This window comes from Massilia sp. YIM B02769, from assembly GCF_030411995.1.
Taxonomy (GTDB): domain Bacteria; phylum Pseudomonadota; class Gammaproteobacteria; order Burkholderiales; family Burkholderiaceae_D; genus Telluria.
On record NZ_JASNRC010000004.1, the window covers coordinates 273166 to 387026 of the forward strand.

Below are 113861 nucleotides of genomic sequence, written 5' to 3' on the forward strand. Positions count from 1 at the left end.
TGCCTATCCGGTACAGCCAGGTATAAAAAGCCGACTCGCCGCGGAAGTGGCGCAATGCGCGGAAGGCCTTGATAAAGGTTTCCTGCACCACGTCTTCGGCCTCGGCCGGGTCGTGCACGAGGCGCGACACCAGCCGCATCAGCCGGCGCTGATACTTTGCCACCAACAAATCGAACGCCTGCCGGTCACCGGCCTGGACGCGTTCGACCAGCAATTGATCACCCTCGCGTTCTGTTGTCACTGGTTGTCCCGTTTGCCCCAGCAGGCGGGGGAATCCTGGCCAGCGGACGGCGCATCCTGCTCGCCCTCGTCACGCTGACACACGACCCCTCACGCTTAAGAGTTGGCCCGCTGCAATAAGTTCAAAGTATTTCGATGCCCGCTGCAGGACGCGCCGTGTGCCCGTCGAGGGCGCCGAGCGCGACGCGCAGGCGCCGGTATTCGGTGGGAGCCAGGCTGTCGCGCAGCACCGGCACCGTGTAGGCCACAGCGTCCGCATCGCCGAGCCGCAACAGCATCAGTTGCGGCCATAACAGGCTTCCAGGCAACAAGCTGACGGCGGTGTCGGTGGCGGCTGCAGTGCCGGTTCCCAGCTTCTGTTGTACCGTCAGGCGCAGGGCGCCGGTTCCAGATACATCAATCCGGTGCGTCTTATCGAGGCGGGTGCATCCGTGCAGCAAGAAGAGCGCTGCGATGAGGAAAAACAATGCGCAGACGACAGAAAAAACAAATCGTTCCGGCAATACCGCAAGACAGACCCAGGCGGCGCCGAGATTGGCGAGCGCATACAGCCCGACGGCAAGACGCAGGCGGCGCGATGGCACAACGAGCGCACTGACGGCGATCGAGGACATGAATAGGGGGAAAAGGTAAAACGGAACGCCTGCCGCGCGCGGGGTGCGGCAGGGTCAGGCGCCCGCTCCGTTAGACAGGAGCAGGCGCGGCAGGTTCAGACTTTGGCGAAGATCAGGGTACCGTTGGTACCGCCGAAACCGAAGTTGTTCTTCACGGCGTAGTTGATCGTCATGTCGCGGGCGGTGTTCGCCACGAAATCGAGATCGCAGGCCGGATCCTGGTTGAACAGGTTGATGGTCGGCGGCGACACCTGGTTGTGGATCGCCAGCACCGTGAACACCGACTCGAGGCCGCCGGCGCCGCCCAGCAGGTGGCCGGTCATCGACTTGGTCGAGTTGACGACCAGCTTGTGGGCATGGTCGCCGAAGGTGCGCTTGATGCCCTGCACTTCGGCCAGGTCGCCCAGCGGCGTCGAGGTGCCGTGCGCATTGATGTAATCCACCTGGTCCGGGTTCAGGCCGGCATTCGCCAGCGCCGAGACCATGCAACGGCTGGCGCCGCTACCGTCTTCGACCGGGGCCGTGATGTGGTTCGCATCGGCGCTCATGCCGAAACCGAGCAGCTCGGCGTAGATCTTGGCGCCGCGCGCTTTCGCGTGCTCGTATTCTTCCAGCACCAGCACGCCCGCGCCCTCGCCCAGCACGAAGCCGTCGCGGTCGCGGTCCCATGGACGCGAAGCCGTGGCCGGATCGTCGTTGCGCGACGACAGTGCGCGTGCCGAGGCGAAACCGCCCAGGCCCAGCGGCGAGATGGTCGACTCGGCGCCGCCGGCCACCATGACGTCGGCGTCGCCGTATTCGATCAGGCGGCCCGCCGCGCCGATGCAGTGCAGGCCGGTGGTGCAGGCGGTCACGATGGCCAGGTTCGGCCCGCGCAACCCGAATTTGATCGAGAGGTCGCCCGAGATCATGTTGATGATCGAGGCCGGCACGAAGAACGGCGAAATACGACGCGGACCGCGGCTGTCGTATTCTTCCTTGGTGGCTTCGATCATCGGCAGACCGCCGATGCCCGAACCGACGATGGCGCCGATACGGTCGGCGTTTTCCTCGGTTACCTGGATTCCCGAATCCTGCAGGGCCTGGATACTGGCTGCCATGCCGTAATGGATAAAGGTATCCATGTGGCGGCCTTCCTTGCCCGGCAGGTAATCTTCGATGTTGAAGTTCTTCACCTCACCCGCGAAACGGGTCGAAAACGGCTCGGCATTGAACCTGGTGATGTTGGCAATGCCTGACTTGCCCGCCAGAGCGGCGTCCCACGCTTCGGCAACGGTGTTGCCGATAGGTGAAACGCAGCCCAGGCCGGTAATGACGACGCGGCGGTTGCGTGAACGACTCAAGCGATTCTCCCGAAAACTTAAAACAGCTTAGGCCTTGACGTGCGCGGTTGCGTAGTCGATGGCTTGCTTGACGGTGGTGATTTTCTCAGCCTGCTCGTCAGGGATTTCCATTTCGAACTCGTCTTCCAGGGCCATCACCAGTTCAACGGTGTCCAGGGAATCTGCGCCGAGGTCGTCAACGAACGAGGACTCGATTTTGATGTCGGCTTCTGCAACACCCAGTTGCTCAGCGACGATTTTTTTAACGCGTTGTTCGATATCCGACATGTTATGGCTCCATTAGGTATGTGTTGCGGAAAGTGCGCGCATTTTATCAGGTTTGCGCGCCGAAAAACTATTTTCGGCGTCTGACGCTATTTCAGCCGAAACTCCTGCTAAAAGATGAGAATTCGCCGGGTTTCAAATCGACCGAAACAATATATATCGCTTCGCCCGGCACTTTCCGCATCAATTCATGTACATGCCGCCGTTCACGTGCAGGGTCGTGCCGGTGACGTAGGCGGCCGTCGGACCGGCCAGGAAAGCCACCGCGTTCGCGATGTCTTCCGGCTGGCCGAGGCGGCCCAGCGGGATCTGCGTGAGCAGCGCTTCGTGCTGGCTGTCGCCCAGGCCCTTGGTCATGTCGGTGTCGATGAAGCCCGGCGCCACGCAATTGACGGTGATGTTACGGCTGCCGATCTCGCGCGCCAGGGCGCGGGTCATGCCGGCCACGCCGGCCTTGGCGGCGGCGTAGTTCATCTGGCCCGGGTTGCCGGCCGAACCGACGACCGAGGTGATGTTGATGATGCGGCCGGCCTTGGCCTTCATCATGCCGCGCAGTACCAGGCGCGACAGGCGGCCGACGGCGGTCAGATTCGTGGTGATGACGCTGTCCCATTCCTCGTCCTTCATGCGCATGGCCAGGTTGTCCTGGGTGATGCCGGCATTGTTCACGAGGATGGACAGGCTGCCGAAGGTCTTTTGCACTTCGTCGACGACGGCGCCGCAGCGCTCGGCATCGGTGACGTTCAGGACCACGCCCTTGCCGCCGAATTCGGCCAGGTAGGCGGTGATTGCTTCGGCGCCAGATTCGCTGGTGGCGGTGCCGACGACTTTCGCGCCCTGGCGGGCCAGCTCGAGGGCAATGGCCTTGCCGATACCGCGCGAGGCGCCGGTGACGAGAGCAACTTGGTTCTGCAAATTCATCTAGTTCTTGTCCTTATCTAAGTACGAAATGCTTCACGCGCCCTTGATCGTTGCCAGCACGCGCTCGAGCGAGGCCTGGTCGACCAGGGCTTCGCCGACCAGCACCGGGTCGATGCGCTTGGCCATGCCGATCAGGGTCTTGCTCGGAGCGCACTCGATGACCTGGGTCACACCCTCGGCGGCCATCTTCTGCATGGTCTCGACCCAGCGTACCGGGCCGGCGGCCTGGCGCACCAGCGCATCCTTGATTTGCTCCGGATCGTTCAGGATAGCGACATCGACGTTGTTGATCAAATCGATGCGTGGCGTGTTGAACGTCAGCTTGCCCATGTACTCGCGCAGGCGGTCCGAGGCAGGCTTCAGCAGCGAGGAGTGGAACGGCGCCGAGACGGACAGTTTCATGGCGCGCTTGGCGCCTTTCGCCTTGGCGATCTCGCAGGCGCGGTCGATCGCGGCGGCATGGCCGGCGATGACGATCTGGGTCGGTTCGTTGAAGTTCACGGCCTCCACGACCTCACCCTGGGCGGCCTCGGCGCAGACGGCGCGCACGTCGTCGGCTTGCAGGCCCAGCACGACGGCCATGCCGCCCTGCCCGACCGGCACCGCTTCCTGCATCGATTGCGCACGGAAGCGCACCAGCGGCACCGCGTCCTTGAAGTCGATCACACCGGCGGCGACCAGGGCCGAGTATTCGCCCAGGCTATGGCCGGCGACGACCGACGGCAGCGGGCCGCCGGCCGCGACCCAGGCGCGGTAGACGGCGACCGCGGCGGTCAGCATGACCGGCTGGGTATTGGTGGTGAGATCGAGGTCTTCCTTCGGGCCTTCGGCGATCAGGCGCTTGAGGTCCATGCCGAGCGCGTCGGAGGCTTCGGCCACGGTTTGCTCGACGACAGGGTTGCCGGCGAAGCCGTTCAGCATGCCGACCGCTTGCGCGCCCTGGCCGGTGAACACGAATGCGAATTTGCTCATCTTTTTATTTTCCCTATGTGATTACATGCGGGCCACGATGGCGCCCCAGGTGAAGCCGCCACCCACGCCTTCCATCAGAATAGTATTGCCCGGCTTGATGCGGCCATCGCGCACGGCGATGTCGAGGGCCAGCGGGATCGAGGCCGCCGAGGTATTGCCGTGCTCGTCGACGGTGACGACCATGCGCTCGAGCGGCAGGCCCAGCTTCTTGGCGGTGCTCTTCATGATGCGGATATTCGCCTGGTGCGGAATCAGCCAGTCGACGTCGGCGGCCGACATCTTGGCCGCATCCAGCACTTCGCCGGCCACTTCTTCGAGCACGGTCACGGCCAGCTTGAACACGGCCTGGCCATCCATGTGCAGGAAGCCGGCGTTCGCCGCGGCCGGGCCGCCTTCGGGGTGACCCGGGATCGACAGGATGTCGGCGTGGGTGCCGTCGGCGTGCAGCTTGGTGGCCAGGATGCCCGGCTCCTCGGATGCGGTCATGACCACGGCGCCGGCGCCGTCGCCGAACAGCACGCAGGTGGTGCGGTCCTCGAAATTCAGGATGCGCGAAAACACTTCCGCACCGATCACGAGGACGGTCTTGTGCATGCCCGCCTTGATGAAGGCGTCGGCGGTCGCGACGGCGTAGACGAAGCCGCTGCAGACGGCCTGCACGTCGAAGGCGGCGCTGTTGTTGGCCATGCCGAGTTTACGCTGGACGATGCAGGCGGTGCTCGGGAAGCTGCCCTGGAAGTCGGGCGTGGAACTGGCGACGATCACCATGTCGACGTCGAGGGCGGTCTTGCCGGCCATCTCGAGCGCGCGCCTGGCGGCTTCGACGCCGAGGTCCGACGAGTTCTGGCCGACGGCGGCGTAGTGGCGCGCGGAAATGCCGCTGCGCGAGCTGATCCACTCGTCCGAGGTTTCGATGCCCTTGGCCGCCAGTTGCGCCGTCAGGTCCGCATTCGTGACCCTGCGCTCAGGCAGGTAGCTGCCGGTGCCGATGATTTTGCTGTAGACAGTCATTGCGTCTCCACCCTTGCTTCGTGAAATCAGACCTGGCGCGTGGCGTCAGGCGTGTCTGGCATCAGTTCGGCTATCATCGCCGACAATTGCTCTTGTACATTGTATTGTGCCGCGTCGTAGGCGCGCTTGATCGCCCACTCGAAAGCGTAGGCATTCGCGCTGCCGTGGCTCTTGAACACCAGGCCCTTCAGGCCCAGCAAACCGGCGCCGTTGTAGCGTTCCGGGTTCAGTTTCTTCAGTGCGCCGCGCGCGATCAGGGCGCCCAGCATCGACAGCAGGCTACTCTTGAACACCGACTTCATGTAGCGCGACAAGCCTTCGATCGCCTTCAGGGTCACGTTGCCGACGAAACCGTCGCACACGACCACGTCGGTGGTGCCCTTGAAGATGTCGTTGCCTTCGACGTTACCGTAGAAGTTGAGGGCGCCGCGCTCGTGGTCGGCGCGCAGCAGGGCCGCGGTGTTCTTCACCACTTCGTTGCCCTTGATCTCTTCGGTGCCGACGTTCAGCAGGCCGATGGTCGGCTTTTTCACGCCTTCCATCGCCGAGAACAGGACCGAGCCCATGATGGCGAACTGGTGCAGGTGGTGCGGCTCGCAGTCGACGTTGGCGCCGAGGTCAAGCATGTAGGTCGGGCCGTTCTTCTGGTTCGGCAGGATCGAGCAGATCGCCGGGCGGTCGACGCCGGCCATGGTTTTCAGCACATAGCGCGAGACGGCCATCAGCGCGCCGGTGTTGCCGGCCGAGACGCTGGCGTTCGCCGAGCCGTCCTTGACCAGCTCGACCGCGACGCGCATCGAGGAATCCTTCTTGCGACGCAGGGCCACCTCGATCGGATCGTCCATCGCCACCACTTCGGCGGCGTGTTTCACGATCAGGCGCGGATTCGCGTCGGCATGGTGTTTTTTCAGTTCCGCGCGCAGCACGTCCTCCAGGCCAACGAGGATCAGTTCGGCTTCGGGTTGCTGTTTGAGGAAGGCAATTGCTGCAGGGATCGTCACGGAAGGACCGTGGTCTCCGCCCATACAGTCGATGGAAATTTTAATTGTCATTTTGGGAATACGAGCCGGCGCTCAGGAGCGGACGGCAGGATGCGGGCCGGCGGGGCGCCAGGCCAGGGCAATGACGGTGCGGATGGTGCAGCCGGGGACAAAGAAAAAGCGGCGCCACGCACTCAACATACGTTGCACCGCTTTCATGGTACAGAAAAACAAGACGGCGATTACTCGTCGTTCTTGGTCTTCAGGACTTTGCGACCACGGTAGAAGCCGTTCGGGCTGATGTGGTGACGCAGGTGGGTTTCACCGGTGGTCGGCTCGACTGCCAGGTTAGGGGCAACCAGGAAATCGTGCGAACGGTGCATACCGCGCTTCGATGGGGACTTCTTATTCTGCTGAACTGCCATGATGACTCCTAATACTAAAGTTCTAAAATTCTAACACATTCGATTTGCAAAAACATGCGCATCGAGTATCCCACCGGCAATCCTTCGATTGCCGACTCTGTATGAAACGCTGCCCTGACATACTCGACTGTGCACGCGTTTGACACGTTCTGACGTACTACAACTACAAAAACAAACTTATTCGGATTTCAGGTTCTTCAAGCCGGCGAACGGCGATACCTTTTCGGACTTCAGCGCATCCAACAGCTTCGTGTCGGGGCACACATCGTGCTTCGGCGACTGCGGCAAGGCCAGCAGCGCTTCGTCTTCGAGCAGCTGGCGAATATCGCATTCGCGGCTGCCGACGATCACGTCGATGCTTTCATCGTCGAGGATTTCCTCGATGCCGTCGGCTTCCTCGTCGTCGACGCCCAGTACCAGCTGGGTGGACGAATCGATGTCGTAGCCGAACGGGGCCAGGCAACGCTGGCAGGACAACTGGACCAGGCCGGCCACCGACAAGGTCATGGTCGGATAGCCCTCGGGCGTGGTACCACCCTGGATCGACCAGGTAATCTCGCCGCTGGCATCTGCGCAGTCGGCGGCGAGGCGGGTCATTTCCGCCACTGGCGTAACACCTTCGCGATAGCCATTGTTGCGGCAAAATTCAAAGGCGTCGATGACAAAAGCGCTCATTGCAGAAAACGTCCCCGGAAAACCTGCGATAATAACAGGCTTGTCCTCGTGCAGTCAAAGACTTACGCGTTTTTTTGGGATGGCGGCGGTGTACTGTGGCCTGGGTGTTGCCGGATGTGGCCGTCTGCCCTGTTTACCTGTCCGGCTTGCTTTCAAACTATCAGCAAAGCTTGCCGGGATGATCCATTCATCTGTTTTGCTTATACTTCTGCTTTGCTTTTCGACCGCGCCGACATGATACCAAGTTCTGCCTTCCCGCGCCTCATTCTCGCTTCCAGCTCCGCTTATCGCCGCGAATTACTGTCGCGCCTGCAATTGCCCTTCGAGGCGATCGCCCCGCACATCGACGAAACGCCGCTGGCCGGCGAAGCGCCGCAGGACACCGCCCTGCGCCTGGCGCGCGCCAAGGCCGAGGCGATCGCCCGGCTGCATCCCGGCGCGCTGGTGATCGGTTCCGACCAGGTGGCCACGCTCGACGGCGCCCAGATCGGCAAGCCGGGCGACCATGCGCGCGCCCTGGCCCAGCTGCAGACCATGCGCGGGCGCGAAGTCGTGTTCCATACGGCGCTGTGTTTGTGGGATGGGCGCGCTACCGATCCTGTCGACGCCGCCCAAGTCGAGAACGTGCAGGTCTTCGTGCGCTTCCGCGACCTGCCGGATGCCGAGCTCGACGCCTACCTGCGCATCGAGCAGCCCTACGATTGCGCCGGCAGCGCCAAGAACGAAGGCCTGGGCATCGCCCTGCTCGAACGCATCGAGTCAATCGATCCGACCGCCCTCACCGGCCTGCCCCTGATCGCCCTGACCGGCATGCTGCGCCGCGCCGGCATGCCGTTCTTCGGCGTTTGATTACTTACCAATAAGAATATGCCTGGTACCCTTTTCCTGATTCCAAATACCCTCGGCCCGACCGACGCCGCGCCCGGCGCCCTGAACCACGTCCTGCCCGGCCAGGTGCAGGCGATCACCGCGCAGCTCGGCTATTTCGTGGCCGAGAACGCCAAGACGGCGCGCGCCTTCTTGAAACTCGTTGCCGTCGACCATCCGCTGTCGCGTCCGTTGCAAGAGATCCGCATTGCCGAGCTGAACGTGAATACGCCGGCAGCGGCCCTGTCGGCGCTGCTGGAGCCGCTGTTGGCAGGCGAGGATGCCGGGCTGGTGTCGGAAGCCGGCGTGCCGGCGGTGGCCGATCCCGGCGCCGACCTGGTCCGCCTGGCTCACCAGCACGGAATCACGGTGCGGCCGCTGGTAGGGCCGTCCTCCCTGCTGCTGGCCGTGATGGCGAGCGGGCTGAACGGGCAGAGCTTTGCCTTCAACGGTTACCTGCCGACCGATGCGGCGGCGCGCAGCAAGCGGATTCGCGAACTGGAAGCGCGTTCGCGCAGCGAGAAGCAGACGCAGTTGCTGATCGAGACGCCGTACCGCAACGGGCAGATGCTGGAAGCATTGGTCGCGACTTGCCAGCCGGGTACGCTGGTGTGCGTGGCGACGGATCTGTCGCTGGCGAGCGAGTCGGTGCGGACGATGACGGCGGCGAAATGGAAGGCGCAGCTGGCGGCGGGCAAGATGCCGGAGTTTCACAAGAAGCCGACGGTGTTTTTGTTCCTGGGGCAGTAAGCCTCATGGATGGTGGGTTCGAGAACCCACCCTACAAGCCGCGATTCGGTAGGTTGGTTCGAGAACCCACCCTACGGGCCGCGATTCGATTCGGTAGGTGGGTTCGAGAACCCACCCTACGGGCTTGATTCGGCGGATTCGAGCCCCACAACAGGCCGCGATTCGGTAGGGTGGGTTCTCGAACCCACCGCTATCCACCCACCATACCCTGCACAAACAAAACCCTCACCGGCAAATGTCAAGCAGCCTCGCAGGCCAGCTCACGCACCCAATCGAAGGCTTCCAGCTCGATCTCGCGCACCTGCTTCGACGTCAATCCAAGCCGCTTCAGCGCCGCCGTAAAGCATTTCCCGGTATCGGCCTTCTCCAGCCGCTCCACCACATCCAGCATCGCGCCGAACGTCCCTTCGCGATGCAGCAGTGCCGCGCGCACGTCGTCCGCCAGCTCGACATTCTCGAGGATATCCGCCATCGGCATCGAGAACAGCGCATCGGCCAGCGACATGATGCCCACCGTGAACGCCCGTTCGGCGCACACCACGTCGTCCTGGTGCACCTGCAGCGACATCAGCTCGAGCAGCTTGCCGCGCGTGGTGGCCAGTTGCAGCAGCGGCGAGTTCAGTTCCACCGGGCTGCCCGGCGTGGTGTACAGCAGGATCTGCAGCCAGCGCCGCAACTGCTTGCGCCCCAGCTTGGTAATCGCCTCGCTCACCGATTCGATGCGCCGCCCGCCCCGCGCCGCACGGCTGTTCACCAGGCGCAGCAAGTTCAGGCTGGTCAGGGCATCGCGCTTGACGGCGGTTTCGATGACGACGTCGTCGGCCTCGGCCTGCAGCAATTCGAGCAGGTGCAGGATCACCATTTCCGAGGGTGTGATCTTGCGCCCGCTGAGGATCACCGGCCGCGCAAAGTAATAGCCCTGGAAGTATTCGAAGCCGAGCTCCATGCACAGCTTGAACTCCTCGACCGTCTCGACCTTTTCCGCCAGCAGTTTCTTGTTCGCGGCGCGCAGCGATGCGGCCAGCGCCGGCAGCGCGTGGCAGGCCACGCCCTTCAGGTCGATCTTGACCACATCGACCAGGTCCAGCAGCTTGTCGACTTCCTCGGTATGGTCGATCACGTCATCGAGCGCGAAAGTGAAGCCGAGTTCCTTCAACTCGGCCACGCGCGCCAGCAACGGCTCGGTCGGCTTGACGGTTTCCAGGATTTCGAGGATAACTTTACGCGGCGGCAGAAAACGGACGAAATCGCTCATCAGGACGACTTCGTCGACATTTACGAAAGCGAGCTGTTCGCCGACCACTTGTTCCAGGCCAAGTTGGGAAGCGTGGGAAATGACGGCCGCGGTGGCGGCGGCGCCGTCGGTCAGGCGTGCATCTTCGTGTTCGCCGGCGGCACGGAATAAAAGCTCGAAGGCAACCAGGTGCTGGTCGCGCCCCAAGATCGGCTGGCGCGCCAGGAAAAATTCGTCGGACGGCATGGATGAGACTGCCGTTGCTTCGGCATGCATGTAAACTCCTGGAAACGGATGAAGCGCGGCATGCGCAGCACCAGGCCCACGCGCACGCGAGCCTTCGCCGACTATACTACAGAACGTAAATATTTATATTTTTACATCGAAACGTGCGTCATTCCGTTGCCTGGCCGAGTCGACTGGCCAAGTCATCCGGATGCGTCACGTCGGGGTGGCGGGGCAGCCCGTCAGCCGCGCCCGCCGTTGCGTGGACGGCCATTTCCCGGCCGGCCACCGGTGGCGCCCTGCCCCGCAGGCCCGCCGTCGCGCCGAGCGCCACCCGCGGCGCCATTGCGCGGGCCCGAAGGACGGCGCTGGTCGGCGTAACGCGGCTGGTTGTCGCCACGCGCAGGATCGAAGCGTTCGTCAGGCCTGTCTTTGCCTCCCGCAGCATTGTCGCGCGAACGCGACACCGGACGGCCTTCGCCCGCTTCCGGCCGCGAGAAACGCTTGGCGCGGCTCGGACCGGCAGGCTTGGCGCCGCCCGCCCCTTCCGCAGCGGGCTTCTCGCTCGAGCGCTGCGGCATCGCCTGCCCCGGCAAGCGCAAACTGCCCGTGCCCGACAGCGGGCTGGCGCGGCGCGCATTCCCGACCGGTACGCGCGGACCGTTGGCATTGCCCAGGCGCGCCGCCGCCGCGCCGGTCACCTGGGTACCGGTTTCGATCACGAAGCTGGCGCCCGCATCCTTGCCCAGCACCTGCACCAGGTAAGGCATGACTTCGCGCAGCATCGGTTCCAGCGTGTACGGCGGATTCAGGATGAACATGCCGCTGCTGTGCAGGCCGAAACCGTCCGGGCCCGGCGTTGATACGGTGAGCGTGACGTTCAGCCATTCCTTGGCCGGCAGGCGCTTCAGTTTGTCGGCGAACTGGCGCGATTCCATGCGCTGCAGCACCGGATACCAGACCGCGTAGATGCCGCTCGGGAAACGGCCCAGCGCTTCGTCCAGCGCATCCTTGACCTTGCGGTAATCGTCCTTCACCTCGTAAGGCGGGTCGATCAGCACCAGGGCGCGGCGCGACGGCGGTGGCAGGAGGGCTTTCAGGCTCCCGAACCCATCGCCGCGTTCGATGATGACGCGGCGGCCGCGGGCGCGCTCGCCCTGCTCGGCGCGGTGCGCCTCGGCCTTGCGGAAATTGTCTGCCAGGATCTTGCTGTCGGCCGGATGCAGTTCGAACAGGCGCAGGCGGTCTTCCAGGCGCGTCATCTGGTCGGCTACATACGGCGAGCCCGGGTAGTAGCGCATCTTGCCGCTCGGGTTCATGCCTTTTACTAGGTTCAGGTATTCGGCCAGGGCCGGCGGCAGGTCGGTACGGCTCCAGAGCGGGCCGATGCCGGTATCGAACTCGGCATTTTTCGTGGCGAAATTGCTGTCGAGCGCATACACGCCGGCCCCCGAATGGGTGTCGATATAGGTATAGGCGGCGTCCTTCTGGTTCATGTACAGGTGCAGTTGCACCTGGACGAAATGCTTGAGGACGTCGGCGTGATTACCCGCGTGAAAGGCGTGGCGGTAGCTCAACATAATGGGAATCCTAAAATCAAAGCGCCGTTCGGACGAACGGCGGTAACAGGCGTCATTATCGCCTAGAAAGCCGGGTGCGCCAAAATCGGCGGCGCCAAAACGAAAAAAGCCGCGGGTTCTGCACCCGCGGCTGATCAACCGGCCTTCAAGCGGCTCAGGCGACTTTCTTCTCGTCGAAGAATTGTTCGTCCTCGGTCGAGCCATGCAGCGCCGTGGTCGAGCTCTGGTTCTGCTGGATGGTCTGGGTCACGGCGTCGAAGTAGCCGGTACCGACTTCGCGCTGGTGTTTCACCGCGGTGAAGCCCTTCTCGGCGGCGGCGAATTCGGCTTCCTGCAGCTCGACGAAGGCCGACATCTGGCGGCGCGCATAGCCGTGGGCCAGGTTGAACATGCCATAGTTCAGGGCGTGGAAGCCGGCCAGGGTGATGAACTGGAACTTGTAGCCCATCGCGCCCAGCTCTTTCTGGAACTTGGCGATCGTCGCATCGTCCAGGTTTTTCTTCCAGTTGAACGAAGGCGAGCAGTTATAGGCCAGCATCTTGCCCGGGAACTTGGCGTGGATGGCGTCGGCGAACTGCTTGGCGAAGGCCAGGTCCGGCTTGCCGGTCTCGCACCAGACCAGGTCGGCGAACGGGGCGTAGGCCAGGCCGCGCGAAATCGCCTGCTCGATGCCGGGACGGGTTTTATAGAAGCCTTCGACGGTGCGCTCGCCGGTGCAGAAGGCCTTGTCGTTGTCGTCTACGTCCGAGGTCAGCAAATCGGCCGCTTCGGCGTCGGTACGGGCCACGACCAGGGTCGGGGTGCCCATCACGTCGGCCGCCAGGCGGGCGGCGGTCAGTTTCTCGACGGCTTCGCGGGTCGGCACCAGCACCTTGCCGCCCATGTGGCCGCATTTCTTCACCGAGGCCAGCTGGTCTTCGAAGTGCACGCCGGCGGCGCCCGCTTCGATCATGGACTTCATCAGCTCGAAGGCGTTCAGCACGCCGCCGAAACCGGCTTCGGCATCGGCCACGATCGGCGCGAAGTAATCGATGTCGTCCTTGCCTTCCGACCACTGGATCTGGTCGGCGCGCTGGAAGGTATTGTTGATGCGGCGCACGACCATCGGCACGGAGTTGGCTGGGTACAGCGATTGATCGGGATACATTTCGCCGGCCAAATTAGCGTCACCGGCGACTTGCCAGCCCGACAGGTAGATGGCTTTCAGGCCGGCCTTCACCTGCTGCATGGCCTGGTTGCCGGTCAGGGCGCCGAGGGCATTGACGAACGGCTCTTCGTTGACCAGGTTCCACAGCTTGTCGGCGCCGCGCTTGGCCAGGGTGTGCTCGATCTGCACCGAACCACGCAGGCGCACCACGTCTTCGGCGGTGTAATTGCGCACGACACCTTTCCAGCGCGGATTGGTGTCCCAGTCGTTTTGCAATGCGGCGATTTGCTGTTCACGAGTTGCCATGGTGTTCTCCTGATTGAATGAAGTAGCTAAATGAAGTAGTGACTAAGCTGTTTGCGAAGTGAAATCCGTTAGACAAATCATAGCCCCGTTTGTGCATAGCACAATCACTCTTATATAAGACAGCAAAACATTTTTTTGTTATTTATAATCAGATACTTATCTTTGTCATTCCATGATACGGAATGATATTTCTCAAAATGAGAGGCGAGATAAGGATGAGCCGGCACGCGCTTTTCACGTGATGAATCCAGCATTTCGCAATGTGAAATACGGTCAGCAACGAGGATCACTCAACCGCCTGCCATGATGGCGCGCATGGCAATCGATGAATTGACGACCGGCAATAAAAAACGCGCGCACCGCTGGGCTACGCGCGTTGAGGGGACTGCTGCTTCTGTATCGCTTACGCCTTGTGCCCCATTGGCGCACGCCGGCTATTGCCCGCACCAACAGCCGTGGCAATCGCCAGGGTCTGGAACAGCGCCACGCCAATGAACACCGATGCCGGATGCCCGCCATCCATCAGCGCACCGAACAGCAGCGGCCCGACCGACATGCCGGTATCCAGCCCCGAGTAGACGACACCGAACACGCGTCCGGTCGCGTTCGGCGGCGCGGCGGCGCGGATCAGCAGGTCGCGCGAGGGGCCGGCGATGCCGGTGGCGAGGCCGATCGCGCCCATCACCACCACGACCAGCGCGCCCGGCACCACGCTGGCGGCCAGCAGCAGCGCCATCGCCGCCGCGAACAGGAAGGCCACCGTGATGGTGCGGTCGTGGTTGTGGGCGCGCGCAGCCAGGAAGCCGCCCGCCACCATGCCCGCCGCCGAGGACAGCATGAAGGTCGTGTAGGCGGTAGCGGCAGTGGCGAAGCTGATGCCATACAGCGCCACCAGGCTGGTCGACGAAAACGCCTGGATGCCGCCCAGCGCAATCGACGTCAGGAAAAAGAAGCCGAAGCACATCCATACCGCCGGCAAGCGCAGGAAGCCGAAGGCGCTGCCGCCTGCCTCGCCCCCTTTCGCCACGGTGGCCTTGTTCGGCAGCACGTCGCGGTTCAGGAACAGCACCAGCAGCATGATGAAGGGAATCGCGCTGGCCGAGAGCAGCGCCACGCGCCAGCTCGACAGGGTGGCCACGCCGGCCAGGAAGATGGGCGCCGCCGCCCAGCCGAGGTTACCCGAAATGCCGTGCACGGAGAAGGCATAGGCCAGGCGCTCCTTCGATACCCCGTGGTTCAGCAGCGTATAGCCGGCCGGGTGGAACACGGCATTGCCGCAGCCGGCGACGAAGGAGCCGGCCAGCAGCACGGCGTAGCTCGGCGCCGCGGCCAGCACCAGCGCGCCCACGCCGAGCAGGGCCTGGCCGGTGAACAGCACCCGGCGCGCGCCGACGCGGTCGACCACGAAGCCCGACAAGGCCTGCCCGACACCGGAGACCACGAAGAACACCGTCATCAACAGGCCCAGCTCGGAGTAGGACAGCCCGAAGGCTTCCTTCAGCCAGGGAAACAGGCCGGCCAGGATCAGGTGGTAGAAGTGCGACACCCCGTGCGAGGTGCCGACCAGGCCGATAACACGGGCGTCCTGGCGCAGGCTGGTTGTGCTCATTGAACTGACCGTCGAGAAGAAGGAAACAGCCAGTGTAGTCAAAACTGCCAGACTTTGCCGGGCAAGGCCATTTCCGCCCTGCCCGGCTAGCGTTCGGCTGAAACGCTCAGCTACGGTCTCAGTTGAAACTCATGCTCGCGCTATCGGCATTCCCGATCTTCTTGCCCTTCAGGTCGATCGTGAAGCGGTCGCTCGGCTTGCCCGACCCCAGGCCCTTGAAGATGGCGAACACCTGCTTGAACTGGTTCTGGTATGCCACCTGCACCGCGTTCTGGTCCGAGACCTTGTCGCCGATCCGTGCGACCGGCGCCGGGTTGGCCGGGAAGGCGCGCATCAGCACCTTGTACTGGTTCACGCGTTCCTGGCCCATGTCGCGCAGTGCCAGCTCGCCGGCATACACGGTCCGGTGGAAGTCGCCATAGAAGTCGTAGGCCGTGATCCTGGCGAAGTCGTCGAGTTTCAGCCCGGCGCTGGCGGCGACCAGCTCGGCGCGCACGGTGGCCTCGCGCCAGTCGGCGGTCAGCTGGGCGGCGGCGACGGCCGTGCCCGATGGCGTACCCGTGGCGGCGCACGCAGCGGTCAGCGGCACCACGCCGGGGTTGTCCTTCAGCTGGGCCAGGGTCACGCGCGTGTCCAGCTGCGACATGATCAGCATCTGCCTGCCGTTCAGCGCCATCGCCGCTTCCTTCATCTCGCACGGCCAGTACTCGTCCATGAAGCGCAGGCGCGAGAGTTCGCCGAAATAGGTATGGGTGTATTCGCCGTACGAGCGGGTATCGAGGATGCCGCGGCCCCAGCGCTTGGCCACGTCGGCCGCTGCCGTGCTGCCCTGCAGGTAGTCGTACTCGACCTGGTAGTAGGGGAAGAGCTCGTTGAAGCGCGCCACCGTGTTCAGGGCCACGGTCCGGACGTCGACGGTATCGAGGTCCTTGTACGTGATGATCTTGTAGGCCGCGCCGTACACCGCCAGCGATGGCGACTGCACGTTGACCAGGTAGTTGCCGTTCGCATCGGCGAAGTCGTTGGTGCCGTTGAAGTGCATGTGGCCGCCCACGTGCCAGCGCAGGCCGGTTGCCGCGACGCCGGCGGCGGTGGCCGCATCCGGCACGCGCGCGGTCTGGAAGGCGCCCGGCTTGAAGGCCGCCTTCATGGCCTCGGTCTGGTTGGCGTAGAAATCCATGGTCGGATAGTGGGAGTAGGCCATCAGCTGCTTGCCTTCCGCCTTGGCGCGCGCCGTCACCGACTTGATCCAGTCGACCAGGTGCATCTTGTGCGTCAGCACCTTGTTCCAGCCGGCGTTGCCGGCGCCGTCGTAGCCGTTGAATTTCTTCGGATTGGCCGGGTCGAACTTCGCGTTTGGAATGAAGACGTTGGCGTCGATCGCCAGCAGCCACAGGCCCTTCACCGGCTCCACCAGGTAGCTGCTGTCGACCATGTTCGTGCAGCGCGTATACGACTTGCCGAGCCTGGCTTCGCCCGCCGCCTTCCAGGCGCCGCCCGCACCCTCGGCGCAGATCTCGAACTCGCGCTTCGCCACTGCCGACTGGGCCACGGCTTCGTCGTAGCTGTATTTGCCGCCCGTGTACTTGCTGAACGGGGTTTCCCAGTGCAGGTCGGCCTTGTTCGGATTGAAGCCGAACTCGCCGAGCTCGGCCATCAGCTTTTCGTAGCCCTGCTCCATTAACTGGTCGGTGCAGACCACACTCGGGTCCTTGGCCACGCAGGCCGCGTTCGAGGTGGCGTAGACCTTTTGTTCCTTGCCGTCCTTGGTCAGGAAGTCGTTCTTGCCGGCTTCCAGGTCGTCATAGGGCTCGACCGGATCGTGGTTGCCCGGCGCCAGGAAGAAGCGCATGCCCTTGGCCTGGTATTCCTTCAGTACGGTGGCGATGCCGTCGACGTTCATCGGCTGGGCGTCGTCGGAGTAATCGCCCGGGAAGGCAACCACGCGGATGCCCTTGGCGTAGGCGTCGTCGAGCGCGGTGCGGAAGGCGAAGTAGTTTTCGTTGAACAGGCGCGTCGAGGTCAGCTGCGCGTACATCGTGCGGATGGTGGCGTTCTTGCCGTCCTTCGTGGGGATGCCGGAAAACTGGGTGCTCTTCAAGTCGCCGTAGACGTCGTGGAAGTGGACGTCGGACATGAAGGCGACGCTGGTGTTGGCGGCGACCGGTGGCGTGGTCGGCTGCTCGGCCACGGGCGGGGTCGTTGCGGGCGTGTCGTCATGGTCGCTGCCGCAGGCGGACAGCAGGGCCAGCGCGGTGACGCCCAGGCAGGAGACGAAGGTACGGGACATGCGTGAACTCCAGTCGATGAAAGTGCCGGCATGGTGGCACCCGTGCATGACTGGGTGATGACAAAAGGGTATGGCGGGAGACGTGGCAGAGCGAGGATGCGTAGGGTGGACGGCTAGCGCCGCAGGGCCGGCATGGCGCCGGCTTGTGCGCCGTCCACGCGTTGAATGTTGGCCGCGAGATCATCCCGGACGAAAGCAGAGCCGCAAACGACGCGTGGAGTTATCAAGTCCGGGGGACTTGATAACAAGCCGTCCACCCTACAGTACTACCTGTTACTTCGCCAGCTCGACTCCGGGCTCCTCGCCGAACACCAGCTGGCCGCCGCGCACGCGTACCGGGATGGTGTCCTTCGGCCCGAACTGGCCCGACAGGATCGCCTTCGACAGCGGATTCTCGATCTGCTGCTGGATCGCGCGCTTCAAAGGCCGTGCGCCATACACCGGATCGAACCCGGCTTCCGCGATCTTCTGCAGGGCCGCGTCGTCGATGTCGAGCGCCATGTCCATCTTGGCCAGGCGGCCTTCCAGGTTGCGCAGCTGGATGCGGGCGATGTCGCCGATGTTGCGCTCGTCCAGGGCGTGGAAGACCACGATCTCGTCGATCCGGTTGATGAACTCGGGACGGAAGTGTCCGCGCACCTCGGCCATCACGGCCAGCTTCACCACCGCCGGTTCGTCGGTATCCATCGACTGGATCTTGTGCGAACCCAGGTTCGAGGTCATCACGATGACCGTGTTCTTGAAGTCCACGGTGCGGCCCTGGCCATCGGTCATGCGGCCATCGTCGAGCGCCTGCAGCAGCACGTTGAACACGTCCGGATGCGCCTTCTCGATCTCGTCGAGCAGGATCACGCTGTAGGGCTTGCGGCGCACGGCTTCGGTGAGATAGCCGCCCTCCTCGTAGCCCACGTAGCCCGGCGGCGCGCCGATCAGGCGGGCAACCGAATGCTTCTCCATGAATTCGCTCATGTCGATGCGGATCAGGGCTTCCTCGGTGTCGAACAGGAAGGCCGCGAGAGCTTTGCACAGCTCGGTCTTGCCGACGCCGGTCGGGCCCAGGAACATGAAGGAGCCGTAAGGACGGTTCGGGTCCGACAGGCCGGCACGCGAACGGCGGATGGCGTCCGACACCGCCTCGATGGCTTCGTCCTGGCCGACCACGCGTTCATGCAGCTTTTCCTCGATGTGCAGGAGCTTGTCGCGCTCGCCCTGCATCATGCGCGAGACCGGGATGCCGGTCGCACGCGAGACCACTTCGGCGATTTCCTCGGCGCCGACTTGCGTGCGCAGCAGCTTCGGCTTTTCCGCCTCGCCTTCGTTGCGCGACGCGGCTTCCTCGGCCTGCTTCAGTTGCGCTTCGAGTTCCGGCAGGCGGCCGTACTGCAGCTCCGAGACCTGCTGCCAGTTCGACTGGCGCTTGGCTTCCTCCATCTGGTGGCGGATGCGCTCGATCTCTTCCTTGATGTGGGTCGTGCCCTGCACCGCCGCCTTTTCGGCCTTCAGGATCTCTTCGAAGTCGTTGTACTCGCGTTCCAGGCGTGCGATTTCCTCGCCGATCAAATCGAGGCGGCGCAGCGAGGCTTCGTCGGTTTCCTTGCGCACGGCTTCGCGTTCGATCTTCAGCTGGATCAGGCGGCGTTCGAGCTTGTCCATGACTTCCGGCTTGGAGTCGATTTCGATCTTGATCTTCGAGGCCGCTTCGTCGATCAGGTCGATGGCTTTATCGGGCAGAAAGCGGTCGCTGATGTAGCGGTGCGACAGCTCGGCCGCGGCGATGATGGCCGGGTCGGTGATTTCCACCTGGTGGTGCAGCTCGTATTTCTCCTGCAGGCCGCGCAGGATGGCGATGGTCGCTTCCACGCTCGGCTCGTCGACCATGATCTTCTGGAAGCGGCGCTCCAGCGCCGCGTCCTTCTCGACGTACTTGCGGTACTCGTCGAGCGTGGTCGCGCCCACGCAGTGCAGCTCGCCGCGCGCCAGGGCGGGTTTCAGCATGTTGCCGGCGTCCATGGCGCCTTCGGCCTTGCCGGCGCCGACCATGGTGTGGATCTCGTCGATGAAGACGATGGTCTGGCCCTCGTCCTGGGCCAGCTCCTTCAGCACGGATTTCAGGCGCTCCTCGAATTCGCCGCGGAATTTTGCGCCGGCCAGCAGCGCCGCCATGTCGAGCGACAGCACGCGCTTGCCCTTGAGCGAATCGGGCACTTCGCCGTTCACGATGCGCTGGGCCAGTCCTTCGACGATGGCGGTCTTGCCGACGCCCGGCTCGCCGATCAGCACCGGGTTGTTCTTGGTGCGGCGCTGCAGCACCTGGATCGCGCGGCGGATCTCGTCGTCGCGGCCGATCACGGGGTCGAGTTTGCCCAGGCGGGCACGCTCGGTCAGGTCGAGCGTGTATTTTTTCAGCGCTTCGCGCTGGCCTTCGGCGTCTTGCGAATTCACGGACTCGCCGCCGCGCACGGCGGAAATCGCCGCTTCCAGCGACTTGCGGGTGAGGCCGTGTTCGCGCGCCAGGCGGCCGGCGTCGGATTTGTCGTCGGACAGCGCCAGAAGGATCATTTCGCTCGACAGGAACTGGTCGCCGCGCTTTTGCGATTCGCGGTCGGCCAGGTTCAGCAGCGACATCAGCTCGCGCCCGACCTGGGTTTCGCCGCCGGTGCCCGAGACCTTGGGCAGGCGCTCGAAGGCGCTGCGCAATGCATTGGTGAGGCCGCCGACGTTCACGCCGGCGCGCTGCAACAGCGAGCGTGCGCTGCCATCGTCCTGGTTCAACAGGGCGGTGAGGAGGTGGACCGGTTCGATGTATTGGTTGTCGTTGCCGACCGCCAGGCTCTGGGCATCCGCCAGCGCTTCCTGGAGCTTGGTCGTCAGTTTGTCTTGCCGCATGGTAGTGCTCCCTGGAGAGGTGTTCTTGGATGGAAAAGAAAATTGGGATGGGGATGCACTTTTCAAGATCGGCAAGGCAAATGCGCAACAACCGGGTTCGATACTTCGGAAAAACCTGAGTAACGATCAAAGAAACCTCGGTTTCTTATTTGGCCGTGGGCACCTAAGCTGAAGCCATCTTAACTACCGAACGAGGAACACACCATGCGATTTTGTGCCCTGAACAGTCCCGACGCCGTCTGCCGCCTGCTGGCCCTGTCGATGATCGTCGACGGCCACCTGGCGCCATCCGAAATGAAGGCCCTGCACCACAGCGCCATCCTGGACCGCCTCGGCGTCGATGCCGACCGCTTCGACGATGCCGTCGTGGCCCTGTGCGACGACTTGCTGGCCGGCGCGCGCCGCCATGGCCGCGAGGAGATCGAAATCGACAACGCCACCCTCGACCGCCTGCTCGACGACGTGGCCGACCCGCTGCTGCGCATGCACGTGCTGAAGGCGATGCTCGACATCGTGCATGCCGACCGCCAGATCGACAGCCGCGAGCACCTGTTGCTGCAGCGGGCCCAGCGCAAATGGTCGACGCCGGCGCCGGCCGGCGCCCTGATGGAGGAGTGACGCCATGGACTTCCTGAGTGTCGTCTGGCTGGGCGCACCGGTATGGATGTGGCTGGTGTTCCTGGCTGTCGTCGTCCTGCTGCTGGCCTTCGACCTGGGGGTCCTGCACCGCGATGACCACGTCATCGGCGTCGCCGAGAGTCTGAAGCTCTCGGCCCTTTACCTGAGTGCGGGCCTGGCCTTCGGGCTCTGGGTCTGGCACGGCTTCGGCAGCGAAAAGGCGCTGCAGTTCTATACCGGCTTCCTGATCGAGAAGAGCTTGTCGCTCGACAATATCTTCGTGATCTCGCTGATCTTTTCCACGCTTGCCATTCCGCCGCTCTACCAGCACCGCGTGCTGTTCTGGGGCATCCTGGGCGTGATCCTCACGCGCGGCATCATGATCGGCGCCGGTGCGGCCCTGGTGGCCAGCTATTATTGGGTGCTGTACATCTTCGGCGCGATCCTGGTCGTGACCGGCATCAAGATGCTGTTCGTGTCCGAGAACCCGAACGGGGTGCGCGACAGCGCCCTGCTGGCCTGGCTGCGGCGTCACCTGCGCGTGAGCGAGACCACGCACGGACACGACTTCACCGTGCGCCTGCCGCATCCGAACCAGCCCGGCCGCAAGCTGCTGTACGCCACGCCGCTGCTGCTGGCGCTCCTGATGGTGGAGTTCACCGACGTCATCTTCGCCGTCGACAGCGTGCCGGCGATCTTTGCGATCACGAGCGACCCGTTCATCGTCTACACCTCGAACATCTTCGCGGTGCTGGGCCTGCGCGCGCTGTACTTCGCGCTGGCGGACGTGGTGCAGCGCTTCCGCTACCTGAAGTATTCGCTGGCGGCGGTGCTGGTGTTCATCGGCTCGAAGATCTTCCTGGGCGACTTCGTGTTCGGCGGCAAGGTGCCGGCCAGCCTGTCGCTGGTGGTGACCGTGGTGCTGATCGGGGCGGGTATCGCCTACTCGCTGTGGCGCAGTCGAGGAGAAACGGCGCACGGGTAATAAAAAAGCGGCAGTCCGCGCACGCGGCTGCCGCTGCCGTTGCCCTCCGGTGGATCAGACTTCGCCCGAGCGTGCCGCGCTGGCGTGCTCGGGTTCGAGGCTGCCCAGGTCGCGCACGTTCTTCTGCACCGCCACCACCGCAAACAGGCTCAGCACGAAGGCCATCGCATAGAAACCCTTTTCGCTCGGCGCCAGGGTCGCGTTCCAGAGGCCGATGGTCAGCAGCGTCATGACCGCGATCAGCGAGAACCAGCACAGACCGAAGTACAGGCCGGTAACGGGAATGCCTTCGCTGCGGTCGCGCACCGACTTTTGCAGCGAGATCGCGGCGAACAGGCCGTACAGCAGCAAGGTGAAGTAATAGCCTTTTTCGTTGAGCGGCATCGTCGCGTTCCACAAACCCCAGAGGAAGGCGATGGCGCCAATCAGCAAGGCAGCCCAGGAAGCGCCGACAAACGCGGCGGTCGGTCGTTGAACAGTCGTCACGGCAAGCTCCAGTTGTTTGTCTGGCGGCAAGTCTAGCACCAAGATAATCGCTTGGCTTGCGTGATTTCCGGTTACGCGCGTTGTATCGCCAGACGCTACCCGGGGGTCAGGCGCGCAAGACGCGCCAGGTCGCAAAACCGGCGATGCACAGCAAGATCGAGCCGCCCAGGTGCAAGAGCGTGTGCGCCATGGCCCAGCCGTATTCGCCGCGCTGCAAAAGCGCCACGGATTCGCCGGAAAAACTGGAGAAAGTCGTCAAACCGCCCAGGAAGCCGGTGACGATGAACAGGCGCCATTCAGGTGTCAGATGGGGATAACTGCTGAAAAAGCCGAGCGCGATGCCGATCAGGTAACCGCCGACCAGGTTCGCGGCCAGGGTGCCGGCCTGGACCTGGGCGTGGACATTGCTTAGCCACAGGCCCAGGCCCCAGCGCAGCCAGGCGCCGATGGCGGCGCCCGCCCCCACCGCCAGCCAGCTCAGCGGGTTGCCCACTTGGCTTTCGCGGAGTCGTCGGACAGGCGCGCATCGACCCAGCGCGCGCCTTCCGGCGTCTGTTCCTTTTTCCAGAACGGGGCGTCGGTCTTCAGGTAGTCGATGATGAACTCGCAGGCGGCAAAGGCTTCGCCGCGGTGGGCGGCGCTGCAGGCGACCAGCACGATCTGCGCCAACGGCGCCAGCGGGCCGACGCGGTGGATGACCAGGGCGTTGTACAGCGGCCAGCGCGCTTCGGCCTGGGCGACGATGTCTTCCAGCGCCTTTTCCGTCATGCCGGGATAGTGCTCCAACTCCATTTCCGACACCGAGGAACCGTCGTTCATGTCGCGCACGGTGCCGACGAAACTGACCACGGCGCCGACGCGCGCGTCGCCTTCGCGCAGGCGCGCCAGTTCCTGGCCGAGGTCGAAGTCGCCGGTCTGGACGCGGACCTTGCTCATTGAGGGACTCACTGAGGTGCTCACTGAGGTGCTCACTGAGCTGCTCACTGAGGTGATCACTGACGTGCTCATTGCCTCGTTCGTGTTGTCAGTCATTTGCCCTCCCGTGCCGTGCGCATCAGCAGTTGCTCGATGCGCAGCGCGGTGCGCTCGTCGACCAGGGCCGGCAAAGCGCACAGCTGGCGCAGGCCGCCGGCTTTGTCGCCTTTGTGGCCGGGCTTCTCGCCCGCTTTCAGGGTCGATTGCAAGGCTTCGACTTGCAGTTTCAGGCGCTCGCGCGCGAACTCGGCGCCGCTGTCGATGCCGGCGGCCACCTCCTGGCGCAGCAATTCCTGCAGCAAGGTCGCGCGGTTCGCTTCCAGCAGGCGCGCATAGCCTTCGCGGTCGCCGTCGACGGCATTCAGGGCCGCCTCGAAACGGGCGTCGAGCACCGGATCGTATTCGGTTCCGGCCGGCAGCAGTGCCGCCCAGCGCGCGCGCCAGTCGGCGGCCGCCACGGTCTGCCCGGGCTGGGCCAGCGAATCTTCCAGCTCCTGGCAGGCGCGGAGTTTATCGCGCAGGGCGCCGGCCAGCGCCAGCCCGGCCGCGCGGCGTGCCAGGTCGGCATGGTGCTGGACCTTGGCAACAGCCTCGTGGTAACGCTTGTCGACCCGCGCTTCGTGGGCGCGCGGCACCGGGCCGATGGCATGCCATTCGGCGGCGGCTTCGCGCAACAGCTTGCCGGCGGTGGCGGGCGTGGCCTCCGGGGCGGCGGCTTCCAGGCGCGCGGTGATCGCTTCCTTGGCGGCTTCGTGGGCGCGGCGTTCGACATCGGCCGCATGCGCGCTTTCCTTGCGCGCCGCAAACAATTCGTCGCAGGCGGCGCGGAAGCGTTGCCACAGGGCCTGCTCGGCCTTGCGTTCGAGCGGCAGCGCACGGGCGTGCTCCTGCCAGCGCGCCTGGATGTCGCGCAGGCGGTCGACGGCGTGGCGGTCGTGCGGGTCGATGTTCGCCACTTCGTCGATCAGTTCTTCGCGCCCGGCCATCTCGGCCTTGCGCTGCTCTTCCAGCGGGCCTTGCAAGGTGGTCAGGGCGGCGGCGAACTGCTGGTCGAGGCGTTTCTTGTCCTTGCGGTCGATGGCGCCCAGGTGGCTCCAGGCCAGGCGCAGGCGCTGGACAGTGCCGGCCACGTGCTTCCAGTCGGCCTCACCCGATTCCAGGCGGCCGATTTCGGCTTGCGCTTCCGCCACCAGGGCCTCGCCGCGCGCGGCGTTCGTGTGGCGCTCGTCGGCCAGGTGCTTGAAGTGGGCCGCGGCCGGGGCGTAGGCCACGGTGCAGGCATGGTCGAAGCGTTCCCACAGGCTCTTCGGGGCGGCGCCGGACAGGCTGTCGAGCGCCTTCCAGCGTTCGCGCATGCTGCCGACCTTCTTGGCCAGCTCGGCCATCGGCAGGCTTTGCGTGGACAGGGTTTCCACGGTCTTGATGAGTTCTTCGCGCGACACGTTGCCGCCCCAGCGCGCCCAGTCAGACAAGCGTTTCAGTTCGGCGCGCAGGTGGCTCAGGCGGTCGGCCTGGGCGGCGGAAAGGCGCATGCCCTTGCCCTTGGTTTCCTTCAGCGCCTTGTCGAGTTCGGCGGCGGTGCCGAGCGAACCTTGTTGCAGGGCGGCTTCCAGCGCATCCATGGTGTCGACGAAGCCCTGGTCGGCGCCCTTGTTGGCGTCATTTCGCGCCGGTTTGGCGGCCTGGGCGGCAGTATCCCTGGCGGGCGATGGCGGCAGTTCGCGCGGTTTTGCTCCCCTGCCTGCCTGTTTCGGGAGTGGCTGAGGCAGCGTACCCAGCAGTGCGTCGAAGCGTTCCTGCAAGGCGGCAGCGGCCGTGCCTTGCGGCAAGGCCGGCAGTTTTTGCCAGGCCTGGCGTACCTTGTCGGCCTGCAGTTCGGCCACCGGCTGGGCCTGCCACTCGGCAAGCGCGGCTTCGCGCGCGGCCAGGGCGGCCTGCTGCTGTTCCAGCGTCGCCAGGCTGGCGCTCAGGCGCGCATGTTCCGCCGCGAACTCGGCAGGCAGGGCGCGCGGCAGCGCGGCGTGTTCCGGCGCAGCCAGGGCGGCGTTCTGTTCCTGCAGCATCGCGTCCAGGCGGGCGGCCAGTTCGGCGGCGTTCAGGTTGGCCGTTCCCAGGGCGCGCAGGCTGGCCAGGCGGTCGATCATGGCGCGCTGCAGCGCCACCTGCGCTTCCAGGCGGGCGCCCAGCTGGGCACGCACGGACGTGAACGCGTCGGCCAGCTCGGGTGCGGCGATGACTGCCCATTTGCGGTCGAGCTCGGCAACGTGGTTCGGCGTGAGCAAGCCGTCTTGCAACATGGTGCGCGCCTGCTCCAGCGTGGCCTGGCCGCGCGCCAGTTCGGCGTCGTGGTGGCGGATCGCGTCCAGGCGCGACTGCATCAGCTTGGCCACACGGCGATCGAGGTTGCGCATGGCCGTGTGCACGCGCTCGAGCCCGGCGCGGCTGTGGATGTGCTCGGCCGCCGCCAGGCGCAGTTCGGAAAAATCGGCCTGCAGGATGAATTCCACGGCGCGGCTTTCATCGCCGTCGAGCTGGCGCAGTTGCTCGGCCTGCTGCTCGCGCGCCCCCTGCCCCGGCTTGGACGGGGCCTGCGCCGCGCCAGCGCCCTGCCCGCCCGGCGCTGCCGGTGCGGACCCGGCTGCAGGCTTTGCCGCCTTGTCGGCAAGCTTGCCACCTGCCGCAGCCGGCGCATTACCCGGTTTGTCGCCCTGACGCTTGAATAGGAATTCGAACATGATGAAATCGCACTTCCAAAACCCCCATCATAACAAAGAACGATGGCAGTTTTCGGGCGCGCTCGACAGGTGCGCGGGCTGTTGCCGGGCAGATGCAGGCGGATGCAGCGCATCCGGGCTGGGCAGCGGCGTAGTCGATGCGCCGGACTGCCGCGTGCGCCGGCGCCGTGCAGGAACCCCGGCGCACCCGGTGCGTACGAATACTCAGTGCATGTACGACACCGGCGGCGCCTGGCGATGCGCAGGCTCGCCGCGTGCCGGACGGCTGGCCGGCGGCGTGACCAGGTGCACCCGGTGCTCCTCGCGGTAAGCGTCGTGGGCCAGCATCTGGTGCGCCATCGCAAACCAGGTTTCGCCGGCGATCGCCATGCGCGCCACCGGGAACAGCTCCAGCTCCTCGCGCTCGAAACGCAGGGTCAGCGCGGCGCAAAAGCGCTCGACGGCGGTGCAGAAGGCGTCGACCCGCTCTTCGCTGTCGATGCCGCCGCGCAGCAGCTCGTTGGCGGTGGCCAGGGATTCGACCGCCTCGCGGCTGAGCCCGTCGAGTTCGGCCACCAAACTGTCGGCATTCGCGCTGGCGCGGCGCAGGGCCGGCAGCAGGAAGCGGTCGAGCTTGCGGCGCTGGCAGCTTTCGTACAGGCCGCGCAGGGTATCGCACACGTATTCGGCCTGGCCGACCGTCAGCGCCGTCTGGCGCGCATAGCTTTTTTGAACGAGTTGCTGGACTGCGTGCAGGCTGACGCGCATGTTGGTTTGTTCAACTGACAATGCCACGAGCGTGTAGGTTGCGGTAAGCATTCGGTCTCCTCTCGATTTCTCCAACGCAAGCGCATGCTCCGCGAGGAAGCACGGCAAAGTGGGAAGTCTGGTTTTGGACAGGCTGTGCTTGTTGTGTTTTTCTTCAGCCCGAAAGAACTCGTAGTGTAAGGAGCGGACCCTGGCGGGCGTTTGATCTGGCTCAAACTCGGACCGGTCGGCGCGGAAGCGACAGTCAACCATACGAAACCTGCTGCGTTGGCGGACGCAGGCGTTTTCACCAGCGTGCGCGGTAGTCTTCGGCCAGTCCTGTCAGCCCGGAAACCGTGCGTTTCGGCCCGTCCGGCCCAGCCTTGACCCAGCCATCGAAACGTCCCACATGCTGGGTCAGGCTACTGCTGGCAACCAGCAATTGCTTGTCGTCGCGGCGCGTGCCTTCGGGCGTAAAGCGCAGGTCGAGCAGGCCGTCGGCGGTGGCGATCGTCCAGCCGCCGTCGGTCTCGACCCGGCTGCCGAGCGAGCCCAGCGCAATCAGTTCGCCATCCAGCCAGAGCGCATTCTCGGCGTCGCCAAAATAGCCGGCTTGCAGATTGATGCCCAGCTCGCGCGTGTGCGCCGAGATCCAGCGCCAGGCCGTGCGCCGCCCCAGCAAGCCATTCGAGAAGTCGTAGCTGGCAACGCCGCCGTCCAGGCGGAAGCGTTTTCCGCCGGCATCGGCCGTGCCGCGCAGGGCCAGGCCGGGCGACTTTTGCGTGCTGTGCACCGCGCCGCCATCGACTACCGGGCCGACCGCCAGCAAGCGCGGTCCGGCACCGCCGTATTCGGCATCGATACGGAAATTGCCGGCGCGCAGGCGCAGGCGGTGGCCATCGGCGCCATCGGCCTCGATGACGATGCGCCGGCCCGGCATCACGAAGCGCGCCCCCTCCGCCACGTTGGCGCCAACCTCGGCCGTCAAGCCCGGCAAGCCGACCGGAGAAAATGCCTCCACGACTTTGCCCAGCGTACGGTCGAAAGCATAGGCAAAGGCGCTGTTGCTCCAGCCGATGTCGATCACGACCAGGCCGACGAACAGCTCATCGGTGACCAAGGAGACGAAATGCCAGCGTTTATGGTGCAAGCGGCGCCGGAGCGCGCCGCGCGCAAACGGTGGCGCCAGCCGGCTCCAGCCCGGCGCGCCGGCCAGCCCCCGATAACGCCCGAATAACGGCAGCCCGTCCGCGCCCACCACGTCCAGCGGGGCGGCGGGCAGGCTCATGCGGCTTGCCCCAACCTGGGCGAGGACTCCAGCGCCAGCGCCAGCCGCGCCGCCAGCGCGTCCGGCTCGGCGCGGTTGATGACCATTTGCGTGCAACCATGCCAGCGCGCGCAGCGCTGCAAGGCGCCGGCGACGTCGCGCACCAGGGCCTCGCTCGTGCGCAGGCCCGGCTCGAACAGCGCCGCCTTGACCTCGAAGATGCCGGCGCGGCGGTGCGCCTTGGCGTCGATGCGTCCGACCAGCGCGCCGCGGCGCAGGATGGGCAATGTGAAATAGCCGTAGCGGCGCTTGGCGGCCGGCGTATAGCACTCCAGGCGGTAGTCGAAACCGAAGAGTTCCAAGGCGCGGCGCCGGTCCCATACCACCGGGTCGAAGGGAGACAGGATGGTGGTGAGCGTCGGACTCAAGGCGCCATCGGCCGCCTGCTGCGCCAGCGCGGCATGGTCGGGGTGGATGTAGACCGGGTCGTTCCAGCCTTCGACACGGGCGCGCAGCAGCAAGCCCTCGCCAGCCAGCGCGGCCGGGTCGACGTGCGGGCGCCGGGTGCGGTGGTAATCGGGAATCCAGGCGGCGCGCGCCAGGCCCAGGGCTTTCACGGTACGCAGCGCGAAGCTGCGGCGCACCTCAGGCAGCGCCGGCAGCTGCGCATCGCTCCAGCCGGGCAGCACGCGCTCGGCCAGGTCGTACACGCGCTGGAAATTGTGACGCCGCGAAATCATCAGCGCGCCCGAGGTGAACAGCACTTCGAGCGAGCGCTTTTCCGGCTTCCATTCCCACCAGCCGCCGCTCTTGCCGTCCGTCCTTTCGAAATCCGAGGAGCGCACCGGACCTTGGCTGCGAATATGTGCCAGCAGCGCCGCGACCTCGCCGGCGCGCTCGCGCATCCAGGTGCTCGAATACTTCCAGCCCATGGCCGCCGGGTCGAGCATGCGGTGGCGGTACAGGCCGTAATCCTCGATCGGCAGGAAGCAGGCTTCGTGGGCCCAGTACTCGAACAGCTTCCCTTCGGCCAGCAGCTCGTCCAGCCATTCGCTGCGGTAGTCGCCCAGCCGGCTCCACAAGACAAGATAAGGGCTGCGCGCGACCACATTGATGGTGTCGATTTGCAACATTTCCATGCGGCGGATGGCGTCGAGCACGTCGGCCTTGGCCGCCTTGCGCCGGCGCGGCTGCAGCAAGCCCTGGGCCGCCAGGTGCAGGGCGCGGGCGCCGTCCATGGAAAGATGCAATTCGCTCATGACAATATTGTAATGACGTTTGGCCATTACCCGCGGCGCTAGCCGGACATTTTTTTGTGGCCGCGCGCGACCTGCGTTATAGTTCAGCCGACGCAGTAGATCCCATCCCCCCTGTTCCCGACTCCCGATTTCCGACTCCCCCATGCGGCTGTTGCACACTTCCGACTGGCATCTCGGCCAGACCCTGCACAATTACGACCGGACCTACGAACACCAGTGCTTCCTCGACTGGCTGCTCGACACCATCGTGAGCGAAGAGGCCGACGCCCTCCTGATTGCCGGCGATATCTTTGACAACGCGAATCCGTCGTCCGCCGCCCAGCGCCAGCTCTACAGTTTCCTGCAGCGCGCCAAGGCGCGCACGCCGTACCTGCAGATCGTCGTCATCGCCGGCAACCACGATTCGCCGGGCCGGCTGGAAGCGCCGGGGCCGCTGCTGGAAGCGCATGGCACGACCGTGATCGGCAACGTGGTGCGCGGCCGCGACGGCGTCATCGACCTCGAACGCCTGCTGGTGCCGCTGCGCGACCGCGACGGCACCATCAAAGCCTGGTGCCTCGGTATCCCCTTCCTGCGCCCGGGCGACGTGCCGCGCGTGGAAGTCGAGGGCGACGCTTACCTGAACGGCATCGCCGCGCTGTATCGCCAGGCCTTCGAACTGGCGAGGTCGCGCCGTGAAGCAGGCCAGGCGATCCTGGCGATGGGCCACTGCCACATGGTCGACGGCCAGTCTTCCCAAGACTCCGAGCGCCGCATCGTGATCGGCGGCACCGAGGCGCTGCCAGCCTCGATGTTCGATCCCGAAATCGCGTATGCGGCGCTCGGCCACCTGCACCTGGCCCAGCGCGTGGGCAAGAAGGAACACCTGCGCTATTGCGGCAGCCCGCTGCCGCTGTCGTTTGCCGAAGTCGGCTACCAGCACCAGGTGCTGCGCATCGACCTCGACGGCGCGGTGGCGCGCGAAGTCACGACTATCCACGTGCCGCGTGCCGTCGAGATGCTGCGCGTGCCCGCCAAGCCGGCGCCGCTGGCGGAGGTGCTGGCCGCGCTGGAGTCGCTTGAACTCGACCCCGATCTGCCGCCGGCCTGCCATCCCTACCTGGAAGTGCGCGTGCTGCTCGACGGCCCCGAGCCCGGCCTGCGCGCGCAGGTGGAAGCGGCGATCGCCGGCAAGCCGGTGCGCCTGGCGAAGATCGAGCCGACCCGCAAGACGGTTGCCGGTGAAGCGGCCGAAGCGCTGACCCTCGACCAGCTGGCCCAGCTGCAGCCCGACGACATCTTCAAGCGCCTGTGGCAGCAGCGCTATGGCGAGGATGCGCCCGACGACCAGCTCTCGGCCTTTTCCGAGCTGATGATGCCCGGCGACAGGGAGGACGCATGAAGATCCTGCGTATCGCCGGACGCAACCTGGCCTCACTGGCCGGCGACTTCTGCGTCGACTTCGAGGCCGAGCCGCTGGCTTCTTCCGGCCTGTTCGCCATCAGCGGCCCGACCGGGGCGGGCAAGAGCACCCTGCTCGACGCGCTCTGCCTGGCTTTATATGGCAACACGCCGCGCCTGCCGAAGAGCGGCGGCCGTGGCGGCAGCGCCCTGCCCGATGCCGGCGGCGACACCGTCTCCACGTTCGATCCGCGCAACCTGCTGCGGCGCGGCACCGCCGAAGGTTATGCCGAAGTCGACTTCGTCGGCAACGACGGCCTGCGCTACCGCGCGCGCTGGAGCGTGCGCCGCTCGCGCAACAAGGCCAGCGGCCTGCTGCAGCCGCCCGCCATGACCCTGCACCGCTTGCCCGAACTCGTGGCCCTGGGCGCGACCAAGACCGAGGCGGCGGCCGAGATCGCGCAGCGCGTCGGCCTGTCTTTCGAGCAGTTCACGCGCTCGGTGCTGCTGGCCCAGAACGAGTTTTCCGCCTTCTTGAAAACCGACGAGAACGAGCGCGGCGAACTGCTGGAAACCCTAACCGGCAGCGCCGTCTACAGCGAGATCTCGAAGCGCGCCTACGAGCGCTACAAGCTGGAACAGGAAAACGTGCGCCGCATCAGCGCGCGCCTGGCCGACCAGACCCCTCTCGCGGCGGAAGCGCGCGCCGAACTCGATGCCGCGAAGACGGCGGCCGAAGCGGCCTTGGGAGCGGTCGAGGTGCAGCGTGCGCTGCTGGAAACCCAACTGCGCTGGCACCAGGAACGCGACAAGCTGCGCCGCAACGAACTCGATGCCGACGCTGCCCTGGCGCAGGCGCGCGTGCAGTTCGAAGGCGCGCGCGAACGCCGCATCCGCCTGGCCACGCTCGACGCGGTGCAGGACGCGCGTCCGCTGATGGCGGACCTGGCACGCTTCGAGAAAGAACGGGTGGAAGCCGAAACCGCGCTCGCCAACGGCCAGCGCGAACTGCAGCGTGTGCAGGACGCGGCGCGCCAGGCAGTGCAGGACGTGACGCTTGCTGCCGATGCGGTGCACGAGGTCGAAGCCGCGCAACTGGCCGCCGCGCCGCAGCTGGACGCGGCCAAGGCGCTGGACGCCACCATCGCCACCCTGCGCGAGGCCCACGCCAAGGTCGCGGCGCAACGCGACGACACGGCAGCAGGGTCGGGCAAGGCGCAGGCCGCACTGGCCCAGGCCACGCAGCAACGCGACGCCACGCGCGCACTCGAAGGGCGCAGCGCCGCCTGGCTCGATGCCAACCGCCGCTTCGAAGCGCTGGCCGCCCAATGGCCGCGCTGGGACAAGCTGTTCGGCCAGCTCGATGCGGCCGCGCAGGCGAGCCGTGCGAACGCCGCTCAGTTGGTGAAGGCCGAGCGTGCGCTGGTCGACGCCACGGCCCGCGCCACCGCCAGCAAGGAAGCGGTGCAGGCGGCATCGAAGCGCATCGAACAACAGGAAGCCGCACGTGCCCAGGCCGTGCAGGCGCTGGCCGAGTTCGATCTCGACAGCCTGCTGGAAGCGCGCGCGGGCCTGGAAACGCGGCGCGACGCCCTGGCCGCCGCCGAGAAGATCTGGCAAGGCTATGCCAGCGCGCGCCAGCGCCTGCAACGCATCGACCTCGAACGCGAAAAAACCGGCGCCGCCCGTCTGGCCGCCGAGACCGCGCTGGCCGCCGCCGTCGACGCCGCGCCAGCTTTGCGCGCCGCCGCCAGCCAGGCACAGGTCGCGCTCAGCGCCGCCGAACTGGCCTGCGCCGCCAAGGTCGAAGACCTGCGCGAGCGGCTGGTCAAGCATGCACCCTGCCCTGTCTGCGGCAGCGAAGACCACCCGTATGCCGCGCCCGACGTGCGCCTGCACGCCGTGCTCGACACCCTGCGCGCGCAGGTCGACGAGGTGCGCACCCGGGTCCAGGCAAACCTGTCGGCCCAGGCCACGCACCGCGCCGAACTGGCGGCCAGCCAGGAACGCCGGGAGCTGCTGGACGAAGAACGCGCCGGCCTGCAGGACGACGTGCAGATGCTCGAAGCGGCCTGGGACAGGCATCCGCTTGCAGCGGAAGCCGCGCCGGAATCCGCGTCGGGTACCGCGCGTGCCGACTGGTTCGCCGCCCAGCTGCAGACCGTGCGCGAAGCCCTGCGCGCAAATGATGTGCAGCAGGGAGCGGCGCGGCGCGCCTTCCAGGCGCGCGATGCCGCCCAGGCTGCGTTCGATGCGGCCAGCGCAGAATGCAAGCGCGTACAGGATGCGGCCCAAGTCGCGGCCGCCGCCCAGCTGGAAGCCCGGCACGCGCAAGAGACCCTGGCCGCACAGGCCGAACGCGACACGGCAACGCTGGATGCGCTGCTGGCCGAACTCGACCCGGTGATGTGCGCCTCCTGCGGCGACGGCTGGCAAACCGGCTGGCGCGCCGATCCCGGCGCCTGGCACCGCGACCGTGCGGGCGAGGCGCAAGCCTGGACCGCGCAGTCGGCGCAGTTGGCCGAGCAGCGCGGCGCGCTCGGCACGGTTGAGGCCAACGCACGCGAAGCCGCCGTGCATGCCGAGCATGCCGCGCAGGCCGCCGTTGGCGCCCAGGAAGCCTTCGCGCGCAGCGAGGCCGCCCTGCGCGAACGCCGCGCCGAACGCGCCGCGCTGTTCGACGGCCGTGCGGTGCAGGACGTCGAGGCCGGCCTGCGCCAGCAATTGACGGCCGCACGCGATGCCCTGGCCGCGCGCCAGCTGACCGCCAACGAAGCGGCCCAGCTGGAAACCCGCATCCGCAGCAGCATCGCGCAGTCCGGCGAGCGCATCGCCAGCCTGCTCGACGACGCGCGCGACGCGGCGGCCCGCCTGGCGGACTGGATCGAGGACTACGCCGCCCGCCACGCCGACCTGGAGCCGGTGGAAAACGGGGCGGCGCTGGCTTCGCTGCTGGCGGTTGGCGCGCAGTGGCTGTCGAACGAACGCGCGGCCCTGGGCGAGATCGACGGCGCCGTCGCCAGGGCCGCCGCCGTGCTGGCCGAACGCAAGAACCAGCGCGCGCTGCACGAGGCGAGCGCCGATCCGGCGTCGCACGCCCAGGATGCCGAGGCGGTGCAGGCCGCGCTGCAGAAGGTGCTGGACGAGCGCCAGTCCCTGCACGACGGCGCCTCGACGCTGCGCCTGCAAGCCGCGCAGGACGACGAGCGCCGCGTCAAGGCGCAGGCGATGCTGGCCGAGATCGAGCGCCAGCAGGCGATCGAGGCGCGCTGGGGCCGGCTCTCCGATCTGATCGGTTCCGCCGACGGCAAGAAGTTCCGCAACTACGCCCAGCAGTTCACGCTGGAGGTGCTGCTCGGTTACGCCAACGCCCACCTGACGCACCTGGCCAAGCGTTATCGCCTGGAGCGCGTGGACAATGCCGGCGCGCCGTCGCTGGCGCTGATGGTGCGCGACCACGACATGGGCGGCGAAATCCGCTCGGTCAACTCCCTGTCCGGCGGCGAATCCTTCCTGGTGTCGCTGGCGCTGGCGCTGGGCCTGGCCTCGCTGTCGTCGAACCGGGTGCGGGTCGAGTCGCTGTTCATCGACGAAGGCTTCGGCTCGCTCGACAGCGACACCCTGACGGTGGCGATGGATGCGCTCGACGCGCTGCAGTCGATGGGGCGCAAGGTCGGGGTGATCTCGCACGTGCACGAGATGACGGAGCGGATCGCGGCCAAGATCCAGGTGCGCCGGGCGGGTGGAGGAAGCAGCGCGGTGACGGTGCTTTAGCGATTTGCGTCAAACGTGGCGCCGGGCGCCACGTCGATACTGGCATGCCATCCGAGGAGAGTGCCCATGGTCCGTTCGAGCGTCTTGCCCATCCTGCTCTTGCTGTTGTCCGCTACTGGCGTAGCGCGCGCCGAAAGGCTGGACCTGGTCGCTGCCGCCCGCGAGCAGATCGGCGTCACGCTGCATTACGATCCTGCCTACGTCAAGCTGGCCTACCCACAAGGCGACGTCCCGATCGAGCGCGGCGTCTGTACCGACGTCGTGGTACGTGCATTCCGGCGCGTCGGCTACGACCTGCAGGAACTGGTGCATCGCGACATGAAGGGGGCATGGTCCGCCTATCCGCACCCCGCCAAGTGGAACTTGAAACGGCCGGATCCGAACATCGATCATCGCCGGGTGCCGAACCTGGCGGCCTACTTCAGCCGCCACGGCGTCGCGCTGGGCGCCAGCAAGCATGCGAAGGATTACCTCCCGGGCGACATCGTCACCTGGCAGGTGCCGCCAGGCTTGCCGCACATCGGCCTGGTTGCCGATGTGCGCACCGCAGCGGGCGTGCCGCTCGTGATTCATAACATCGGGATGGGTACGCGCATGGAAGACCGGCTGTTTGCCTATCCGATTACCGGGCATTACCGGTTTCCGCAACCGCAGGCGCGCGTCAACCGCTAACGCTTGCCGGCGCCGGCTTCACAGGCAGCGCCGTCTTGCGTGCCTCATGGACGGCGCGCAAATACCTGCCGTAGGTATCGCCCGCAGCATGCCATTGCGGCTGCTCCCCTTCCCGCCCGGATGTGCGCTCGAACGTGAACTCCGCCTGGAGGATGCCGAACGACGCCCGGGCACCGTTGCGTGGCAGGTTGCCGAGTTGAAGCATCACATTGCAAGCGTAGCGCTGTCCTCCTCCGACCGCGCGGCAGGCGCCCAGCGGTTCGACTTGCGAGATGGACGAGCCGGTCGTGAACAGGTTTGGCGCATCGAGGGCCGCGCGCAGGGCGCGCTGGACGTTGTCGCGCCCGATCGGCTCTGCCTTGTTGCCGAAATCGCCGTCGCGGTCGAGATTCCCGAACCGTGCGGCGACGAGCAGATGGTGCGCCTCCGTGACCTCGAACTTCACTTTCCTGCCATCGCGCGGCGAGACAATGTAGGCATAGGACTGCAATTCCTCTCCTGCACGCACGGTCGCTACACAGCCACGTTCGCGGCGCGCGCTGGCATGGCCGATCTGCTCCGTCTTCAACATCTTGGGCAGTGCAGGCACGACGTTTTCGTCCATCGCACGAAGCGCATGCCAGGCTGAAAATTCGATCGACTCACGGACCGGCCCGGAAGCGCAAGAGGGAATCGCGTTATACCAATCGAACAGGAAATAGGCGCCACCCAGCACGGCCGTATAGACGGCGATTTTCTTCAGGCGGGCAAAATAGCGCGGCGCGGCGGGGGTGCTGATCGATTTATTCATGATTGTGCATTTCCATATTACCCCGCTAGAAGATTCTCGGAGTAAATGTACCGCCCGGCCACATTCGCTGCACCACATTGCGCAAGTTTCAGACGCGGCCGAAACGGGACGGGAGGCCAGGCATCCTTGTACAATGCGCCCTTTGCACCAACAACCTCTACAACCATGAAACCCGCACGCACCCTTACCTTCAAATGCGCCAAGTGCGCGAAACCCGTCACCGTCTACCTGCAAAAGGTCTCGGCCTGCTCGCACATCCAGCCTTACCAGGGCATCTGCGGTTGCGGCGAAGTCAAGCTGCACGCCACCGGCAGCGCCGATGCCGTGAAGTCCTTCCTCGACTCGAACGGCACCAACTGGCATCACCACCATTAATATGACGCGTATCGAATGGGTGGAAGGCGGCCAGCAACGCTCGGCGCTGTGGCGTTCCGAAAGCGGCTGGCCGGCGCCGAAAAAAGTCGCGATCGCCGACGACACGATGTCCGCCGACACGGCTTGGCGCCTGGCGCTGGACGGCACCGCCCTGCTCTGGCGCGGCGACTTCCAGAACGCGCGCCAGCTGGTGCAGGCGCTGGCGCGCCGCATCGACCACAAGGGGTCGCACTCCAGGCGGGCCAAGGCCGGCAAGGCCGCGCCGACGCCGACCGAAGGATTCCACCGCCACCGCCTGTCCCAGCTGCAACGCGCCCGCACCCTGGCGATGCTGCTGATCCCGTTCGACGCCGATTACACGATCCCGCTGCGCCGTGCGCCCGAGGTGCAGGAAGCCTGCCGCGAAGCCTGGGGACCGGCGAGCGAGACCAGCGTCGCCTCGCTGCGCGAACTGCTGGGCCTGATCGGCGCCCACGAGTGGCGCCGCAAGGGCGTGCACATCCCGGCGCTGGATGGCCGCATCCATCCCTGGTACGGCGTGTTCTCGCCGGTACGCGGCGAGTACGTCGACCTGGTGGCGCAGGCGCCGCTGCCGCCGCATGCCAGGCTCGCCTTCGACATCGGCGCCGGCACCGGCGTGCTCTCGGGCGTGCTGGCGCGGCGCGGCGTGCAGCGCGTGGTGGCCACCGATATGGACGAGCGCGCCCTCGGCTGCGCCCGCGAGAACGTCGAACGCCTGGGTTTGTCGAAGCAGGTCGAGATCGTCAAGGCCGATCTCTTCCCCGAAGGCCAGGCCGACCTGGTGGTCTGCAATCCGCCCTGGCTGCCGGGTAAGCCAAGCTCGGCCATCGAATACGCGATCTACGATCCGGACAGCCGCATGCTGCGCGGCTTCCTCGGCGGTTTGAAAGCGCACCTGGCCGCAGAAGGCGAAGGCTGGCTGATCATCTCCGACCTGGCCGAGCACCTGGGCCTGCGCACGCGCGAGCAATTACTGAACTGGATGGGCGAAGCCGGGCTGCAGGTGGCCGGCCGCCACGACGTGCAGCCGACCCACGGCAAAGCGCAGGATGCCGACGATCCCTTGCACGCGGCGCGCTCGCGCGAAGTGACTTCCCTGTGGCGCCTGCGCGTCGGTTGAACGCAGGCGGAAGGCCGCCTGAAACGCATATTTGCGTCAGGCCGCCAGACGCGGTACAATGCTTGCCTCAGACGCGGGGTGGAGCAGTCTGGCAGCTCGTCGGGCTCATAACCCGAAGGTCACAGGTTCAAATCCTGTCCCCGCAACCAAACACTTAGCACGAAACGAGCCCGACTCTTGTAGCCGGGCTTTTGTTTTCTGGGGCACCACACACCAGATAAGCCAGATGAGAGACAAGAAAGACAACGCGACGTTCGACCTGCCGGGTTTTGAGGCGGCCGCACCGCTCGAACCCAGCGTTGTCGAGCCGAAGCGCGCTTCCCGTCCTCGTCGTGCCTCCATGAAACAAGAGCAGCTGACCCTGCTCGAAGAAACCGACACCACCGGCCTGCCAGTCTGGCGCCGCGACGACAACCTCGATTTGACCGGCTTACCGGTCTGGGCGCCGGCGACTCCGGCCTGAGCGCGTGAAAAATCGCCAGGGCTGCGTTGCGTCGTCTCGCCGTACGTTTGTACTGTCTTCGCCGACGCGCCGGCAGGCCGTACCCCTTGCCCTGACGCTTTTTCACACGCTCCAATCGCTGGATATCCGATGACCCATCCCTTCTCCGCGCTGCCGCTGGCGCCGCAATTCCTGTCCAATCTCGACACCCTCGGCTACCGCGAGATGACGCCGATCCAGGCCGAAAGCCTGCCCGCCGTGCTGGAAGGCCGCGACCTCATCGCCCAGGCCGCCACCGGCAGCGGCAAGACGGCCGCCTTCGGCATCGGCATCCTGCAGAAACTGAACCCGGCGTGGTTCGCGGTCCAGGGCCTGGTGATGTGTCCGACGCGCGAGCTGGCCGACCAGGTGGCCGGCGAACTGCGGCGCCTGGCGCGCGGCGTCGGCAACGTCAAGATCCTGACCCTCACCGGCGGCGTGGCCATGCGCCCGCAGATCGCCTCGCTCGAGCACGGCGCCCACATCGTGGTCGGCACTCCGGGCCGCATCCGCGACCACCTCGGCCGCAACACCCTCGACTTGTCGCGCGTGCAGACCCTGGTGCTGGACGAAGCCGACCGCATGACCGACATGGGTTTCTACGACGAGATCGCGAACATCGTGCGCGCCTGCCCGGAACGCCGCCAGACCCTGCTGTTCTCGGCCACCTACCCGGACGATATCCGCCACGCCACCTCGCACTTCCTGCGCGATCCGCTGGAAGTGGTGGTCGAAAGCCAGCACGACGAATCGACCATCGAGCAGCGCTTCTATGAAGTCGGCTTCGATAACCGCGATGACGCCGTGGCGCGCCTGCTGAGCCATTACCGCCCGGTCTCGGCCCTGGCCTTCTGCAACACCAAGGCCCACTGCCGCGAACTGGCCGACTCGCTGCGCGCGCAGGGCTTCTCGGCCCTCGCCCTGTACGGCGAACTCGAACAGCGCGAGCGCGACGAGATCCTGATCCTGTTCGCGAACCGCTCCTGCTCGGTGCTGGTGGCCACCGACGTCGCCGCGCGCGGCCTCGACATCTCGAACCTGGAAGCGGTGATCAACGTCGACGTGTCGAAGGATGCCGAAGTCCACGTGCACCGCATCGGCCGCACCGGACGTGGCGGCGAGTCGGGCCTGGCGCTGTCGCTGTGCGCGCCGAACGAAAAGAAATGGGTGCGCCTGATCGAGGAATACCAGAATGCGCCGGTCGCCTGGCACAAGCTGGAAGAACTCGGCGACAACGAACTGGCGGCCGATCCGGCGCCGATGGTTACGCTGGTCATTTCCGGCGGCAAGAAGGACAAGCTGCGTCCGGGCGACGTGCTCGGCGCGCTGACCGGCGACGCCGGCTTGCTGAAGGAACAGGTCGGCAAGATCAACGTCAGCGAATTCCAGACCTATGTGGCGCTCGACCGCCGCGTGGCCCACGACGCCTTCGACCGCCTGAATGCCGGCAACCGCCTGGGTCCGGATTTTGGCACCATCAAGGGCCGCAACTTCAAGATGCGTTTCCTCGACGTCTGACACGCTCCAGGGCTGGGTCGGCCGCGCACGGTTGACTCAGCAGCGACACGCTCGCCCCAAATCTGGCATAGTTTTGCTAAAAATAAACGGTTAGCAAAATGACCAGCCAAAACACAGTCCTCTACACCCCGTTCGCGGACGGCCGCACGGTCCGCGATATCGTCGAGCACAGCCCTGCGCTCGTGAGCGAAGCGTGGTGCCGCCGGATCCTGCAGCACATCCTGCAATCGCTGGAACAGCAATACACCAGCAATTCGCCGCACCGCATCATTTCGCCGGACAGCGTGGTCGTGCTGGAGAACGGCGAAGCGCTGCTGCTCCCCTCGCCCGACGGGCTCGCCTCGGACGAGGCCGACAGCGCCGGCGACCTCCACGCGCTGGCCCTGGTCATCCATTACGCCATCAGCGCCGAAGATCCACCCGACGGCCCGCTCGGCCCGCGCCTGTACGATGACTACAGCGACCGGCTCACGCAAGCGATCGACCGTTGCCTGGGTCCGAACCTGCGCCTGCGGCCGAAGAGCATTGCGGAATTCCGTGCGATGCTCGGCCTGGAAGCCGGCGCAGCGGTCGACGAAGGCCCCGTCCATGAAGCAGCGGTCGCGCAGGCCGGGGAAGCGCCGGCGATCGTGCCCGTGCCGGCGGCGCCGGAAGCTTCGCTCGAACTGAGCAAGGCGGAGGAACCGGAGCCGCCGGAGCCAATGCAGCCAATGCAGCCAATGCAGCCGTTGCCGCCGCTCCAGCCCCTTGCGCAGACGCCGCCCCTCGCACCACCGCCATCACGCCCGGAGCCGAAGCCAGCCAGCCCGATCGCGGCAACGCCGCTCAAGCCCTCCGCCCATTCCGCATCCGCGGCGGCAGCATCCGCAGCATCCGCGCCGGCGCCGATCCGCCCGAAAGCGGATGCGCAGGCGCTTTCCGCCCGCAAGACAAAGAACGGAATCGAACGCTGGGCCATGATCGCCGGCGCCGCCATCGTGTTGCTGGCGGCCGGCAGCGCCCTGTATGCCCACCTGAACCAGGACAGCTCGGACGACGTGCTTGCCGCCTCCCTGCCGCAGGAACCGGCCGCGCAAGGACTGGATGCGCGCGAAGCCATGGTCGCGCCCGCCAGCGATGCCGCCGCAACCGTGGGCGCGGACACAGCCGCGGCGCCGACCGGCGACTTCACGCCCGACGCCACCGATGCCGCAACCGCAGCGGTGACGCCGCCCGAACCCGCCAGCGGCAACGGCGCCGCCAACACGGGCGCAGCGCCAGGCAGCCGCCACGCCGATGCCGTCGTCAACGGCACCACCTACAAACTGCTGATCAAGCCCTGGGGCACGGTCTACGTGAACGGCGTTGACCGCGGCGTCAGCCCGCCGGTCAAGCGCCTGACCCTGGGCCAGGGCCAGCACACGATCCGTATCGTCAATCCGAACTTCGCGGAGCACATGATGACGGTCAATGCCGGTGGCGTGGAAAGCGCGACCATCGAACACGATTTCACGGCGCCAGCCGAGGGAGGCAGATAAACGATGAACCGATTCCTGCAGCATCGCTTGCTGTTGACCATTCTGGCAGGCAGCGCCCTGGCCGGCTGCGCCCAGATCGCGCCGCTGTTCGAGCGCGATCCGTCGAGCGACCACCTGAAAGCCGAAGCGCGCACCGAGCCGCGCAGCGAAAGCCGTCCGCGCGCCGAAGCGCGTGCCGACGCACCAGGCGGGCGCGAGCAGGTAGCCCTGCGCGAAGGCATCCGCCTCTACAACGAAGGCGACTTCAACGGCGCCATCAAGCGCCTGAACGCGAACGACATCCGCAGCGGCGCCCCCTTGCGCATCCGCACCACGGCGCTGAAGTACACCGCCTTCAGCTACTGCGTCACTTCGCGCCCCAAGCAATGCCAGCAGGCATTCGAAAAGGCGCTGAAGATCGACCCGCAATTCTCGCTCGAACCGGGCGAGGAAGGCCACCCGCTGTGGGGACCGGCCTTCGAGCGCGCCAAGCGCGGCTGAGGGTTATGCCTTCACGTTGACCGTGGCCGGAAAGGTCGGCGCGCGGCGCCGGCGCGACGCCTGTTCATAGGCGTAGGCCATGCCGATCAGCGCCGCCTCGGTATAGGCCGTGCCGACGAAGGACAGCCCGACCGGCAAGCCGCGCGTGTAGCCGGCCGGGACCGTGATGTGCGGATAACCCGCCACCGCCGCCGGCGACGAAAAACTCATGCCGTAGTGGTCGCCGTTGATGTAGTCGGTCAGCCAGGCCACGCCGCCGGTCGGCGCCACCAGCGCATCGAGGCGATGCGCGCGCAGCACCTTGTCGATGCCTTCCTCGCGCGTGTAGCGCAGGTTGTTGGCCAGTGCTTCGCGGTACGCTTTCGCGTCCAGCCCACGCTTGCTCCCTGCTGCAATCAAGTGCTCCTGGCCAAAGTACGGCATTTCGCGCGCAGCCTGTTTTTCATTAAAGGCGATCACATCGGCCATGTTCTTCACCGGCGCGTGCGGCGCGTAGGCGGCCAGCCAGGCTTCCAGGTCGGGCGCGAACTCGTGCAGCAGGACCGCCATTTCCGACTCGCCATATTTGTCGGTGTTCGGCAGCTCGACATCGACCAGCAATGCGCCTTGCGCCCTCAATAGCGCCAGTTCTTCCTCGACAACCTTGTCCACCGCCGTGCTGCCGCCAAAGAAATTGCGTGCCACGCCGATGCGCTTGCCGCGCAGCCCATCGAGGCGCAGCGCCGCCACGTAATCGCCGATCTTGCCTTGACTCTCTTTCGTCACCGCATCGTCGCTGTCGACGCCGGTCATGGCGGCCAGCATCAGGGCGGCATCGGCCACGCTGCGCGTCATCGGGCCGGCGGTGTCCTGCGAGTGGGCAATCGGGATGATGCCGCTGCGGCTGACCAGGCCCAGGGTCGGTTTCAGGCCGACGATGCCGCAGCTCGACGCCGGCGAGACGATCGAACCATCGGTCTCGGTGCCCACGGCCAGCGTTGCCAGGCTGGCGGCAATCGCCGCGCCCGAGCCGGAGCTGGAACCGCTCGGGTTGCGGTCGAGGGCATAGGGATTTTTTGTTTGCCCGCCGCGCGCGCTCCAGCCGCTCACCGAATGGGTGGAACGCATGTTCGCCCATTCCGACAGGTTCGTCTTGCCGATGATGACGGCGCCGGCCGCGCGCAGGCGTGCGGCCACGAACGCGTCGCGGCTGGCGCGCACGCCGTCCAGCGCCAGCGAACCGGCCGTCGTGCACATGCGGTCGCCGGTGGCGATGTTGTCTTTCAAGAGCACCGGGATGCCGTGCAGCGGCCCGCGCAGCTTGCCGCCGGCACGCTCGCGGTCCAGCTCCTGGGCAATCTTCAGGGCCTCGGGATTCGTTTCGATGACGGCGTTCAGGCGCGGGCCGGCCTTGTCGATGGCGGCGATGCGCGCCAGGTAGCGCCCCACCAGGGTGTGCGAGCTGATGGTGCCGGCCGCCATGGCCGCGCCCTGCTCGCGCACGCCGGCGTCGAGGATGTCGGATTCGGCGCGTGGCCTGGGCTTGGGCACCACCGCTGCCGTTGGGCCGGTGACACCCGCAAAGGCGCCGGCCGCCATGCCGAATCGAACAAAGTCCCTGCGATCCATTTCCGCTCCTTATATATTGTTAGAGCAATAGGATAGCAGCGCCGCGGGCCCGATACCGCCGCGTTCGAATTGTAGGGACGAAAAAAACGCTGCCGAGAGGGGCAGCGTTTTTTCGACAGAAGGAACGATCAGTTACGAACGACCTTCTTGTATTCGTTGGTGCGGGTGTCGATTTCGATGACGTCGTCCTGGCTCACGAACAGCGGCACCATCACGGTGTGCTGGTGGGCTTCGATGGCGTTCTCGATCTTCGCTTCCTTCAGGACGTTGCCCGAAGTGTTGCCCTTGACTGCAGGCTCCGAGTACACGATCTGGCGTGCGATGATGGTCGGCAGTTCGACCGAGATGGCCTTGCCGTCGTAGAACACGGCTTCGCATTCCATACCGTCTTTCAGGTAGTTCAGCGCTTCGCCCAGGTTCTCTTCTTCGATTTCGAACTGGTTGTACTCTTCGTCCATGAAGACATACAGCGGGTCGGCGAAGTACGAGTAGGTCACCGGCTTCTTGTCCAGCACGACGACGTCGAACTTGTCATCGCCACGGAACACGTTTTCCAGCGGAGCGTTCGTCAGAAGATTCTTCATCTTCCACTTGTAGGTGAAGCCCGTGCGGCTCGAGCCGTTGACGTCGGAACGCAGAACGATAAAAGGCTTCTCATCAACCATGATGATGTTGCCAACACGGATTTCTTTTGCGGGTTTCATATGAAGTATGATCGATAAAAGGGGTTGCAGTAACAGAGCATCATAGCATGGAATGTGCCGCGCGCCTAACGAAGTGAGGCAGCAAAGGCGAGCAGGTTCGTCGCCAGGTCGCCGTTCTCCAACATCCGCGTTTCCCACGCCCCTGCCCGCTCGGCCATTTCCGGCATGTCGGCCAGCAAGTCCGCCCACAGCGCCTGCCAGTCCTGGTCTTGCGGGTCGCCCGGCCCGGCGCCGTTCCAGTGCAGCGAAAAGGTCTTCAGGCTGTCGAGCCCGACGGCGTAGCGGTCGAGGAAGGCGCGCAGCTTCTTGTGGTGCAAATTCTCGTCCTGCAAATAGATGTGCCAGACGAAGGGCCGGTTCGCCCACTGGGCGCGCACCCAGGAATCCTCGCCGCGCACGAAGTTCAGGTCGCAGGCCCAGAGCAGGCGGTCGTAATCGGGCTGGGCCACGAAAGGCAGGATGCGCACGGTGAGCGCGCCGCGCGTGGCGCTGTCGCCGGCCCGGGCGGTCTTGCCGAAGAACGCCTGCACGGCATCGGCGGCCACGCCCTCCGGCACCAGGCAGGCGATGGGGGCGGCGCCGCGCTCCCAGGCCCGGAACAGCGAAGCCACCGGCGCGAACGGATAACAGAACAGCGACACTTTAAAAGCGTCGATCTCGCCCTGCGCCAGGCCGAGCCCGGCCAGGAAGGCCTGCGCCTGGCCCGGGTCCGACTGGAAGGCCGCCCGTTCGGCGCCGATCGCGCGTTCGCGCAGCAGGCCGCCGGTCTTGTCCGTGAAACCCGGGAAGAAGAAATGCTTGGTCAGCTTCAGGCGCGGATGCATCGACGGCAGGCGGTGGCAGCCCTCGACCCACTCCTCGGCGCTGAGCCCTTCGTAGTTCAGCCACACCGGACGCGGTTCGCGCCGCGCCATGGCCTCGACATAGCCGGGCGGCAGCTCGCAGCCGAAGAACTCGATGACGATGTCGTCGACCTCGCCGGGCGCATGGCTTCCGTCCTGGCCGCGCCAGTGGCGCACCTGTACGCCCTGCACCAGCTGGCGTTCGGCGTCCAGGTCGACGCCGGGGCAGATGCGGCGGAAGCTCTTCAGGTCGTCCACCCACAAGGTGACGGCCACGCCGTGCTCGTGCCGCAGCTGGCGCGCCAGGCGCCAGCAGATGCCGATATCGCCGTAGTTGTCGACGACCTTGCAGAAGATGGTCAGGGTCGTGGGGTGCTGTGGATGCAGGGACATGTCTTGAAGAGGATAAGCGCGGGAAGCGCGCCATTCTATCCGATCCGGCAGTCGAACCCAGTGGCGTGGATGCGGTCGCGAGGCGCGAATGGCGGGCGTTTTCCGGGCTTGATTGCCACTTGTCTGCGCCAACGCAAGCCACTTTTCGGGAAACAGGCATACCCCCGAAACGCCTCAAACTTCGCGCGGCACACCCGGTCCAACGCCTACCTGCAGGAAGGCGGACACCGGTCCGTCGCCCTGCCCTCCGTCCGCGCACCGGCCTTACCCGGCGCACGGATGCCACGTACGCGGCCGCTTGCAGCACGTGTGTAAGGGAATCGACATCAGCCGGGCACGCCATCGCGTGCCGAGCGCCGGTACTGTTGCCGGCAGCCGCATTGCAAACAAGGAGTCGAGCATGAACGAATTCCAGCAGTACGGAGTTGGACAGCCCGAAATCGCACCGCAAGCCTTCCTGGGCGGCGCCTTTGGCGCACCCGCCGGGGGCTTCATTGGCCGGAATATCGGGGATATCTTCGGCAACCCCAATCTCGGCAGCCGCATCGGCGAAATTGCCGGTGGCCTGCTCGGCAGCTTCTCACCCTTCAGCGCCGACCCGACGGGCGCCCAGCAGCAGCCGCAGCAGCTGCAACAACTCCAGCAGTTGCAGCAACTGCAACAGCTACAACAACTCCAGCAACTGCAGCAACTGCAGCAACAACAGCAGCAGCAAGCCCAGATGGAGCAGTTCTCTCCGCAAGGCTGGGGCAGCTGGGTCAAGAAACTGGCCAAGCCGGCCGGCCAGCTGTTTGGCCAGATCACGCAAAACCCGACCCTGGGCGGTATCATCGGCGGCGGCCTGCAGCAAGTGGGCGGCTTCCTGCCCCAGTCCGTGGATGCCCAGGCCGGCGCCGTGCAGCAGCAACACCCGCTGGTGCAGCAACTGCAGCATATCCAGGCCCAGCAACAGCAGCTGCACCATGCACTACAACAGTTGCAGCAACAGGCCGTCGTGCTGCAACGCCAGCTGGCTGCCCAGGCCCAGGCCAGCCAGGCACAGGTGGGCGGCCAGGGCCAGATTGCACCGCAGAGCTGGCTGACCGACCTTGCCGGCCTGGCCGGCCAGTATGCGCAGCCGATCGGCAGCTTCATCGGCAGCCAGTTCGGCAACCAGCAGTTGGGCAGCCAGATCGGCGGCTTCGCCGGCCAGCTGACCCGCATGCTGCCGCAATCGGCCGACCCGTACGCGGCCTATGCACAGCAGGCGCAGCAGGCACAACTGGCGCAGATGGGTGGCCAGCAAACCATGCATTGACCATGCCTTGACCATGCCTTGATGCCCGTTATCCGCGGCCCCGGCTGTCCTGGAGTGCAGCCGGGCCGCACCCCTTCCCGCCTGCGGGCGGGAGGCTAGCACTGGAGAAACTGCCCATGCCGAGTACCCCAGCATCGACCCGCTACATCGTCCGCGCCGCCGCCGACGACAACGCCGTGCTCGCCCGCTTCCTCGACAGCATTCGCGACACCCCCGCCGTGCGCCTGGTCGACACCATCGGCCCGAGCGCCGGGCCGCCGCATACCGTTGTCGTCGAAACCGACCCCGCGACCGCCGAACAACTCAAGCAACGTACCCACAACCAATTGATGATCGAACCGGACAGCCCGCTGTCGCTGTTCTGAGGCGCGTGCCGCGCCCGGCACGGCAAGCAGGCCGGTCGATCGAAAGGAAAAGACATGCCCAAGACTCCCCAAGGCGGCCCCGCCGATGGTGCGGAACACGGCGCCGACCACGGCGGCCAGCCGGATGGTCCCGACAGCACTGGCGGCCTCGACGGCGCCGCGCCGGAAACGCGCGGCCGCGCGGTCGGCGAACGCAAGAAAAAATACCTCGTCGCGCCGCGCCAGCCGCAGGGCGGGTTCGGCACCCTGAGCCTGGGCTCCGTCGGCCTCGCGCCCTTGTCGCTCTCGACCGTCGAGCAGGCACTGCGCGCCAGCCCCGACATCGATGTCGTCGACACGGTCGGCGCCCGGAGCGCGGTTGGCACGTCCAGTATCGACGGTGGCGGCGAAGGCGTGCTGGTGGCGCGCATGACCGACCGCCAGGCGGCCGAACTGCACGGGCGCGGCGGCGGGCGCCTGCTCGTCGAGCGCGACCAGCACCTGCAGCTGCTCGATCCGATGCTGCGCCGGCCCGACCTGGTGTCGTCGCTGACGCCCTACAGCGGTCCGGCCGTGGACGTGAGCATTTCCGTCATCGGCAAGGACGGCACGCCGCTGCCCGAGGCCGAAGTATCGCTGTTCGGCGGCATGCTGCCGGCCTCGAGCGTCACCGACGCCAACGGCATGGCGCAGCTGCGCCTGTACGGCGACGACCCGCGCACCATCAGCGGCCTGTACGTGAAGCCGCGCGCCGATTACTGGAGCTATTACCAGCGCGATCCCGACCTCAGCATGGACGAACCGAATATCGTCACCCTGCATGCGCTGTCGGAGTCGCCCTCGTTGCCCGGCTTTCCGCGCCAGGGCGCGGTCGGCTGGGGGGCGCGCGCGATGCGCCTCGACCAGCTGCCGCCCCACTTCCGCGGCCAGGGCGTGAAGATCGCCGTCATCGACTCGGGCGCTGCCACCAGCCACGGCAACCTGAACCGGATACACGCCGGCTTCGACATCATCAACAAGCGTACCGATCCCAGTACCTGGAGTCAGGACGCGCTGGGCCATGGCTCGCACTGCGCCGGCGTGATTGCGGCCAGCGATCCGGCCTGGGGCATCCGCGGCTTTGCGCCCGACGCCGAAATCCACGTCTGCAAGCTTTTCCCCGGCGGCCAGATCAGCCAGCTGATCGAGGCGCTCGAATACTGCATCGAGCAGGGCATCGACGTCGTTAACATGAGCCTGGGCGGCGGCACACCGTCGGAAGCGCTGGAACGCCAGATCGTGCGTGCGCGCCAGGCCGGCGTGGCCTGCATCGCGGCGGCCGGCAATTCGGGCGGACCGGTGCAATATCCGGCATCGTCGCCCAACGTGCTCGCAGTTGCCGCGCTTGGCAAGCTCGGCGAGTTCCCGCCCGACAGTTATCACACCGAAACCGTCAGCCCCGATGCCGATGGCCAGGGCTATTTCAGCGCCAAGTTCAGCTGCTTCGGACCCCAGGTCGACGTCTGCGCGCCGGGGGTGGCGATCGTCTCGTCGGTACCGCCGAATAATTTTGCTGCCTGGGACGGCACCTCGATGGCGGCGCCGCACATCACCGGGCTGGCGGCCCTGATCCTGGCGCACCGGCCGGAATTCCAGGGATTGGGCGGCACGCGCTCGCCGGAACGGATCGACCGCTTGTTCCAGGTGCTTCGCCTCAGCGCGCGCCGGGTCAGCCTGGCCGACCAGTCGCGCATCGGCCACGGCATGCCGGATGCGCTGGCCGCGCTCGGGCTGCCGCTGGTTCCCGGCCAGCAAGCGGGTGCCTGGCCGGCCATGTATGGCGACCTCGGCGGGGTTGGGCTGGGAGGGGGAATGGGTGGAGCCGGACTGGGCGGCAATGGCAACGGCGGAATGATGCAGGTCTACCCGCCGGTACCGCAATTCCTCGGCCAGTCGCCACTGGCGGTACAGGCGCTGCAATATGGCTTTACGCTGGGAGGATTGCCGCCGCGCGGCTGGTGAGCATCCGCCACACATGCAGGCAAACCGGGGGGCGTGACCGCGAACGCGCCGGGTGCAAGCGCATTGACTGCCAACGAGTGACTGTCAACGCATGACTGTCAACGCATGACTGCGAACGTATCGACTGCGGACGAATCGACTGCAAACGAATCGACTGCAAACGAGTGACTGCACGGCAAACAGACGCGGAAAAGCAAAAAGCCGCTGAAAAGCGGCTTTTTGCCATGACTGGCGTCCCCACGGGGATTCGAACCCCGGTACTCACCGTGAAAGGGTGATGTCCTAGGCCTCTAGACGATGGGGACCTAAAACTGTTCCGATTACTACTTTACTGCACTTGCCGAATTCTTGGCGTCCCCACGGGGATTCGAACCCCGGTACTCACCGTGAAAGGGTGATGTCCTAGGCCTCTAGACGATGGGGACCTAAAACTGTTCCGATTACTACTTTACTGCACTTGCCGAATTCTTGGCGTCCCCACGGGGATTCGAACCCCGGTACTCACCGTGAAAGGGTGATGTCCTAGGCCTCTAGACGATGGGGACCCTGGACTGCTACAGATGTGTTTTCCGACGTGGTGGAGGTAAGCGGGATCGAACCGCTGACCTCTTGCATGCCATGCAAGCGCTCTCCCAGCTGAGCTATACCCCCTACGGGAAAACAACACTATAACATACTGCATTTACTTCTACTACTGCTGCCGCTGGCGCAGCTTACTACCAAGCTTTGGCAATCGCTTGGCGTCCCCACGGGGATTCGAACCCCGGTACTCACCGTGAAAGGGTGATGTCCTAGGCCTCTAGACGATGGGGACCCTGGACTTCTACAGATGTGTTTTCCGAGGTGGTGGAGGTAAGCGGGATCGAACCGCTGACCTCTTGCATGCCATGCAAGCGCTCTCCCAGCTGAGCTATACCCCCTAAGGTAAAACAAAACTATCAACAACTGAATTAAGTTCAACTACTGCTGCCGCTGGCGCAGCTTACTACCAAGCTTTGGCAATCGCTTGGCGTCCCCACGGGGATTCGAACCCCGGTACTCACCGTGAAAGGGTGATGTCCTAGGCCTCTAGACGATGGGGACCCTGGAACTACCGTACTGCACACTTCAGAGTGGTGGAGGTAAGCGGGATCGAACCGCTGACCTCTTGCATGCCATGCAAGCGCTCTCCCAGCTGAGCTATACCCCCGTTTTTCACTGTATCACTTGCTGCCGTGTTACCGTGTGCTGCTGAAGTGCGAGCATTATAGCGGGGGTTCTTGCATTTCGCAAATGCGGATTTGCGTGAAGACAAACCGCATGTGCAAACCCGGTTTACAGGCCTTTGTTCACGCGCGCCACGACGGTCTCGCGGCCGAACAGTTCCAGCACCGCGTCGATGGCCGGCGTCTGCAGCTGGCCGGTCACGAGCAGGCGCAGCGGCATGGCGATCTGCGGCATCTTCAGGCCGTGCGCAGCCAGCACCTCCTTCAGCATCGCGGCCAAGGCCGCCTTGTTCCACTCCACCGTCTGGCAACGCTCGGCGAATGCCGCCAGCGCCGGGCGCACCGCATCGGTCAGGTGCTGGGTCAGCAGGGCCGCGTCCGGCTGCGGCTGGCGGTAGAACAGCATGGCCGCATCGGCCAGCTCGTTGACCGTGTTCGCGCGCTCCTTCATCAGGGCCAGCACGGCCGGCAGCGCCGGTGCACCCTCAAAACGCGCGCCCTGCGCTTCCATCTGCGGACGCGCCAGGCCGGCCAGGCGTTCGTTGTCGGCCAGCTTGATGTAGTGGTTGTTCAGCCAGGCCAGCTTTTCCGGGTTGAACTGGGCCGCCGAGGCGGTCAGGTGTTCCAGGTTGAACCACTCGGTAAATTGCTCCATCGAGAAGATCTCGTCGTCGCCGTGGCTCCAGCCCAGGCGCGCCAGGTAGTTCAGCATCGCTTCCGGCAGGAAGCCCTGCTCCGGGTATTGCATCACGCTCACGGCGCCGTGGCGCTTCGACAGCTTCTGGCCGTCCGGGCCCAGGATCATCGGTAGGTGGCCGTACTCCGGCAGCTCGGCGCCGAGTGCGCGCAGGATGTTGATCTGGCGCGGGGTGTTGTTCACGTGGTCGTCGCCGCGCAGCACGTGGGTAATCTTCATATCCCAGTCGTCGACCGAGACGCAGAAGTTGTAGGTCGGGGTGCCGTCCGGACGCGCGATGATCAAGTCGTCGAGTTCCTTGTTGCCGATGGTGATCGGGCCCTTGACCACGTCGTTCCAGGTGACTTCGCCATCGAGTGGATTCTTGAAGCGCACCACCGGCTTCACGCCTTCCGGCACGGCAGGGAGGGTCTTGCCCGGTTCCGGACGCCAGGTGCCGTCGTAGCGCGGCTTTTCGCCAGCGGCGCGCATGCGCTCGCGCATCGCTTCGACTTCGTCCGGCGAGCAATAGCATAAGTAGGCGGTGCCGGCCTCCAGCATGCCCTTCACCACCTCGCGGTAGCGGTCCATGCGCTGCATCTGGTAGAACGGGCCCTCGTCGTGCGACAGGCCCAGCCATTGCATGCCGTCCAGGATGGCCTGCACCGCCTCCGGCGTCGAACGTTCGAGGTCGGTGTCCTCGATGCGCAGGATGAAGGTGCCGCCGAAGTGGCGGGCGTAGGCCCAGGAATACAGCGCGGTGCGCGCGCCGCCGAGGTGGAGATAGCCGGTCGGGCTGGGGGCGAAGCGTGTACGGACAGGGGTGCGGACGGTCATGGCGGAAAGCGTAATGGTAAAGCGCTTATTTTACCCCGCCAGGCAGGCCCCGCGACACCGGCCGTCGCGGGCGCGCCACCCTGCCCTGGCCGCGCCCGGCCTCGTCCGCCATGCCGTGCGCACCACTGTGCCCGCTGCTGTGCGGGGCATCGCGCTAAGTATCGCACTAAGTATCGCGCTGGGCATCGCGCCGGGCATCGCGCTGGGTATCGCGCTGGGTATCGATATAAGCGGCCAGTTCACGCACCGTCGGGTAATCGTAGAGCAGCTCGGCGCCGATGTTCACCCCGCTGGCCGCCTCGATTTCCAGCGCCAGCGGCACCGAGGCCAGCGAGTCGATGCCGAGGTCGCCGAACGAGGTGTCGAGCCCGACCGCGAGGGGCGGCTGGCGCCGCAGCGTACCGGTCGACAGGTGCAGGCCGCCGATGTCGAGCGGCTCGGCGGCGCTTTCGCGCAGCCATTTCAAGATGCAGCCGCGCACCAACTCGACCGAGGACGAAGACGCCGGCACGGGCAGGGGCAAGGCAACCATAGGCGCCGGCGGCCCGTCCGGCGCGCCCTGCGGCGCATCCCGGCGCAGCAAGGGATCGAGCCGCCCCGCCGCCCCGGGCAGGGTCTGCTCGATGTCGCCGATCGCCAGCGCATGGCCATGCGCGCGCGCCAGCAGCACCGTGGCCGGTGGGCAGGCCAGCGCCGCCGGCCGTTCGGTGCCGATCGACTCGCGCAGCGCATCGAGCTTGCGCGCCGCCCAGGCCGCCGACTCGCCGCGCGCGCCGGCGGCCAGCAGGGTCCAGGCCGCGAATTCGCCGTTGCGCCAGTCCTGCCATTGTCCGGGGCCTTCCGCAGGCAGGCGTTCCAGGCTGGCGGCCAGGGCCGGCGCGTCGAACAGGTCGGCGATACAGCGCGCCAGCGGATTGCCGGGCACGCGCACCACGGCGCCCAGGTGGGCATACAGTGCTTCGCTCGGCCCTTCGAGGATGCGCAGCACGCGCGCGTCGCGCAGCAGGCGCGGGGCGATGTTGTTTTCCAGGTAGCCGCGCCCGCCCAGCATCTGCATCAGGTCGTCGGCCGCCTTCCACAGCAGTTCGGACAGCACGCACTTGCAGGCGCTGCAAGCCTCCTGGGGCAGCGGCGCGCCCGCATCGAGCGCACGCGCCAGCGCTCCCACCAGGGTTTCGGCGGCGCCGATGGCGCAATCGAGATCGTGCAGGCGCCAGGCGCTGACGGGATGATCCAGCAGGCGTCCGCCGGCGACGTCGCGCCGCGCCGCGTAGCGCGCCATCAGCTGGGCGCAGCGCTTCATGGCGCCCACGCACAAGGCCCCGATGCCGAGGCGGGCAAAGCCCATCGCTTCCTGCGCCACTTCCATGCCGGCGCCGGGCACGCCCAGCACCTGGGCATCGGGCACGAACACGTCCTCGAAGCGGATCGCGTTCTGGACCATGGCGCGCATGCCCATGGTCAGCGCTTCGGCGCCCTGGCGCAGGCCCGGCGCGTCTTCCGGCACCAGCAGCGCCACCGTGCCGAGCGCCCTGCCCGCCGGGTCGAAGGCGCGCGCGAACACGCTCAGGACGCCGGACCACGAGGCCAGCCCGATCAAATGCTTTTCGCCGTGCAGGCGCCAGCCGCCATCCACGCGCAGGGCGCGCGTGCCGATCGCACGCGGATTCGAGCCGGCCCGCGGTTCGCTCAGCGCAAAGGCGGCCAGCTGGCGCCCGCCGGCCAGCAGCGGCAGCCATTCCTGGCGCTGCGCCGCCGTGCCGAAGCGCTGCAGCGGACGCAGGCCCAGGCCATTGTGCACACCGACCACGGTTGCCAGCGTCAGGTCGATGGCGGCCAGCTGGGCCATCACGCGCACCAGGTCGACGTTTGCCAGGTCTTGCCCGCCCAGCGCCAGCGGCGCCTGCAGGCCGAACAGGCCGCGGTTGCCGAGGTCGAGCACCAGGTGCGGCGCGATCGTGCGGCGTTCGTCGTCGAGCGCGGAATGGATGCGCCGCGCCGCATACTGGCGCAGCCAGGCAACCAGCACGTCGGCGCGCAGCGCGCTGCCGATCTTGCCGGGCTGGGCGCGCGGCCGCACCAGCGGCAGGGCGCCGGCCGCCAGCAATGCCTTGCAGCGCGCACGCTGGATCTTGCCGCTGGTCGTACGCGGGAACGCGCCCGGCATCGCGAACGCCAGCGTGTGCAGCGGGATGCCGAGTTCCGACGCCACCGCGCTCCGGATGCGGCGCCCGGATTCCTCGACCTCGCCGCTGCGCGCCAGCGCGCGGCTGGCCTCCACCACCAGCGCCAGGCGCTCGCCCTCCTCCGCCTCGATGCCGAAGGCGGCGCAGCAGTTCGGCGCCAGCGTCCCCACGGCGCGCTCCACCAGTTCCTCGACATCCTGCGCATACACATTGCGGCCGTTGACGATGATGACATCCTTGCGCCGGCCCGTGACGAACAGTTCGCCGTCGTGCAGGAAACCGAGGTCGCCGCTACGCACCCGCTCCTGGCCGGACAGCGCGCTAGCGCCGGCCTGCCCATGGTAGCCGCGCGAGACGCCTGGCCCGCCGATGCAGATCTCGCCCACCGCGTCGCTCGCGGCCGGCGCGCCGCTGTCCGGATCGACGATCGCCACCGTCACGCCCTGCGCCGGCGGGCCGCAGCTGACGACCGCGCGCGCCGCCGCGCCGCCCGGCGCCGCCATGCATACCCGTCCGCTTTCGAGCGCGGCGGCATCGAGCATCAGGACGCGCGGGCCGCGTCCGTACGGGCCGCCCGCCACCAGCAGGGTCGCCTCGGCCATGCCGTAGCAGGGAAAGAGCGCGCCGCGGCGCAGGCCGCGCGGCCCGAAGGCGGCGAGGAAGCGTTCCAGCGTTGCCGCGCGCACCGGCTCGGCGCCGTTGTACAGCACCGCGAGGCTGGACAAGTCGAAGCCGGCGGCGGCGTCGGGCCCGATGCGCCGCAGGCACAGGTCCCAGGCGAAGTTGGGCGCGCCGCTGCAGGTGGCGCGGTAGCGCGTGACCGTCTCCAGCCACAGCGCGGGCCGGCGCAGGAAGGCGCCGGGCGACATCAGCACCGAGCGAAAACCCAGCGCCAGCGGCGCGGCGATGCTGCCGATCAGGCCCATGTCGTGGAAGGGCGGCAGCCAGCTGACCATCACCGTTTCCGGTCCGAAGCCGAAGGCCAGCCCGATGGCGGCGAGGTTCGCGGCGATGTTGGCATGGGTGATCTCCACGCCCTTCGGCTGCGCCGTCGAGCCGGAGGTATATTGGAGAAAGGCGAGCGCAGCGGCGTCCGGTAACGGCAGCGGCAGCGCCTCCTGCGCCGCATCGACGCCCGCGCACAGCAGCGGCACGGCGCAGCCGGCACGCGCCAGCGCCGCCCGCGTCGCCTCCTCGCCTTCGGGCGTACCCAGCACGATCGCCGGCCGGGCATTGGCCAACAGGGCGGCCAGCCGCTCGCCGTCGCGGCGCCGGTGCGCGGGCGCGGCCGGCACCGCCACCAGGCCCGCCGCCAGGCAGGCGAGAAAGACGCCGACGAACGCTAAACCAGGTGGATACAGCAGCAGCGCGCGCTCGCCCGGCGCGGCATGGCGCGCCAGCTGCGCGGCCTGGGCAGCCACGCGTGCGGCCAGCTGGCGGTACGAGATGTCGACGGCCTCGCCGTTCTCGTGCAGGAAGGTGTAGGCGACGCGCTCGGGCGTGTGCGCCGCGTGATGCTGGAGACGATGCAGCAGGGTGGCGCCGCCGGGGTCGGCCGCTTCAGCCACGGCTGCGCTCCCCGCGCCACGGCCCATGCGCGGGTTCCACCCCGAGCGCGGCGGCGGCGCCATTCACGGCGGCGCCGATCTGGCGCGCGCCGTGGCGCAGTTGCTCGACGCGGTGCTCGGCCATCACCTGCAGGCGCAGGCGCGCCGCGCCCAGCGGCACGCCGGGGAACTCGACCGCGTTCACGTGGACGTTGGCGCGCGCCAGCGTGCGTCCGGCCAGGCGCGCCACCTGCTCGCTGCCGATCCACACCGGCACGATCGCCGACGGCAGGCCCAGGCAGCGCATGCCGATTTCGGCCAGGGCGGCGCGCAGGGCCACGGCGTTGCGCAGCAGGCCGGCGCGCAAGGCCTCGCCTTCGCCGCTGCCCACGATGCGCAGCGCTTCCAGCACCGTGGCCGCCTGCACCGGCGACAGCGCGTTCGAGAACAGGTGCGGCCCGGCGAACAGCTGCAGCTGGCGTTTCACGGCGCGCGAGGCGCAGGCAACGAAACCGCCGTTCGAGGCAAAGGTCTTCGAAAACGCACCCATCACGATGTCGACCTTGCCCAGCATGCCCTGCTCGCCGATGCTGCCGCTCCCGCCCGGCCCGAGCGCGCCCAGGTCGTGGGCGACGTCGACCAGCAGCGTGGCGCCGTATTCGCGGCACAGGTGCTGCATCAGCGGCAGGTCGGGCACGTCGCTGTCCATGCTGAACAGGCCTTCGGTGACGACCAGGATGCCGTTGTCCGGGTCGCGCGAGCGGATCGCGGCCAGCAGCTCGCGCACGTGGCCGGTGTCGAGGTGGCGGTGCAGCGCGACGTTGCGCGTGGCGGCGCTGGCGCCCTGGCGCAGCGAGGCATGCGCCAGCTGGTCGACCACCACGTAGTCGCGCGGCGTGACCAGGGCCGTGATCAGGCCGAAGGCGGCGCCCCAGCCGGTCGGGAACAGGGTCACGTGCTCGCAGCGCACCAGGGCGCCGAGCGCCGCCTCCAGCGCCAGCGAGGCGCTGCTGTTGCCCTGCAGGACGGCGGAACCGGCGCTGTGCGGCCCGGCCTCGAGCAGGGCCAGGCGCGCCGCTTCGCGCACCGCCGGATGCAAGGCCAGCGACAGGTAGTCCTGCGAAGCGAAGTTAACGCCGGCCGTGGCGCCCGCGGCATCGGACGCGGCGCCCTCCTCGCGCACGCGCGCCTCGGGGCCGGGTGCACCATCGACGGCGCGCGCGTACTGCCAGACCCCATGCGCGGCGCGCAGCGCGCACCAGGCATCCAGCGGCTCGGTGCGCTTGACCAGGTCGGGGCCGCGCGGCTGCGCGAACTGGGCGACGTTGCCGCGCAAGGCGCCGCAGGCGACCAGTTGCGCGACATCGTCGGCCCGCTCGAAATGAAGCGTTTCTTCATGCACGATGTACTCCTCGATGGGATAGGAAACAAAGGGTCAGGCCGGCACCGGCGCCGCGTGCTGGCTGTCATGCAGGCCCTGCCCCGCCAGCAGCGCCGCCACCTGTTCGGGCGGCAGCGGGCGGGCGAACAGGTAGCCCTGGGCCTCGTCGCAGCCGATCGCCACCAGGTCGGCCAGCTGTTCGTTCGTCTCGACCGCTTCGGCGATCACCTTCAGGTCGAGGCTGTGGGCCATGGCGACGATCGCCTCGGCGATCGCATACGGGCGCGCGCGCGGATCGACCCCGAGGCGGCGTACGAACAGGCCGTCCATCTTGAGGATGTCGACGGGCAGTTCGGACAGGTAGTTCAGGCTCGAGTAGCCGGTGCCGAAATCGTCGATCGACACCAGCACCCCGGCCGCACGCAAGGCGCTCATCACCCGCTGGTTGCCTTCGAGGTCGTCGATCAGCACGCCCTCGGTGATTTCGAGGTCGAGGCAGCCGGACGGCAGGCCGCTGGAGGCCACGATGTCGAGCACGCGCGCGGCGATATCCGGGTGGCGCAACTGGCGCGCCGACAGATTCACCGCCGTCTTCACGCCGGGCAGGCCGGCGTCGCGCCAGGCGCGGTTCTGGGCGCAGGCGGTGCGCAGCACCCAGTCGCCGATGGGCACGATCATGCCGGTTTCCTCGGCCAGCGGGATGAAGCGGCCCGGATCGATGCGGCCATATACCGGATGCTGCCAGCGCAGCAGCGCCTCGACGCCGACGATGCGGCGCGTGGCCAGGTCGAACTGCGGCTGGTATTCGAGGAAGAGCTGGCCGCGCGTGAGGGCGTCGCGCAGGCCGTTCTTCAGGGCCAGGCGCTCGCTCTGGGGCGCGGTGGCGGCGCTGGAATACAGCTGCACGCTGTTCTCGCCCCAGGCGCGGGCGCTGCGCATGGCGACGTCGGCGCGTTTCAGCAGCGCGTCGAGGTCGCAGTCCTCGGCCGGATACAGGGCCACGCCCACCGACAGCGTGATGAAGCATTCGCGCCCGGCGGCGGCCAGCGGCAGGCCGAAGCGGTCGAGGATTTTCTCGGCCACCTGGCGCGCGTCCATTTCGGAACCCAGGTCTTCCAGCAGGGCCACGAATTCGTCGCCGCTCCAGCGCGCCACGGTGTCGCAGTCGCGCAGGCAGCCGCGCACGATGCCGCCAGCCTGCACCAGCAGCGCGTCGCCGGCCTCGTAGCCGAGGGCGTCGTTGACTTCCTTAAACTTGTTGATGTTCAGGAGCAGCAGCGCCACCAGGCGCCGGTTGCGGTTGGCCCGGTCCATCGCATGGCGCAGGCGGTCGCGCAGCAGGCGCCGGTTCAACAGGCCCGTGAGCTGGTCGCAGTGCACGCCGTCGAGCATGCGGCCGACGCTGGCGCCGAGGTCGCGCCCGACGCCCTCGCCCTGGCCCATGCGGGCCCGGGCGCCGCTCGCCGGTTCCAGGTCCTCGTCCTGGCCGTGGCAGACCACCCGGTTGCGGCCGCTCGACTTGGCCAGGTACAGCGCCTCGTCGGCGCGTCCGATGGCCTGGGTGATGGTTTCGCCCATGCGGTACTCGGCCACGCCGATCGAGACCGTCAACGCGATGTCGCTGGGGCCGTCCTTGCAGCGCAGCCGGTCGATCGCCACGCGCACGCGCTCGGCCAGCACCTGGGCGTCGCAGGCGGGAGTCTCGGGCAGCATCAGCAGGAATTCCTCGCCGCCGTAGCGCCCGAAGCAGTCGCTGCCGCGCACCAGGGCCTGCACGGTCTGGGCAAAGGCGCGCAGCACGGTGTCGCCGGCGCTGTGGCCATAGGTGTCGTTGATGCGCTTGAAGAAATCGATGTCGAGCAGGCAGAGGCAGAAGGCGCGGCCATTGCGGTCGCTTCTTTCCTTTTCGCGCTCGATCAGGTTCATCAGGTAGCGGCGGTTGTGCACGCCGGTCAGTTCGTCACGGATCGCCAGCTCGTTGATGGTGCGCAGCGCCTGCTCCAGCTTGACGAAGCCCTGGGTCTTGGTCAGCTCGAACAGCAGGGCAAAGGCCAGCACCACCACGAACAGGCCCAGGTGGCAGACCAGGTAGAGGGTGGCCATGTCGCTCACCGGGTGCACCGGCAGCGCGTGGCCGCCGGCCGCCAGCAGGTAGATCAGGGCGGCCGCCGTACAGCTCATCGCCAGCCAGAAAAGCGCACTCCAGATGCCCCCGAGGAAGGCCGCCACCAGCGGCCCCGTGATCAGCCAGCTGGCGGTGGGCGCGCTGATGCCGCCCAGGTGGTAGCTGAGCCAGGTGAAATTGAAGAACAGCGCGCACAGGAAGAGTTCGCGCGCGGCGACGATGCTGCCGCTCACGCGCAACAGCAACGGCGAGGTCAGCATGAAGGCGCAGCACAGCAGGGTCTCGGTGACGGCGCTGTCGAAGCCCAGCAAATAATAGGCCAGCGCATAGAACGGCCCGGCGGTGGCGGCCAGCAGCGCCGCGCTGACCACGTTTTCGGCGCGCGTCAGGGTGGCCGCCTCTTGCTGCAGGGCGGCGGGGATGAACCAGTGGGTAGCGGCCAGGTAACGGCCACTCCAACGCGCGCTGTCAGGGTTCATGGAGGCTGGGCGCGGCACACGGCCGTCTTGGGGAGTGAGTCCAAGAGGCAGTGTAGGGAGGAAATTTCCTACTGGACTTATTCTGGCGCAGACAGATGTGAGATTGCGCAAGCCCGGCGGTCCCGGCGTGGCTCAGCCGGGACTGTCTGTCACGGCAGCTGCCTCGCGGCGCGCAGGCGTGCGATCGCCCGCTCGATCGTCGCTTCGGTTTCCACCGCCTCGGTGAACCCGGCACGGCGGATCTTGCCCATGTCCGACACCATGTCGAACGCGGTATTGAAGACGAAGTCGCCGAACCACCAGCCGACCAGCTTCTCATAAGGCAGGCTCTGCAAACCGTGCTGTTCGACCAGGCGCGCCCAGGCCGCGGCCTTCAGCGGCATCTGCTTCGCCAGCGGGAATGGCTGCGGCGGGCCGACCTCCATGTCGAAGGCATCGGCCACGCGGCGCCAGATGCGCTCCCAGCGGAAGGGTTCGTTGACCAGGTTGAAAGCTTCGCCGCCCGCCGCCGGGTCGAGCGCGGCCCAGACGCTGGCGCGCGCCATCCAGTCGGCGTCGGTGGTCTGGGCCAGTACGCCGGAATACACCGTATCGGCGCCGGGGAAGCGCAGCGGCACGCCGGCCGCCTTGCTGAGCGCGGCGAACACGCCCATCACCATCACGATGTTCATCGGGTTGCCGGCGATGTCGCCGACCACCACGTCGGGGCGCAGGATGGACCATTCGAAGTCGCCCGCCGCGCCGCGCTCGCGCAGCAGGTCTTCCTGCACGTAATAGAAGTTCGGGGTCATGTGGCGCGGGTCGTCTTCGTAGAAAGGCGCCCGGGTCGGGCCGAGGTGCACACCGTACACTTTCGCGCCCTGGTAGTGCACCACGCGCTGCAGGGGCGCGCCGACCGCCTTCAAGCCGTCGAGCAGGTTGCGCAGCATGCCGCCGTTGATGCGCTCTTCATCCAGCAGGTCGGCGCCACCTTTCAGCGCGGCATAGAACACGTGGGTGGTGTCGCGTGCCGCTTCCAGGGCGCGCGCGGTGGCCGCGGCGTCGGTCAGGTCGGCCTGGATGGTCTCGACGCCGTCGACGAAGGTGCGCGGCAAGGCGCGTACCTGCCACTCCGGCCTTTCCTTCAATTCGCGGACAAGCGCGTTGCCGATGATGCCGCTGGCGCCGACGACCAGTGCCTTGTACTTCGTGCTCATGCATTTCTCCTGTAGCAGATGGAGGCATGAGCATAACCGTCCGGCGCCAGGCGCGTCGCGGCGGCCCCGGTTTTCGGCGCCGTCCGATTCCGGCACCTGCGCAAGGCCGGGCATGGCGCGGGCAGATCACGATTCCGGGCACGCGCACGCCGGAAATGAAAAGGCGCCATGAATGGCGCCTTGATTTATTGCTGAATTTTACTGAATCAGTCGTTGCGCACGACGATGCTCGGGAATTTGCTGCTCATGTCCTTGGCACGTTCGGCCACCTTCACCGCCACCTTGCGCGCGATGTCCTTGTAGACCTTGGCAACCGGACCGTCAGGCTCGGCGACCACGGTCGGGCGGCCCGAATCGGCCTGCTCGCGGATCGACATCGTCAGCGGCAGCGCGCCCAGGAAATCGACGCCGAAGTCCTTGCACATCTTTTCGCCGCCGCCATGGCCGAAGACGGCTTCGGTATGGCCGCAGTTCGAGCAGGTGTGGGTGCTCATGTTTTCCACGATGCCGATGATCGGGATGCCGACCTTCTCGAACATCTTGAGGCCCTTGCGCGCATCCAACAGGGCGATGTCCTGCGGCGTGGTGACGATCACGGCGCCGGTCACCGGCACTTTCTGCGACAGGGTCAATTGAATGTCGCCGGTGCCTGGCGGCATGTCGACGATCAGGTAATCGAGTTCGCGCCAGTTGGTCTGCTCCAGCAGTTGCTGCAGCGCCTGGGTGACCATCGGGCCGCGCCAGACCATCGGCTCGTCGGGGTCGATCATGAAGCCGATCGACGACACCTGCACGCCATGGTTTTCCAGCGGTTCCATCGACTTGCCGTCCAGGCTTTCCGGACGTCCGTTGATGCCCAGCATCATCGGCTGCGACGGGCCATAGATGTCGGCATCCAGCACGCCGACGCTGGCGCCTTCGGCGGCCAGGGCCAGGGCCAGGTTGACGGCCGTGGTCGACTTGCCGACGCCGCCCTTGCCCGATGCCACGGCAATGATGTTCTTCACGTTCGGCATGACCTTCAGGCCACGCTGCACCGCGTGCGACAGGATCTTGGTTTGCACGCTGACGCTGACGTTGCCGACGCCCGGGATCGCCTTGACGGCGTTCACCACGGCGGCGCGCAGCGAGGCGACCTGGCTTTTTGCCGGGTAGCCGAGTTCGAGATCGAAGGCGATGTCGGCGCCGTCGACCTGGATATTCTTGACCGATTTCGAGGACACGAAGTCTTTGCCCGTATTAGGATCGACCAGCTTTGACAAGGCGGTCTTGACGTCGTCTGCAGTGATGCTCATGTAAATCTCCGGATGTGATGCGCGCAGTGTAGCAAAAAACGGCCTCGCGCCTCGGGCGAGGACCCGAAATTCCGGCAAAAGCCGGCCTTGCCCGGGAATACCCCCTGAGCGTTTGGGGCCATCCGCTGGTAAAATGCTCCCTTTCATCCATTCCTTAGCGTTTCGACCATGACCCGCAAGCTGTTCGTCACTACTGCCCTGCCCTACGCCAACGCCGCCTTCCATATTGGCCACATGATGGAATACATCCAGGCCGACATCTGGGTCCGTTACCAGCGAATGCAGCGCGATGGCGACCAACAACGCCAGGTGCATTTCGTCTGCGCCGACGACACCCACGGCACGCCGATCATGATCGCCGCCGAAAAGGAAGGCATCACCCCGCAGGAATTCGTGGCGAAGATCGCCGCCGGCCGCCCGCAATACCTGGACGGCTTCCATATCGCCTTCGATAACTGGTATTCCACCGATTCGCCGGAAAACGTCGCCCTCTCGCAAGGCATCTACCGCAAGCTGCGCGACGCCGGCCTGATCGTCACCAAGACCGTCGACCGTTTCTACGATCCGGTGAAGGGCATGTTCCTGGCCGACCGCAATATCAAGGGCGAGTGCCCGACCTGCCACGCCAAGGACCAATATGGCGACAACTGCGAAGTCTGCGGCGCCGCCTACCAGCCGACCGAACTGATCAACCCGTTCTCGGTATTCACCGGCTCGACCCCGATCCTGAAACCGTCGGAACAGTATTTCTTCAAGCTGTCGGATCCGCGCTGCTTCACCTTCCTGAAGGAATGGCTGAACACCCCGGGCCGCCTGCAGCCGGAAATGGTGAATAAAGTGTCGGAATGGCTGGGCGAAGCCGGCGAAAAGCTGGCCGACTGGGATATCTCGCGTGACGCGCCCTACTTCGGCATCCCGATTCCCGATGCGCCGGGCAAGTTCTTCTATGTATGGCTGGACGCGCCGGTCGGCTACCTCGCCTCGCTGAAGAATTATTTCGACAAGAACGGCCTCGACTTCGACGCCTTCCTGAACGACCCGAACGCCGAGCAGGTCCACTTCATCGGCAAGGACATCGTCTCCTTCCACCTGCTGTTCTGGCCAGCGATGCTGAACTTCTCGGGCCACCCGATCATCGACAAGCTGAAGGTCGCCGTCCACGGCCACCTGACCGTGAACAACGAAAAGATGTCGAAGTCGCGCGGCACCGGCATTTCGCCGCTGCGCTACCTGGAACTGGGCATGAACCCGGAATGGCTGCGCTATTACCTGGCGTTCAAATTGAATGCGAAAGTCGAAGACCTGGACTTCAACGGCGACGATTTCGTGGCCCGCGTGAACAGCGATTTGATCGGCAAATACGTGAACATCGCCAGCCGCTGCGCCGGTTTCATCGCCAAGAAGTTCGACGGCAAGCTGGCGTCCGAACTGTCGGACAACGCCAAGGCCTGGATCGCGAAAGCGCTGACCGTGGACGGCGCCGAGCGCCAGGTATCGATCGCCGCCGCTTTTGAAGCCCGCGAATACGGCCGCGCCCTGCGCGAGATCATGGAAATCGCCGACGTGACGAACCAGTTCGTCGACGAGAACAAGCCCTGGCTGCTGGCCAAGGACGAGACCAAGGTCGCCGAGCTGCACGACGTCTGCACCACCGCCCTGATCCTGTTCCGCCAGCTGACCATCATGCTGTCGCCGGTGCTGCCGCAGGTGGCCGCGCGTGTGTCGGAATTCCTGGGCGATGCCGGCTATACCTGGGCCGATACGCAAGGCGATGCCGTCTACAACAGCATGCTCGGCCGCACCATCGGCGCCTACAACCACCTGATGCAGCGTGTCGACGCCAAGATGATCGAGAACCTGTTCGACCGTCCTGCGCCGAACCCGGCATCGGATGCGACGCCGGAACCGGCCACGGCAGCGGTTGTCGCGGCAGCGCCGGCCGGCAGCGATATCGAGGAACTGGCCCCGGAAATCTCGATCGACGATTTCACCAAGATCGACCTGCGCGTCGCAAAAATCGTCAACTGCGAACACGTGGAAGGCGCCGGCAAGCTGCTGCGCCTGACCCTGGACGTGGGCGAAGGCCGCTACCGCAACGTGTTCTCGGGCATCAAGTCGGCCTACAAGCCGGAAGACCTGGTCGGCAAGCTGACCGTGATGGTGGCGAACCTGGCGCCGCGCAAGATGAAGTTCGGCGTCTCGGAAGGCATGGTGCTGTGTGCCTCGGCCGCCGACGAAAAGGCGAACCCGGGCCTGTACCTGCTCGACCCGATGCCGGGCGCGACCCCGGGCATGCGCATCCGCTAGGCGATACCACAACAAGAAGCGGCCCGAATCACGCTATAACAAGGCCGCTCTCCGACACTCCTCGGCCCCTGGAAATCCGCTTTCCACGGGCCGAGGCGGCGTTATAATGCCGTGTTTTTATTCAGAAACTTCGCGCCTGAGACGCCCCCTACAAACTCTTTTGATAGGCAGATAATAAAATGACCGAATTGAATCCCCTCCGCCATATCCCCGAAGCCAATGTGTTCCGCAAGGGCGATGTCTTCGTCCTGTTCGGCGAACTGTTCGGCCGCGGCTATGTGAACGGCCTGATCGATGAGGCACGCGCCGCCGGTATGACGATCGTCGGTATCACCGTCGGCCGCCGCGACGACAGCGGCGCCCTGCGCGCTCTCACGGTCGAGGAGCACGCCGAAGCCGAAGAAAAGCTGGGCGGGCGCATCATCAACGTGCCGCTGATGGCCGGCTTCGACATGGATGCCCCGGCTGGCGAGCAGAACCCGACCGAAATGCTGTCGGGTATCACCCTCAAAAGCTGGCAGGAAGACAAGCTGGACTGGGAAAAGATCGAGCGCTGCCGCGAAGCCGGCGTGCGCCGCTTCACCGAGTCGGCTGCGCAAGTCATGGCCGAGATCGACAAGCTGGTGCCGGAAGGCGCGAACGTCTTCTTCGCCCACACCATGGCCGGCGGCATTCCGCGCATCAAGGCTTTCCTGGCCATTGCCAACCGCATCTATAAAGGCCGCGGCGAGCGCTTCATGTCCTCGCGCGCCCTGCTCGACAGCGACCTGGGCAAGCTGATCCTGATGAACTTCGACGAAGTCAGCGCCAACACGCTGAAATACCTGATCGATGCCTCGGCCCCGATCCGCGAGCGCGTGACGAAGGCCGGCGGCGAAGTGCGCTACACCGCCTACGGCTACCACGGCACCGAGATCCTGATCGGCGGCGAGTACGTGTGGCAGACCTACACCAACTACACCCAGGGCTACGCCAAGATGCGCCTGGAGAGCATCGCCGAAGCCGCCTGGAACGGGGGTGTGGTCGCGACCGTCTTCAACTGCCCGGAAATCCGCACCAATTCGTCGGACATCTTCGTTGGCGTCGAGCTGTCGCTGTTCCCGCTGCTCACCGCATTGAAGAAGGAAGGCGGCGGAGCATGGGCCGAGCAGCAATGGGCAATCTGCCAGGACCTGCTGGGCGAAGGCACCTCGCTGCAATCGCTGCTCGACACCATCGAGCAATACAACCAGGACGCCACCAGCGCCCAGTTCCGCAACTTCGCAGCCTGGCCGATGGACAACACCCCGGCCCTGGCCGAGGTCATGATCGGCACCTCGGAAGCCATCACCAACCTGCACAAGGACAAGAAGGCCCTGATCACCGATCACCTGTCCAGCCTGGTGCTGGAAGGCGCCGGTCCGTTGATGTTCCATGGCGCGTCGGAAAAGATTGCACCGGTGCTGTGGCTGAACCACGACATCATCGCCCGCCAGCTGAACGCGCTGCATCCATAAACCTTGACGCCGGGACCGCTGGGCAGAACAATCTGCCTCGCCGTCCCGGCTTTCTTTTTATAGAGCAAGACAATGCCTAAATTCACCGGTTACGTTTCCGATCACACCAAGTTCATCGAAGAACTGAAGTCCAAGACCCCTGGCATGGAACAGCGCCAGCAAGAAGGCCGCAACCTGCTGTGGGACAAGCTGCCGATCTCGCTGGACGAACAGGCGCGCGTCGAAGAATCGCGCCTGCGCCAGCAGGCCTATCCGTACCAGACCAAGTTCTGAGGCTGAAGGTCCACGGACATGACACCGCACGAGGCCGCGCCAGATGCGCCGGCCGATGCGCTCCCCGGCGCCGCGCCGGAAGTGGCTGTTGGTTCGGCGACCGATACGGCAACCGATACGGCAACCGAGACCGCGCTCGACGATGCCGCCGCAGCCGCCATTGCGCGGCTCTACGGCGAGCCGCTGCTGCGCATGCCCAACGACCTGTACATCCCGCCCGACGCCCTCGAGATCTTCCTCGACGCCTTCGAAGGCCCGCTCGACCTGCTGCTCTACCTGATCCGCAAGCAGAACTTCAACATCCTCGACATCCCGATGGCGCAGGTGACCCTGCAATACCTGGACTACGTCGAGCAGATCCGCAAGAGCAATTTGGAACTGGCCGCCGAGTATTTGCTTATGGCGGCGATGCTGATCGAGATCAAGTCGCGCATGCTGCTGCCGAAGCGCCAGGACGACCTGGTCGAAGACGCCGGCGACCCGCGTGCCGAACTGGTGCGCCGCCTGCTGGAATACGAGCAGATCAAACTTGCCGCCGTGCGGCTGGGCACGATCCCCCAGGAAGGGCGCGATTTCCAGCGGCCTTCGCTGCCGGTCGAGCAGGGCTTGGCCGTGGCCTTGCCGCAGGTCGAGCCGCACGACTTGCAGCGTGCCTGGCTGGATGTCCTGCGCCGGGCGAAATTGACCCAGCACCACCGCATCGGGCGCCAGGAACTCTCGGTGCGCGAGCACATGTCGGCCATCCTGCGTACACTGCAGGCGCAGCGCTTCGTCGAATTCGGCGAGCTGTTCGCGGGCCAGGAATCGGTGCCGATCGTGGTCGTCCACTTCGTCGCCCTGCTCGAGCTGGCCAAGGAAACCCTGGTCGAAATCACCCAGGCCGAACCGTTCGCGCCGATCTATGTGCGCCTGGCCTACTCGCCGGCCTGACGCACCACCACTTACGCATTCACACACCATGAAAATCATTTCCACCATTGACGAACTGCGCGACCAGCTGCGCGGCCAACTGCGCACCGCTTTCGTGCCGACGATGGGCAACCTGCACGAAGGCCATCTGTCGCTGATGCGCCTGGCGCGCAAGCACGGCGACCCGGTGGTCGCCTCGATCTTCGTCAACCGCCTGCAATTCGGCCCGAACGAAGACTTCGACAAATACCCGCGCACCTTCCAGGCCGACGTCGAGAAGCTGGAAAAGGAAGGCGTGTACGTCTTGTTCGCGCCGACCGAGAAAGACCTGTACCCTGAACCGCAGGAATACCGCGTCCAGCCGCCTGACATGCTCGGCAACACGCTCGAGGGCGAGTTCCGTCCCGGCTTCTTCAACGGCGTGTGCACGGTGGTCACCAAGCTGTTCTCCTGCGTGCAGCCGCGCGTGGCCGTCTTCGGCAAGAAGGATTACCAGCAGCTCATGATCGTGCGTAACATGGCGCGCCAGTTCGCGCTGCCGACCGAGATCATCGGCGCCGAGACCTACCGCGCCGAAGACGGCCTGGCCCTGTCCTCGCGCAACATGTATTTATCTGCCGAAGAGCGCGCCGAAGCGCCGGCCCTGTACCAGGCCCTGAACTTCGTGGCGGGCGAAATGCGCGCCGGCCACCTCGACATCTTCTCGGTCGAGCGCGACGCCATGGACCAGCTGGCCAAGCGCGGCTGGAAGCCGGACTATATTTCGATCCGCAAGCGCATCGACTTGCAGCCGCCGTCGGCCGGCGACCTGGCGCAAGGTGCGCCGCTGGTGGTGCTGGCTGCGGCCAAGCTGGGCACCACGCGCCTGATCGACAATCTCGAGATCTGATTCCACTCGGGCACCCGCGCCCTCCCTGTGCAGAGATGTGCAAATAAGCATTTATTTTCTGCAACAGCTTGCGGCGCGGTGTATGCTAATGGCAATTCGCCTTCCTGGCACTCATGCAAGGATTGCCAACGTGACCGACTCCTCTTCCCTCGCTGCGCACGACTCCCTGCAACGCATTACGCGCAAGGACGCGCACGAGATGCGCGACGCTTTCGATATCGGCGAAGCGCTGACGGCGCTGGCCGAGGCCGGCGCCATGCTGACGGTGTACCCGGCCGGCGACGCGCCGCCGCTGCCGGCGCACATCGCTTCCGTCGAACCCGACGCGCCGCGCTTTGCCCTGTCTTTGTTCGGCAACGGGCCACTGGCGGCGGGCCGCGCCACCTTTGTCGCCGCCCTGCCCAACGACGCCAGGCTGCAGTTCGAGCTCGACAGCGACTGGCGCGACCTGAACCACCTGTCCTTTCCCGATACTTGCCTGGTGCTGGAGCGGCGCACGACGCAACGCGCCGACACCTCGCTGGTCGATTATTTCACCGCTACCTTGAGCGTGTCCGGCAGGCAGATCGAACTGCCCCTGTGCAACTTCGCCACCGGCGGCATCGGCCTGCACGCCCAGCCGGACGCGGCACAGGCGCTACATGTTGGGCAGAAACTGAAGAATGTGCGGCTGCAGCTGGGGCCGGCGCTGTCGATCGTGGCGGATCTCGAGGTGCGCATGCTGCGGCCATTCCGCAGCTATTTGCTGGGCGAGCAGGTGCAGGTGGGCTGCCGCTACGACCGCATCGAGATGGAGATGCGGGGTTGACGTGGTAGGGTGGACCGGGCCGCGCAGGCACCTGTGTCCACGCTGTCTCATCGGGTGCGTTGACGCGGCTGCCGCAAGAGAAAACTTGTGCGTGCGTATCGGCTTGCGGAAATACAGACTCAGCGTTTCAGTCGTACCGCGTGGACACAGGTGTCCACCCTACCAGCCCCAGAAATGAATCAGGCAGTCACCGCCTGCGCCCACGCCAGCGCACACAGATGCGCCTTGTTCACTTCCAGCGGGCTGAGGTTCAGCCCGGCCGCCAGCGACCCGACCAGGTTCGAGCTCAGCTCGCACGCCTCGGCCAGCGCCAGATACGGCCCGTACATCCCCTCGCGCGTCAGCAGCGCCTTGACCACTTCCAGCGGCAGCGGAATCGTGTCCAGCACCTCCTTCATCGGCAAGCCCAGCAGGCGATCGAGCAGCGAGAACATCCCGGCCACGAACAGGTGCTCGCCTTCCGCCTTCGGCAGCGCGTGCAGTCCCAGCAGTTCGGTCAGGCGTCCGCGCACCACCGCCGTTTCCATCAGCACCGGCGAATAGCCGCTGGTGCTGGCGCTGGCCAGCAGCAGGGTCAGCCAGCGGTACAGCGGCGCGTAGCCCATCAGGGCGATCGCCTGGCGGATCGACTGCACCTCGCGCCCGGCGCCGAAGCCGGCCGAGTTGATGTTCTGCAGCAGCTTGTAGGTGAGCGCCGGGTCGCGCTTCAGCACGTTTTCCAGCTTCGGGATGTCTTCGTTGTTCTGCACCATCTGCATCAATTGCAGGATGGTGGTCTGGGCCGGGTTCAGGCCCTTGACCGGGTTACCCGGGCGCGGCGTCAGGTGCAGCTTGCCGACAAAGGCTTCCAGGCCGAGGGTGGCGCAGGCGTCGTAGTCGATCCAGTTGCTGACCGGGCGCCCCACCATGCGCAGCGCGGCGCCCTTGGCGGCGGCATAGGTGCGCGCCTGCTCGGCCACGTTGATGCCGGCAAAGCGCATCTCGACGTGCGAGGCATACGGCGCGAGCGCCTTGGTGATGTGGCCGACGTCCAGGCCGCGGATCGAGATGCCGATGCCGCCGGCGCGCACGGCCTGCACGGCGGCGCGGGTGTTCGGGTCCATCAGGGTGCGCGCCTGCAGGCTCAGCACGGTGCGCTCGGGCGGCAGCGCGAACAGCGCGTCGGTCGAGAGCATCGCCGGCACGGCGTCGAGGAAGAGAAGCTTGTCGCGCAGCAGCCAGCCGTGTTCTTCGTGCTGGACATGCTCGGCGACGAAGCCGACCAGTTGTTCAAGGTCGGCGTCGAGGACGGGTTGGCCGCCCTTTTGTTGCCAGAGCAGCTCGTAGCCGATGACCCGCTGGGTGGCATCGAGCAGCGGTTCGCGAACAATGTAGTTTTTGTGGTGCATGAATACAGTCGCGAGAGAAGACAGCGGATCCGCAGCCGGATCGGCGGGCGGTCAGAACCCCAGGCTGTCGAGCAGGTCGTCCACCTGGCCCTGGTTGGCCACGATTTCCGTGTTGCCTTCCGGTTTGATCTGCGGGCCGTTCAGCAGGCCGGTGTCGAGCTCGCGCTTGATTTCGCTCGGGGCGAAATCGATCAGCACCTGCACCAGCTGCTTTTCCAGGTCTTGCGCGATCGAGGTGATCTTGCCGATCACCTGGCCGGTCAGGTCCTGGAAGTCCTGGGCCATCATGATGTCCATCAGCTGGCCGCGGGTGGCGACGGCGGCTTGTTCGGACTCGGCCAGCGCGGCCATCGTGCGTTCGGCCAGGGCGCGCCAGTCGGTGTCGCCGGCACCGCCCTTGTCCAGCAGGGCCTGCCACTCGCCGCGCAGCGCGCCGCTGCGCTGTTCGATACCGTCCTGCAGGGGGCCGGCGGTATCGGTGGCGTCGAGCACACGCTTGGCGGACTGCTCCGAGAGGCGCGCAACGTAATCGAGGCGGTCGCGCGCATCGGGGATGTCGCTGGCGGCCTTTTCGATCAGTTTATCCAGGCCCAGGCCGCGCAGGCTGTCGTGCAGCGCGCGCGTCATGTGGCCGATGCGGCTCAGGACCTCTTCGTTCGAAGCCGCCGCATCCAGCGAGTGCTCTGCCATATCAGGCCTTTTCCATCTTCTCGAAGATCTTGTTCAGCTTCTCGTCGAGCGTGGCGGCCGTGAACGGCTTGACCACGTAGCCGCTGGCGCCTGCCTGGGCCGCGGCGATGATGTTTTCCTTCTTCGCTTCCGCGGTCACCATCAGCACCGGCAGTTTGCTCAGCGCCGGATCGGCGCGGATGTGCTGCAGCATGGTCAGCCCGTCCATATTGGGCATGTTCCAGTCCGAGACGACGAAGTCGAACTGCTCGCTGCGCAGCTTGGCCAGCGCCATGACGCCGTCTTCGGCTTCGTCGACGTTGGCGTAACCCAGTTCTTTCAACAAGTTCCGGACGATGCGGCGCATCGTCGAGAAATCGTCAACAACCAGGAAACGCATCTTTGGGTCAGCCATGAATTACTCCGTTGATTCTTCTACTATGGTTAGTGTGGCTTGAGGCGCTGCGACAAGCAACCTCAAGGATAGCATTTTTGTTGCCGTGCGGCGACAAAACCGGCGCAAAAGCGATGAAAGCGAATCAAACCCGCAACGCCCGTCCGCCTTGCGCCGCGAGTTGCCCGAGCACCAGGCCCGGCAAGGCGTTCAGGGGCGCCACTTCGTGCGTGGCGCCGATGGCAATCGCTTCGCGCGGCATGCCGAATACGACGCATGAGGCTTCGTCCTGGGCGAAATTGTGCGCTCCCGCGTTCTTCATTTCAAGCATACCAGCAGCGCCGTCTTTCCCCATGCCCGTCAGGATCACGCCGACCGCGTTCTTGCCCGCCGCCACTGCCGCCGAGCGGAACAGCACGTCGACCGACGGGCGGTGCCGGTTCACCGGATCGGTCTGCTCGATTTTGGTCATGTAGTTGGCGCCCGAGCGCGTGAGCAAGAGGTGCGAGTGGCCCGGGGCGATATACGCGTGGCCCGGCAGGATACGCTCGTTGCCGGCGGCTTCAAGCACGCTGATCCTGCACAGCGAATCCAGGCGCCGCGCGAACGAGGTGGTAAAGCCTTCCGGCATGTGCTGGGCGATCAGGATGCCCGGGCAGTCCGACGGCATCTGCATCAGGAATTCGCGGATCGCTTCGGTGCCGCCGGTAGAGGCGCCGATGATGATCAGCTTTTCCGAGGAAATCAGCGGGCTGCGCAGGGCTTGCAGGGCCGAGGGAGTGGTGTTTTGTTGCACGGTACGGGCTTTCACGCGCGCACGCGCGGCGGCGCGGATCTTGTCGGTAATCAGTTCGGTGTACTCGCGCATGCCGGACTGGATCGAGATCTTGGGCTTGGTGACGAAGTCGACCGCGCCGAGTTCCAGCGCGCGCATCGTGATTTCCGAGCCGCGCTCGGTCAGCGACGACACCATCAATACCGGCATCGGGCGCAGGCGCATCAGTTTTTCCAGGAAGTCGAGGCCATCCATCTTCGGCATCTCGACGTCCAGGGTCAGCACGTCGGGGTTGTGTTTCTTGATCAGTTCGCGCGCCACCAGCGGGTCGGGCGCGGTCGCCACGACTTCCATGTCGGCCTGCGAATTCACGATCTCGCTCATCACGCTGCGGATCAGGGCCGAGTCGTCGACGATCAGTACCTTGATTGTCATCGTCTTTCCTTTCGGGGTCAGAACAGGTCGATTTCGCCGCCAACGGGCTCGACCTTGAGACGCTTGGCGTAGTCGAGCTCGCGCTTGGCCAGCGTATCGTTCTGGGTTTGCATCAATTTCTTTACCAACACCCTGCCCGTCTTCGGGAAGAAATACACCTTGCGCGGGTAGATGTCGTTCAGGTCTTCGGCCAGCACCGGGATCCGTTCGGTCTTCAGGAACTGCATGACGAAGGCGGCATTCCGTTCGCCGACGTTCATGGCGGTGAAGCCGCGCAGCACGGCGCCGCCGCCGAAGACCTTGGCTTCCAGGTGCTCGCGCCGGGCGCCGGCCTTCAGCAGGTCGTTGATCAGCACTTCCATGGCAAAGGTGCCGTAGCGCATCGAGGCCGACACCGGGCTGCCGCTGTCGCCGCCGCCGTCGGGCAGCATGAAGTGGTTCATGCCGCCCAGGCCGCTCACGCGGTCGCGGATGCAGGCCGACACGCAGGAACCGAGCACGGTCACGATCAGCATGTTCTTGCCGGTGTAGTAATACTCGCCGGGCAAGATCTTGGCTGCTTCGACATCGAAGGTGCGGTCGTAATAGACGTTGGTGGCGAAGTGGCTGTTCGAAGGCATGGGGTTTCCGAGGGGGCGCGGCGGTTCAGGCGCGGCGGTCGTTGAGTTCGTAGACGGTCTTGCCGCGCAAACGCAGCGAGTCGGAAACGTAGAGGAAGTTTTCGGAGTGGCCGGCAAACAGCAGCGCGTGCGGCTTCATCAGCGGTACGAAGCGCGCCAGGATTTTGCGCTGGGTCTCTTTATCAAAATAAATCATGACATTCCGGCAAAAGATTGCGTCGAACTGCCCGCTCACCGGCCAATGGTCGGCGAGGAGGTTGAGCTGGCGGAAGCTTACCAGTTGCCGCAACTCGGGACGCACACGGACCATGCCTTCGTGGCGGCCCTTGCCGCGCAAGAAGAAACGCTTCAGGCGTTCCGGCGCCATCTTTTCCACGCGGTCGTCGCCGTACACGCCTTCGCTGGCGGTGGCCAGCACATTCGTGTCGATGTCGGTGGCGATGATCTGCACCGGCGGCGTGAGCGTATTGAAGGCTTCGCAGAGGGTCATGGCGATCGAGTACGGCTCTTCGCCGGTCGAGCTGGCAGAGCACCAGATCGTCAATGGTTCGCCCGGACGCCCGCGCAGGCGCGCCACGTGCTCGGCCAGCAGCGGGAAGTGGTGGGCTTCGCGGAAGAAGGACGTCAGGTTGGTCGTCAGCGCGTTCGTGAACGACTCCCATTCGTCGCTCATGCGGCCCGCTTCCAGGTCGTCCAGGTATTTCGCGAAACTCTGGATGCCGGTTGCGCGCAGGCGCCGGGCCAGGCGGCTGTAGACCATTTCCTGCTTGCTGTCGGCCAGCGAAATGCCGGCCTGGCGGTAGATCAGGGCGCGCACGCGCTCGAAGTCGCCGCGCGTGAAGTCGAATTCCTTGACCGTGTCGGATTTATGTAACGGCACTTTGCCTTACCTCTGAGTTCGTTGCGGGCGGAAACCCGCCCTGTTGCCGAGTGCCGTCCGTGTTGGTCTTATGCAGCCAGCTTGTCGATCAGGCCCATTTCCGGGGACGACATCAAACGGTCGATGTCGACCAGGATCAGCATGCGTTCGTCCACCGTGCCCAGGCCGATCAGGTAATCGGTGCTGAAGGCGGTGCCCATGTCCGGGGCCGGCTTGATCTGGTCCGGGGTCAAGGTGGTCACGTCGGAGACGCTGTCGACCACCATGCCCATCACGCGGCCGCCGATGTTCAGGATGATGACGACGGTGAACTGGTCGTAGGTCGGCTCGCCGAGCTTGAACTTGATGCGCATGTCGACCACGGGGATGATGATCCCGCGCAGGTTGATCACGCCCTTGATGAATTCCGGCGCATTCGCGATGCGGGTCACGGCTTCGTAGCCGCGGATTTCCTGCACTTTCAGGATATCGATGCCGTATTCTTCCGAGCCCAGGGTAAAGGCCAGGTATTCGAGACCGGCGTCGTTGCCCTGGGTTTGGCTGGCTTGGGTAATGGACATATTCTTTCCTTATTCAGTTCGTTTGTTCAGGCTCAGGTGGCCAGTGCTTCGTCGGCCACCTGGCGCGAGGAGCGCACCAGCGCCGCCACGTCGAGGATCAGCGAGACGCCGCCGTCGCCCAGGATGGTGGCGCCGGAAATGCCGCTCACCTTGCGGTAGTTCGCTTCCAGGTTCTTCACCACCACGTGCTGCTGGCCGACCAGGTCGTCGATCAGGAGCGCGGCGCGCCTCCCTTCCGACTCCAGGATCACGACGATGCCGTCGGCCGGGTCGCTGGCGCGCGCTTCGATGCCGAACACGGCGTGCAGCGCGATCAGCGGCAGGTATTCGCCGCGGACCTTGAGCACCTGGCCGCGGCCGGCGATGTCGCGGATGTCTTCGCGGCGCGGCTGCAGTGATTCGACGACATAGCCCAGTGGAAGGATATAGATTTCTTCGCCGCAGCGGATGGTCATGCCGTCCAGGATGGCCAATGTCAAAGGCAGCGAGATCGAAATCGTGGTGCCGAAGCCACGCGCGGAGCGGATGTCGACCGAACCGCCCATGGCCGTGATGTTCCGTTTGACAACATCCATGCCGACGCCGCGGCCCGACACGTCGGTGACGATCTCGGCCGTGGAGAAGCCCGGCGCGAAGATCAGTTGCCAGACTTCGCTGTCGCTCATCGTGTCCGAGACCGGCAAGCCGTTCTGCGCGGCTTTCGCCAGGATGCGCTCGCGGTTCAGGCCGCCGCCATCGTCGGCCACTTCGATCACGATGTTGCCGCCCTGGTGGGCCGCCGACAGGAACAAACGCCCCGCTTCCGACTTGCCGGCGGCGACGCGCGCTTCCGGCATCTCGATGCCGTGGTCGATGCTGTTGCGCACCAGGTGGGTCAGCGGGTCGACGATGCGCTCGATCAGGCCCTTGTCGAGCTCGGTCGCGGCGCCCTGGGTGATGAAGTCGACCTTCTTGCCGAGTTTGCCGGCGAGGTCGCGCACCATGCGCGGGAAGCGCGAGAACACGAAGTCCATCGGCATCATGCGGATCGACATCACGGCTTCCTGCAGCTCGCGCGTGTTGCGGGTGAGCTGGCTGACCGAAGACAGCAGGCGCTCGTGCATCATCGGGTCCAGCCCGCCGCTGCGCTGCTCGATCATGGCCTGGGTGATGACCAGTTCGCCGATCAGGTTGATCAGCTGGTCGACCTTTTCCACCGAGACGCGGATCGAGGACGATTCGCCGGCTTTGGCTTCGGCGCCCTTTTCGTCCTTTTTGGCAGCCTTCTTCTCGGCCTCGTGATCGATGGCGGCCACCGAGGTCGCGGCGGCGGCCGGCTTGGCGCCCGGCGCATCGACGCCGGCCAATGCGCGGATCTGCTCGATCGGCTGGAAGAAGCCGTAGCCGCGCTCGTCGTCGGACAAGTCGTCGCCGACGGCCGCGACCTCGTCGCTCGGGTCGAAGAAGCCATAGCCCTGCTCTTCCTCGATACGGGCGCGCTCGGCGGCCTCGATCGCGCGCTGTTCCGGCGTCAATGGCGGCGCTTCGAAGATCTTCAGGTCGCTCGGATCGAGCACGAAGGAGCAGATGGCGACGATGTCGTCCAGGCTTTCGTGGGTGGTGATGATCAGGGCGCTGCGCCCGCCCTCCAAGGGCGTGACCGAGACCCGGCCCATCAGGCCGAGCTCGTCGACCAGGGCGTTCACGTCGCGCTGGGCGACGCTCGGCAGCTCGATCTTGTAGCGGTGCGCGCCCTCGCCGGTGTGGGCCTTGGTTTCGGCATGCAGGAAGGACGGCGCGATGATCGAGGCCGCCGGCACCAGGCCTTCGGACAAATCGTGCAGCATCATGCGCACGTTGGCCACCGTGTCCTGGTCGACGGCGGCGCCATTGCGGTGGCCGTCGAGCTGCATCTTGAGGGTGTCTTTCGCGGCCAGGAAGGCGTCGACGTGCTGCGAAGTCAAGGCCATCTCGCCCTTGCGGATGCGGTCCAGCAGGGATTCGAGCACGTGCGTGACTTCGCTCATGTCCGTGATGCCGAAGGTCGAGGCGCCGCCCTTCACGGAGTGGGCGGTGCGGAAGATGGCGTTCAGGTCTTCGGCGTCGGGCGCGGCCACGTCGACCGCCAGCAGCAGCCGTTCCATTTCGGCGAGCAGCTCTTCGGCCTCGTCGAAAAAGACCTGGTAAAACTGGCTGATGTCGATCGTCATGACAGATTCCGTTGCGGTAGGCGATGCATGCGCATCAACCGATCACTTTTTTGACGACCTCGATCAGGCGCTGCGGGTCGAACGGCTTGACCAGCCAGCCGTTGGCGCCGGCCGCACGGCCTTTCGACTTCATTTCGTCCGAGGATTCGGTGGTCAGCATCAGGATCGGCACCTTCTGGTACTCGGGCAGGCCGCGCAACTGCTTGATCAGCGACAGGCCATCCATGCGCGGCATGTTCTGGTCGGTCAGGACCAGGTCGACGACCTGCTGGCGCGCCTTGTCCAGGCCATCCTGGCCATCCACCGCTTCCACCACCTGGTAACCGGCCGCCTTCAGGCTGAACGCCACCATCTGGCGCAGCGAGCTCGAATCGTCGACCGCGAGAATTGTTTTAGCCATGTTTTGCTCCTGCTGTTTTATACGCCCCGGGGCATGCCGGGAGATGGTTATGTGTGCACCGAACCTCAGAACAGTTCGATGTCCCCGCTTTCGAGATGCTTTTGTTCGACCGACTTGCGCAAGACGCTGCGCAGCTCGAGCGACTGGATCGCCAGCGCCATGCTGACCTTGCCCAGGCGCTCGACGATTTCTTCGCTGCCCGTTTCCGGATGAATATCGGAACCGTGTTCGTCCAGCGTGCCGAGGAATTCGCGCAGGCCCGTCACGCGCTTCAGGGTACGCTCGATCAGCTGGCTGGTCATGTCCTGGAACTGCATGCTGGTCACGGCCGTGTTGACGTGGTTGCCGATCTCGCCGGACATCGCCGCCAGGGCCGCGATGTCTTCCTTGCTCGGTTCGCCGCCCGCCAGCAGGCGGTCGATCGCGGCCTGCCGTTCGCCGACCGCGCTATGGATCGCCAGGAAACTGCTGGTCAGTTTCTCGATGGCTTCTTCTAGCAGCAATTCCGTCTGCAGCAGATCGGTCTCGACCTCGCTGAGGTGGCGTCGCCCGTGAGCCGACACGCCGGAGAGCAGCCGTTTCACGTGCGAGCCGAGTATCTTTTTTCTTGTCATTATGGTCCTCCTGTCCTGTCGCGGCAGCTTATTGTGCGGTGGCGGCAGTCACCGCCTGCGCCGCGGCTGCGCCATCCTGGGCCGGCACGTCGAGCGTGGCGGCGTCGCGCATCACGGCGTCCTCGGTGCGCTTGTTCATCACGATGATGCTGATGCGGCGGTTGATCGGGTTGAACGGGTCGGCGCGGTCCAGCGGCGCGGCCGCGGCCAGGCCGACCACGCGCAGGATCTTGTCGTCGGCCAGGCCGCCAGCCACCAGCGCGCGGCGCGAGGCGTTGGCGCGGTCGGCCGAGAGTTCCCAGTTGCTGTAGCCGGCCTCGCTGTAGTACGGCGTCGAATCGGTGTGGCCGGACAGGCCGATGCGGTTCGGCACGTCGTTCAGCACCATGCCCAGCACGTGCAGGATGTCGTCGGTATAAGGTTGCAGCGTGGCTTTTGCCAGCGCGAACATCGGCCGATTCTGCTCGTCCACGATCTGGATGCGCAGGCCTTCGCTGGTGATGTCGAGCAGCAGCTGGTTCTTGTATTTCTTCAGCGTTTCGTTGGCGTCGATGATCGATTCGAGCTTGGTCTTCAGGCCGCGCAGGCGCTCGCCCTCGGCGCGCTCGACGGCGGCCTTGGCAGCGTTCAGATCATAGGTCTTGTTTTCCGGCGGGGTATCGCCCTTCTTCACCTGGCCGTTGCGGCGCGTCAAATCCGTACCGCCGCCCTTGATGACCGACGAGCTGTCGCCCGAACCCGAGCCGCCCGACATCGCCACCTTCAGCGGGGTCTTGAAGAATTCCGAGATGCCCTCGAGGTCGCCCTTGGCCGTCGAGCCAAGCAGCCACATCAGCAGGAAGAAGGCCATCATCGCCGTCACGAAGTCGGCGTAGGCGATCTTCCAGGCGCCGCCATGGTGTCCGCCACCAGACTTCTTGATCTTCTTGACGATGATCGGACGCATTCCTTCGTCGGCCATGGGTATTCGCGTAGGTGTGGTTAAAAGGTTGTGGGCTGGGGTTCAGGACAATTACTTGCCCTTGGACTTCTTGATGTGCTCTTCCAGCTCGGCAAAGGTCGGGCGCTCGGTCGAGTACAGCACCTTGCGGCCGAATTCCACGGCCAGGGCCGGGGCGTAGCCGTTCAGGCTGGCCAGCAGGGTCACTTTCACGGTCTGGAACATCTTGGTCGATTCTTCCAGTTTCTGTTCCAGCACGCTGCCCAACGGGCTGACGAAACCGTAGGCCAGCAGGATACCGAGGAAGGTACCGACCAGCGCCTTCGCGATCAGGATACCGAGTTCCGCCGGCGGGATGCCGACCGATTCCATGGTGTGCACCACGCCCATCACCGCCGCCACGATACCGAAGGCCGGCAGGCCGTCGCCGAGCTTGGCGATCACGTGGGCCGGCACGTGGCCTTCCTGGTGGTGGGTCTCGATCTCGTTGTCCATCAGGTTTTCGATCTGGAAGGCGTCCATGTTGCCCGACACCATCAGGCGCAGGTAGTCGGCCATGAATTCGACGATGTGGTGGTCGGCCAGCACCAGCGGGTACTTCGAGAACAGCGGGCTCGCTTCCGGCGATTCGATGTCGCCTTCGATCGACATCAGGCCTTCCTTGCGCACTTTCGACAGCACGTCGAACAGCAGCGACATCAGTTCCATGTACATTTCCTTGGTGTACGCGGAACCCTTGAAGACGGTCGGCAGCGCCTTCATCGTCGCCTTCAAGGCCTTGCCGTTGTTACCGACAAACATCGAGCCGGCAGCCGCACCGCCGATCATCAGCAGTTCCAGCGGCTGGAACAGTGCAGCCATGTGGCCGCCGCTCATGACGAAGCCGCCGAACACACACGCGCAGATAACGACGTAACCGATAATGACTAACAAGACACTGCTCCAGAAAGTGCCCGGACGGGCTGGAAGATCCACGAATTTCCGAGACTTTGTATCTCAGAAAAAATATTTACGTAGGGAACTACGACAGCTGGAACAATAGCGGGAGAATGGCCCACGGGCAAGTAAAACAGCGGCGATTGTCGCCTAAAAGTGCCATATGTAGAGAGTTCGACCAGTGTTCGGTAGATAGACAGATAAGGTCGGTGCGCTTTCGTTAATAGCGAACTCGTAACTCATTAAGATACTGCCGGGACGCATCTCTTTTTTGGCCTTGCGCCAGAGGGCGGTCATGGCCGCCGGCGACAGGTAGGCGAACACGGCGTCGTACTGCGCGAAATCGAGCTTTTCGTAGTCGCCCAGCAGGAAGCGGGCGCGGCTATTGGTCAGGCGTGCGCGCGCCCAACTGCCGAACCAGGGCAGCGGCGCCAGTTCGATTCCGGTTGCGCGAATGTCGCTGCGGCGGCTTGCCAGGTCCATGACCAGGCCGCCCAGGCCGCTGCCGATATCGATGAAGGAGACCGGCCGATCCTGCGGCAATTGCTCGGCCACGGCATCCCAGGCCGCCTTTCCCGACGGGTAGTACGGCACCTGGGTGCGGAAGGTCGACCAGTACAGCACCAGCATGAAGAGGAAGACAACCAGGAACAGCCAGGGCGGAATCGCGAACTGGCTGGCGCCCAGCAGGGCCAGCGGGAACAGCAGGCCGATCGCCAGCCACCAGCGCGCCAGCTTGCGCCAGGCACTCAAGGCCGCGGCAAAGATGCCCTGGGCCAGCGCGGCGGTCAGATACGAGGGAGCACTGCCCGCGCGCGCCAGCAGGAACACGGCAAGCAGGGTCAGCGGGAAGGCGGCGACCTGGCACAGCAGCGCCTGGATGGCGGGAGCGCGCAGGATGCGGCCCGGCGCGCTCACAGCACGCTCCCGGCCGACGGCATCGTCATCAGGTGAAACCCGCTCAGGCGTCGGATTCGCTGCCGGCCTGCTCGGCATCGAGGGCGGCCTGGGCGGCGTCCTTGGCCTTGCGCGTCTTGCCGGCGCGCGAAGGCATGTGGCACAGGCCGCACAGGTAGCCGCTGTTCAGGTCGAGGGTATTCACCACGAACTTGCCCTTGCATTTTTCGCAAGGCGCCAGCTTGAGCATGCCGCTGCCGAAGAAACGCACCAGGGTCCAGGCGCGCGTCAGCGACAGCAAGGGCTCTTCGCCGGGCGAGGCCGGCATCTGCTCGAGGTAGAGTTGATAGGCTTTCATCACCGCCTGGATGCCGCTGGCGCCGGCGTTATCGACCAGGAAGTTATGGATATTCAGGAACAGCGAGGAATGGATATTCGGCTGCCAGGTGAGGAACCAGTCGGTGGAGAACGGCAGCATGCCTTTCGGCGGCGAGACGCCCTTCAGTTCCTTGTACAGCTTGATGAGGCGCTCGCGCGAGAGCGACACCTCGGTTTCCAGCAGCTGGAGTCGTGCACCCAGCTGTATCAGCTCGATCGCGAGCTGGATTTCTTGCGCTTCCGATACGACGCTTTTTTTGGTCATCCTACAGCTCCGGCAACAGTCCCGGCTATCCTACACCATAGGACCGCTACCGCGTAGCGCATCAGGCGATTTCTTCGGCTGGCTGGCCGGCCATCAGGATCGCGGCGTGCGACTGGGCCAGGGCGCGGTCCTTGGTGTGGCTGGTCAGCATCGAGAGGATCGCGGTGTCGTCGAAGCGGAAGCGGGCCAGCATCATGTTGCCGCCGGCGAGCTTCAGGATCTGCGCGTTGCTCATGCCTTCGATCAGGTCGGCGATGTCCGCCGAGATGCCGAGGCGGAAAATCGCGGTGACCTTGTCGGCGCGGATCATCTGCTGCGCGAGCATCAGGTAGCTCAGGTTCGCGTCGCGGATTTCAGCCATCATGTCGTTTGCAGTCATTTTCCACTCTCCGTTGTTTAGGTTCCGGCAGCAGTGTGTGTTGCCAGTGAGATAGATTCTGACTGTAGAGAAACATTAGGGGAATCGGAGAGACACTGTATTTTGTGTCCTCCAAAGACGACAGCATCCGTAGGAGTTTGTCTGACAAACCCTGGCGGATGGGAGATGCGCTCCTATGAAAAGGAGGCTTGCGAGTTGTTGTTCGGCGTGCCGTATCGCAACATTTTCGTGTCGCAACTTTTTACGCTTGTGTTGCGCTTTTGCAGATTAACGTCAACCAAACCGAGAACTTTAGGGTGATCCTGAAATATTTTTCAGTGCCCTCTTCAGCCCTCTGACTCCTTAACGGCAGCGTTTTCGAGAACTTTAGGGTTGTCCGCAAATATTTTTGAAATATTTTTCGGCCAGATTTTTCAGCGCTCTGACTCCTTTACGGCAGGGTTCGGCGGAACTTTAGGGTTGGGAGCAAAAAAATTTGAAATATTTTTTGTGGGGTCTTGCTACACTGCCGCCCATCCTGCCATCTGCCTATACAACCAGAGACGAATCCTCATGAGCGAACCCACCCTTACCCGCGCCGATTGCCTGGCGCGCGACGCCCAAGATCCGCTGGCGCCCCTGCGCGAACGCTTCGACCTGCCGGCCGGCGTCATTTACCTGGACGGCAATTCCCTCGGCGCCCGCCCGCGTGCGGCCCTGGCCCGCGCCCAGGACGTGGTGGCGCGCGAATGGGGGCAAGACCTGATCAAGAGCTGGAACACGGCCGGCTGGTTCGACCTGCCCAAGCGGCTCGGGCAGCGCCTTGCGCCGCTGGTCGGTGCCCAGGCCGACGAAGTCGTCGTCACCGACACCACCTCGCTGAACCTGTTCAAGGCGCTGGCCGCCGCCGTGCGCATCCAGGCCCAGGGCGACACGGCCGGCCGCCGCGTCATCGTCACCGAGCGCAGTAACTTCCCGACCGACATCTATATGGCGGAAGGCCTGACGAGCTGGCTCGAGCGCGGCTACAGCGTGCGCCTGGTCGACTCGGTGGAGGAGCTGCCGGCCGCCATCGACGCCGACTGCGCCGTTGTCATGCTGACCCACGTGAACTACCGTACCGGCTACCAGCACGACATGGCCGCCCTCACCCGCCACGCGCACGGGAATGGCGCCCTGATCGTCTGGGACCTGGCCCACTCGGCCGGCGCGGTGCCGGTCGACCTGAACGGCGCCGAAGCCGACTTCGCGGTGGGCTGCACCTATAAATACCTGAACGGCGGGCCGGGTTCGCCGGCCTTTATCTGGGTGCCGCGGCGCCACCAGGCCCAATTCCAGCATCCGCTGTCGGGCTGGTGGAGCCACGCCAGGCCGTTCGCGATGGCCCACGGCTTCGCGCCCTGCGACGGCATCGGCCGCGCGCTGTGCGGCACCCAGCCGGTGGTGTCGCTGGCCATGGTCGAATGCGGATTGGAGATCTTCGAGGAAACCGGCATGGACGCGATCCGCGCCAAGTCGCTGGCCCTGACCGACCTGTTCATCCAATTGGTGGAGGCGCGCTGCGCCGCTCATCCGCTGGGACTGGTGACCCCGCGCGAGCATGCGCGGCGCGGCAGCCAGGTCAGCTTTACCCATCCGCACGGCTACGCGGTGATGCAGGCCCTGATCGCGCGCGGCGTGATCGGCGACTATCGCGAGCCCGAGATCATGCGCTTCGGCTTCACGCCGCTGTACACGGGCTTTGCCGATGTCTGGGACGCCGTCGAGATCCTGAAGGACATCCTCGACCGCGAAGACTACGATGTGGGCGCCGAACGCGGCGCGGTGACCTGAGGCGGCTTGCACATGAGCGATATGAAAGACAAGCCGGCCGAATGGCATGGCGCCAAGATGGACTTCAAGGAGTCGATGAGCTACGGCGACTACCTGGGCCTGGAGCAGATCCTGTCGGCCCAGCACCCGCTTTCGCCGAACCACAACGAGATGCTGTTCATCATCCAGCACCAGACCAGCGAACTCTGGGTCAAGCTGATGCTGCACGAAATGCAGGCCGTGCGCGTGCAGCTGCGCGCCGGCGAGCTCTCTCCCGCCTTCAAGATGCTCGCGCGCGTGGCGCGCATCATGGACCAGCTGGTGCATGCCTGGGACGTGCTGGCGACGATGACGCCGTCGGAATACACGGCGATCCGGCCCTATCTGGGCGCCTCGTCCGGCTTCCAGTCGCACCAGTACCGCGAACTCGAATTCATCCTCGGGAACAAGAACGCGAACCTGCTGGCGGTGCACGAAAAGAACCCGCCGGCCCACGCCATCCTCGAGCGCGAGCTGAAGCTGCCTTCGGTCTACGACGAAGCGGTGCTGCTGCTGGCGCGGGGCGGCTTCGCCATCGCACCGGAGCGCCTGGAGCGCGACTGGACCCTGCCGACCGAGCATGACGATTCGGTGAAGGCGGCCTGGCTGGCGGTCTACCAGGACCCGGCGCAGCATTGGGCGCTGTACGAGCTGGCCGAGAAGCTGGTCGACCTGGAGACGGCCTTCCGCTTCTGGCGCTTCCGCCATGTAACGACGGTGGAACGCATCATCGGCTTCAAGACCGGCACCGGCGGCACGGCCGGCGTGAGCTACCTGCGCAAGATGCTCGACGTGGTGCTGTTCCCGGAACTGTTCGCCCTGCGCACCGCGCTCTGATCCGACGCCGCTTGTCGCAGACGCGTAGAATGGCCTGAACGACAAGCAGCGGAGGCGACATGGAGTGCGACGTTCTGACCCTGGCGGGCCTGTGGAATTCGGGTCCGCAGCATTGGCAAACCCGGTGGGAAGCGCGCCACCCGCAACTGCGGCGCGTGGAACACCGCGACTGGAACAATCCGGCCCGCGACGAATGGGTGGCCGAACTCGATGCGGCCGTCGGCGCCAGCAGCGGCGCACCGATCCTGGTGGCGCACAGCCTGGGCTGCATCCTGGCGGCGCACTGGGCTCAATCCGGCTCGCCGCTGCGCGCGGCCGGCGCGCTGCTGGTGGCGCCGAGCGACGTCGAGGCGGCGTCGTATCCGATAGCCGCCAACGGCTTCGCGCCGGTGCCGATGGCCAGGCTCCCTTTCCCCAGCATCGTGGTCGCCAGCAGCGACGACCCCTTCGTCACGCGCGAACGGGCGCGCGCCTTTGCCGACGCCTGGGGTGCGCGCTTCGTGGAGATCGGCGTTGCCGGCCATGTGAACGCCGATAGCGGTTTCGGCGACTGGCCCGAGGGCGAGCGCATCCTGCTCGACTTCTGCGCCGGTTTACGCAACTGAGTACGCAACTGAGTACGCAACTGAGTACGCGACTGAGCGCCTTTCCCCGCGCTTGAGGCGAGCGCAGCCGCCTGGGTTATGATGGCGGCTGCACACTACGGGCATTCCCATGGCGCTACCAGCCTCCCCTCTTACGCGTCCGCTGTCGCTCTACCTCGACTGCTGCCGCTTGCTGGCGGCGGTACTGGTCGTGGCCAGCCACTACGGGCCCTACGGCGTGATCACGCGCTCCGCCGACGACTGGGTGCCGAACCTGGGGCGCGAAGCGGTGATCGTGTTCTTCGTGCTGTCCGGCTTCGTCATCGCCCATACCACCGAACAAAAGAACCCTTCACTGCGCGCCTACGCCATCGCGCGCTGTACCCGCATCTATTCGGTGGCGCTGCCGCTGCTGCTGTTCGCCTTTGCCGCCGCCGCCCTCCTGGTCTGGTCCGGACAGGTGCCTCTGCGCCAGCTTTACGAAGTCGCCAAGCCCTGGCTGTATGTGCCGCTGCATTTGCTGTTCATGGGGGAGCTGTGGACGATTTCCGAGCCGCCGCCCTTGCTGGGGCCGTACTGGTCGCTTGGGTACGAGGTCTGGTATTACGTGCTGTTCGGGGCTGCCTTCTACCTGCGCGGTGCGCGGCGGGTACTGGCGCTGGGGTCGCTGCTGCTGTTCGTGGGGCCGAAACTGTGGCTGCTGCTGCCGGTGTGGGCCAGCGGCGTGTGGCTGTATCGCTGGCAGCAATCGCATGCGATCGGGCGGCGTGCGGCGCTCGCCGGGTGGGTGGCGAGCCTGGTGCTGCTGGCCCTGTTCAAGCTGAGCGGGAGCGACGTATTCCTGCGCATGTTCGCGCGCGCGCACTGGCCGTTTCCGGCGGTGCCGCTCAGGAGTGCGGACCGGGTGCTGGCGGATTACGTGGTGTGCGTGCTGGTGCTGGCGAATTTCTGGTGTGCGCGCTGGGTGGGGTTTGCCGGGTTGCTGCGGTTCGAGCGTGGGATTCGGGGGCTGTCGTCGTACACGTTCACGCTGTACCTGGTGCATGCGCTGGTGATGAGTTTGTGGCTGGCGCTGGTCCGGCATGATCGGAACAGCGCGGTCGATATCGCGGCGTTGACCTTGTTGATCGTGGCGGCGACCTGGGTGGTGGGGCAGTTGACGGAGCAGCGCAAGCATTGGTTCCGGGCGGGGTTCGAGAGGTTGGCGGGGTGGGTGCGGCCGGCGGGGGTTGAGGCGCGGTTCTAAGACGGTGTGCAGCGGTACGTGGCGCTGTTGCGTGAGACGGCATGTGTATGCATGATCCGCGTGGGCACGGGGTGCCCACCGTACGGTCACCGTTATCAGCGAGATCATACGAAACCCGGATACGCAGCGTATCCCGTACGGTGGGCACCCCGTGCCCACGCGGATGCAACACACCGATACCGTAACAGGCAACAGCCCCGCTACCGCCGATTCAGCATAAAAAAAGCCGGGCAAGCGCCCGGCTTTCACTTCACACCACCGCGCGAATCACTTCGCCAGCAGCATCTCATTCAAGCGCTTCACGAACGACGCCGGATCCGCCAGGCTGCCGCCTTCGGCCAGCATCGCCTGGTCGAACAGGATATGCGACCAGTCGCCAAAGCGTGCACCCTCGGCATCCTCGTACTTCAGGCGCGTCACCAGCGGGTGGTTCGGATTGATCTCGAGAATCGGCTTCGACTCCGGCGCGTTCTGGCCCGCGGCCTTCAGCATGCGCACCAGGTTGGCCGACAGCTCGTGCTCGTCCGCCACCAGGCAGGCCGGCGAGTCGGTCAGGCGGAAGGTCACGCGCACGTCTTTCGCCTTGTCGGCCAGCGCGGTCTTCATCTTCTCGACCAGTTCCTTGTACTGGGTCTCGGTCTCCTCGTGTTCCTTCTTCTCGGCTTCGTCTTCCAGCTTGCCGAGGTCCAGCCCACCCTTGGCCACCGACACCAGCTCCTTGCCCTCGAATTCGGTCAGGAAGGACAGCATCCACTCGTCGACGCGGTCGGCCATCAGCAGCACTTCGACGCCCTTCTTGCGGAAGATTTCCAGGTGCGGGCTGTTCTTGGCGGCGATGTGGCTGTCGGCGGTGACGTAATAAATCTTGTCCTGGCCTTCCTTCATGCGGCCGACGTAATCTTCGAACGACACCGTCTGCTCGCCCGACTCGTCATGGGTCGAGGCAAAGCGCAGCAGCTTGGCGATGCGGTCCTTGTTGGTCGCGTCCTCGCCGATGCCTTCCTTCAGCACCTGGCCGAATTCCTTCCAGAAGGTGACGTACTTGTCCTTGCCTTCCTGCTCTTCCGAGTTCGCCATTTCTTCCAGCATGCCCAGCACGCGCTTGGTCGAACCCTCGCGGATCACGCGCACGTCGCGCGACTCCTGCAGGATTTCGCGCGACACGTTCAGCGGCAAATCGGCCGAATCGATCACGCCCTTCACGAAGCGCAGGTAGGTCGGCATCAGCTGCTCGGCGTCGTCCATGATGAAGACACGCTTCACGTACAGCTTGATGCCGCCTCGCTTGTTGCGGTCCCACAGGTCGAACGGCGCATGGCTCGGCACGTACAGCAGCTGGGTGTATTCGCTGCGGCCTTCCACGCGGTTGTGGGTGTAGGCGAGCGGCTCCTGGAAGTCGTGCGAGACGTGTTTATAGAACTCGTCGTACTGTTCCTTCGTGATGTCCGACTTCGAGCGGGCCCACAGCGCGCTGGCCTGGTTCACGGTCTCGAACTCGTCCTTCAGGACGGTCGCTTTCGCCTCTTCGTCCCACTCTTCCTTCTGCATCAGGATCGGCAGCGAGATGTGGTCCGAGTACTTGCGGATGATCGATTTCAGCTTCCAGTTCGACAGCAGCTCGTCCTCGCCTTCGCGCAGGTGCAGGATGACGTCGGTGCCGCGGCCGGTTTTCTCGATGGTCTCGACGCTGTACTCGCCCTCGCCGCCCGACTCCCAGCGCACGCCTTCACTGGCGTCGGCGCCGGCACGGCGGGTTTCGACGGTGATCTTGTCGGCGACGATGAAGCCGGAATAGAAGCCCACGCCGAACTGGCCGATCAGGGCGGCGTCCGCCTTCTGGTCGCCCGAGAGCTTGCTGAAGAATTCCTTGGTACCCGACTTGGCGATCGTGCCCAGGTGCGAGATGACCTCGTCGCGGCTCATGCCGATGCCGTTGTCCGAGATCGTGACGGTGCGCGCTTCCTTGTTAAAGCCAACGCGGATCTTCAGTTCGTGGTCGTTGCCGTACAGGGCATCGTTGTTGATCGCCTCGAAACGCAGCTTGTCGGCGGCGTCGGATGCGTTCGAAATCAGTTCGCGCAGGAAGATTTCCTTGTTCGAGTACAAGGAGTGAATCATCAATTGCAGCAGCTGCTTTACTTCGGCTTGAAAGCCAAGGGTCTCTTTTTCGGCGACAGCCATCTTATTCCTCTTGGAAATACAGGTTGAACGGATTGCCTCGATATGGGGATGGCAACATCGATTTCAAGAGCTGCGTACTGAAGCCGCCGCAGACCCGCCCGGCGCCGCCAGCATGCGCCGCGCCACCACGTGCACGACCAGCGCGCAGGCCAGGGCCAGGCCGAAGGCGAAACCGAGGCTGCCCTGGCGCAGCTGCAGCGCCAGCGTCACGCAAAATATGGAAAAGCCGAAGAAGCCGCACACCATGCCGCGCAGCAGCGCCACCGCACTCGCACGGCCACTGCCGGCATGGGCGAAGCCGACCAGCACCGAGCCCATGACCGGAAACATGGCGAAAAAGCCGGACAGGCGCGCTCCCATGCGGGCCGCACCTGCGGTCACCAGCAACACCAGGGCCGCGGCGGCCAGCATGCGCCACGGCAGGTCGTTGCGGCGCGCGCCGCCCGCGGCCGGGGCGGCCGACGGGAACAGGCGCAGCGCCAGCAGCAGGGCGCACCAGACCAGCACGAAGGCCAGACCCAGCGGCAGGCGCAGGGTCTGCAGGACCGCCACCGCCAGGCCCCAGCCCGACAGGGCCAGCAGCATCGATCCGGCCACCGCCAAGCGGCTCGAAGCCCAGGCATACAGCACGCAGAACACCAGGATCGCAAGCACCGACAGCAGGGTGCCCTCGGCGGAGCTGGCCGCGAACGGCAGGCCCTGCTCCAGCGCCAGCGTCAACAGGATCGGACCGGCGACGATCGGAAACGCCGACAGCCAGCCGGCCACGGCCGGCCCCCAGCGCCGGCCTGCCAGTGTGACCAGGTAGATCAGCAGCGGAACCAGGGTCAGCTTGAGTGCCAGCACTGCGGTCATGGTTCGGTCTTTCCTGGCAAGCCGGGGGCGGCAATCCGTTATGGTAACACCAAGAAACATCTTATCGAATAGGCAATACACCTCGACCGCATCCTACTCGAGAATCCGCGCTTCTTCGCCCGGACCGAAAGGCGCGTGGTCAGCTATGGCTATGTATATGCCGACCGGCGCCTGAACGCCGGCACCCGAACGATCGCTGCATTCATGCACATGCGCGACGCGGCGGCCGCGCACCGGGACCTCACGCCGCGCGCTCGCGCATGACGATGCGCCGTGCCTCGCGCCAGCACATCGCGCCCAGCAGCCAGGTCGCCAGCGACCACAGGACCAGGCCGATCCAGGTCATGGGACGCACGCCCCGGCGCAGGGCCGACAACCCCTCGCCGTCGTGGTAGACGGTGACGCCGGCCCCTTTCGGGAACAGCCTGACGACCTCCTGCGCCTGCATCTGGCTGTAATTGGGCGTGGCCTCGACCCGCCAGGAATGCCAGACCCGCCCTCCGGCCTCGTAGTGGTAGCCGACCAGCGGCTCGTAAGCCTTGCCGCCGCGCGAACCGGTCACGATGCGCACCTGCGCTTGGTCGATCCTGCCGCTGGCCTCCTGCCAGCCGAAGCTGGCGCGCCCTTGCCAGGCCTCGGTCATGCATTGCGCCACCTTCCAGCCCGTGATGCCTGTCGCGACGAGCCAGGGCAGCAGCACGATGGCCAGCGACAGCCACAGGCGCGGCCGCCACCAGCCATGCGCAGTCGAAGAAGACGTCAAGCGACACTCCGTTTCTGGATAAGGAAGGCTCCGATTATGTCATGGAAGCAACATCGAGCACCATGCCAGGGGCGAGGGAAAGTGTGTCTTTCATAGCTGGCAAGACGTACAATACCGGTCTCATTCACCGCAACAGGAACACCCATGTCCGTCTACGACAAACTCACCGAACTGAACATCTCCCTGCAATCGGCCGCCGCGCCCGCCGCCGCCTACGTCATGTTCGTCCAGACCGGCAACCTGGTCTTCATCTCGGGCCACATCGCCAAGAACGCCGACGGCTCGGTCAATGTCGGCCAGCTGGGCAAGAACAAGACCCTGGAAGAAGGCCAGGCCGCCGCGCGCGCCATCGCCATCGACCTGATGGGCACCCTGCAGGATGCCTGCGGCGGCGACCTGACCCGCGTGAAGCGCATCGTCAAGCTGATGAGCCTGGTGAATTCGACCCCGGACTTTACCGACCAGCACCTGGTCACCAACGGCGCCTCGGAACTGCTGGGCGACGTCTTCGGCGACGCCGGCAAGCACGCCCGCTCGGCCTTCGGCGTGGCGCAGATCCCGCGCGGCGCCTGCGTCGAGATCGAGATGATCGTCGAACTGGCCTGATCGCCCCGAGCTTCACGGCCCCGGCCTATCCGGCCGGGGCTTTCACCGCAGCCGACCCGGCGCGCGCCTTTTAACGACCGCGAGACCAGCATGAAAATCGAGAATCCGAATCCCATCCAGTGGCAGTTTTCCGAGCGCGCGCAGCAGTTGCAGAGCTCCTTCATCCGCGAGATCCTGAAGATCACCCAGCGTCCGGAGATCATCTCCTTCGCCGGCGGCCTGCCTTCGCCGGCCACCTTCCCGGTCGAGCGCATGAAACAAGCCTACGACCGCGTGCTGACTGAAACCGGCAAGGTGGCCCTGCAGTACGGCCCGACCGACGGCTATGGCCCGCTGAAGGAATGGATCGCGCACTCGCTGTCGACCGAAGGCACGACGATCCTGCCCGAGCAGATCCTGATGGTCTCGGGTTCGCAGCAGGCCCTCGATTTGATCGGCAAGGTGCTGATCGACGAAGGCAGCCGCGTGCTGGTGGAAACCCCGAGCTACCTGGGCGCGCTGCAGGCGTTCTCGGTCTACCGCCCGGAATTCGGCTCGGTGACGACCGACGACCACGGCCTGGTGCCGTCCTCGATCGAAGCGGTTGCCAAGGGTGCGCGCCTGCTGTACTCGCTGCCGAACTTCCAGAACCCGACCGGCCGCTCGCTGTCGATCGAACGCCGCCGCGAACTGGTCGAAACCTGCGCCCGCCTCGGCCTGCCGCTGATCGAGGACGACCCTTACGGCGCGCTGTCGTACAAGGGCGAACCGATGCCGAAGATGGTGGCCATGCACCCGGAAGGCGTGATCTACATGGGTTCCTTCTCGAAGGTGCTGACCCCGGGCATCCGCCTCGGTTATGTCTGCGCCCCGCTACCGCTGGTGCGCCGCCTCGAACTGGCCAAGCAGGCGGCCGACCTGCACACCGCCCAGCTGACCCAGATGGTGGTCTACGACGTGGTCAAGGACGGCTTCCTCGATCAGCACATCCCGACCATCCGCACCCTGTACGGCAACCAGTGCCAGGCCATGCTCGACGCCATGGACCAGCACTTCCCGAAAGAAGTCACGTGGACCAGGCCGGAAGGCGGCATGTTCATCTGGGTGACGCTGCCGAAACACATCGATGCCATGAAGCTGCTGGACCAGGCGATCGCCGCGCGCGTCGCCTTCGTGCCGGGCGCGCCCTTCTACGCAACCGAACCGGAAACGAATACGCTGCGCCTGTCGTTCGTGACGGTGCCGCCGGAACGTATCCGCGAAGGCATCGCGATCCTGGGCCAGTTGATCGCAGCGGCGCTGTAAATACCGGCGCCGGTTGCAAGCGTGCGACGAATGGACGCCAATGGCGTCCATTTTTTTCGCCGAATCGGCAAAATCGAAGGATGAATCACCCGCCGCTACCGGCATACCCCGAGAAAAACTATCCTACTGGCAACAAAAATTACCGTTTACGCTGAGTTCAGCGTAGAATTTGAACCAGATCAAATCGGCACCACGCTCGCCCCATGCCTACCCTAGCCCAGGTTTCGGCCGCTGCTCCGCGCCAGGCCGCCGTCCTCGTCGTCGATGACGCTCCCGCTCACCTGGGGGCGCTGCGTTCCATGATGCTGCAGCAGGGGTACCAGACCTTTGTTGCGAATTCCGGCGAACGGGCCCTCGGCATCGCCCAGCGCGCCCTGCCCGACCTGATCCTGCTCGACATCAACCTGCCCGGCATGGACGGCATGGAAGTCTGCCGCCGCCTGAAAGCCCATCCGGTCACCTGCAACATCCCGGTGATCTTCATGAGCGCGCGCACCGAGACCGAGGACATCGTCGCCGCCTTCGACATCGGCGCGGCCGACTACATCCCCAAGCCGCTGCGCTTGGCGGAAGTCTGCGCCCGCGTGCGCGCCCAACTGCAGTTCCGCCGCACCAGCCTGTCGCAGCAGGAACAGGCCGAGCGCCTGCGCCTGATCGTCAACAGCATCGACGAAGGCCTGATGATCATCGAGGCCAGCGGCCGCATCCAGTACGCGAATCCCGCCTGCGACCGCTACCTCGGCTACGGCCCCGGCGAACTGGCCGGCTGCGCGCTCGACGGCCTGCTGGCGCCCTCGGTGGCCCAGGAATACCTCGACATCTTCAGCCGCAGCATTGCTGGCGCGGCCCCGGATTGCCGCGGCGCGCGCGAAGTGCTGATCCGCCAGCGCGACGGCAACCTGCGCGCCATGGACTTCACGCTGACGCCGATGCTGGCCGACCAGCCGCTGTTCATCGCCCTGCTGCACGACATCACCCACCACAAGCAGTCGGAAACCGCGCTGCAGCGCGCGGCCCTGGCCGACCCGCTGACCAAGATCCCGAACCGCCGCCACTTCGACGCCTTTTTGGAAAAGGAATGGCAGCGCGCGGTGCGCAGCAGCCAGCCGCTGTCGCTGATCGTGCTCGACGTCGACCACTTCAAGGGCTACAACGACAGCCTCGGCCACGCGGCCGGCGACGCCTGCCTGCAGCAAGTGGCGATGGCGCTGCAGTCGCATGCGCTGCGCGCCACCGACATCGCGGCGCGCTATGGCGGCGAGGAATTCGTGCTGCTGTTCGGCGAAACCGGCTTCGAGGCCGCGGCGGCATTGGGCGAAACCATCCGCGCCCACATCGAATCGTTGCACATCCCGAACCCGGGTTCGACCACCTCGGAATGGGTCACCGCCAGCCTGGGCGTGGCCACCATCGTGCCGACCCAGCTCGACGATTTGAAGGGCTTCTTTGTCGCCGCCGACCGCGCCATGTATGCGGTCAAGGATGCCGGGCGCAATGGGGTGCGCGCGGTGCGTACCGGGAGTGCGCACCTGGAGCCGGCGCTGTCCTGATCAGAGCTGGCGCGGGTAGCCGGTGATCTTCGCGATATCCCGGTACAGCGGCTGCAGTTTCCGGTACATCTTCTCGTACACCTCCTTGTACAGCCGGTCATAGATGAGCCGATTGCTTTCGATCGGCTCGAACACCCTGCCCACCCGCGTCATGCTCGCCACCGCACTGGCGAAATCCGGATACAGCCCGAGCCCGACGGCGGCATCGATGGCCGCGCCCAGGCCCGAGGTTTCGTACACGTGCGGGCGCGCGGTCGGCAGGCCGAAGATGTCGGCCGTGAGCTGCATCGCCGCGTCGCTCTGCGAGCCGCCACCGGACACGCGCAGTTCGGTGATCCGCACGCCACTGCGCCGTTCGATGCGTTCCTTCCCTTCGCGCAGCGCATAAGCCAGCCCCTCGAGGATCGCGCGGTACACGTGGGCGCGTGTATGCACGTCGCCGAAGCCGATGATCGCGCCTTTCGCCTCGCGCCCCGGCACGCGGATGCCGGGCGTCCAGTAAGGCTGCAGCATCAGGCCCATGGAACCGGGCGGCACCGACTCGGCCAGCTGGTCGAACAGGGCTTCCGGCGCCACGTCTTCCAGCAGCGCGCGGCTTTGCTCCATGTGGCCGAACTGCTCCTTGAACCAGTTGACCATCCAGTAGCCGCGAAACACCTGCACCTCGGTGCTGTAGGCGCCGGGGATCGCGGCCGGATACGGCGGCACGAAAGGCGTGACCTCGACATAGCGGCGGCTGGTGGTATTCACGGTGGCCGTGGTGCCGTAGCTCAGGCAGCCGACATGCGGCTCGCTGCAGCCGGCGCCCAGCACTTCGCAGGCTTTATCAGCGGCGGCCGCGAACAGCGGCGTATCCGCCGGAATGCCGGTGGCCTGCGCGGCGGCTGCGTCGATGGCGCCGATCCGTGTGCCGGGCGGCGCCAGCTCGGGCAGCATGCGCGCCTCGATGGCCAGCGCCTGCCACTTCCAGTCGCGCCTGGATGCCCAGCGGTGGCGCCGGTAATCGAAAGGCAGGTAACCCACCTGCGAACCGCCCGAATCGATGAAGCGCCCGCACAGGCGCCAGTTCAGGTAGCCCGACAGCAGCAGGAACTTGTCGGTGGCGTTCCAGACTTCCGGCTGGTGCGCGCGGATCCAGTTGATCTCGGCCTCGCCGCGGAAGAAGTCGATCGTATCGCCGACACGCGCCAGTTTAAAAGCGCCGCGCCAGAACGGGCCGATCGGCGGGACCTCGTCGGTGCGGCGCTGGTCGAGCCAGGTGATGGCCGGGCGCAGCGGCTGGCCGTCGCGGCCGAGGTTGACCACGGTGCCGCGCTGGGTCGTCACCGCCACCGCGCGCACGGCGGCGCGGTCGGCGCCAGGCTGGTTCCACAGTCCCTGGCAGGCGCGGCACACGGCTTGCCAGTAGTCTTCCGGCTCATGCTCGGCCCAGCCGGGCTGGCGCGAAAAATAGGCTTCCAAAGGCACCTGGCACTTGGCGACGATGTTGCCGCGCAGGTCGAACAAGAGCGCGCGCACGCTCTGGGTGCCGTTGTCGATGGCGAGGATCAGGGGTTCAGGCTTCATGCTTCATGCTTCATGCTTCATGCTTCATGCTGCGGTGTGTTCGTGCGTGGCGGCAGGCTGTAGTGGCGGGTCCAGAGCGCGGCATACGCGGCCTCTTCGCGCTCCCAGCGGGCGTCGCTCCAGGCCAGCTCGGCCTGGCAAATGGCGCGGATGCGTTCCATGTGGCCGGCGCCGCCGCCGCGCAGCAGCAGGCCGATGCGGGTGCGGCGCAGCAGCAGGTCGTCCAGGTGTTCGACGGCCTCGGCGCGCGCGGCCCAGCGCAGCTCGGCCCACAGGGTGTCGGTGCCGGGGATGTGTTCGAGTTCGCCGTCACACGCCGCATCGACCAGCGCCTGCGCCTGCGGGCCGTGGCGGCCGGCCAGGCGGCGCAGCAGCGGCGCCGGCATGCGCCGCGGCGCGGTCGGGGGCGCGACCGGCGCGTAGATCGGGCAAGGAGACAGCGCATCGTTCCAGCCCGGCAGCTGGCGCCGCGCCTGGCGCAGCACGTCGAGCGCAATCGCGCGGAAGGTGGTCAGCTTGCCGCCGGTGACGCTCACCAGGCCCTGGCCGCACCAGATGGCATGCTCGCGGCCCAGCTTCGACGGCGCATCTGCCGCGCCGCTGTCGAGCACGGGCCGCACGCCGGCATAGGTGGCGATCACGTCGTCTTCGCCCAGGCGCAGCGCCGGGAACTGGGCTTGCAGGGCGTGCATCAGGTAGTCGAGTTCCGCGCGCGTGATGGCGGCCTCGCTGGACAAGCCATCGCGGTGATCGACGTCGGTGGTGCCGACCAGGGTCGCGCCCTCCCAGGGAAAGGCAAACACCGGGCGGCCATCGGCGGGGTGCATCAGACTGACCGCCTGCGCCAGCGGCAGGCGCNGTGATCGACGTCGGTGGTGCCGACCAGGGTCGCGCCCTCCCAGGGAAAGGCAAACACCGGGCGGCCATCGGCGGGGTGCATCAGACTGACCGCCTGCGCCAGCGGCAGGCGCCAGGCCGGCAGCAACAGATGGCTGCCGCGCAGCGGACGCAGGCGCGGGCCGCCCGTGGCCAGCTGCCCGGCCCAGGCGCCGCCGGCGTCGATCACCAGGCGCGCACGCACGTCGAACAGGCAGTCGCCCGCCGCATCGTCGCGCAGCACGGCGCCGACGACCTGCTCGCCCTCCTTCAGCAGCGAGCACACGATCATGTAGTTGACGGCTTCGGCGCCATGGCTGCGTGCTTCGACCAGGGTACGCAGCACCAGGCGCGCGTCGTCGGTCTTGGCATCAAGGTACACCATGCCGCCGGCGAGGCCCGTGCGCGCAATGTTCGGCGCCAGCAGCGCGAATGCGTCCGCATCCTGCCAGTGGCGTTCGCGCCGTCCCGCGAACAGATCGTAGAGCGCCAGCCCGGCCAGCATGGTGCGGCGCTTGCGCAGGCTCTTGCCGTAGTCGGGAAAGGCAAAGCGCTGCGGTTCCACCAGGCCGGGCGCGTCGCGCAGCAAGGCTTCGCGTTCGCGCACCGCCTCGCGTGTAAGCTTGATGTGGCCCTGCGCCAGGTAGCGCAGGCCGCCGTGCACCAGTTTCGACGAGCGGCTCGATGTGCCCCAGGAAAAGTCGCGCCCTTCGACCAGCAGCGCGCGCAGGCCGCGCCGTGACGCTTCGAGCAGGATGCCGGCGCCGGTGATGCCGCCGCCGATGACCAGCACATCCCATTCGCGCCCGACCAAGTCGGGCAAGCCCGCCCGCCAGCCCGCGTGCCAGGCTCGGTTCATGGCAGCACCAGCTTGCCGGGGTTCATGCGCCCTTCCGGGTCGAATGCGCGGAACAGGGCGCGCATCGTCGCCAGGCCGAGTTCTCCCTTTTCCGCCGCCAGCCAGGGCGCGTGGTCGGCGCCGACGCCGTGCTGGTGGCTGATGGTGCCGCCGCTGGCGACGATCGCGTTCGACACCGCCCGCTTCAAATCGCGCCAGCGCGCCAGGTCGGTTTCGAAGTCGCCCGCCAGGCGATAGACGAAGGTCGAGTACACGCTGGCGCCCTGCGGATAGATGTGCGACAGGTGGGTGTAGGCATGCACGCGCTCGCCGTGGGCGGCGAATGCTTCCCCGGCCGCCGCTTCCACGGCGTGCATGGCGCGCGTCACGCCCGGCCAGTCGACGGCGGTTTCCACGGTGTCGATGGCGTAGCCGTGGGCCCAGGCCGTGTTGCGCAGGTAGACGTTGCGGAAGCGCCCGTGGCGCCAGCGCTCGCCCAGCGCGCGGCCGATGTGGACGCCGCCCGCAATCCGCAATGCCGCGCGCAGGGCGGCTTTGCTTTGGGCGCGTGGGCCGGTGACGCCGATCATCAGCATGCACTTGTGTGCACCGCAGCCGCGCCAGCGCAGGTAGCGTTCCAGCAGGCCGACCTGTTTCGCGTGGCCGGCCAGCGCCAGCATGGTCGTGGTCTCGACTGCGTTCGACAGGCGCAGCATCGACAATGGCAATCTCGCCTGCGACAGTTCGCGCACGGCCCGCTCGGCGCGTTCCCAGTCCGGGAAGAACACCGCGTGGAAGGCTTCATGCTCGGGCAGGCGCGAGACGCGCACCGTGGCTTCGGTGAGGATGCCGAGCCGGCCTTCGGACCCGAGCACCATCTCGCGCAAGTCGATACCGGCGGCCGATGCGGGAAAGGTCGGAATCTCCAGCGTGCCGCTCGGCGTTTCGACCCGTCCGCCGGCGAACATCGCTTCGATGCGGCCGTAGCGCAGCGACTGCTGGCCCGAGGAGCGCGTGACCACCCAGCCGCCCAGGGTGGAATAGTCGAAGGATTGCGGGAAGTGGCCGAGCGTGTAGCCATGGGCGCGCAGTTGCGCTTCCAGGTCGGGGCCGGTGACGCCGGCGCCGAAGGTCGCCAGCTGGGCTTCGCGGTCCAGCGCAATCAAGGAGCGCATGCGCCGCATGTCGATGCACAGCGTCGGCTGCGCGGCGTCGTGCACGTTGATGTGCCCCGCCACGCTGGTGCCGCCGCCGTAGGGAATCACGGCGGCGCCGCAGCGCCCGGCATGGGCCAGCAGCGCGCGCACCTGTTCCGCGCTTTCGGGAAAGGCGACGCCGTCCGGCACCGCGCCCAGGCGGCCGTGGCGCAGGCGCAGCCAGTCGGGCAGGCTCTGGCCGAGCGCATGCAGGGCGCGCGTGGCCGGCGTGGCGTCGACCAGCGGGTGCGGCGCCAGGCGGCCCGGTGCAATCGCGGCGCACGCCTCCTCGAAGCCGGCGTCCACCGGCGCCCTGCCGACGCCGATGCGTCCTTCGAGGAAGGCCAGCGCCTCGCCATGCAATGTCACATCGACCGTGTCGTCGCCCCAGCCATTCCACCGCTTCATGCCGATTTCCCTTTATACTCTTTCAACATTCGCGAAGAGTAAGCGAGAAGCCTGCCGCCGTATTGCTCCTTTATGACAAAGCCTTGTTCGATTGCGCCAAGCCCCTCGCAGCGGGTCACCGGCTCCTACCTGCAGCCGCTGCTCGATGCCGCCGCCGCACGCGGCGTGTCCGCCGAAGCCCTGGCGCGCGCCGCCGGCTTGCCCTCGACGCGCCTGACGCCCCTGCCCGACTCGCTGGCAGCGCCCGACTACATCCGCCTGCTCGACGCCGGCGCCGATCTCGCCAGCGATCCCCACTTCGGCCTGCACGTGGGCGAATGCGTGAAGCTGGGCAGCTACAGCGTGTATGGCCTGGTGCTGCTGGCCTGCCGCGACATCGGGCAAGCGCTGGAACAGACCATGCGCTACGAAGCGCTGGCCCACGACCTGGGGCGCTCGCAAGTGACAGTGGCAGGCATCACCGCGCGCTACGAATGGATCAGCCATTATCCGGCTGCCAGCCGCCACCTGGTGGAAAGCGTGTTCGCCGGCATCCAGACCTTCGGGCGCTGGCTCGCGGGCGGCGCGCTGCCGGTGGCGCGGGTCGCATTCGCCCACGGCAGCGATGCCAGCCTTGATGAGTACGAACGCGTGTTCGGCAGCTGCCCGGTGTTCAACGCGCCCGCCAACAGCGGCGAATTCGACGCCGCCATCCTCGCCCTGCCGGTGCCGAACGCCGACGTGAATCTGTATCCGGTGCTGCAGCAGCACGCCGAGCGCCTGCTGGGCCAGCGCGAAGGGGGCGCGCCGGCGATTGTCGCCCAGGTACGCGCCGCCATCATCCGCAACCTGGCGCACGACCGGGTGCGCCTGGCCAGCATCGCCCAGGAACTCGATTTGTCGCCGCGCACCCTGCAGCGCAAGCTGGGCGACGCCGGCGCCAGCTTCCAGGGATTGCTCGACAGCGCGCGCTATGTGCTGGCCCAGGATTACCTGCGCCAGCCGGGCCTGTCGCTGGCCGACATCGCCTTCCTGCTCGGCTACCAGGAGCAGAGCGCGTTCACCCACGCGTTCAAGGAATGGTCGGGCACCAATCCCGGGGCGTGGCGCGAACGCGGCAGCGCCTGACGCTGTCAGGACCGGCGCCGCAGGCGCGCCAGCGAACGTGCCAGGTCGTCCGCAGCAGGTACGATCGCCAGCATGCACAACAGGGCTGCCAGCGGCACCGTCGACAGGTAGCCGACATGCTTGAAGCCGAGCGCGCCGGCCACGCCGCCGGCCAGGAAGCAGCCGAGCAGCGCCGCCAGCAAGCTCAGTCTCGCACGGTTCGGCGCCACGCGCGGCTGGCCGGGGTCGCGGTTCCAGTAGAGCAGCTTGCCCAGTTCGATGCCGATGTCGGTGATGATGCCGGTCATGTGGGTGGTGCGGATTTCGGCGCGAGAGAGTTTGGTGACGACGGCATTCTGCAAACCCATCACATAGCACAGCAGTGCGGCCGTCAGTGCCAGTGCACCGCCTTCGGGAGCGGCCAGGCGCGCGCCCAGCACGCCGAAAAGCAGCAGCAGGCTCGCTTCGAACAGCAAGGGCAGCGCGTATTCGCTGGACAGGCGCCGGCGCCGCGCAAAGTTCACCAGCAGCGCGGTGGTGGCGGCGCCAGCGACGAACGCGCCCACCGCGGCCAGCGCCGCCAGCACGAGCGCGCCCTGGCCGAGCACCAGGTTGTCGGCCATCGACGAGATCACGCCGGTCATGTGCGAGGTGTAGCGGCCGATCGCCAGGAAGCCGCCTGCGTTGATCGCGCCGGCGACAAAGGCCAGCACGCAGCCCAGCTGGCGGTTGGCGGTCGCCGAGCGCTGGCGGCCGGTCAGGCGGCGCATGGTGTTGAGCGGCACGGTCTACCTGGTATGGTTTCCTGGATGAACAATCTTACTGCATTCGCATGGCCAGACGGCATTCCCGGGGCGGCGCTATAATCAAAAATCTATTTCTCGCAAGAGCGCTACGGTACCCTCGTGAATCCACATCTCGACAAACTCCATCCCTACCCTTTCGAAAAGCTGCGCGAACTCTTCGCCGGCGTGACCCCGCGTGCCGACTACACGCCGATCAGCCTTGGCATCGGCGAGCCCAAGCACCCGACGCCCGCCTTTATCGAAAAAGCCCTGACCCACGCGATTGCCGGCCTGGCCAACTACCCGAGCACGATCGGCAGCGAGCCGCTGCGCGCGGCGATCGCCGGTTGGCTGGAGCGGCGCTACGCGATTCCCGCGCTCGACCCGGCCAGAATGGTGCTGCCGGTGAACGGCTCGCGCGAGGCGCTGTTCGGCATCGCGCACGCCGTGATCGACGCCAGCCGCCCCGACCCGCTGGTGCTCAGCCCGAATCCGTTCTACCAGATCTACGAAGGCGCGGCCTACCTGGCCGGCGCCTCGCCGTACTTCGTGAACTCGGACCCGGCGCGCAACTTCGCGCCCGACTTCGGCACCGTGCCGGACGATGTGTGGGCGCGCGTGCAGCTGCTGTACATCTGCTCGCCGGGCAACCCGACCGGCGCCGTGCTGTCGCAGGGCGACTGGCGCGAACTGTTCGCGCTCTCCGACCGCCACGGCTTCGTGATCGCGGCCGACGAGTGCTATTCCGAGATCTACTGCGGCTCGACCCCGCCGCTGGGCGCGCTGGAAGCGGCGCACGCGCTGGGGCGCAGCGGCGGCGAGCGTCCGTATGCGAACCTGATCGTTTTCTCGAGCCTGTCGAAGCGTTCGAACGTGCCGGGCATGCGCTCGGGTTTCGTCGCCGGCGACCCGGCCGTGGTGAAGAAATTCCTGCTGTACCGTACCTACTGTGGCGGCGCGATGTCGCCGCCGGTGCAGGCGGCATCGATCGCGGCCTGGAACGACGAAACCCACGTGCAGGACAACCGCACCCTGTACAAGGAAAAGTTCAACCTGATCACGCCTATGCTGCGCCAGGTGATGGACGTCGAGCTGCCCGACGCCGGCTTTTACCTGTGGGCCGACGTGCGCCGGACCGGTCTTTCCGACACCGAGTTCGCACGCCGTCTCTACGCCGAATATAATGTGACGGTTCTGCCCGGCAGTTATCTCGCGCGCGACGCGCACGGGACCAATCCGGGCCGCAACCGCATCCGCATGGCGCTGGTGGCGGGCGTGGACGAGGGGCTGGAAGCAGCCACGCGCATCGTCCAGTTCTGCCAGAGCCTGCGTTAAAGCTGTACCTCGGATTCCTGAAACAGAGATTATTCAATCATGACCCAACAACTCCAGAACATCATCGACACCGCGTGGGAACAGCGCGCGGACTTCAGCCCATCGACCGCCCCGGCCGACGTGCGCAACGCCGTGGCCGAGGTCCTGGCCGGCCTCGACGCGGGCACCCTGCGCGTGGCGCAGAAGGAAGGCGGCGAGTGGATCGTCAACCAGTGGATCAAGAAGGCGGTGCTGCTGTCGTTCCGTCTCGAGAACAACGTGCCTGTCGCCGGTGGCGGCGGCATGCAGTTCTACGACAAGGTGCCGACCAAGTTCGCCGACTACACGGCTGAGGACTTTGCCAAGGGCGGCTTCCGCGTGGTGCCGCCGGCCGTTGCGCGCCGCGGCTCCTTCATCGGCAAGAACGTGGTGCTGATGCCGTCCTACGTCAACATCGGCGCCTACGTCGACGAAGGCACGATGGTCGACACCTGGGCCACCGTCGGTTCGTGCGCCCAGATCGGCAAGAACGTCCACCTGTCGGGCGGCGTCGGCATCGGCGGCGTGCTGGAACCGATGCAGGCGAATCCGACCATCATCGAAGACAACTGCTTCATCGGTGCCCGTTCGGAAATCGTCGAAGGCGTGATCGTCGAAGAGAATTCGGTGATCTCGATGGGCGTGTACATCGGCCAGTCGACCAAGATCTACAACCGCGAAACCGGCGAAGTGACCTACGGCCGCGTGCCGTCGGGTTCGGTCGTGGTGTCGGGTTCGCTGCCATCGGCCGACGGCAAGTACAGCCTGTACTGCGCCGTGATCGTCAAGCGCGTGGATGCGCAGACGCGTTCGAAGACCGGCATCAACGAGCTGCTGCGCGGGATCTAAGTTCGCTTCGCGGCTGCTCGGCCGCAGGTTGAACGCGTGGGCGGCGAAGCCGACCACCCTACGTAGGGTGGACGGGTTTCCCGTCCACGCGTTCAACTAACCTATGATTTAACGAACACAAACTGCACCACCGGGGAAAACCACCATGGCCATGGACCGCCTGTTCCAACTCATGAAGGAAAAAAACGCGTCGGACATGTTCTTCGCGGTGAACTCCCCCGTCCACATCAAGATCAACGGGAACCTCATCCCGATCAACCAGAACAAGCTCGACCCGAGCAACATCCTGTCCCTGCTGTCGGAAGTCACCACGCCGGAACAGCGCGAAGAACTCGAGCGCAACAACGAACTCAACATGGGCATCTCGGTGCCCAACCTGGGCCGCTTCCGCCTGTCCGCCTTCCGCCAGCGCGGCAGCATCTCGGCCGTGTTCCGCTTCGTACCGGCCACCATCCCGCCCTTGGGCGAACTCGGCCTGCCGCCGGTGCTCTCCGAACTGATCATGGAGAAGCGCGGCCTGCTGCTGGTGGTCGGCGCCACCGGTTCCGGCAAGTCGACCACCATCGCCTCGATGCTCGACTACCGCAACGAGCACCGCACCGGCCACATCCTGACGCTCGAAGACCCGATCGAATACCTCTTCAAGAACAAGAAATCGATCGTCAACCAGCGCGAGATCGGCAGCGACGCCCTCGACTTCAACATGGCCCTGCGCAACTCGCTGCGCCAGGCGCCGGACGTGATTTTGATCGGCGAGATCCGCGACCGCGAGACCATGACCGCGGCCCTGGCCTACGCCCAGTCCGGCCACTTGGTGGTCGCCACCCTGCACGCGAATAACAGCTACAACGCGCTGAACCGCATCATCAGCTTTTATCCGATCGAGAACCGCCCCGCCCTGCTGCAGGACCTGGCTTCGGCGACCAAGGCCATCGTCTCGCAGCGCCTGGTGCGCGCAGCGGCCGGCGGCACGCGCCAGCCGGCGGTCGAGATCATGCTGAACACCCGCTACATCGCCGACCTGATCGAAAAAGGCGAGCTTTCCGGGATCAAGGAAGCGATGGACAAGAGCCTGTCGCCTGGGTCGCAGTCCTTCGAAGCGGCGCTGCTGGCGCTGGTGCAGGCAAATCTCGTGACGCAGGAAGAAGCGCTGGCGAATGCCGATTCGGCTACCAACCTGCTCTGGCTGATGAATAACGGGCCGGCCAAGGAGGCGAACGAGCCAGGCAACAAGGACGAACCGGAGTCGCCGACGTTCACCGAGTTCACGTTGAACGGATGAAGATCCAGCAATTCATGTATCTCACTGCAAGCTAATTATGCTTACAGTAGACTTATCGATAGCTACCGATCGACTTTGATGCCATCAAAGAAATAGGTAAGTAAATATCGATCAAAAGAGTCTAGTGCCGACACTTCTTCCATTATTATCTCTAATCCGATATTGTTCAGTCTTTCGATAGCAATGTGCAGAGACAACTCTTGATCTTCGAAATCGATTAGTCCAGCGCATTGAATCTGACGACTAATCATTCTTGGAAGACCGTATTCTTCTAGTTGATATACAACAGGAGGAAGAAACGCAAAAGATGTCTTAGCCACAAATGACGAAATATCATATCGACGCTCCTTTAGCACCGTCTTTTGAATAAGATTAATATCGGAAAGTAACGCCGACAATTTAAAAACAACCGCCCTCTCAAGTTTGAAAAAGTCTTCTATACCAATATCAATTCCATCGAGCATTGCCAACAGCTGTGGAATAGACGACTTCCAGTTATTGGACAAGATTTTTACAAAAGCCACGAATTTTTTGTGTTCAATATCCCACCCACCGGGAACTAGAGCGATAACCTTATATAAGAGCCGATCCCAATCATCTGGATTCGGAGAATTAAGATAACCCAACCCATTCCACCGATAATCGTTTTTTACGTCAATTGCAATTTTCTTTAGAAGAGACCCATCACTCGACTGAAAAGCGCCGTCATCCTGCAATGCAGCATACTCTGCATTCCCAAGTAGTGCTTCCATCTCACGCCGATACTCGATTATCTTACCAATCTGCTCCGCCGTAAGGTCGTCACGATATTTTTCCTCATCGAATCCGCCTAATAACTCATCAGGAACTTGCAAATCCAACTCTGCTTGCTCATCCATAGGCGGGTTTTCGAGTATATAGATTTTCCCGATAAAATGCTTAAACATTCTACCGCCACGCCCGATTATATTCTTGTATGTAAAGTCATTTAAGTTTGACCGGCCATTTTTATTCTTCCAAATGACAACATTTTCAGCACAAGTATTTACACCCTCTACAATCGAAGAAGTTGAAATCATACTCATAAGCCCATCTGACTCTTCAAAAAGCCGGACTTGAATCTGGCTGAGTGAGCGATGCAGTTGGCCATTATGAATCCCGACAGCTCGCTTCACCAACGTAGTCAACTGCCAATTCTTATCATAATTCTTAGCAAGCCACGATTCAAAAGATGACAACAGCTTACTACGCGCCGGCTCTAAGCTATCTGCAAGAAGAGTTCCGACTTTCTTTATATTTGAATAGTTCCCAGCATAGATTAGCGTCTTATGATCATTTGCTCCAATAATTCGAAGAAGATACTTGCTCTTTTTGACCTCATCGGAGCCAATCTGGTGAAAATATTCTTTTTTTTCTAAAAAAACAGTATTGAAATCAAACTTCTCAAACCGCATTCCACGCGTGAAGGGACTTTCATTAAGAGCAGAAATGTTTGGCGCAAGAAAGTAGCGCTGCTTAGCGCGTTCACTTAAGCTAAGTATTGCTCTCAGTAGTGACGGCGATCTGTCCTTGTCAAATTTCTTACTTGCCTTGTAGAACTCATCAATAATAAGAATATCAACCTTTGGTAAACGCGCAGCGTAACCAATTGCACGCTCTTGAGGAAAAATAAGAATATTCCGTTCGCTAAGCTCAACGTCAGCAGTTGTGATTATTTTGTAATCGCGCCCAAATTTACGCTGAAGTCTACGTCGCGTTTCGTCAGTGAGAGCGATCGTAGGAACGATAATTACTACATTTTTAGGCTTCGTAATTGCAATAAAGGAATCAATTACAAAACTTTTACCAAAACTCGTTGGGGCGCTAACAGCCAGACTTTCCCCGTTGATAAGCGACGATAACAAAGCAGATTGTTCGCGATGCAAGGTAACAGGGTTTGACTCACCTACATCTACCTTGAAAGCCTCATACACATATCTCTCCTCCCAATTTGCACTTGAAAGTTGTAAATACGGATAAAGACCAGTTTGACGGATTAGGTGATTCAACAATGGCGGAAACTCTATACCATTTCGTTTGCATTGGTCCAAAGTTCTAATTAATTCATTGCGCGCCTCAGCTTCATGGCCAGTCACCAGGAAAGTGTTTATTACACTGCAAGCGTGAAATAGTTCGTCGTTCATTTACTGATCCTTATAATGCTCAACATTGGCCACAAACTTGTCCACGATTTTTTTCTTATTGGGCACAGGAAACAGTATTAAATGGAAGGTTATTTCAGGATATTTATGAAGGCTGCCCAACTTCTTTATTTGCGCCTCAAAGTAATGCTGGGCTCGATCCATATGAAAATCACGCACACTTTTTAAATATTCATCAGATAGCTTGGTGGCCTTAGCGGTAATTTCACACTCATGAATCAGCAAAATTGGAACGTGAATTCGACTAACGATCTCGTCAATTGATTTTCTTACCTCCAACGCATCTAGAATTTTCTTGCGAACCAAATCATCACTGACCAAATGTTCAATATCTTGCAAATTAGTGATAATGCTATTTTCTTTCTTCAACTTCTCGGTATTGAGTGCATTTCCAATTGATTCAATAATAGTCCCTAGTCGTGCGTTCTCGATACTATTATAAAATTTTGCCTCCCCAAACCACAGTGAAAAATCATCATTAGAGAGAACAATATGCACACTATCCGCTCCTTTAGCATTATCCTGTGCGTTTTGCTTATAAAATATTTTAGGCACTACTGGTAATGCTTCATAGTGATGCTTCATTATTCCATAAAGAATAATTTCAGCGAGCTCGCTACCCTTGCCAATATCGTCACTCTTGTCCGTGAGCCTTAAGTTCTGAGCGGCTGCGATTAATTGGCTTTGCGCCTTACCTACTAGACAATTCCTTTCCTTCACGGATAAGGCCGTTTCAGCTACGTTATCCCACACGAATCTGTGTAAGTCAGCAAATTGCCACTGCCCATCCTCGAACCCATTGGCCATACTTAACACGTGCTTTTTTTCAATCGGCTTAAGATTCACATCGCTTGTCAAATTAAGGAATGTTTCATTGATTAGGATCTGGTAATTCATAGTCTTGAACGAGCGTCTCTGTCCGAACGTAGGATAAAAACGGAATCTTACCTCATACGTTTGACAAGAAATCTCTCGAATTATTGCCATGAAAATTGCTGACACCTTTTTGTCGAGAGCAGTTCAACACCTCATAACTAGGAAGATCGAGTTTTGACCTCATAAAATATATCTCCAACCGACAGTCCTTTGAAGGACATCCATGCTAATTGTTTCGTTGTCTCAGCATGACTAGACGAACATTTAACTCTAGTAAAAAATTATTGTTTTCAGGGCAAGCCAAACAAATTTGTTGGATTAGTTGTTTAGAACTACCGTCGGCGGTGTGCTATCCTCGCGACTTTTCGAACCGCTGCAACATCGCAGGCTTGTTTTTCCGCCATACACTCTATGAATATTACCCTCTACGGTATCCCCAACTGCGACACCGTCAAGAAAGCCCGTACCTGGCTCGCAGACAACAATCACGACTTCAGCTTCCACGACTTCAAGAAACAAGGTCTGCCGCGCGAACTCGCGGCGCGGTGGCTCGAACAGCTGGACTGGGAAGTCCTCGTGAACCGCAAGGGCATGACCTGGCGTAACCTCTCCGACGAGCGCAAGGCCGCCATCACCGACAAGGCGGCCGCCCTCGAACTGATGCTGGAAAACCCGTCCGTCATCAAGCGCCCGGTGCTGGAAGGCGCCGGCCCGCTGTCGGTCGGCTTCTCTGCGGACCAGTACACCCGCATCTTCGCGGAGGCCGCATGATCGCCAAGCCCTCGCGCACCCTCGACCTGGCCCAGGAACTGATCGCACTCGATTCGATCACGCCAAACGACAAGGGTTGCCAGCAGCGCCTGGCCGAACTGCTGGCGCCGCTGGGCTTCGTCTGCGAGACCATCGTCTCGAACGGCGTCACCAACCTGTGGGCGCGCAAGGGCACCGAATCCCCTGTCTTCGTCTTCGCCGGCCACACCGACGTGGTGCCGACCGGCCCGGTCGACCAATGGCAGTCCGCCCCCTTCGTGCCGACCGTCCGTGACGGCAAACTGTATGGCCGCGGCGCCGCCGACATGAAGACCTCGATTGCCGCCATGGTCATCGCCTGCGAAGAGTTCATCGCCGCCAACCCGGATCACCTGGGTTCGATCGCCTTCTTGATCACCAGCGACGAGGAAGGTCCGGCCGTCGACGGCACCGTGGTCGTCTGCGACCTGCTGGAAGAACGCGGCGAGACCCTGGACTACTGCATCGTCGGCGAGCCGACCTCCAGCCACATCCTCGGCGACATGATCAAGAACGGCCGCCGCGGTTCGCTCTCGGGCCACCTGGTGATCAAGGGCATCCAGGGCCACATCGCCTACCCGCACCTGGCACGCAACCCGATCCACCAGGCCGCGCCGGCGCTGGCGGAACTGGCGGCCGAGGTCTGGGATGAAGGCAACGAGTACTACGCGCCGACCACCTGGCAGATCTCGAACATCCACTCGGGCACCGGCGCCACCAACGTGATCCCGGGCGCCATGACGATCGATTTCAACTTCCGCTTCTCGACCGCCTCGACGGCCGAAGGCCTGGAAGCGCGCGTACATGCGATCCTCGACCGCCACGGCCTCGACTACCAGCTGGACTGGACACTGTCGGGCCAGCCCTTCCTGACGCCGAAAGGCACGCTGTCTGACGCGGTGTGCAAGGCGATCGGTGACGAAACCGGCGTCAGCACCGAACTGTCGACCACCGGCGGTACTTCCGACGGCCGCTTCATCGCCCGCATCTGCCCCCAGGTGATAGAATTCGGCCCACCCAACGCCAGCATCCACAAGATCGACGAACACGTCGAACTGCGCTTTATCGATCCCTTGAAGAACGTCTACCGCCGTACGCTGGAACACCTGCTGGCTGCTGTCTAATCATTGAGCCGCCCACTGCGAGAACACACCATGACCACCACGCCTTTCAGCACCCCGCGCGACCTGCTGCGCTACGCCGTCACCCGCTTCAATGCGGCCAAGCTGTTCTTCGGCCACGGCAGCGCCGAAGCCTTCGACGAAGCCGCCTACCTGATCCTGCATACGCTGAAGCTGCCGCTCGACCGCCTCGATCCTTTCCTGGATGCGAAGCTGCTGCCGGAAGAAGTGCTGCAGGTGCTGCAGGTGATCGAGCGCCGCACGGGCGAGCGCGTGCCGGCCGCCTACATCACGAATGAAGCCTGGCTCGGCACCTATGCCTTCTACGTCGACGAGCGCGTGCTGGTGCCGCGTTCCTTCATCGCCGAACTGATCCCGAACTTCTTCAGCCCGTGGGTGACCAACCCGTTCGAGGTCGAGAACGTGCTCGAACTGTGCACCGGTTCCGGCTGCCTGGCGATCATGATGGCCGACGTCTACCAGAACGCCGTGGTCGATGCGGTCGACATCTCGAAGGACGCGCTGGCCGTGGCCGAGCGTAACATCCGCGACTACAAGCTCGAAGGCCGCGTGAACCCGATCGAGTCGGACCTGTACGAGAACGTGCCGTTCAAGAAGTACGACCTGATCGTCACGAATCCGCCGTACGTCAACGCCTCGTCGATGGCCAAGCTGCCGCCGGAATACCTGCGCGAGCCGCAGATCGCCCTGCACGGCGGCGAAGACGGCATGGACCTGGTGCGCAAGATCGTGGCCGGCGCCGCCGAACGCCTGACGCCGGAAGGCATCCTGGTGGTCGAGATCGGCAACGAAGCCGAGTACGCGGAAGCCGCCTTCGGCCACCTCGGCCTGACCTGGCTGACCACCAGCGCCGGCGACGACGCCGTGTTCCTGCTCACCGCCGAGCAGCTGCAAAACGCCTGACGTAGCGTGGGCGGGTCTCCCGCCTACGCGTCGATCGCTAGCGGTCGCACCTCCCGCAATACATTCAAGTCAAAAAAACATGATCCGCTTCCTGAACGTCAGCCTGATGCGCGGCACCAAGCCGCTGCTGGAAGGCGCCGACCTGACCCTGAACCCCGGCGACAAGATCGGCCTGATCGGCGCCAACGGCGCCGGCAAATCCAGCCTGTTCGCCATGCTGCGCAACGAGCTGCACCCCGATCAGGGCGAGATCGACTTCCCCGCCAAGTGGCGCATGGCCTACGTGGCGCAGGAGACGCCGGCGCTCGACCGCCCCGCCCTTGAATACGCCATCGACGGCGACGTCAATCTGCGCCGCCTGCAGGCCGAACTCGACGCACTGGAAGCGGCGCCGCATACCGAGGAAAACGGCATCGCGATGGGCAACGTTCACAGCGCGCTGATGGATGCCGATGCCTACACCGTGCAGTCGCGCGGCGAACAGCTGCTGCTGGGCCTGGGCTTCTCGCTCGACCAGATGCAGCAGCCGGTGGCGAGTTTCTCGGGCGGCTGGCGCATGCGCCTGAACCTGGCGCAGGCGCTGATGTGCCCATCGGACCTGCTGCTGCTCGACGAACCAACCAACCACCTGGACCTGGACGCGATCATCTGGCTGGAAGACTGGCTGAAGCGCTATCCGGGCACCCTGATCATCATTTCCCACGACCGCGACTTCCTCGACGAGATCGTCAACGTGGTGGTTCACATCGACGAGTTGAAGCTCAAGCGCTACTCGGGCAACTACTCCTCGTTCGAGCGCCAGCGCGCCGCCGCCATGGTGCTGGCCGCCAGCGCCCTGGAAAAGCAGCAGCGCACCCGCGCCCACCTGGAATCCTTCATCAACCGCTTCAAGGCCCAGGCCACCAAGGCACGGCAGGCGCAAAGCCGCATGAAGGCGCTGGCGAAGATGGAAGAACTGGCGCCGCTGCGTGCGGCCGCCGAGTTCTCGTTCGAGTTCCGCGAGCCGCTTGCCGCGCCGAATCCGCTGCTGGTGATGGAAGACGTCGACGCCGGCTACCCGATCCTCGACGCCCACGGCGACAAGGTCGACAGCAAGACCATCGTCAAGCGCGTGAACTTCTCGCTGCAGATCGGCCAGCGCATTGGCCTCTTGGGCGTGAACGGCGCCGGCAAATCGACGCTGATCAAGACGATCGCCGGCGAACTGGCGCCCGTGAACGGCACCGCCACCGTCGGCAAGGGCCTGTCGATCGGCTACTTCGCCCAGCACCAGGTGGAGATGCTGCGCCACGACGAGTCGCCGCTGTGGCACCTGGCGAAGATCGCGCCGACCGTACGCGAGCAGGAGCTGCGCAACTTCCTGGGCGGCTTCAACTTCCCGGGCACCATGGTCACCAGCCCGATCAAGCCCTTCTCGGGCGGCGAAAAGGCGCGCCTGGCGCTGGCCCTGATCGTGTGGCAGCGTCCGAACCTGCTGCTGCTCGATGAACCGACGAACCACCTGGACCTGGAAACGCGCGAGGCGCTGACGCTGGCGCTGGCCCAGTTCGAGGGCACGCTGGTGGTGGTGTCCCACGATCGCCACTTGCTGCGCGCCACCACCGACCAGTTCATCATCGTCGCCGAGGGCAAGCTGCAGCCCTTCGACGGCGACCTCGACGACTACAAGGACTGGCTGTTCCAGACCAAGCTGGGTAAAGGCACGGTGGGCCTGCCGATGGCCAAGGAAAGCAAGCCTGCCGCTCCGGTGGCCGCCGCTGCGGCGCCGGTGCCGGCAGCCGACCGCAAGGAGCAGAAACGCCTCGACGCCGAGGAGCGCCAGCGCGTGGCGGCCCTGAAGAAGCCGATCGAGAGCCGCATCAAGCGCGTCGAGGAGCAGATGGCCAAGCTGAATGCGAAGAAGGCCGACATCGACGCGCGCCTGCTGGAGCCGGCGATCTACGAAGCGGACAAGAAGGATGAGCTGAAGAACCTGGTGGCGGACCAGGCGTTCTGTGTGCGTGACCTGGGGACGCTGGAGAACGAGTGGCTGGAGTTGCAGGAGCAGTTGGAGGGGTTGGCTGCTTGATGTGATCTTCGGTTGGGCGTCGACCGGTCAAGCGCCGCACCGGTGGGTACGAGTACCCACCCTACAAGATCCGGTCTGACGTAGGGTGGGTACTCGTACCCTACAAGATCCGGTCTGACGTAGGGTGGGTACTCGTACCCACCAGTCTTGCCGTTTCATCAGCGGCAACCTGCACCTCACGCCACCTGCCTTGCCCCCGTCGCCCCGTAATTGATCGACATCAGCCTGTCGATATCCACGAGTATCAGGCGCCTCCCGTTCGCCACCCCCAGCCCGATCAGGTAATCGATCGCGCTGCCGTCAGCGCCCGGTATCGGCGAGATCTGCTCCGCCCGCAAATGCACGACGTCGGTCACGCCGTCGACCACCATCCCCATCACGCAGGTCGACAGTTTCAGGATGATGACGTCGGTCGTCGGCGTGGTTGCCACCGGATGGCCGCAGAAGGCCGCGCGCATGTCGACGATCGGCATGATGACGCCGCGCGAGACGGCGACGCCTTTTACAATCTCCCCACCTTCGGCAAAGCGTTCGAGCGACTTCAGCACGCGCAGTTCCTGCACCTTGCCGAAATCGAGCCCGTATTCGAGGCCGCCGAGGGTGAAGCTGAGGAAGTCCTGGCCCAATGGGCGTTGAAGCGTGATGTCCTTGTGCATGATGGTCCCCTGTCGAACAGCCACCATGCTAAGTCTTGCCGACGTCCCTCTTGTTGAGAGCAGTCAACATTTCCTTGGGACATTAACTCGCCGCGACAGCCTCGCCGTTGTTCCACTGATAGCCGCCGGTCGCCCCCACGTACAGCCGCGTACCCTCGGCCCCGCGCAGGTGTGCCTTGATGTCGCGCGGCGCCAGGTGATAGAAGCAGGCGCCGTCCGGATCGTAGGACAGCGTGCGTACCTGCGTGTCGCCGGCCAGGTGGCCGATGTGCACGCGGGTAAAGCCGGCGCGTTCGGCGCGCTGGGCTTCGAATCGGGCCAGGAGCGCCTGGCCTTCGGTCTGCTCGGCCTCGGCGGCCTTGCGCGCGTTCGAGACTTCGCCGATCTTCTGCAAATCCGGCGCCACCACCTGCCCCATCTGGCGGAACTGCGCATTCTGCGCCGGACTCAGGACCATCTCGCCGCTGCGCACCTTACCCGCGATTTCCAGGTACTTGCGCACCTCGGCGCGGGCGCACAGCTGCGCCAGTTCCGTCTTGTGGTGGTTCACGACGGCGGCGATCTGCGCCAGGCGCGCGCGCACCTGGCCCAGCACCTCGTCGATACGGCCGCAGTCGGCAACCATCGCATAGACAAGCATCTCGCTGTCGCGCCAGGGCGTGGTGGCGTCGATGCGGATGTTGCGGGCGGCCAGCGCGCAGCCTTCGGCGCGGCCGATATTCAGTTCGTCGGCGATGATCTCGCAATTGACCGCATGCTCGATGCGCACCCGGGTGGCCGAGATCACGCAGTTCTCGGCGCGCTGCAAGGTGACGGTGCCGGCCAGCGTCGCGATCAGCGCCGACGAGGCGACGCCGTCGACCACGATGTCGCCGGCCTTGTTATGGGCGCGGCCGCCGACCAGGTTGGCGCGCAGGCGCACGGTGCCGCCGCGCGACACGAGTTCGCCATACACGTCGCCATGCACGGTGATGCTGGTGCCTTCGATGACGCGCTTTTCCTGGACTTCGCCGAATTCCTCGTAGTCGCCGGTGAGCTGCAGGTTGCCGGTGGTCCGGGCACTGACGCCGTCATGGCTGACGATCTTGTCGCCGATTGAAACCTGGCGCGTCTTGCCGTCCACGTTCAGGAAACCGGTGCGGGTGGCGACCAGGTACTCGCCGTCGCGGGTCCTGTCGATCGCGGCGCCGGCGCCGGCATACGCGGCGAAATCGAGGTCGCGCGGAGCCGCCGGCTCGATGCGCATGCCCGAGATCTCGAAGCCCGCCGTGCCCACCCTGGGCGGCAGCTTCTGCAGCAGGCGGGCGCCGGCTTTCACTTGCGGGAAGCGGTTCTGGAAGCTCATCAGGTCGAGCTTGCCGTTGGCCAGCTGGCGCGGCGCGTTGCTGCGGTGGATGTCCTCTGAGACCTCGATCACGCTGGCATCCTCGCCCGGGACCGGCTCCAGGCGCCGCGCGACCACGATGCGGCCGGCGTTGCCGCTGGCGATGGCGCCGCGTACGGCGGCGATGTCGATGCCGAAGCGGATTCCCTTGAGCCACATGTCGGCCACGAATTCATCGAGGTCCAGGCGCACCGGGACTTCCGGCTGGCCGTCGGTCCCGGCCAGGTGGACCTGCTCGAAAACGTACTCGGCTTCGGCACCGGCGATGCGCACCGCGCGGTACAGGGGACGGCGCTGCAGATTGAAAGGGACGATGTCGTCGGCCAGGCGCACCAGCGGCAATCCGTCGGCGCCGAGTGGCAGGGCCGGGCCGGTGTCGAACAGCGCCTTCAACAGGACCGGGTAGTTCAGGCCGATGAAGTAGCGGCCGGAACGCAGCACGCTGTCGACAGCGGCCAGCACCGTGGTGCCGAGCACGGCCGGATCGGCAAAGACGCCGTCGGGGCGGCGTTCGATGCAATGCTCGGGGCCGGTCGAGGCAAAGCGCGTCACCGGCGCTGCGGGGGAAGTGGCAACAGCAGTATCGGACACGTTCGCGCTCCAGGTGACTTGACAATGCGTCAAGGGTAAAGCGCAAAGCCTATCATGTTGTTAGTCATTAATGAATAACAAACAGCAATCTTTTCGGTAACGAACGGCAATCTTCGCCTGAACACAACATGGTGCAACGCGTCAATACGTAGTTGCCGCAAAGCATCGCATCGCGGACGACGGGCAAACAAAAGGCGCTGTCACCGTTAGCTATGGATGAGCAGTGAACTGTTGAGTTCATTCATGGTCCAACCCGTCTCGC

At 65.1% G+C, this 113861-nt stretch carries 95 protein-coding genes, 9 tRNA genes and 1 pseudogene (1 of these 105 running past the window's edge); 38 read left to right on the plus strand and 67 right to left on the minus strand.

Annotation, left to right across the window (positions count from 1 at the left end):
- The 10 genes from rpoE to QPK31_RS08570 form a co-directional block, all read right to left on the minus strand.
- A protein-coding gene (rpoE, locus tag QPK31_RS08525; protein ID WP_229436941.1) for an RNA polymerase sigma factor RpoE crosses the window boundary here: on the minus strand, positions 1-241 show its 5' portion. The gene continues 362 nt to the left of window position 1, outside the view; only the first 241 of its 603 coding nucleotides appear in the window; the start codon lies at positions 239-241; the stop codon falls past the left edge of the window.
- Positions 242-362: 121 nt separating this feature from the next.
- Positions 363-854 carry a protein YgfX gene (locus tag QPK31_RS08530; RefSeq protein WP_290422518.1) on the minus strand — a complete coding sequence of 164 codons (492 nt, stop codon included), beginning with the start codon at positions 852-854 and terminating at the stop codon, positions 363-365.
- 95 nt (positions 855-949) lie between these two features.
- On the minus strand, positions 950-2197 hold the full coding sequence (fabF, locus tag QPK31_RS08535) for a beta-ketoacyl-ACP synthase II (protein WP_290422519.1): 1248 nt from the start codon (positions 2195-2197) through the stop codon (positions 950-952).
- Between the two features lie 27 nt (positions 2198-2224).
- Positions 2225-2464, minus strand: a complete 240-nt coding sequence (gene acpP / locus QPK31_RS08540) for an acyl carrier protein (RefSeq protein WP_020653257.1) — start codon at positions 2462-2464, stop codon at positions 2225-2227.
- Between the two features lie 180 nt (positions 2465-2644).
- Complete coding sequence (gene fabG, locus QPK31_RS08545) at positions 2645-3382, minus strand: 3-oxoacyl-ACP reductase FabG (protein WP_290422520.1); 738 nt, start codon at positions 3380-3382, stop codon at positions 2645-2647.
- 33 nt (positions 3383-3415) lie between these two features.
- Complete coding sequence (gene fabD / locus QPK31_RS08550) at positions 3416-4354, minus strand: ACP S-malonyltransferase (RefSeq protein ID WP_290422521.1); 939 nt, start codon at positions 4352-4354, stop codon at positions 3416-3418.
- A 21-nt stretch (positions 4355-4375) separates the two neighbouring features.
- Positions 4376-5365 (minus strand): beta-ketoacyl-ACP synthase III, encoded by a 990-nt coding sequence (locus tag QPK31_RS08555; protein WP_290422522.1) that lies wholly within the window; start codon positions 5363-5365, stop codon positions 4376-4378.
- 26 nt (positions 5366-5391) lie between these two features.
- A complete protein-coding gene (gene plsX / locus QPK31_RS08560) occupies positions 5392-6417 on the minus strand; it encodes a phosphate acyltransferase PlsX (protein ID WP_290422523.1) in 1026 nt (341 codons plus the stop codon).
- Positions 6418-6587: 170 nt separating this feature from the next.
- Positions 6588-6770 carry a 50S ribosomal protein L32 gene (gene rpmF, locus QPK31_RS08565; protein WP_028104096.1) on the minus strand — a complete coding sequence of 61 codons (183 nt, stop codon included), beginning with the start codon at positions 6768-6770 and terminating at the stop codon, positions 6588-6590.
- Positions 6771-6947: 177 nt separating this feature from the next.
- A complete protein-coding gene (locus tag QPK31_RS08570) occupies positions 6948-7445 on the minus strand; it encodes a DUF177 domain-containing protein (protein ID WP_290422524.1) in 498 nt (165 codons plus the stop codon).
- A gap of 234 nt (positions 7446-7679) precedes the next feature.
- Between QPK31_RS08570 and QPK31_RS08575 the strand changes: the two genes are divergently transcribed.
- Both QPK31_RS08575 and QPK31_RS08580 read left to right on the plus strand, forming a co-directional pair.
- Positions 7680-8294 (plus strand): Maf-like protein, encoded by a 615-nt coding sequence (locus QPK31_RS08575; protein WP_290422525.1) that lies wholly within the window; start codon positions 7680-7682, stop codon positions 8292-8294.
- An 18-nt stretch (positions 8295-8312) separates the two neighbouring features.
- The gene (locus QPK31_RS08580; RefSeq protein WP_290422526.1) at positions 8313-9062 is read left to right on the plus strand and encodes an SAM-dependent methyltransferase; all 750 of its coding nucleotides are present in this window, start codon (positions 8313-8315) and stop codon (positions 9060-9062) included.
- Positions 9063-9300: 238 nt separating this feature from the next.
- Here QPK31_RS08580 and QPK31_RS08585 read toward each other — a convergent pair whose 3' ends face one another.
- The 6 genes from QPK31_RS08585 to clpB all read right to left on the minus strand — a co-directional run bounded on the left by QPK31_RS08585 (position 9301) and on the right by clpB (position 20339).
- Positions 9301-10572, minus strand: coding sequence for an EAL and HDOD domain-containing protein (locus tag QPK31_RS08585; protein ID WP_290422527.1), 1272 nt, complete (start codon positions 10570-10572; stop codon positions 9301-9303).
- A gap of 191 nt (positions 10573-10763) precedes the next feature.
- A complete protein-coding gene (rlmJ, locus tag QPK31_RS08590) occupies positions 10764-12101 on the minus strand; it encodes a 23S rRNA (adenine(2030)-N(6))-methyltransferase RlmJ (RefSeq protein WP_290422528.1) in 1338 nt (445 codons plus the stop codon).
- Between the two features lie 154 nt (positions 12102-12255).
- A complete protein-coding gene (gene aceA / locus QPK31_RS08595; RefSeq protein ID WP_290422529.1) occupies positions 12256-13554 on the minus strand; it encodes an isocitrate lyase in 1299 nt (432 codons plus the stop codon).
- 403 nt (positions 13555-13957) lie between these two features.
- The gene (locus QPK31_RS08600; protein ID WP_290422530.1) at positions 13958-15163 is read right to left on the minus strand and encodes an MFS transporter; all 1206 of its coding nucleotides are present in this window, start codon (positions 15161-15163) and stop codon (positions 13958-13960) included.
- A gap of 118 nt (positions 15164-15281) precedes the next feature.
- Complete coding sequence (locus tag QPK31_RS08605) at positions 15282-17453, minus strand: metallophosphoesterase (RefSeq protein ID WP_290422531.1); 2172 nt, start codon at positions 17451-17453, stop codon at positions 15282-15284.
- Between the two features lie 273 nt (positions 17454-17726).
- On the minus strand, positions 17727-20339 hold the full coding sequence (gene clpB / locus QPK31_RS08610) for an ATP-dependent chaperone ClpB (RefSeq protein WP_290422532.1): 2613 nt from the start codon (positions 20337-20339) through the stop codon (positions 17727-17729).
- A gap of 204 nt (positions 20340-20543) precedes the next feature.
- Between clpB and QPK31_RS08615 the strand changes: the two genes are divergently transcribed.
- Together QPK31_RS08615 and QPK31_RS08620 are read left to right on the plus strand one after the other, a co-directional pair.
- Positions 20544-20957 carry a TerB family tellurite resistance protein gene (locus QPK31_RS08615; protein ID WP_290422533.1) on the plus strand — a complete coding sequence of 138 codons (414 nt, stop codon included), beginning with the start codon at positions 20544-20546 and terminating at the stop codon, positions 20955-20957.
- A gap of 4 nt (positions 20958-20961) precedes the next feature.
- A complete protein-coding gene (locus QPK31_RS08620; protein ID WP_290422534.1) occupies positions 20962-21942 on the plus strand; it encodes a TerC family protein in 981 nt (326 codons plus the stop codon).
- Between the two features lie 54 nt (positions 21943-21996).
- Here the strand turns inward: QPK31_RS08620 and yiaA are convergent, their stop codons facing one another.
- The 7 genes from yiaA to QPK31_RS08655 all read right to left on the minus strand — a co-directional run bounded on the left by yiaA (position 21997) and on the right by QPK31_RS08655 (position 29390).
- Positions 21997-22428, minus strand: a complete 432-nt coding sequence (gene yiaA, locus QPK31_RS08625; RefSeq protein WP_290422535.1) for an inner membrane protein YiaA — start codon at positions 22426-22428, stop codon at positions 21997-21999.
- A 106-nt stretch (positions 22429-22534) separates the two neighbouring features.
- Positions 22535-22921 carry a fluoride efflux transporter CrcB gene (gene crcB, locus QPK31_RS08630; protein WP_290422536.1) on the minus strand — a complete coding sequence of 129 codons (387 nt, stop codon included), beginning with the start codon at positions 22919-22921 and terminating at the stop codon, positions 22535-22537.
- Entirely contained in the window at positions 22906-23364 is a 459-nt protein-coding gene (gene moaE / locus QPK31_RS08635; RefSeq protein WP_290422537.1) for a molybdopterin synthase catalytic subunit MoaE, read from the minus strand. Before moaE ends, crcB begins: the two co-directional genes overlap by 16 nt.
- A gap of 92 nt (positions 23365-23456) precedes the next feature.
- The gene (locus QPK31_RS08640) at positions 23457-26138 is read right to left on the minus strand and encodes a DUF349 domain-containing protein (RefSeq protein WP_290422538.1); all 2682 of its coding nucleotides are present in this window, start codon (positions 26136-26138) and stop codon (positions 23457-23459) included.
- A 204-nt stretch (positions 26139-26342) separates the two neighbouring features.
- Positions 26343-26936 carry a DUF948 domain-containing protein gene (locus QPK31_RS08645; RefSeq protein WP_290422539.1) on the minus strand — a complete coding sequence of 198 codons (594 nt, stop codon included), beginning with the start codon at positions 26934-26936 and terminating at the stop codon, positions 26343-26345.
- A gap of 235 nt (positions 26937-27171) precedes the next feature.
- Entirely contained in the window at positions 27172-28152 is a 981-nt protein-coding gene (locus tag QPK31_RS08650) for a DUF2804 domain-containing protein (protein ID WP_290422540.1), read from the minus strand.
- A complete protein-coding gene (locus tag QPK31_RS08655; protein ID WP_290422541.1) occupies positions 28149-29390 on the minus strand; it encodes a winged helix-turn-helix domain-containing protein in 1242 nt (413 codons plus the stop codon). Before QPK31_RS08655 ends, QPK31_RS08650 begins: the two co-directional genes overlap by 4 nt.
- Positions 29391-29532: 142 nt before the next feature.
- Between QPK31_RS08655 and QPK31_RS08660 the strand changes: the two genes are divergently transcribed.
- The 3 genes from QPK31_RS08660 to QPK31_RS08670 all read left to right on the plus strand — a co-directional run bounded on the left by QPK31_RS08660 (position 29533) and on the right by QPK31_RS08670 (position 35216).
- A complete protein-coding gene (locus QPK31_RS08660) occupies positions 29533-30771 on the plus strand; it encodes an exonuclease SbcCD subunit D C-terminal domain-containing protein (RefSeq protein WP_290422542.1) in 1239 nt (412 codons plus the stop codon).
- A complete protein-coding gene (locus QPK31_RS08665) occupies positions 30768-34544 on the plus strand; it encodes an AAA family ATPase (RefSeq protein ID WP_290422543.1) in 3777 nt (1258 codons plus the stop codon). Before QPK31_RS08660 ends, QPK31_RS08665 begins: the two co-directional genes overlap by 4 nt.
- Before the next feature lie 66 nt (positions 34545-34610).
- Positions 34611-35216, plus strand: a complete 606-nt coding sequence (locus QPK31_RS08670) for a DUF1287 domain-containing protein (RefSeq protein ID WP_290422544.1) — start codon at positions 34611-34613, stop codon at positions 35214-35216.
- Here QPK31_RS08670 and QPK31_RS08675 read toward each other — a convergent pair.
- The gene (locus QPK31_RS08675) at positions 35206-36006 is read right to left on the minus strand and encodes a hypothetical protein (RefSeq protein WP_290422545.1); all 801 of its coding nucleotides are present in this window, start codon (positions 36004-36006) and stop codon (positions 35206-35208) included. The genes QPK31_RS08670 and QPK31_RS08675 overlap by 11 nt on opposite strands.
- 165 nt (positions 36007-36171) lie before the next feature.
- Here QPK31_RS08675 and QPK31_RS08680 point away from each other — a divergent pair, with 165 nt between their 5' ends.
- From QPK31_RS08680 to QPK31_RS08710, 7 genes are all read left to right on the plus strand, one after another.
- The gene (locus tag QPK31_RS08680; protein ID WP_229436999.1) at positions 36172-36381 is read left to right on the plus strand and encodes a hypothetical protein; all 210 of its coding nucleotides are present in this window, start codon (positions 36172-36174) and stop codon (positions 36379-36381) included.
- A 1-nt stretch (position 36382) separates the two neighbouring features.
- On the plus strand, positions 36383-37522 hold the full coding sequence (locus QPK31_RS08685) for a class I SAM-dependent methyltransferase (RefSeq protein WP_290422546.1): 1140 nt from the start codon (positions 36383-36385) through the stop codon (positions 37520-37522).
- Positions 37523-37594: 72 nt separating this feature from the next.
- Positions 37595-37671, plus strand: a tRNA-Met gene (locus tag QPK31_RS08690).
- A gap of 77 nt (positions 37672-37748) precedes the next feature.
- Entirely contained in the window at positions 37749-37985 is a 237-nt protein-coding gene (locus QPK31_RS08695; protein ID WP_229437003.1) for a hypothetical protein, read from the plus strand.
- A gap of 129 nt (positions 37986-38114) precedes the next feature.
- Positions 38115-39521, plus strand: a complete 1407-nt coding sequence (gene dbpA, locus QPK31_RS08700; protein ID WP_290422547.1) for an ATP-dependent RNA helicase DbpA — start codon at positions 38115-38117, stop codon at positions 39519-39521.
- A gap of 98 nt (positions 39522-39619) precedes the next feature.
- Entirely contained in the window at positions 39620-41038 is a 1419-nt protein-coding gene (locus QPK31_RS08705; RefSeq protein WP_290422548.1) for a hypothetical protein, read from the plus strand.
- Positions 41039-41041: 3 nt separating this feature from the next.
- Positions 41042-41518 (plus strand): TssQ family T6SS-associated lipoprotein, encoded by a 477-nt coding sequence (locus tag QPK31_RS08710; protein ID WP_290422549.1) that lies wholly within the window; start codon positions 41042-41044, stop codon positions 41516-41518.
- A 3-nt stretch (positions 41519-41521) separates the two neighbouring features.
- Here QPK31_RS08710 and QPK31_RS08715 read toward each other — a convergent pair whose 3' ends face one another.
- From QPK31_RS08715 to earP, 3 genes are all read right to left on the minus strand, one after another.
- Entirely contained in the window at positions 41522-43126 is a 1605-nt protein-coding gene (locus QPK31_RS08715) for an amidase (RefSeq protein ID WP_290422550.1), read from the minus strand.
- 128 nt (positions 43127-43254) lie between these two features.
- The gene (locus QPK31_RS08720) at positions 43255-43830 is read right to left on the minus strand and encodes an elongation factor P (RefSeq protein WP_290422551.1); all 576 of its coding nucleotides are present in this window, start codon (positions 43828-43830) and stop codon (positions 43255-43257) included.
- A gap of 65 nt (positions 43831-43895) precedes the next feature.
- Positions 43896-45065: an elongation factor P maturation arginine rhamnosyltransferase EarP gene (earP, locus tag QPK31_RS08725; RefSeq protein ID WP_290422552.1), complete on the minus strand. Its 1170-nt coding sequence runs from the start codon at positions 45063-45065 to the stop codon at positions 43896-43898.
- Between the two features lie 400 nt (positions 45066-45465).
- Here earP and QPK31_RS08730 point away from each other — a divergent pair, with 400 nt between their 5' ends.
- The 3 genes from QPK31_RS08730 (at position 45466) to QPK31_RS08740 (ending at position 48707) form a co-directional block, all read left to right on the plus strand.
- Complete coding sequence (locus tag QPK31_RS08730; protein WP_290422553.1) at positions 45466-46362, plus strand: hypothetical protein; 897 nt, start codon at positions 45466-45468, stop codon at positions 46360-46362.
- A 116-nt stretch (positions 46363-46478) separates the two neighbouring features.
- Positions 46479-46727: a hypothetical protein gene (locus QPK31_RS08735; RefSeq protein ID WP_290422554.1), complete on the plus strand. Its 249-nt coding sequence runs from the start codon at positions 46479-46481 to the stop codon at positions 46725-46727.
- Positions 46728-46781: 54 nt separating this feature from the next.
- Positions 46782-48707 (plus strand): S8 family serine peptidase, encoded by a 1926-nt coding sequence (locus tag QPK31_RS08740; protein ID WP_290422555.1) that lies wholly within the window; start codon positions 46782-46784, stop codon positions 48705-48707.
- 229 nt (positions 48708-48936) lie between these two features.
- On the opposite strand, the gene QPK31_RS08745 is transcribed toward QPK31_RS08740, so the two are convergent.
- The 14 genes from QPK31_RS08745 to apbC form a co-directional block, all read right to left on the minus strand.
- Positions 48937-49012: transfer RNA gene (locus QPK31_RS08745), tRNA-Glu, on the minus strand.
- Between the two features lie 44 nt (positions 49013-49056).
- Positions 49057-49132: transfer RNA gene (locus tag QPK31_RS08750), tRNA-Glu, on the minus strand.
- Positions 49133-49176: 44 nt separating this feature from the next.
- Positions 49177-49252 (minus strand) — tRNA-Glu (locus QPK31_RS08755).
- 30 nt (positions 49253-49282) lie between these two features.
- A tRNA-Ala gene (locus tag QPK31_RS08760) sits at positions 49283-49358 on the minus strand.
- Between the two features lie 87 nt (positions 49359-49445).
- A tRNA-Glu gene (locus QPK31_RS08765) sits at positions 49446-49521 on the minus strand.
- A gap of 30 nt (positions 49522-49551) precedes the next feature.
- Positions 49552-49627, minus strand: a tRNA-Ala gene (locus QPK31_RS08770).
- Positions 49628-49714: 87 nt separating this feature from the next.
- Positions 49715-49790 (minus strand) — tRNA-Glu (locus tag QPK31_RS08775).
- A 30-nt stretch (positions 49791-49820) separates the two neighbouring features.
- Positions 49821-49896 (minus strand) — tRNA-Ala (locus QPK31_RS08780).
- Positions 49897-50021: 125 nt separating this feature from the next.
- Positions 50022-51425 (minus strand): glutamate--tRNA ligase, encoded by a 1404-nt coding sequence (gene gltX, locus QPK31_RS08785; protein ID WP_290422556.1) that lies wholly within the window; start codon positions 51423-51425, stop codon positions 50022-50024.
- Between the two features lie 166 nt (positions 51426-51591).
- Positions 51592-55179 carry an AMP-binding protein gene (locus QPK31_RS08790; RefSeq protein ID WP_290422557.1) on the minus strand — a complete coding sequence of 1196 codons (3588 nt, stop codon included), beginning with the start codon at positions 55177-55179 and terminating at the stop codon, positions 51592-51594.
- Positions 55172-56560: an aminotransferase class I/II-fold pyridoxal phosphate-dependent enzyme gene (locus QPK31_RS08795; RefSeq protein WP_290422558.1), complete on the minus strand. Its 1389-nt coding sequence runs from the start codon at positions 56558-56560 to the stop codon at positions 55172-55174. Before QPK31_RS08795 ends, QPK31_RS08790 begins: the two co-directional genes overlap by 8 nt.
- 33 nt (positions 56561-56593) lie before the next feature.
- Entirely contained in the window at positions 56594-59143 is a 2550-nt protein-coding gene (locus QPK31_RS08800; protein WP_290422559.1) for a bifunctional diguanylate cyclase/phosphodiesterase, read from the minus strand.
- A 149-nt stretch (positions 59144-59292) separates the two neighbouring features.
- Positions 59293-60339, minus strand: a complete 1047-nt coding sequence (locus tag QPK31_RS08805; protein WP_290422560.1) for an SDR family oxidoreductase — start codon at positions 60337-60339, stop codon at positions 59293-59295.
- 206 nt (positions 60340-60545) lie between these two features.
- On the minus strand, positions 60546-61634 hold the full coding sequence (gene apbC / locus QPK31_RS08810; RefSeq protein WP_290422561.1) for an iron-sulfur cluster carrier protein ApbC: 1089 nt from the start codon (positions 61632-61634) through the stop codon (positions 60546-60548).
- Positions 61635-61802: 168 nt separating this feature from the next.
- Here apbC and metG point away from each other — a divergent pair, with 168 nt between their 5' ends.
- From metG to QPK31_RS08840, 6 genes are all read left to right on the plus strand, one after another.
- Positions 61803-63941 carry a methionine--tRNA ligase gene (gene metG, locus QPK31_RS08815; protein WP_374045794.1) on the plus strand — a complete coding sequence of 713 codons (2139 nt, stop codon included), beginning with the start codon at positions 61803-61805 and terminating at the stop codon, positions 63939-63941.
- 179 nt (positions 63942-64120) lie between these two features.
- Entirely contained in the window at positions 64121-65437 is a 1317-nt protein-coding gene (locus QPK31_RS08820) for a hypothetical protein (RefSeq protein WP_290422562.1), read from the plus strand.
- Between the two features lie 72 nt (positions 65438-65509).
- The gene (locus QPK31_RS08825; protein WP_290422563.1) at positions 65510-65710 is read left to right on the plus strand and encodes a DUF3460 family protein; all 201 of its coding nucleotides are present in this window, start codon (positions 65510-65512) and stop codon (positions 65708-65710) included.
- Between the two features lie 18 nt (positions 65711-65728).
- On the plus strand, positions 65729-66640 hold the full coding sequence (locus tag QPK31_RS08830; protein WP_290422564.1) for a ScpA family protein: 912 nt from the start codon (positions 65729-65731) through the stop codon (positions 66638-66640).
- Between the two features lie 28 nt (positions 66641-66668).
- Complete coding sequence (gene panC / locus QPK31_RS08835) at positions 66669-67508, plus strand: pantoate--beta-alanine ligase (RefSeq protein WP_290422565.1); 840 nt, start codon at positions 66669-66671, stop codon at positions 67506-67508.
- Positions 67509-67638: 130 nt separating this feature from the next.
- Positions 67639-68316 carry a PilZ domain-containing protein gene (locus tag QPK31_RS08840; protein WP_290422566.1) on the plus strand — a complete coding sequence of 226 codons (678 nt, stop codon included), beginning with the start codon at positions 67639-67641 and terminating at the stop codon, positions 68314-68316.
- Between the two features lie 179 nt (positions 68317-68495).
- Here QPK31_RS08840 and QPK31_RS08845 read toward each other — a convergent pair whose 3' ends face one another.
- The 15 genes from QPK31_RS08845 to flhD form a co-directional block, all read right to left on the minus strand.
- Positions 68496-69704 carry an EAL and HDOD domain-containing protein gene (locus tag QPK31_RS08845; RefSeq protein WP_290422567.1) on the minus strand — a complete coding sequence of 403 codons (1209 nt, stop codon included), beginning with the start codon at positions 69702-69704 and terminating at the stop codon, positions 68496-68498.
- A gap of 51 nt (positions 69705-69755) precedes the next feature.
- Positions 69756-70394: a protein phosphatase CheZ gene (gene cheZ, locus QPK31_RS08850; protein ID WP_290422568.1), complete on the minus strand. Its 639-nt coding sequence runs from the start codon at positions 70392-70394 to the stop codon at positions 69756-69758.
- A gap of 1 nt (position 70395) precedes the next feature.
- Positions 70396-70788, minus strand: a complete 393-nt coding sequence (cheY, locus tag QPK31_RS08855) for a chemotaxis response regulator CheY (RefSeq protein WP_290422569.1) — start codon at positions 70786-70788, stop codon at positions 70396-70398.
- A 124-nt stretch (positions 70789-70912) separates the two neighbouring features.
- Positions 70913-71977 (minus strand): chemotaxis response regulator protein-glutamate methylesterase, encoded by a 1065-nt coding sequence (locus QPK31_RS08860; RefSeq protein WP_290422570.1) that lies wholly within the window; start codon positions 71975-71977, stop codon positions 70913-70915.
- A gap of 17 nt (positions 71978-71994) precedes the next feature.
- Positions 71995-72597 (minus strand): chemoreceptor glutamine deamidase CheD, encoded by a 603-nt coding sequence (cheD, locus tag QPK31_RS08865; protein ID WP_290422571.1) that lies wholly within the window; start codon positions 72595-72597, stop codon positions 71995-71997.
- A gap of 25 nt (positions 72598-72622) precedes the next feature.
- Positions 72623-73477: a CheR family methyltransferase gene (locus QPK31_RS08870; protein WP_290422572.1), complete on the minus strand. Its 855-nt coding sequence runs from the start codon at positions 73475-73477 to the stop codon at positions 72623-72625.
- A 68-nt stretch (positions 73478-73545) separates the two neighbouring features.
- Entirely contained in the window at positions 73546-74037 is a 492-nt protein-coding gene (locus QPK31_RS08875; RefSeq protein WP_290422573.1) for a chemotaxis protein CheW, read from the minus strand.
- Between the two features lie 32 nt (positions 74038-74069).
- Positions 74070-76226 (minus strand): chemotaxis protein CheA, encoded by a 2157-nt coding sequence (gene cheA, locus QPK31_RS08880; RefSeq protein ID WP_290422574.1) that lies wholly within the window; start codon positions 76224-76226, stop codon positions 74070-74072.
- A 34-nt stretch (positions 76227-76260) separates the two neighbouring features.
- Positions 76261-76626: a response regulator gene (locus tag QPK31_RS08885; protein WP_229437058.1), complete on the minus strand. Its 366-nt coding sequence runs from the start codon at positions 76624-76626 to the stop codon at positions 76261-76263.
- A gap of 65 nt (positions 76627-76691) precedes the next feature.
- The gene (locus QPK31_RS08890; protein WP_290422575.1) at positions 76692-77240 is read right to left on the minus strand and encodes a chemotaxis protein; all 549 of its coding nucleotides are present in this window, start codon (positions 77238-77240) and stop codon (positions 76692-76694) included.
- Positions 77241-77268: 28 nt separating this feature from the next.
- Positions 77269-78201 (minus strand): flagellar motor protein MotB, encoded by a 933-nt coding sequence (gene motB, locus QPK31_RS08895; RefSeq protein ID WP_290422576.1) that lies wholly within the window; start codon positions 78199-78201, stop codon positions 77269-77271.
- Between the two features lie 51 nt (positions 78202-78252).
- Positions 78253-79113, minus strand: a complete 861-nt coding sequence (motA, locus tag QPK31_RS08900) for a flagellar motor stator protein MotA (RefSeq protein WP_290422577.1) — start codon at positions 79111-79113, stop codon at positions 78253-78255.
- Positions 79114-79266: 153 nt separating this feature from the next.
- A complete protein-coding gene (locus QPK31_RS08905) occupies positions 79267-80034 on the minus strand; it encodes a class I SAM-dependent methyltransferase (RefSeq protein ID WP_290422578.1) in 768 nt (255 codons plus the stop codon).
- Positions 80035-80077: 43 nt separating this feature from the next.
- Positions 80078-80656: a flagellar transcriptional regulator FlhC gene (gene flhC / locus QPK31_RS08910; RefSeq protein ID WP_290422579.1), complete on the minus strand. Its 579-nt coding sequence runs from the start codon at positions 80654-80656 to the stop codon at positions 80078-80080.
- 61 nt (positions 80657-80717) lie between these two features.
- A complete protein-coding gene (flhD, locus tag QPK31_RS08915; protein WP_229437064.1) occupies positions 80718-81035 on the minus strand; it encodes a flagellar transcriptional regulator FlhD in 318 nt (105 codons plus the stop codon).
- Positions 81036-81587: 552 nt separating this feature from the next.
- Between flhD and kynU the strand changes: the two genes are divergently transcribed.
- From kynU to QPK31_RS08935, 4 genes are all read left to right on the plus strand, one after another.
- On the plus strand, positions 81588-82847 hold the full coding sequence (gene kynU, locus QPK31_RS08920; RefSeq protein WP_290422580.1) for a kynureninase: 1260 nt from the start codon (positions 81588-81590) through the stop codon (positions 82845-82847).
- Positions 82848-82859: 12 nt separating this feature from the next.
- Positions 82860-83702 carry a tryptophan 2,3-dioxygenase gene (gene kynA / locus QPK31_RS08925; protein ID WP_290422581.1) on the plus strand — a complete coding sequence of 281 codons (843 nt, stop codon included), beginning with the start codon at positions 82860-82862 and terminating at the stop codon, positions 83700-83702.
- 59 nt (positions 83703-83761) lie between these two features.
- Positions 83762-84307, plus strand: a complete 546-nt coding sequence (locus tag QPK31_RS08930) for an alpha/beta hydrolase (protein ID WP_290422582.1) — start codon at positions 83762-83764, stop codon at positions 84305-84307.
- A gap of 109 nt (positions 84308-84416) precedes the next feature.
- On the plus strand, positions 84417-85532 hold the full coding sequence (locus tag QPK31_RS08935) for an acyltransferase (RefSeq protein WP_290422583.1): 1116 nt from the start codon (positions 84417-84419) through the stop codon (positions 85530-85532).
- Between the two features lie 267 nt (positions 85533-85799).
- Here QPK31_RS08935 and htpG read toward each other — a convergent pair whose 3' ends face one another.
- The 3 genes from htpG to QPK31_RS08950 all read right to left on the minus strand — a co-directional run bounded on the left by htpG (position 85800) and on the right by QPK31_RS08950 (position 89331).
- Positions 85800-87713, minus strand: a complete 1914-nt coding sequence (gene htpG, locus QPK31_RS08940) for a molecular chaperone HtpG (protein ID WP_290422584.1) — start codon at positions 87711-87713, stop codon at positions 85800-85802.
- A 63-nt stretch (positions 87714-87776) separates the two neighbouring features.
- Positions 87777-88568, minus strand: a complete 792-nt coding sequence (locus tag QPK31_RS08945; RefSeq protein ID WP_290422585.1) for a hypothetical protein — start codon at positions 88566-88568, stop codon at positions 87777-87779.
- A 241-nt stretch (positions 88569-88809) separates the two neighbouring features.
- Entirely contained in the window at positions 88810-89331 is a 522-nt protein-coding gene (locus QPK31_RS08950) for a DUF3592 domain-containing protein (RefSeq protein WP_290422586.1), read from the minus strand.
- Positions 89332-89475: 144 nt separating this feature from the next.
- On the opposite strand from QPK31_RS08950, the gene QPK31_RS08955 reads away from it, so the two are divergent.
- The 3 genes from QPK31_RS08955 (at position 89476) to QPK31_RS08965 (ending at position 92771) form a co-directional block, all read left to right on the plus strand.
- On the plus strand, positions 89476-89937 hold the full coding sequence (locus tag QPK31_RS08955) for a RidA family protein (protein ID WP_290422587.1): 462 nt from the start codon (positions 89476-89478) through the stop codon (positions 89935-89937).
- 90 nt (positions 89938-90027) lie between these two features.
- Positions 90028-91221, plus strand: a complete 1194-nt coding sequence (locus QPK31_RS08960; RefSeq protein WP_290422588.1) for a PLP-dependent aminotransferase family protein — start codon at positions 90028-90030, stop codon at positions 91219-91221.
- Between the two features lie 203 nt (positions 91222-91424).
- A complete protein-coding gene (locus QPK31_RS08965) occupies positions 91425-92771 on the plus strand; it encodes a diguanylate cyclase (RefSeq protein ID WP_290422589.1) in 1347 nt (448 codons plus the stop codon).
- Here the strand turns inward: QPK31_RS08965 and QPK31_RS08970 are convergent, their stop codons facing one another.
- From QPK31_RS08970 to QPK31_RS08985, 3 genes and pseudogenes are all read right to left on the minus strand, one after another.
- The gene (locus QPK31_RS08970; RefSeq protein ID WP_290422590.1) at positions 92772-94337 is read right to left on the minus strand and encodes an FGGY-family carbohydrate kinase; all 1566 of its coding nucleotides are present in this window, start codon (positions 94335-94337) and stop codon (positions 92772-92774) included.
- Positions 94338-94354: 17 nt separating this feature from the next.
- A pseudogene (locus tag QPK31_RS26215) lies at positions 94355-96021 on the minus strand (glycerol-3-phosphate dehydrogenase C-terminal domain-containing protein); the annotation flags it as partial.
- 47 nt (positions 96022-96068) lie between these two features.
- Positions 96069-97655, minus strand: coding sequence for an FAD-binding oxidoreductase (locus QPK31_RS08985; protein ID WP_290422592.1), 1587 nt, complete (start codon positions 97653-97655; stop codon positions 96069-96071).
- A gap of 72 nt (positions 97656-97727) precedes the next feature.
- On the opposite strand from QPK31_RS08985, the gene QPK31_RS08990 reads away from it, so the two are divergent.
- Positions 97728-98762: an AraC family transcriptional regulator gene (locus tag QPK31_RS08990; RefSeq protein WP_290422593.1), complete on the plus strand. Its 1035-nt coding sequence runs from the start codon at positions 97728-97730 to the stop codon at positions 98760-98762.
- 5 nt (positions 98763-98767) lie between these two features.
- Here the strand turns inward: QPK31_RS08990 and QPK31_RS08995 are convergent, their stop codons facing one another.
- A complete protein-coding gene (locus tag QPK31_RS08995) occupies positions 98768-99526 on the minus strand; it encodes a YoaK family protein (RefSeq protein WP_290422594.1) in 759 nt (252 codons plus the stop codon).
- Between the two features lie 120 nt (positions 99527-99646).
- On the opposite strand from QPK31_RS08995, the gene dapC reads away from it, so the two are divergent.
- The 3 genes from dapC (at position 99647) to QPK31_RS09010 (ending at position 103010) form a co-directional block, all read left to right on the plus strand.
- Positions 99647-100861 carry a succinyldiaminopimelate transaminase gene (gene dapC, locus QPK31_RS09000; protein WP_290422595.1) on the plus strand — a complete coding sequence of 405 codons (1215 nt, stop codon included), beginning with the start codon at positions 99647-99649 and terminating at the stop codon, positions 100859-100861.
- Positions 100862-100900: 39 nt separating this feature from the next.
- On the plus strand, positions 100901-101728 hold the full coding sequence (gene dapD / locus QPK31_RS09005; RefSeq protein ID WP_290422596.1) for a 2,3,4,5-tetrahydropyridine-2,6-dicarboxylate N-succinyltransferase: 828 nt from the start codon (positions 100901-100903) through the stop codon (positions 101726-101728).
- Positions 101729-101873: 145 nt separating this feature from the next.
- A complete protein-coding gene (locus tag QPK31_RS09010) occupies positions 101874-103010 on the plus strand; it encodes a PilT/PilU family type 4a pilus ATPase (RefSeq protein ID WP_290422597.1) in 1137 nt (378 codons plus the stop codon).
- Between the two features lie 62 nt (positions 103011-103072).
- Here the strand turns inward: QPK31_RS09010 and QPK31_RS09015 are convergent, their stop codons facing one another.
- Together QPK31_RS09015 and QPK31_RS09020 are read right to left on the minus strand one after the other, a co-directional pair.
- Entirely contained in the window at positions 103073-105172 is a 2100-nt protein-coding gene (locus QPK31_RS09015) for a DEAD/DEAH box helicase (RefSeq protein ID WP_290422598.1), read from the minus strand.
- Positions 105173-106087: a DUF1837 domain-containing protein gene (locus tag QPK31_RS09020; RefSeq protein WP_290422599.1), complete on the minus strand. Its 915-nt coding sequence runs from the start codon at positions 106085-106087 to the stop codon at positions 105173-105175.
- 390 nt (positions 106088-106477) lie between these two features.
- Between QPK31_RS09020 and QPK31_RS09025 the strand changes: the two genes are divergently transcribed.
- The 4 genes from QPK31_RS09025 (at position 106478) to QPK31_RS09040 (ending at position 110968) form a co-directional block, all read left to right on the plus strand.
- The gene (locus tag QPK31_RS09025) at positions 106478-106837 is read left to right on the plus strand and encodes an ArsC family reductase (RefSeq protein WP_290422600.1); all 360 of its coding nucleotides are present in this window, start codon (positions 106478-106480) and stop codon (positions 106835-106837) included.
- A complete protein-coding gene (dapE, locus tag QPK31_RS09030) occupies positions 106834-107979 on the plus strand; it encodes a succinyl-diaminopimelate desuccinylase (protein WP_290422601.1) in 1146 nt (381 codons plus the stop codon). The genes QPK31_RS09025 and dapE overlap by 4 nt, the downstream gene beginning before the upstream one ends.
- 30 nt (positions 107980-108009) lie before the next feature.
- Positions 108010-108900: a 50S ribosomal protein L3 N(5)-glutamine methyltransferase gene (gene prmB / locus QPK31_RS09035; protein ID WP_290422602.1), complete on the plus strand. Its 891-nt coding sequence runs from the start codon at positions 108010-108012 to the stop codon at positions 108898-108900.
- Between the two features lie 79 nt (positions 108901-108979).
- Complete coding sequence (locus QPK31_RS09040) at positions 108980-110968, plus strand: ATP-binding cassette domain-containing protein (RefSeq protein ID WP_290422603.1); 1989 nt, start codon at positions 108980-108982, stop codon at positions 110966-110968.
- 176 nt (positions 110969-111144) lie between these two features.
- Here the strand turns inward: QPK31_RS09040 and QPK31_RS09045 are convergent, their stop codons facing one another.
- Together QPK31_RS09045 and QPK31_RS09050 are read right to left on the minus strand one after the other, a co-directional pair.
- Positions 111145-111624, minus strand: coding sequence for a chemotaxis protein CheW (locus tag QPK31_RS09045; RefSeq protein WP_290422604.1), 480 nt, complete (start codon positions 111622-111624; stop codon positions 111145-111147).
- An 82-nt stretch (positions 111625-111706) separates the two neighbouring features.
- The gene (locus QPK31_RS09050; protein WP_290422605.1) at positions 111707-113599 is read right to left on the minus strand and encodes a flagellar assembly protein A; all 1893 of its coding nucleotides are present in this window, start codon (positions 113597-113599) and stop codon (positions 111707-111709) included.
- Positions 113600-113861 lie beyond the last annotated feature (262 nt).

What these genes read in the sequence shown, in the direction of transcription:
- QPK31_RS08965 (WP_290422589.1), top strand. Translation starts at nt 91,425, where the DNA reads ATGCCTACCCTAGCCCAGGTTTCGGCCGCTGCTCCGCGCCAGGCCGCC.
- QPK31_RS08990 (WP_290422593.1), top strand. Translation starts at nt 97,728, where the DNA reads ATGACAAAGCCTTGTTCGATTGCGCCAAGCCCCTCGCAGCGGGTCACC.
- moaE (WP_290422537.1), bottom strand. Translation starts at nt 23,364, where the DNA reads ATGAGCAAGGTCCGCGTCCAGACCGGCGACTTCGACCTCGGCCAGGAA.
- QPK31_RS08805 (WP_290422560.1), bottom strand. Translation starts at nt 60,339, where the DNA reads ATGAGCACGAAGTACAAGGCACTGGTCGTCGGCGCCAGCGGCATCATC.
- QPK31_RS08845 (WP_290422567.1), bottom strand. Translation starts at nt 69,704, where the DNA reads ATGCACCACAAAAACTACATTGTTCGCGAACCGCTGCTCGATGCCACC.
- QPK31_RS08960 (WP_290422588.1), top strand. Translation starts at nt 90,028, where the DNA reads ATGAAAATCGAGAATCCGAATCCCATCCAGTGGCAGTTTTCCGAGCGC.
- cheY (WP_290422569.1), bottom strand. Translation starts at nt 70,788, where the DNA reads ATGGCTGACCCAAAGATGCGTTTCCTGGTTGTTGACGATTTCTCGACG.
- QPK31_RS08695 (WP_229437003.1), top strand. Translation starts at nt 37,749, where the DNA reads ATGAGAGACAAGAAAGACAACGCGACGTTCGACCTGCCGGGTTTTGAG.
- QPK31_RS08570 (WP_290422524.1), bottom strand. Translation starts at nt 7,445, where the DNA reads ATGAGCGCTTTTGTCATCGACGCCTTTGAATTTTGCCGCAACAATGGC.
- QPK31_RS08555 (WP_290422522.1), bottom strand. Translation starts at nt 5,365, where the DNA reads ATGACTGTCTACAGCAAAATCATCGGCACCGGCAGCTACCTGCCTGAG.
- QPK31_RS08615 (WP_290422533.1), top strand. Translation starts at nt 20,544, where the DNA reads ATGCGATTTTGTGCCCTGAACAGTCCCGACGCCGTCTGCCGCCTGCTG.
- QPK31_RS08710 (WP_290422549.1), top strand. Translation starts at nt 41,042, where the DNA reads ATGAACCGATTCCTGCAGCATCGCTTGCTGTTGACCATTCTGGCAGGC.
- kynA (WP_290422581.1), top strand. Translation starts at nt 82,860, where the DNA reads ATGAGCGATATGAAAGACAAGCCGGCCGAATGGCATGGCGCCAAGATG.
- QPK31_RS08740 (WP_290422555.1), top strand. Translation starts at nt 46,782, where the DNA reads ATGCCCAAGACTCCCCAAGGCGGCCCCGCCGATGGTGCGGAACACGGC.
- QPK31_RS08600 (WP_290422530.1), bottom strand. Translation starts at nt 15,163, where the DNA reads ATGAGCACAACCAGCCTGCGCCAGGACGCCCGTGTTATCGGCCTGGTC.
- QPK31_RS08825 (WP_290422563.1), top strand. Translation starts at nt 65,510, where the DNA reads ATGCCTAAATTCACCGGTTACGTTTCCGATCACACCAAGTTCATCGAA.
- apbC (WP_290422561.1), bottom strand. Translation starts at nt 61,634, where the DNA reads ATGAGCATCACTGCAGACGACGTCAAGACCGCCTTGTCAAAGCTGGTC.
- prmB (WP_290422602.1), top strand. Translation starts at nt 108,010, where the DNA reads ATGACCACCACGCCTTTCAGCACCCCGCGCGACCTGCTGCGCTACGCC.
- dbpA (WP_290422547.1), top strand. Translation starts at nt 38,115, where the DNA reads ATGACCCATCCCTTCTCCGCGCTGCCGCTGGCGCCGCAATTCCTGTCC.
- QPK31_RS08730 (WP_290422553.1), top strand. Translation starts at nt 45,466, where the DNA reads ATGAACGAATTCCAGCAGTACGGAGTTGGACAGCCCGAAATCGCACCG.
- QPK31_RS08830 (WP_290422564.1), top strand. Translation starts at nt 65,729, where the DNA reads ATGACACCGCACGAGGCCGCGCCAGATGCGCCGGCCGATGCGCTCCCC.
- QPK31_RS08530 (WP_290422518.1), bottom strand. Translation starts at nt 854, where the DNA reads ATGTCCTCGATCGCCGTCAGTGCGCTCGTTGTGCCATCGCGCCGCCTG.
- cheD (WP_290422571.1), bottom strand. Translation starts at nt 72,597, where the DNA reads ATGCCTTCGAACAGCCACTTCGCCACCAACGTCTATTACGACCGCACC.
- motB (WP_290422576.1), bottom strand. Translation starts at nt 78,201, where the DNA reads ATGGCCGACGAAGGAATGCGTCCGATCATCGTCAAGAAGATCAAGAAG.
- QPK31_RS08820 (WP_290422562.1), top strand. Translation starts at nt 64,121, where the DNA reads ATGACCGAATTGAATCCCCTCCGCCATATCCCCGAAGCCAATGTGTTC.
- QPK31_RS08670 (WP_290422544.1), top strand. Translation starts at nt 34,611, where the DNA reads ATGGTCCGTTCGAGCGTCTTGCCCATCCTGCTCTTGCTGTTGTCCGCT.
- QPK31_RS09010 (WP_290422597.1), top strand. Translation starts at nt 101,874, where the DNA reads ATGGCCATGGACCGCCTGTTCCAACTCATGAAGGAAAAAAACGCGTCG.
- QPK31_RS08580 (WP_290422526.1), top strand. Translation starts at nt 8,313, where the DNA reads ATGCCTGGTACCCTTTTCCTGATTCCAAATACCCTCGGCCCGACCGAC.
- QPK31_RS08860 (WP_290422570.1), bottom strand. Translation starts at nt 71,977, where the DNA reads ATGACAATCAAGGTACTGATCGTCGACGACTCGGCCCTGATCCGCAGC.
- QPK31_RS08890 (WP_290422575.1), bottom strand. Translation starts at nt 77,240, where the DNA reads ATGACAAGAAAAAAGATACTCGGCTCGCACGTGAAACGGCTGCTCTCC.
- dapE (WP_290422601.1), top strand. Translation starts at nt 106,834, where the DNA reads ATGATCGCCAAGCCCTCGCGCACCCTCGACCTGGCCCAGGAACTGATC.
- htpG (WP_290422584.1), bottom strand. Translation starts at nt 87,713, where the DNA reads ATGGCTGTCGCCGAAAAAGAGACCCTTGGCTTTCAAGCCGAAGTAAAG.
- QPK31_RS09045 (WP_290422604.1), bottom strand. Translation starts at nt 111,624, where the DNA reads ATGCACAAGGACATCACGCTTCAACGCCCATTGGGCCAGGACTTCCTC.
- rpmF (WP_028104096.1), bottom strand. Translation starts at nt 6,770, where the DNA reads ATGGCAGTTCAGCAGAATAAGAAGTCCCCATCGAAGCGCGGTATGCAC.
- QPK31_RS08585 (WP_290422527.1), bottom strand. Translation starts at nt 10,572, where the DNA reads ATGCATGCCGAAGCAACGGCAGTCTCATCCATGCCGTCCGACGAATTT.
- QPK31_RS08955 (WP_290422587.1), top strand. Translation starts at nt 89,476, where the DNA reads ATGTCCGTCTACGACAAACTCACCGAACTGAACATCTCCCTGCAATCG.
- kynU (WP_290422580.1), top strand. Translation starts at nt 81,588, where the DNA reads ATGAGCGAACCCACCCTTACCCGCGCCGATTGCCTGGCGCGCGACGCC.
- earP (WP_290422552.1), bottom strand. Translation starts at nt 45,065, where the DNA reads ATGTCCCTGCATCCACAGCACCCCACGACCCTGACCATCTTCTGCAAG.
- QPK31_RS08575 (WP_290422525.1), top strand. Translation starts at nt 7,680, where the DNA reads ATGATACCAAGTTCTGCCTTCCCGCGCCTCATTCTCGCTTCCAGCTCC.
- QPK31_RS08875 (WP_290422573.1), bottom strand. Translation starts at nt 74,037, where the DNA reads ATGTCCATTACCCAAGCCAGCCAAACCCAGGGCAACGACGCCGGTCTC.
- QPK31_RS08665 (WP_290422543.1), top strand. Translation starts at nt 30,768, where the DNA reads ATGAAGATCCTGCGTATCGCCGGACGCAACCTGGCCTCACTGGCCGGC.
- QPK31_RS08800 (WP_290422559.1), bottom strand. Translation starts at nt 59,143, where the DNA reads ATGAACCCTGACAGCGCGCGTTGGAGTGGCCGTTACCTGGCCGCTACC.
- QPK31_RS09040 (WP_290422603.1), top strand. Translation starts at nt 108,980, where the DNA reads ATGATCCGCTTCCTGAACGTCAGCCTGATGCGCGGCACCAAGCCGCTG.
- QPK31_RS08660 (WP_290422542.1), top strand. Translation starts at nt 29,533, where the DNA reads ATGCGGCTGTTGCACACTTCCGACTGGCATCTCGGCCAGACCCTGCAC.
- fabG (WP_290422520.1), bottom strand. Translation starts at nt 3,382, where the DNA reads ATGAATTTGCAGAACCAAGTTGCTCTCGTCACCGGCGCCTCGCGCGGT.
- QPK31_RS08735 (WP_290422554.1), top strand. Translation starts at nt 46,479, where the DNA reads ATGCCGAGTACCCCAGCATCGACCCGCTACATCGTCCGCGCCGCCGCC.
- QPK31_RS08930 (WP_290422582.1), top strand. Translation starts at nt 83,762, where the DNA reads ATGGAGTGCGACGTTCTGACCCTGGCGGGCCTGTGGAATTCGGGTCCG.
- QPK31_RS08685 (WP_290422546.1), top strand. Translation starts at nt 36,383, where the DNA reads ATGACGCGTATCGAATGGGTGGAAGGCGGCCAGCAACGCTCGGCGCTG.
- QPK31_RS09015 (WP_290422598.1), bottom strand. Translation starts at nt 105,172, where the DNA reads ATGAACGACGAACTATTTCACGCTTGCAGTGTAATAAACACTTTCCTG.
- QPK31_RS08705 (WP_290422548.1), top strand. Translation starts at nt 39,620, where the DNA reads ATGACCAGCCAAAACACAGTCCTCTACACCCCGTTCGCGGACGGCCGC.
- QPK31_RS08985 (WP_290422592.1), bottom strand. Translation starts at nt 97,655, where the DNA reads ATGAAGCGGTGGAATGGCTGGGGCGACGACACGGTCGATGTGACATTG.
- aceA (WP_290422529.1), bottom strand. Translation starts at nt 13,554, where the DNA reads ATGGCAACTCGTGAACAGCAAATCGCCGCATTGCAAAACGACTGGGAC.
- QPK31_RS08945 (WP_290422585.1), bottom strand. Translation starts at nt 88,568, where the DNA reads ATGACCGCAGTGCTGGCACTCAAGCTGACCCTGGTTCCGCTGCTGATC.
- QPK31_RS09020 (WP_290422599.1), bottom strand. Translation starts at nt 106,087, where the DNA reads ATGAATTACCAGATCCTAATCAATGAAACATTCCTTAATTTGACAAGC.
- QPK31_RS08645 (WP_290422539.1), bottom strand. Translation starts at nt 26,936, where the DNA reads ATGCTTACCGCAACCTACACGCTCGTGGCATTGTCAGTTGAACAAACC.
- QPK31_RS09025 (WP_290422600.1), top strand. Translation starts at nt 106,478, where the DNA reads ATGAATATTACCCTCTACGGTATCCCCAACTGCGACACCGTCAAGAAA.
- QPK31_RS08655 (WP_290422541.1), bottom strand. Translation starts at nt 29,390, where the DNA reads ATGAGCGAATTGCATCTTTCCATGGACGGCGCCCGCGCCCTGCACCTG.
- metG (WP_374045794.1), top strand. Translation starts at nt 61,803, where the DNA reads ATGACCCGCAAGCTGTTCGTCACTACTGCCCTGCCCTACGCCAACGCC.
- dapD (WP_290422596.1), top strand. Translation starts at nt 100,901, where the DNA reads ATGACCCAACAACTCCAGAACATCATCGACACCGCGTGGGAACAGCGC.
- cheZ (WP_290422568.1), bottom strand. Translation starts at nt 70,394, where the DNA reads ATGGCAGAGCACTCGCTGGATGCGGCGGCTTCGAACGAAGAGGTCCTG.
- QPK31_RS08885 (WP_229437058.1), bottom strand. Translation starts at nt 76,626, where the DNA reads ATGGCTAAAACAATTCTCGCGGTCGACGATTCGAGCTCGCTGCGCCAG.
- QPK31_RS08650 (WP_290422540.1), bottom strand. Translation starts at nt 28,152, where the DNA reads ATGAGCCTGCCCGCCGCCCCGCTGGACGTGGTGGGCGCGGACGGGCTG.
- QPK31_RS08640 (WP_290422538.1), bottom strand. Translation starts at nt 26,138, where the DNA reads ATGTTCGAATTCCTATTCAAGCGTCAGGGCGACAAACCGGGTAATGCG.
- clpB (WP_290422532.1), bottom strand. Translation starts at nt 20,339, where the DNA reads ATGCGGCAAGACAAACTGACGACCAAGCTCCAGGAAGCGCTGGCGGAT.
- panC (WP_290422565.1), top strand. Translation starts at nt 66,669, where the DNA reads ATGAAAATCATTTCCACCATTGACGAACTGCGCGACCAGCTGCGCGGC.
- flhC (WP_290422579.1), bottom strand. Translation starts at nt 80,656, where the DNA reads ATGACCAAAAAAAGCGTCGTATCGGAAGCGCAAGAAATCCAGCTCGCG.
- fabD (WP_290422521.1), bottom strand. Translation starts at nt 4,354, where the DNA reads ATGAGCAAATTCGCATTCGTGTTCACCGGCCAGGGCGCGCAAGCGGTC.
- QPK31_RS08935 (WP_290422583.1), top strand. Translation starts at nt 84,417, where the DNA reads ATGGCGCTACCAGCCTCCCCTCTTACGCGTCCGCTGTCGCTCTACCTC.
- rlmJ (WP_290422528.1), bottom strand. Translation starts at nt 12,101, where the DNA reads ATGTTGAGCTACCGCCACGCCTTTCACGCGGGTAATCACGCCGACGTC.
- gltX (WP_290422556.1), bottom strand. Translation starts at nt 51,425, where the DNA reads ATGACCGTCCGCACCCCTGTCCGTACACGCTTCGCCCCCAGCCCGACC.
- QPK31_RS08715 (WP_290422550.1), bottom strand. Translation starts at nt 43,126, where the DNA reads ATGGATCGCAGGGACTTTGTTCGATTCGGCATGGCGGCCGGCGCCTTT.
- QPK31_RS08720 (WP_290422551.1), bottom strand. Translation starts at nt 43,830, where the DNA reads ATGAAACCCGCAAAAGAAATCCGTGTTGGCAACATCATCATGGTTGAT.
- QPK31_RS08970 (WP_290422590.1), bottom strand. Translation starts at nt 94,337, where the DNA reads ATGAAGCCTGAACCCCTGATCCTCGCCATCGACAACGGCACCCAGAGC.
- acpP (WP_020653257.1), bottom strand. Translation starts at nt 2,464, where the DNA reads ATGTCGGATATCGAACAACGCGTTAAAAAAATCGTCGCTGAGCAACTG.
- QPK31_RS08675 (WP_290422545.1), bottom strand. Translation starts at nt 36,006, where the DNA reads ATGAATAAATCGATCAGCACCCCCGCCGCGCCGCGCTATTTTGCCCGC.
- QPK31_RS08680 (WP_229436999.1), top strand. Translation starts at nt 36,172, where the DNA reads ATGAAACCCGCACGCACCCTTACCTTCAAATGCGCCAAGTGCGCGAAA.
- QPK31_RS08605 (WP_290422531.1), bottom strand. Translation starts at nt 17,453, where the DNA reads ATGTCCCGTACCTTCGTCTCCTGCCTGGGCGTCACCGCGCTGGCCCTG.
- plsX (WP_290422523.1), bottom strand. Translation starts at nt 6,417, where the DNA reads ATGACAATTAAAATTTCCATCGACTGTATGGGCGGAGACCACGGTCCT.
- flhD (WP_229437064.1), bottom strand. Translation starts at nt 81,035, where the DNA reads ATGACTGCAAACGACATGATGGCTGAAATCCGCGACGCGAACCTGAGC.
- cheA (WP_290422574.1), bottom strand. Translation starts at nt 76,226, where the DNA reads ATGACGATCGACATCAGCCAGTTTTACCAGGTCTTTTTCGACGAGGCC.
- QPK31_RS08620 (WP_290422534.1), top strand. Translation starts at nt 20,962, where the DNA reads ATGGACTTCCTGAGTGTCGTCTGGCTGGGCGCACCGGTATGGATGTGG.